This is a genomic window from Cryobacterium sp. 10C3, from assembly GCF_034314285.1.
Classification (GTDB): Bacteria; Actinomycetota; Actinomycetes; order Actinomycetales; family Microbacteriaceae; genus Cryobacterium; species Cryobacterium glucosi.
Genome location: NZ_JAVIWF010000002.1, coordinates 3149619 through 3264556 on the forward strand (window position 1 = coordinate 3149619; position 114938 = coordinate 3264556).

Sequence of the window (114938 nt, forward strand, 5' to 3'; positions counted from 1 at the left end):
ATCGTCGGTTTCAGGGTGCGAAAACGACGCCTCACCCGCTCTCGCGATGATACGGGCTGCGCTCTAGAGGTCGGCCTCGTCGAGCGGATGCGGCGGCACGGGCACAGCGGGCGCAGGCGCGACCGTGAGGGAGTCGCCATCGGCCGCGAGGTCCACGAGCACGGTGTCACCGTCGCGCACCTTGCCGGAGAGGATCGCGGTCGCGAGCCGGTCGTCGATCTCGGTCTGCATGAGCCGCCGCAGTGGGCGGGCGCCGTACATCGGGTCGTAGCCGCGTTCGGAGAGCCAGGTGCGCGCCCGCGGCGTCACGGCCAGTTCGAGGCGGCGCTCCACGAGGCGCTTCTCGAGCCGGTCGATCATGAGCTCCACGATCTGGCCGAGGTCCTCCATCGAAAGCGACTGGAAGACGACGATGTCGTCGAGCCGGTTCACGAATTCCGGCTTGAAGGTCTGCCGCACGAGCAGCTGCACGGCTTCCTCCTTTTGCTCGGTGCTGAGCGTCGGGTCGATCAGGAACGCCGAGCCGAGGTTCGACGTCAGCACGAGGATGGTGTTGCGGAAGTCGACGGTGCGGCCCTGGCCGTCGGTGAGGCGCCCGTCGTCGAGCACCTGCAGCAGCACGTTGAACACGTCTCGGGTGAGCCTTTTCCACTTCATCCAGCAAGATCACTGAATACAGGCTTCCGTCGCACAGCTTCGGTAAGGTAACCGCCCTGCTTCATAACCCACGTAGCCCGGCGGCGCACCGATCAGGCGGGCCACGGAGTGCTTCTCCATGAACTCGGACATGTCGATACGCACCATCGCCTCTTCGGTCATCGAACAGGAACTCGGCCAGCGCCTTGGCACAGCTCCGTCTTGCCGACACCGGTAGGGCCGAGAAACAGGAACGAGCCGCTCGGCCGGTCCGGGTCGGAGATGCCGGCCCGGCTGCGGCGCACCGCGTCTGCGACCGCGCGCACGGCGCGCTTCTGGCCGATCAGCCGGTGCGCGAGCTCGCCCTCGAGGTTGAGCAGCTTCTCGGTCTCGCCCTGGAGCAGGCGACCGACGGGAATACCCGTCCACATCGCGACGACGGCGGCGATGTCCTCCGCGGTGACCTGGTCGTTGACCATCCGCGGTCCGTCGGACTCTGCCTGCTCGGCGGCGGCGAGTTCGCGTTCCATCACGGGGATGTCGCCGTAGAGCAGCCGGGAGGCGCGTTCGAGGTTGCCCTCGCGCTGGGCCCGCTCCGATTCACTCCGCGCGGTGTCGAGTCGGGTCTTGAGCTCGCCGACCCGGTTGAGCGAGGCGCGTTCCTTGTCCCACCGGGCCTGCAGTCCCTTCAGGGTGTCCTCACGTTCGAGCAGGTCGGCCCGCAGCTTCTCGAGCCTCTGGCGGGAGGCGTCGTCCTTCTCCTTCTTGAGGGCCAGCTCCTCGAGCTTGAGCCGGTCGACGCTGCGACGCAGCTCGTCGATCTCGACGGGGGCGGAGTCGATTTCCATCCGAATGCCGGCTGGCCGCTTCGTCGATCAAGTCGATGGCCTTGTCCGGCAGCTGCCGGGCGGTGATGTACCGGTTCGAGAGGGACGCGGCCGCGACGAGAGCGGCATCCGCGATCGACACCTTGTGGTGCGCCTCGTAGCGCTCCTTGAGGCCGCGCAGGATCGCGACCGTGTCCTCCACGCTCGGCTCGTCGACGAGCACCGGCTGGAAGCGCCGCTCGAGGGCGGCGTCCTTCTCGATGAACTCGCGGTATTCGTTGAGCGTCGTCGCTCCGATCAGGCGCAGTTCGCCGCGGGCGAGCATCGGCTTGAGCATGTTGGATGCCGCGACAGAGCCCTCCCCGCCGCCCGCACCCATCAGGGTGTGCAGTTCGTCGACGAAGGTGATGATCTGACCCTCGGCGTCGTTGATCTCCTTGAGCACGGCCTTCAGCCGCTCCTCGAACTCGCCGCGGTACTTCGCCCCGGCCACGAGGGCGGCGAGGTCGAGCGCCACGAGCTGCTTGCCCTTGAGCGAGTCGGCCACGTCGCCGGCCACGATCCGCTGGGCGAGACCCTCGACAACGGCGGTCTTCCCGACACCGGGTTCGCCGATCAGCACCGGGTTGTTCTTGGTGCGGCGGGTGAGCACCTGGCTCACGCGGCGAATCTCGGCGTCCCGCCCGATCACGGGGTCGAGCTTGCCGCTCTTCGCGATCTCGGTGAGGTTCACGCCGTACTTCTCGAGCGCAGACTTCGCCTCTTCCTGGGGCGGCTGCTGGCCTGCTTGCATGGGAAGTTCCTCTCTCTCGTGCGACAGCCCGCCGACAAACAAAGCTGAGTCGCGTCGACTCAAGTTTAGAGGCTGGCGACGCTCGGCGCCAGCACTCGCGTCCGGCGGTACCGGTGCCATAATGACCGCAAACGGCGGCAGGCGACAGCGCCGCCGAGACACGCCTTCGATGATGAGGAGCCCCGATGACCTTCCATCCCCTCGACCCACTGACGGCCGATGAGTTCACCGCGGCCGCAGCCATCGTCGGCCGCGAGCGCGGTGTCGGACCGGGCTGGCGCTTCGCCTCGATCGAACTCGTCGAGCCGGGCCGGCACGCCAGGTCCGCCTTCGATCGTGCCGGTGCGGTGCCCGAGCGCCTCGCCCGGCTCGTCGTGCTGAACCGGGCCGAGAACAGCACCTGGGTGGCGGTCGTCTCCCTCAGCGCAGACGCCCTGCTCGACTGGACCACGGTGCCGGGCGTGCAGGCCAACTTCACGGTCGACGAGTGGGACGAAGCGGATGCGGCTCTCCGCGCGCACCCGGACGTCGTCGCCGCCCTCGCCCGCCGGGACATCACCGATCTCGACAACGTCTTCATCGACACCTGGACCTACGGTGACGCCGTCATCCCTGAGCGATTCCGGGGCAGGAGGATCGGCTGGTCCGACGTCTGGGTGCGCGCGGAGGCGGGCGCCAACCCCTATGCCGGACCGGTGAGCGGACTGCACTTCGTGATCGACGTCAACACGATGGAACTCCTCGACGTCGAGGACTCGTTCGCGGTCGACCGCCCGGCCGTGATGGGCGAATACGTGCCGCATCTCATCCCTCCTCGCATCCGCGACCTGAGCCGGCGGCCTCCGCTGAGGCCGCTCGACATCGTGCAGGCAGAGGGGCCGAGCTTCACCGTCACGGGCCACCGGGTCGAGTGGCAGAACTGGTCGCTCCGGGTCGGCTTCAACTACCGGGAGGGCATGACGCTGCACGAAGTGAGCTACCGGGACGGCGAGCGCGTCCGCCCGATCGCCAACCGGCTCTCCTTCGCCGAAATGGTCGTGCCCTACCGGGATCCGAGCGTCGATCATTTCCGTCGCACGGCTTTCGATATCGGCGAGTGGGGCCTGGGCTTCATGACGACCTCACTCGAACTGGGCTGCGATTGCCTCGGCGAGATCCGCTACCTCGACGCCGTGCTGCACAACAGCGCCGGCGAACCGTACTCGATTCCCAACGCCATCTGCATCCACGAAGAGGACAACGCCGTGCTCTGGAAGCACGTCGACCACGGTGGCGGATCGGAGGTACGGCGGATGCGTCGCCTCGTCGTCTCCTTCCACGTCACCGTCGCGAACTACGAATACCTCGTCTACTGGCGCTTCTACCAGGACGGCAATATGGAGTGCGAGGTGCGCGCGACCGGGATCATGGTCGTCACGAGCCTCGACGCGGGCCAGCCGCATCCGAACGGCACCCTTGTGGACACCCGCACATACGCCCCCTTCCACCAGCACTTCATCGTCGCCCGGATGGACCTCGACATCGACGGGACCGAGAACACGGTGTTCCGCTCCGAGACGCGCGTCGAGCCGATCGACGAAGCGAATCCGCTCGGGCTCGCCCTCACCCAGCGGAACACGCCGATCGAGACCGAGGGCTTCGACGACTATGACTGGGCCACCCAGCGCAGCTGGAAGGTCGTGAACGAGGCGACGTTGAACGGGCTCGGCACCCCGGTGTCGTACAAGCTCGTTCCGGGCGGCGCCATCCCCTCGTTCTTCGACCCCTCCTCGCCGGTGTTCCAGCGCGCCCAGGTGATCGGGCACACGGTGTGGGTCACCCCCGGAGACGAGACGCAGCGCTGGCCCTGCGGCGAGTTCGTCAACCAGAGCGCGGTCGACCACGGCCTGCCCGAGTGGACCCGCGCCGGGCGGCCGGTGCGGAACACCGACATCGTGCTCTGGTACGTCTTCGGCATCCACCACATCACCCGCCCCGAGGAGTGGCCCGTCATGCCGGCCGACACCGTGTCATTCTGGCTCAAGCCGGTCGGCTTCTTCGACCGCAACCCCTCCCTCGACGTGCAGCCGGGTGCCGCAGGACACGCGCACGGACATGAGCATCACGACCAGCACTGACCAGCGTTGAGCAGCACCGAGCAGCACCGAGCAGCACCGAGCAGCACCGGCCACGAAGCGCACAGACCAGCCCCACCGACATTTCACCGAGAACCCAGGGAGATCCAGCGTGACCAGGACAGCGAACTACGTCGTCGCCTACGAAGCGACCGATCGCGGCAATGATGCCATCGAACTCGGGGTCGCCCTCGCCCGGCTGACCGGAGCCGAGCTGCGGCTGTGCCTCGTGCTGCCGCACTCCACTATCGCGCCCTCCCGGCTGCGCGCCTCCGGCTCCGACTTCGAGGCACTCCTCGAACAGCAGGGCCTCGAGTGGCTCGCCGGCGCCGCGGCGAGAGTGCCGGCCGACGTCGTGGCCACGACGCACCTGATCTGGGCGGATGCGACCTCCGACGGGCTGCTGAGGGCCGTCACGGAATTCGACTCCGACCGGATCGTCGTCGGAGCCTCACGCCACGGCATCCGCGGTCGCTACACGATCGGCAGTGTCGCAAACGCCCTCCTGCACGCCTCGCCCGTACCCGTCGCCCTCGCGCCGCACGGGTACCTCGCCCCGGCGCAGATCTCCCGGATCACCTGCGCGATCGGAACCCGGCCCGGCTGGTCGACTCTCCTCGATTCGTTGCTGGCGTTCACGGAGGGTCTCAGCGTTGACGTGCGCTTCCTCACCCTCGTCGAGGTCGACTCCCGGCGCGCCCAGCACGGCGAGTCGACGCCCGCTGTCGAGGCGGCCCGGACCGCGGAGAGCACGGCGCATCTCGAATCGGTGCTCGAGTATTACTCGACGCGATCGTCTGCTCCGGGCGCCATCACGACCGAGGTCGCCGTCGGCGAGAACGTGGAGTCCGCGGTGGAGGCCATCGAGTGGCGAACGGACGAAGTCGCCTTCGTCGGTTCGAGCCGCCTCGCCCAGCCGACCACGATCTTCCTCGGCATCACCGCCCACCGGATGCTCAACGCCCTTCCGGTGCCGCTCGTCGTCGTCCCCACCGGCGCCGCCGACCGCCTCGCCCGCTGAGCGGCAGCGGAGGCCGCCGCCGCCTCCGCTGCCGGCCACACCGTGGGAGAATGGGGTTCGACCTTCTAAGGAACCCTCTTCCCCCTTATGGCTCACTCTCTCAGCTCACACGAGATCGCCCTCCTCGTCGGAAGCCAGGCCTTTTCGCGCGGTGAACGTTATGCGCGCAACGGCCACGTCCTGTCCGAAGTCTGGGACGACTCGGGCACCAGGCTCATCGGAAAGGTCCGGGGCACTGGACGCACGCCGTACACGGTGACCATCTCGTTCATCCTGAATCCCGCCGGTGTCGCGGTGCGCGCGACCGGGCTCTGCACCTGCCCGATGCGGAGCAACTGCAAGCATGTCGCCGCCCTGCTCGTCACGAGCCGGAACGGCGGGAATCCGGGCTCGATCGAGGCCGACGAGGCCGACGTCGACCGCTTCCGCAGGCGGTCCGCGCCGCCGGCCCTGTATGCAGTCCAGTCCCCCGCAGCAGCATCCGCAGCGCCCGCCCCGACCGTCCCGCGCTGGCGCAGCGCGCTCGGCGGCCTGCCCACACCCGGAGAGACGGCCGCGCGGACAGGGACGGAACTCGCGTTGCAGTTCCAGGTGCTCGCCCCGGTCAACTCCCGGTTCCAGTCCGGTGGACGGCACCTCGCCGCCCGGCCGATGCTGCTCGGCAAGCAGGGCCGCTGGATCCGCGGCGCCCTGACCTGGGACAACATCGCCCAGACCGCGGGCACCGCCCAGCGCGCCCAACGGCGGGTGCTCTCCGCGCTCTACGCCCTGCACCTCGCCGGACGCCCGTACTACGGCTCGGCGACGCAGTGGATCCAGCTCGACGACTTCCCGGACCGGGCGCTCTGGGGCCTGCTCGAGGAGGCGACGGCCGCCGGCATCCCGCTCATCTCCACCTCGGGCGCCCAGGATCCCGTGCGCATCGCCGATCGTCCGGCATCACTCGAGCTCGACATCCGCCGCACCCCCGGCGGCCTCGCGCTCACCCCCACCGTCGTACTCGACGAGCACCGGTTGCCCGGCGGCCGGTTCGGTTTCACGGGCGACCCGGCGCACGGCATCTACACCTGGCAGGATGCCCCCGCCGGGGACCCGACCGGAGGCAGGCTCACCCTCGCGCCGCTCGCTGTCGAGGTCAGCAGGGAGCTGCGGAACCTCGCCGCCACCGGCCAGTCCATCGACGTGCCCACCGCCGACGAGCCCGACTTCCTCGCCGAGTTCTACCCGTACCTCCGCGACCGTGCGCGCGTCACGAGCCGCGACGACTCGTTCGAGCTGCCCGAAAGCCCGCGCCCCGCGCTCACGCTCACGATCAGCCACCAGGCGGATGCGCGCATCGCTCTGAACTGGGCGTGGCGCTACCAGGCGGGCCCGGCCGCCACCAGCACCGGCACCAGCACCGAAACCCCAGCAGGGGAATACGACCTCGAACTGCGGCCGGCTCCGGGAGAGCACCGCTACCGGGACTCCGCCGCCGAGGCACGGATCCTCCGCTCCGTCGACGAACTGCTCGCACCCCTCACCGAGCTCGCCCCGCGGCGCGGCGGGGTGCCCCGGCTGTCCGGGCACTCCGAACTCACCGGCGCCGGCATGATCGACTTCCTCGAGGGGGTCGTGCCGCGGCTCGAAGTACTCCCCGACGTCGTCGTCGTGCAGAGCGGCGTCGTGGTCGACTACCGGGCGGCGGACACCGCCCCGGTGATCAGCGTCGGCACGAGCGAGCGCCTCGACGACCGGGACTGGTTCAATCTCGCGGTGTCCGTCTCGATCGACGGAGAGGACGTGCCCTTCGACGTGCTGTTCCGGGCCCTCGCGACCGGCCAGGACATCCTCATCCTGCCGAGCGGCACGTACTTCAGCCTCGACCGGCCCGAACTGCATACCCTGCGCCGCCTGATCGAGGAAGCCCGCAGCCTGCAGGAACCATCCGCGACCTCCCTCGGCATCAGCCCCTTCCAGGCCGACCTCTGGGAGGAACTGCAGGAACTCGGCGTCGTGACAAGCCAGGCCGCCGGCTGGCGCGACATCGTCGCCGGGCTCACCGACGTGGAACGGGTACCGACGCTCCCGCTGCCGGACGGCGTGCACGCGACACTCCGCAGTTACCAGCAGTCCGGCTTCGAATGGCTCGGCTTCCTTCACGACCACCGGCTCGGCGGGATCCTGGCTGACGACATGGGGCTCGGTAAGACCCTGCAGGCGATCGCCCTGATCAGCCGCGCGGTGGCCGGACGCGACAGCGACGCACCCGCGCACCCGTTCCTCGTCGTCGCTCCCACGAGCGTCGTCTCGAACTGGGCTGCGGAGTGCGCGAGATTCGCGCCGGGCCTGCGCGTCGCATCCGTCACGGAGACCTCGCGCAAACGGGCGACGGGCATCGCAGCCCTCCATGCCGATGCGGATGTCGTGATCACCTCGTACACGCTGTTCCGCCTCGACTTCGACGAGTACAACGCGGTGCCGTGGGCCGGTCTCCTGCTCGACGAGGCCCAGTTCGTGAAGAACCGCGCATCCAGGGCCTACCAATGCGCCCGGCGCCTCGACACACCGTTCAAGCTCGCGATCACCGGCACCCCGCTCGAGAACAATCTGATGGAGTTCTGGTCGCTGCTGTCGATCACTGCGCCCGGCCTGTTCCCGAGCCCCACCCGCTTCGCGGACTACTACCAGAAGCCCATCGAACGGGATGCGAACGACGAACGGCTCGCCCAGCTGCGCCGCCGCATCCGCCCGTTCATGCTGCGCCGCACCAAGGAGGAGGTCGCCGGTGACCTGCCGAGCAAGCAGGAGCAGGTGCTCGAGCTCACCCTGAACCCCCGGCACCGGGCCGTCTACGACACCCATCTGGCCCGGGAACGGCAGAAGGTGCTCGGCCTGATCGAGAACCTGAACGCGAACCGTTTCGAGATCTTCCGCTCCCTCACGATGCTCCGCCAGCTCAGCCTCGACGCGGGCCTCTACGACGCCAAGTACGACGGGATCCCCTCCACCAAGCTCGACGCGCTCCTCGAACTGCTCGAGGACATCGTCGCCGGCGGGCACCGCACCCTCATTTTCAGCCAGTTCACCCAGTACCTCGGCCGGGCCCGCAACCGGCTCGAAGCCGCCGGCATCAGCTACTCCTACCTCGACGGCAAGACCCGCAACCGGGCTGCGGTGATCGACGAGTTCAAGACCGGTACCAATTCGGTGTTCCTGATCAGCCTCAAGGCCGGAGGCTTCGGGCTCAACCTGACCGAGGCCGACTACGCCATCCTGCTCGACCCCTGGTGGAACCCCGCGACCGAGGCGCAGGCCGTCGACCGGATGCACCGGATCGGCCAGACCAAGAATGTGTTCGTCTACCGGCTCGTCGCGAAGAACACGATCGAGGAGAAGGTCATGGCGCTCAAGGCCACCAAGGCACGCCTCTTCGACAGCGTGCTCTCCGCCGACGGCGCCAGGGGAACCGCGCTCACGGCCGCGGACATCCGCGAACTGCTCGCCTGACCGCCATCAGGCTGTGAGCTCTCTCAGCAGGAAGGGCCGGTAACCGGGCAGAACTGTCTTGCAACCCAGCGCACAAACCTATAATTTGGATGAAGTCTGCCCTCCCGGGCTTTTGGCCGTCTGCAGAGGTGAGTGAAATGTCCTACATTCTTGACCAGGTCGACCACCGGGTCCGACGCGTTCTCACGCCCGCCCGCCGCCTGTGGCTGGAAACCCCCGCACCCTCGTGATCGGCTTCATCGCCATCCACGTCGTTTTCCTCCTGGCCCTCCTGCCCGCGATCCTGACCGGCAATGTCCTCGGCGACCTGCCCCTCTACCGCACGTGGGCCCAGCAGGGCCTCGTGCACCACGTCTGGATGGGCATCAACGTCGAGTGGGTCTACCCGATCGGCGCCCTGTTCCCGATCGTGTTCGCCGGCCTCGGCGGTCCGCTGTTGTACCAGCTGATGTGGTTCCTGATGACGGCCGCGCTGAACGCCCTGGCCGTCATGGTGCTCACGGATGCCGGCCGCAAGATCAGCGGCTACCGTTCCGCCTGGTTCTTCCTCGTGATCAGCTTCGTCCTGAGCCCCGTCGGCCTGCTCCGGCTCGAGGGCCTCACCGCCCCGCTCGTGATCATGGGTCTTGTCCTGCTCGCCCGTCGCCCGATCGTGGCCACAGCACTGCTCACCATCGCCACCTGGGTGAAGGTCTGGCCGGCGGCCGTCGTTGTCGCCGTCGTTGTCGCGTCCCGGCGTCGCATCACGGTGATCCTCACGGGCATCGCGGTCACGGCCGGCGTCGTCGGCACTGTCTTCGCTCTCGGCGGACTCAAGTACATCACCGGCTTCGTCACGATGCAGTCCGACCGGGCTATGCAGCTCGAAGCGCCGATCACGACCCCCTGGGTCTGGCTCGCCGCCCTCGGCCACCCGAACACGTTCATCTACCAGAACTACGCGATCGCCACCCGCGAGGTCAGCGGACCCGGCACAACGCTCGTCGCCTCCCTGATGAATCCGCTGATGTTCATCGCCATGGGGGCGATCGTCACGCTCATGCTGGTCGCGTTGCGCCGTCACCACGACGTCTCGCAGCTCCTGCTCGTCGGGTCGCTCGCGCTCGTCGGCGCCTTCATCATCTTCAACAAGGTCGGGTCCCCTCAGTACATGCTGTGGCTCGCGCCCGTCGTCATCGTCGGAGTCAGCCACAGCTGGCACGCCTGGCGCGCGCCGGCGTACATGATGGTCGCCATCGGCGTTCTGACCACGCTGATCTTCCCGGTGTTCTACATGCCCCTCGTCAACGGCGACCTGTCGGCGCTCGTGCTGCTGACGGCGCGCAACGGCCTCCTGATCGTGATGTTCGGCTGGTCTCTCGTCACGCTGTGGCGCATGGTCGTGGCTCCCGTCACCTCGCCCGCACTGCTCTCCCGCCGCCTGGCCGCGAGCAACTCGCGTAGCGTCGCCGCCTGACCCGGCGTCAACCCGCGCAGTCTCCACCCGGCCAGAGCCGGGCGTAGCCCTGCCGTGCGTCGCTGGCGTTCGGGCACGGTCCGGGCCGCCTGGGCGATTCCCGGTTGGGTCCCCGGCCGGGGGACAATGGAGTAGTGACTTCACCAACGACCTTCGCCCTTATCCGCCACGGCCAGACCGACTGGAATGCCGCCATGCGGATCCAGGGTCTGTCGGACATCCCGCTGAACGACACCGGGCGCGCGCAGGCCGCCGAGGCGGTCGGCCACCTGGCGGACTACGACTGGGACTTCATTGTTTCCTCGACCCTGTCCCGGGCCGCGGAAACCGCCGACCTCATTGCGGACGGCCTCGGCCTCACGGTGACCCGCCGCATCCCGGAGATCGTGGAACGCAACTACGGTCCCGCAGAGGGCCTGAGCGCCGGCCCTGAGCTCGACGCCCTGCGCATCGATGGCGGTCCGACCGGCAACGGCGGCTTCATCGGCGCGGAGTCCGAAGCGGATGTCGCCGCGCGCGGCCTCGAGGCCTTGCGTGAGCTCGCCGTGGCGCACCCCGGGGCCCGGATCATCGTCGTCTCCCACGGCACGCTGATCCGCCTGACCCTGATGAAGGCCCTCGGCGAGTTCGTCGGCACAATCACCAACGCGGCCCTGAACGTCGCCAGCCTGGACGACACCGACTGGTCGCTCCAGGTACTCAACGGCGAGGTCCTGACGGCAACAGACGACCTCGACAACGACCTGGACGCACTCGACGCCGTCCCCGCCCGCTGACCCCTGACCGCTCCCGCTGACCTCCGCGGGTTGCGCGCCAGTTGCGCCGTTACGCGCCACGCGTGCCTGGGGCATAGCGGCGCTGGTGTCGCGCGGGGCCAGTGCAGGGCGGGGCCAGTGCAGGGCGGGGCCAGTGCAGGGCGGGCCGGCCGGCCGGCTGGCTGTCTGGCTGTCTGGCTGTCTGGCTGGCTGGCTGGCTGGCTGGCTGGCTGGCTGGCTGGTGGTTGCGGTGTGTGGGTTAAGCAGAAAAGCCACCCCGTGGGGTGGCTTTTCTGGTGTTTCTAAGTTAAGTCCGGCGGTGTCCTACTCTCCCACAGGGTCCCCCTGCAGTACCATCGGCGCTGAGAGTCTTAGCTTCCGGGTTCGGAATGTGACCGGGCGTTTCCCTCTCGCTATAGCCGCCGAAACATCTTTCGATGGATCGATTCTATATTTTTCAGTTATAGACCCCGGGTGTTATGCCGGGGTTGTTCTCGACCGTACGTCGAGAACCACATAGTGGACGCTTGCAGCTTATTCAAACTGGTGTGTTATCAAATTATTGGCTTATTAGTACCGGTCAGCTCCAAGGGTCTTTAGTCCCCTCTTCCACATCCGGCCTATCAACGCAGTAGTCTAGCTGCGAGCCTCTCCCCCGAAGGGATGGAAATCTCATCTCGAAGCCGGCTTCCCGCTTAGATGCTTTCAGCGGTTATCCTGTCTCCGAACGTAGCTAATCAGCGGTGCTCCTGGCGGAACAACTGACACACCAGAGGTTCGTCCATCCCGGTCCTCTCGTACTAGGGAGTAGACCTTCTCAAATCTCCTGCGTCGCACGGCAGATAGGGACCGAACTGTCTCACGACGTTCTAAACCCAGCTCGCGTACCACTATAAATGGCGAACAGCCATACCCTTGGGACCTACTCCAGCCCCAGGGATGTGATGAGCCGACATCGAGGTGCCAAACCTGCCGTCGATATGGACTCTTGGGCAAGATCAGCCTGTTATCCCCGAGGTACCTTTTATCCGTTGAGCGACAGCGCTTCCACAAGCCACTGCCGGATCACTAGTCCCGACTTTCGTCCCTGCTCGACTTGTCAGTCTCACAGTCAAGCTCCCTTGTGCACTTACACTCGACACCTGATTGCCAACCAGGTTGAGGGAACCTTTGGGCGCCTCCGTTACTTTTTAGGAGGCAACCGCCCCAGTTAAACTACCCACCAGGCACTGTCCCTGAACCGGATCACGGTTCGAAGTTAGATATCCAATATGACCAGAGTGGTATTTCAACGTTGACTCCACCTGAACTAGCGTCCAAGCTTCAAAGCCTCCCACCTATCCTACACAAGCAACATTCAAAGACCAGTGCAAAGCTATAGTAAAGGTTCACGGGGTCTTTCCGTCCTGTCTGCGCGTAACGAGCATCTTTACTCGTAATGCAATTTCGCCGAGTTCGCGGTTGAGACAGCTGGGACAGTCGTTACGCCATTCGTGCAGGTCGGAACTTACCCGACAAGGAATTTCGCTACCTTAGGATGGTTATAGTTACCACCGCCGTTTACTGGGGCTTAAATTCTCAGCTTCGCCTTGCGGCTAACCGTTCCTCTTAACCTTCCAGCACCGGGCAGGCGTCAGTCCGTATACATCGTCTTGCGACTTGGCACGGACCTGTGTTTTTAGTAAACAGTCGCTTCCCACTGGTCTCTGCGGCCTTCGAACGCTCCAGGAGTAAATCCCTTCACGCCTCCGGCCCCCCTTCTCCCGAAGTTACGGTGCCATTTTGCCTAGTTACTTCACCACGAGTTCTCTCGATCTCCTTAGTATTCTCTACCTGATCACCTGAGTCGGTTTGGGGTACGGGTGACTAAAACCTCGCGTCGATGCTTTTCTTGGCAGCATAGGATCACTGATTTCGCCCTTACGGGCTACCCATCGGGTCTCAGCCTTATATGAGAGACGGATTTGCCTATCTCTCGGCCTACATCCTTAGACCGGGACAACCATCGCCCGGCTCAGCTACCTTCCTGCGTCACACCTGTTAATACGCTAACCGCACCAGCATAGGGTCGCACGCTAGGCCTCACGCTTCACCCCGAAGGGATCCATCTAGAGGATTCAGATGCTTAGCATTACTGGATTAGCTTGGACGGTTTTTCGCCAGTACAGGAATATTAAACTGTTTTCCATCGACTACGCCTGTCGGCCTCGCCTTAGGTCCCGACTTACCCAGGGCGGATTAGCCTGGCCCTGGAAACCTTGATCTTTCGGAGGACGGGTTTCTCACCCGTCTTTCGCTACTCATGCCTGCATTCTCACTCGTGTAGCCTCCACGGCTGGTTTACACCGCCGCTTCGCTGGCCACACGACGCTCTCCTACCCATCAACACGGCTGAACCAACACAACAAGTGTGCGGCTTACCAAAAATATCAATGCCACAACTTCGGTGGCGTGCTTGAGCCCCGTTACATTGTCGGCGCGGAATCACTTGACTAGTGAGCTATTACGCTTTCTTTAAAGGGTGGCTGCTTCTAAGCCAACCTCCTGGTTGTCTGTGCAACTCCACATCCTTTCCCACTTAGCACGCGCTTTGGGACCTTAGTTGGTGGTCTGGGTTGTTTCCCTCTCGACGATGAAGCTTATCCCCCACCGTCTCACTGCTGCGCTCTCACTTACCGGCATTCGGAGTTTGGCTGACGTCAGTAAGCTTTTAGGCCCCATCGGCCATCCAGTAGCTCTACCTCCGGCAAGAAACACGCAACGCTGCACCTAAATGCATTTCGGAGAGAACCAGCTATCACGAAGTTTGATTGGCCTTTCACCCCTATCCACAGCTCATCCCCTCCATTTTCAACTGAAGTGGGTTCGGTCCTCCACGACGTCTTACCGTCGCTTCAACCTGGCCATGGATAGATCACTTCGCTTCGGGTCTAGGACATGCGACTGAATCGCCCTATTAAGACTCGCTTTCGCTACGCATTCCCCTCTCGGTTAAGCTCGCCACATATCACTAACTCGCAGGCTCATTCTTCAAAAGGCACGCTGTCACCAGAATCAGACTGGCTCCAACGGTTTGTAAGCAAACGGTTTCAGGTACTATTTCACTCCCCTCCCGGGGTACTTTTCACCTTTCCCTCACGGTACTTGTTCACTATCGGTCATGTAGGAGTATTTAGGCTTATCAGGTGGTCCTGACAGATTCACACGGGATTTCTCGGGCCCCGTGCTACTTGGGATACTCTTCGGGCGATTACTGCATTTCGACTACGGGGTTCGCACCCTCTATGACCAGGCTTTCAATCCTGTTCGTCTATACAACGCTCTAACCCTCACTGTTCGGCAGAATCAGCAGAAAAGTCCCGCAACCCCGACCATGCAACGCCTGCCGGCTATCACACATGATCGGTTTAGCCTCATCCGGGTTCGCTCGCCACTACTAAGGAATCACTATTGTTTTCTCTTCCTGTGGGTACTGAGATGTTTCACTTCCCCACGTTCCCTCTACCCGCCCTATATATTCAGGCGGGAGTCACCAGGTCACCTTACGGGCCTGGCGGGGTTTCCCCATTCGGACATCCTCGGATCACAGTTCGTTTATCAACTCCCCGAGGCTTATCGCAGATTACTACGTCCTTCTTCGGCTCTACATGCCAAGGCATTCACCGTTTGCTCTTAGAAATTTGAAATCACATGAGTTTGAATCGATTAAGAATCGTAAAACTTTCGTCTCACGATCGAAATTGACCAATGATCTATAAATAGATCTTTGTAATTTGCAGTCCGAAGACTGTCAAATTTAAGATGCTCGCGTCCACTGTGTAGTTCTCAAAGTACGGGCGGTACCCTCACCTGCCCACGATTGATGTGAACAGGAAAAGGTCCAGAGGAACAGTCCAACCAGGCAAAACCCAGTTGTTCCGGTCCCTCAGGACCCAACAGCGTGCATATATGTTTCCTTCATAACCGGACCTTTCCAACGAGGCACCGCAAGCGGTACCAGGCGTACTGGATCCAGAGATGATCTCTGCATATCAATGTCAATGTTCCACCCATGAGCGCCATCGAAGAACATTCGTCTTCGTATGGCTTGGCAGTGTTACTCCGCTGTATACAGACGGCACTGCTGTGCTCCTTAGAAAGGAGGTGATCCAGCCGCACCTTCCGGTACGGCTACCTTGTTACGACTTAGTCCTAATCACCGATCCCACCTTCGACAGCTCCTTCCCGTGAGGGTTAGGCCACCGGCTTCGGGTGTTACCGACTTTCATGACTTGACGGGCGGTGTGTACAAGGCCCGGGAACGTATTCACCGCGACAATCTGATTCGCGATTACTAGCGATTCCGACCTCACGCAGGTCGAGTTGCAGACCTCAATCCGAACTGAGACCGGCTTTTTGGGATTCGCTCCACCTTGCGGTATTGCAGCCCTTTGTACCGGCCATTGTAGCATGCGTGAAGCCCAAGACATAAGGGGCATGATGATTTGACGTCATCCCCACCTTCCTCCGGATTGTCACCGGCAGTCTCCATAGAGTGCCCGCCATTACGCGCTGGTAACTAAGGACGAGGGTTGCGCTCGTTGCGGGACTTAACCCAACATCTCACGACACGAGCTGACGACAGCCATGCAGCACCCTGTATAGAGACCTTGCGGGGCGACTGTTTCCAGCCGTTTCCTCTATATGTCAAGGCCTGGTAAGGTTCTTCGCGTTGCTTCGAATTAATCCGCATGCTCCGCCGCTTGTGCGGGCCCCCGTCAATTCATTTGAGTTTTAACCTTGCGGCCGTACTCCCCAGGCGGACAACTTAATGCGTTAGCTGCGCCACTAAGAGCGTGGAATGGCTCCCAACAGCTAGTTGACATCGTTTACGGCGTGGACTACCAGGGTATCTAATCCTGTTTGCTCCCACGCTTTCGCACCTCAGCGTCAGTTACGGCCCAGAGATCTGCCTTCGCCATTGGTGTTCCTCCTGATATCTGCGCATTCCACCGCTACACCAGGAATTCCAATCTCCCCTACCGCACTCTAGTCTGCCCGTACCCACTGCAGGCCCGAGGTTGAGCCTCGGGTTTTCACAGCAGACGCGACAAACCGCCTACGAGCTCTTTACGCCCAATAATTCCGGACAACGCTTGCACCCTACGTATTACCGCGGCTGCTGGCACGGAGTTAGCCGGTGCTTTTTCTGCAGGTACCGTCACTTTCGCTTCTTCCCTACTAAAAGAGGTTTACAACCCGAAGGCCGTCGTCCCTCCACGCGGCGTTGCTGCATCAGGCTTTCGCCCATTGTCCAATATTCCCCACTGCTGCCTCCCGTAGGAGTCTGGACCGTGTCTCAGTCCCAGTGTGGCCGGTCACCCTCTCAGGCCGGCTACCCGTCGTCGCCTTGGTGAGCCATTACCTCACCAACTAGCTGATAGGCCGCGAGCTCATCCCTGACCAAAATTCTTTCCACCCCCAGAGATGCCTCCAAGGGTCGTATCCGGTATTAGACGTCGTTTCCAACGCTTATCCCAGAGTCAAGGGCAGATTGCTCACGTGTTACTCACCCGTTCGCCACTAATCCGAAGAGCAAGCTCTCCATCATCGTTCGACTTGCATGTGTTAAGCACGCCGCCAGCGTTCGTCCTGAGCCAGGATCAAACTCTCCGTAAATGTTTGATTGACTAACCAAGCAAGCCTGGCGTCACATCTAGTGTGCCGAGCCGCCGGAATGGGCGAACACGACACAAGTTTGAAACTGACAGAACAAATCATTACTGACTTGCTTTGTTGTTATAAATGTTTTCCAAAGGAATCTCCTGGCCCTTCACCGCTAGAAACGGATCCAAACCACGAGGTTTTTGGCATTTGACATTGTGCACGCTGTTGAGTTCTCAAGGATCGGACACCTCGGCTTCAGGCCCTTGCAGGCTGTCGCTCCGAGGCAATTCCTTATTCTTCTTTCGTGTCGTTTCGCTCGGTTCCCCGCTAAGGGAATCTGGTGAAACGCCATCAATCTCGATCAGCGAATTTACGCGTTGATCGGCATTGGAAGTGGTCCCGCTTGAGGCCGGTAAGCGCTTCGGCTTTCCGAACCTGTGGGGTGACTTAGATGACTTTACGGTGAACCGTGGGGGGCCGCAACTCCCGGTCACATCCCGGGCGTGTCGGACAGATTGCACCTCTGTTTCGGGAAGGTTTCGCGCCCCGGAAGGCCTCCCGAAACCCTGCGGCTGCCTACCGTCGCACCGAGACCGTGACCGTGAACTTGGCGTTCCGGCCGACCTGATGCGTCGGCCCGACCAGGCGGGTGAGCGCCGGCCGGTAGCCGAGGTGTGTGTTCCACACCGTCCAGAGCTCACCGCCGGGCCGGAGCACCCGCGCGGCGTCAGCGAAGAGCTTGAGCGCGATGCCGGCATGCACGGAGGATCCGATGTGGAACGGCGGATTCAACAGGATCAACTCACTGGAAGCATCCGCCTGGGATCCGAGCGCATCGTCACGCACGACCGTGACCCGATCGGCGACCCCGTTGGCGATCATGGTGGCCCCGGCGGATGCGACGGCGGCGGCCGACTGGTCGCTCGCGATCATCGTGAGTCCGGTTCGGCGTAGCGCGAGCGCGGCCGCGAGCACGCCCGTGCCACAGCCGAGGTCGATCGCGCGGACGGCATCCGGTTTCATACGGTCAAGGAATTCGAGCAGGTACCGGGTTCCGATGTCGATCGTGGTGCCGGCGAACGCGGCGCCGTGCGCGCACACGGTCAGACCCAGGTCGTCATGCCTGCTGACGTGCGGCCAGGCCTGGCTCGCCTGTTCCGTCGCCCGGAGGGGACCGGAGGCACGCAAGACCCGGGACTTCTGCCGGGCCGGGGAGACGTGGAGCCGCTCGAAGTGCCGTGCGAGGACCTCGTTCATGGCCGGGGTCATGTGCTTGAGCCGCCCGCCGGCGACAACGACGACCGCGGGATCGGCGTACCGGGCGATCGCCTCGACGATCTCGTCGAGGGCAGCGAGGCTGCGGGGCAGCTGGAGGAGGACAAGGGTTGCGCCGGACAGGAGCTCGTGGCCCAGTGGGAACGAGCGGTAGCGGTCGGTGAGGCCGAACTCGTCGGCATTCCGGGCCAGGGCTGCCTCGCCCGAGAGCGCGTCCTGGTGCACGCGGATTCCGGTGGCCCCGAAGAGCGCAGCCGCGCCGAGGGTGAGGGCGCCATACCGGTCCTCGACGACAACGAGCCGTTCGGCGGGAAGGCTCTCTGCCGCCTCGTCGAGGATCAGACGGTCGCTCGCGTCGACGGCAAAAAGGTTGGAGGCCTCGACGTCGGGGAAACGCCGGAGCGCGGCGAAGTCGAACGCAGTGGGGTCGAACGCAGTGGGGTCGGGCGCCACGGGATCAGCGGCCGTCAAGCGGGCGCCAGATGACCACCTGGTTCGCGCGGCGGGTTCTGGTGCCCGCGCGCATCGAGATGACCTCACCGGCCGAGCCGGCCGCGAAGACGCGGCGACCCGACCGGTTCAGCAGTTCATCGGCGAGGGCCGCTTCGAGTTCGCGCAAACGCGATTCGAGGCGGCGCACGTGGTCCTCGAGCGCGATGATCCTCCGGATGCCCTCGAGGCTCACGCCTTCGGCACCCAGCTCCGCGATTTCGCGCAGTTTCACCACATCACGCATCGAATACCGGCGAGACCGGCCCGGGGTGCGGTCCGGACTCACCAGTCCCAGGCGATCGTACTGTCGCAGCGTCTGCGGGTGCATGCCCGCAAGCTCTGCGGCCGTCGAAATGACGAACACCCGGGAGTTCTCGTCCACCGTCAGTCTCTCGCTCTCGCCAGCAGTTCGTCGCGCGGGTTCTCGTCGGGAAGGGCCGCCGCGAAAGCAGCGAGCTTCTCCTCGGCGTCCTTCGACAGGTGCGACGGCACCGCGACCTGGACCTCGGCGAGCAAGTCGCCGGTGCCCTTCGGAGTCACAACGCCGCGTCCCTTGACCCGCAGGACCCGCCCGCTCGGCGTGCCGGGGGCGATGCGCAGTTTGACCGGCGCTCCACCCAGGGTCGGCACTTCGATCGTCGCGCCGAGAGCTGCCTCGACGAACGTCACGGGCACGTGCAGCCTCAGGTTCAGGCCGTCACGCTCGAAGACGGGGTGCTTGCGCACCGTCACGGTGAGGACGATGTCACCGGCCTCGCCGCCGTCCGGGCTGTGCTGGCCCTGGCCGCGGAGCTTGATCTTCTGCCCGTCGGCGACGCCGGCGGGAATCCTGACCTTGATGGCCCGGCCATCCTGCGTCTGCAGGGTGATCTGGTCGCCGTGGGTCGCGGTGATGAAGTCGACGGTCGTGGATGCGATCACGTCCCGCCCGCGGGTCGGTCCGCCGTAACCGCGGAACCCTCCCGTGGACGTTCCGAAACCGCCGCCGCCGGCGCCGCCCCGGCCGAACATGCCGCCGAGCAGGTCGTCAAACCCGCCCTGCTGCTGGTAGGAGTAGCCCTGTTGCCGGGCACCCCCACCGAACATGCCGCCGAAGACGTCGTCGAAGCCGCCACCCTGCTGGGCGCCTCCGCCACCGGGGGCGGTGAAGCGTGCTCCACCGCCCATGGCCCGCACAGCGTCGTATTCCTTCCGCTGTGCGGGGTCGCCGATCACCGAGTGCGCCTCGCTGATTTCCTTGAACTTCGCTTCGGCCGCAGGATTGCCCGGATTGGAGTCCGGGTGATACTTGCGGGCGAGCTTGCGATAGGCCTTCTTGAGGTCGGCCGGCGTCACGTCTTTCGAGACGCCGAGGACCTTGTAAAAGTCTTTGTCGAACCAGTCCTGGCTAGCCATCGCTCGGTACCTGGACTACGACCTTGGCAACACGCAGCAGCGTCGAGCCCAGGAAATAGCCGGTCTCGACCACCTCGCCGACCGTGTCGACCGTCACATCGGGCGTGGGCATCTGGAAGATGGCCTCATGCACGGTGGGGTCGAACGGTTCGCCGACTGTGCCGAACGGCTTCACGCCGAGGCGCTCCACGCTCGTGCGCAGTTTGGCTGCGATGGTGCTGAATGCGGTGTCTGCGACGAGGTCGCCGTGCTTCTCGGCACGGTCCAGGTCGTCGAGCACCGGGATCAGGCCCTTGACGACGTCCACGGTCACGCGCTCACGCTCGATCTCGCGGTTCGCCTCGGTGCGCTTGCGATAGTTCGCGTACTCGGCGGTGACCCGCTTGAGGTCGGCGAGATGTTCACTCGTCGGCTCTGCGACCTCGCGCGTGGCGGCGTCCAGGATGTCCTGGACCGTCAGCTCGTCTTCCTCGATGCCCTCAGCGGATGCAGCGGCCTCGGATTCGGCGGACGCCTCGGCTGCCGCAGATTCCTCCGCGGCGACCGGCTCCACCTCTTCGTCGGACGGCCCGTTGACCGGACCCTTGTCCTTGGCCATTACTTCTTGGTTTCTTCCTCGTCGTCGACAACCTCGGCGTCAACCACGTCTTCGTCGGACTTGCCCGCGTCAGCGGTCGGTTCGCCGGATTCGGTGGGGGCGTCGCGGCATCCGCCTGGCTCGACTTGTAGATGGCCTCGCCGATCTTGCCCTGGCTCTCGTTGAGCTTGTCGAACGCGGTCTTGACCGCGGCCTCGTCGTCTCCGGCGAGCGCAGACTTGAGCGCGTCGACGTCGGCCTGGACCTCGGTCTTGACCTCGGCCGGGAGCTTCTCGTCGTTTTCCTTGAGGAGCTTCTCGATCGAGTACGCGAGCTGCTCGGCGGTGTTGCGGGTCTCGGCGGTTTCGCGACGACGCTTGTCTTCTGCGGCGTGCTCTTCGCCCTCGCGCACCATGCGCTCGATGTCTTCCTTCGCGAGCGAGGAACCGCCCGTGATAGTCATGGACTGCTCCTTGCCGGTGCCCTTGTCCTTGGCGGACACGTGCACGATGCCGTTGGCGTCGAGGTCGAAGGTGACCTCGACCTGCGGGATGCCGCGCGGGGCCGGTGCGATACCGGTCAGCTCGAAGGTGCCGAGGTTCTTGTTGTCGCGGGTGAACTCGCGCTCGCCCTGGAAGACCTGGATCGCGACGGACGGCTGGTTGTCGTCTGCCGTGGTGAAGGTCTCGCTGCGCTTGGTCGGGATGGCCGTGTTGCGCTCGATGAGGCGCGTCATGATGCCGCCCTTGGTCTCGATGCCGAGGCTCAGCGGGGTGACGTCGATCAGGAGGACGTCCTTGCGCTCGCCCTTCAGCACACCGGCCTGGAGTGCGGCGCCGACGGCGACGACCTCGTCCGGGTTGACGCCCTTGTTCGGGTCCTTGCCGCCGGTCTCGCTCTTGACGAGCTCGTAGACGGCGGGCATACGCGTCGAACCACCGACGAGCACGACGTGGGCGATGTCGCCCACCTTGACGCCGGCTTCACGGATGACGTCCTGGAACGGCTTCTTGGTGCGGTCGAGGAGGTCTTCGGTCATCTTCTCGAACTGGGCGCGGGTCAGCGTCTCGTCGAGGTTGGCCGGGCCATTCTCGGTCAGGGAGAGGTACGGCAGCTGGATGCTCGTGGACATGCTGCTGGAGAGTTCCTTCTTGGCCTGCTCCGCGGCTTCCTTGAGGCGCTGCTTGGCGATCTTGTCCTTGGAGACGTCGACGCCGGTGGTTTCCTTGAACTTCTTGATCAGGTAGTCGACGATGCGCTGGTCCCAGTCGTCGCCGCCGAGGCGGTTGTCACCGGCGGTCGAACGCACCTGGATGGTCGAGAAGTCGTCGTCCTTGCCCACCTCGAGGAGGGAGACGTCGAAGGTTTGCCGTCGCCGAGGTCGAAGACCAGGATGAGCTCGTCTTCCTTGCCCTTGTCCAGGCCGTAAGCGAGTGCTGCTGCGGTCGGCTCGTTGATGATGCGGAGCACGTTGAGGCCCGAGATCTCTCCGGCCTCCTTCGTGGCCTGGCGCTCGGCGTCGTTGAAGTACGCGGGGACGGTGATGACGGCATCCGTCACCTTGTCGCCGAGGTACTGCTCGGCGTCGCGCTTCAGCTTGGCGAGGATGCGGGCGGAGATCTCCTGCGGGGTGTACTTCTTGTCGTCGATGCCGACGGTCCAGTCGGTGCCCATGTGGCGCTTGACGGAAGAAATGGTGCGGTCGACGTTGGTGACAGCCTGGCGCTTGGCGGTCTCACCGACGAGAACCTCGCCGTCCTTGGTGAATGCGACGACGGACGGGGTGGTGCGGAAGCCTTCGGCGTTCGCGATGACGGTGGGTTCTCCACCCTCGAGGACGGCCACCACCGAGTTGGTGGTTCCGAGGTCGATGCCTACTGCACGGGCCATGTGTGCGTTCTCCTTCAAAGTGTGAGCTCAACGGGACAATCGGTATGATCGACCAGAGTTGAGCGGTATTGACTCAAGTGTGGCACCGCCCGAAATCGGAGTCAAGCCAGCCAGCTGAAAGTTGAGTGTGAGTGACTCAACTTTGGATTCCCGATCAATTTCCCCACTGTTCCCCGGCGACCACTACTCTGAGCGCATGACTGGGACAGCGGAACAGCGCGGCACGGCAGATCACCCCACCCCGGCCGGGCGCGGCGTGATCGCCTGGAGCCTCTGGGACGGCGGTTCGGCCGCGTTCAACGCCGTCGTCACGACCTTCGTCTTCACGGTGTACCTCACCGGCTCGTCGTTCGGCGACAAGGACGTCATCTCGGCCCAGCTCGGCTGGGCGCTCGCGATCGCAGGCCTGCTCGTGGCCCTGCTCGCGCCGATCACGGGGCAGCGCTCCGATGCCTCCGGTCGCCGGAAACTCTGGCTCGGCGTCAATACCTTCATCGTCGTCGGCCTCACCGCCGCGATGTTCTTCGTGCAGGCCTCGCCCGACTTCCTGCTGCTCGGACTGATCCTCCTTGCCGCCGGGACCGTGTTCTACGAATTCGCGACCGTCAACTACAACGCGATGCTCGGCCAGGTCTCCACGCCGAAGACGATCGGCAGGGTCAGCGGATTCGGCTGGTCGATGGGCTACTTCGGCGGCATTGTGCTGCTGCTCATCCTTTACTTCGGCTTCATCCACCCCGACGTCGGTCTTTTCGGCGTCACCGACGCAAACGGGCTGTCGGTGCGGGTGTCAATGCTCATCGCGGCAGCCTGGTTCGGCCTGTTCTCCCTGCCGCTGCTCTTCCGGGTGCCCGAGTACGCGGCTCCCACCGCCGCCCGGCGCGAGCGGGTCGGCTTCTTCCGCTCCTATGTACTGCTCGGGCGCGACGTGGCCGCACTCTGGCGCGGCGACCGCCAGCTGGCGCTCTTCCTGATCGCGAGCGCGGTCTTCCGCGACGGCCTCACCGGGGTGTTCCAGTTCGGCGGCATCCTCGCGGCCGGCACCTTCGGTTTCTCGAGCGGCGACGTGATCATCTTCGCGATCGTCGCCAACGTCATCGCCGGCATCTCCACCGTGCTCGTCGGCCGCCTCGACGACCGCCTCGGGGCCAAGAACGTGATGGTGGTCGCCCTGTCCGGCACCATCGTCGCCGGCCTCGCCGTCTTCTTCTTCGCCACCGGCGGCGCGACCATGTTCTGGATCTTCGGCCTGCTGATGGCGATGTTCGTCGGCCCGGCCCAGTCCGCGAGCCGCAGCTTCCTCGCCCGCGGCATCCCGGCCGGGCGCGAGGGCGAGATCTTCGGCCTCTACGCGACGACCGGCAAGGCGGCGACCTTCCTCGCACCGACGCTCTTCGCCCTGTTCGTCAGCGTCTCGGGCAGCCAGGTCTGGGGCATCCTCGGCATCGCGCTCGTGCTCCTGGTCGGGCTGCTGATGCTGATCCCGGTGAAGGCGAAGCAGCACCCGCTCGGGTAGCTGGACGATCTCTGTTCATCGACTGGACATCCGCTGTGATCTCGCCCACGAGCGGCATTTTTGTCAGGCTGGAGAGATGACAACTCAGCAGATCCAGAAGGCCGAACTTCTCAACGCGCTCCACGTCCCGGGCACACCGCTCATCGTGACGAACGTCTGGGACGCCATCACCGCGAAGATCGTGTCGGAGGCGCCCGGCGTGCGGGCCCTGGCAACGGCCTCGCACTCCGTGTCTAATGTGCGCGGCCTCGAAGACGGCGGCGGGCTCACGGTCGACGAGGCGATCGCGGCGGCACGCATCATCATCGGCGCGGTCGACCTGCCGGTGTCGGTCGACTTCGAGAAGGGGTACGCAGCGGATGCCGCCGGCGTCGCCCGCAACGTCCGTCGCCTCGTCGAGGAGGCCGGCGCCTCGGGCATCAACCTCGAGGACTCGATCGGCGCCGCGAAGGCACCGCAGTACGACATCGCGACCGCGGCAGCCCGGGTGGCCGCCGCGCGCACCGGGGCCGACGCCGCGGGCGTGCCGCTCGTGATCAACGCCCGGGTGGACACCCTGGCCGGCGGCGGCGAATGGGACGAGGCCGTGGCCCGCGCCAACGCGTATCTCGACGCGGGCGCCGACGTGATCTTCTTCCTCGGCCTCGGGGACGAGGACAAGGTCAAGCGGGCCCTCGACGAGGTCAACGGCCGCATCTCCGTGATCGGGCACCCGGGCGCCGTTCCCCTGGCCCGTCTGGCCGAGCTCGGCGTCTCCCGGGTGAGCTTCGGACCGGGCACGCTCGGCCTCACCCTCGCCGCGCTGCAGCGCTCGGCGACCCAGCTCACCTCTCTCGGAGAATATCCTGCAGATCTGGGCTTTCCCTTCTCGCTCTAGCGGAATGCCGTGGCCGGCGGCGCGGTGAGTTCGGGAATATGCTCGGGAGAAAGTGAGAGGTTCCCGACATGAAACTCAGCGTCTCCGCCGCGCTGGTCCGCGGCATCCTGATCGGTCTGCTCCTGTTCGGAGCGGTATCGGCCTTCGCAGGGATGGTTCTCTGCTCCGGGTTCAACGGCGGCGGATTGCCGCTGGCCTACCTCGAGGGCACACCGTTCACGTCCTACTTCGTTCCGGGGCTCGTGCTCGGCGTTGTCGCAGGCGGTACCCAGCTCCTGGCGGCGATCGGCCTGCTGCGCCGCAAGGACTGGGCACTGATCGCGACCGTCGTTGCAGGTTTCGGCATGATGATCTGGATCTTCGTGGAGATCGCCCTGATCAGGCAGTACGCTGACCTGCAGACGATCTACTTCAGCCTCGGCGCACTCGAACTGATCGCCGTCTACGCCCTGCTGGGCCTCGCACCCGGCGTGGTGCGGGATCTGGAGCCGATCCGGGAGCGAGTGGCCCGGTAGCTGCCGGTCAGCGGATGCGGGTGGCCTCGTTGTGCTCGACGAGCTCCCAGGTCGCGCCCTCGTCGTTGGAGACCCAGCCCTCCCAGGAGTAGGCGTCCGCGGTGATGGACACGAAGTTCCAGCGGATCGGCCGGCCGTCGGTGCCGGTACCGTCCTGGCGCAGCCCGTTGCGGTGCGGGGTTGCCACGAGGTGGCAGTACTCGCCGATGGCGGGGGCGAAATAGCTGACCCGCCAGGCGCCCGCGTGCGGGTCGTAGACGCGCACGGCCATGGCCACGGTTTCCCGTCCGTCGGGATGCGTGTCGCTCACGGGGACATCGACGATCTCGACGTCCTGCACCGCACGCCCGTCGAGCACGAACTCGACGATCCAGGTGAACTGACGCTCGTGCCAGTCGCCGGTCGCTTCGTCGAGGCGTGAGCCCTTCGCGGCCCAGCTGCCGACGAGCTGGCCGAAGCGACGCATCCGGCCCGGGTATTCGGGCGTCGGGCCGGGCGCGATGAGCGCCTCGGCAAAACCGGGTACGGATGTCGTCGTCATGCTCCCGATTTTACCGGCCGCATGTTGCGCCCGTGTGAACCCGTCCTCTCGCTCTGGATCAGGACTTTTCCGGCGGGGGCGGAACGGGGGTTGCGGCTACTGCACGTCCGTCGTCGGGGCGATCGAGACATCCGTGCGGTGGAAGTTCTGGAATGAGCGCGACGCCGTCGGCCCGCGCTGGCCCTGGTAGCGCGAGCTGTACTGGCTCGAGCCGTACGGGCGTTCGGCGGCCGAGCTCAGCTGGAAGAAGCAGAGCTGGCCGATCTTCATGCCGGGCCAGAGCTTGATCGGCAGGGTGGCCACGTTGCTGAGCTCGAGGGTCACGTGGCCGGTGAAGCCCGGGTCGATGAATCCGGCCGTCGAGTGGGTGAGGAGGCCGAGGCGGCCGAGCGAGCTCTTGCCCTCGAGGCGGGCCGCGATCGTGTCGGCGAGGCTGACCTTTTCATAGGTGGAGCCGAGCACGAATTCACCGGGGTGCAGGATGAACGGTTCGTCGTGGGGGATCTCGATCAGCCGGGTGAGTTCGGGCTGGTCCTCGGCCGGATCGATATAGGGGTACTTGTGGTTGTCGAACAACCGGAAGTACCGGTCGATGCGCACGTCGACGCTCGACGGCTGGATCATCTCCGGAGCGTAGGGCTCGAGCCCGATACGTCCCGCGTCGATTTCGGCCTTGATATCACGATCGGAGAGCAGCACGGGTCCAGCCTAACGGCGAGGACTTGATATGCTGGCACGGTTCCGGTGCAGGCACTGCCCGCGGCCGGACGCGCGGATGTAGTTCAATGGTAGAACTTCAGCTTCCCAAGCTGATAGCGCGGGTTCGATTCCCGTCATCCGCTCCGTGTCACTTCCCGACGCCTCGTTTCCGGTATTCTCGACGCGGACTGAGGAGTACCTGTGACTGACCCCACCTTGCGAATGCCGGACACTGTTTTCCGGGCGGTGTTGGACCTGGGCGACCTGCCGTTGGAGGCTCCGCCGCTGCCGACCCAGTTCCGGAACCCGGTGCTGAACGCCGACTGGTTCGTCGACGGTGAGGGCGAGGCCGACGAAGAAGAGGTGGCTGTGTTCTCCCTCGGGTTCGAGGGCGGAGAGCTGCACCTGGAAACGACGCCTGACGGTGTCGAGCACCACTTCCATGGCGCCGACGGAGAAGAGACTGATCGCAGCCCGTGGCCGAAGCGGGAGACGAAGGAACTCGTGGCGTGGGCCCTGGCGCTCGTCAAGCACACTCTCCCTCTGCTCGAAGATCTCGCGGAGGACGCCGAAGAGGCCGCCGACTGGCACCACGAAGGACTTCGGGTCTACGCCCGCGACTTCGGGGCGGTGCCCCTGGAGATCGTGGACGTTGCCATTCCCGGCGAGCAGATGATGCTGCCCTGGCTGGGGTCCGGGCGCACAGACCATCTGCACACGGACGACGAGGCACGCAGCCTGATCCTCACCTGGAACCCGGAAGACGCGGACCCCGAGACGCCGATTGTGCGGGCGTGGCTCGATGCCGGCACGGGGGAACCGGTCTCCGAAGCGGTCGCCGGGGTCGACTGGGTTGCGGTCGGGCTCCCCGAGGAGGAAGTGCGCGCGTGGTTCGAAGCGTTCTACCTCAACCACGAGGTCCTCGACGACCCCGCCGAGCTCATCATGCGTGCCGCACTGAACCGGATCGCGGGCCTCGGCTAGGCCTGGCCGAAGCCAGAGCCCAAGCCGAGTGCCGCAGTTCAGGGCCGCAGGCCGGCGGCCTGGCGGGCCAGTCCTTCGATACGCGTCCAGTCGCCGACTTCAATGGCATCCAGCGGAGTGATCCACGTACCGCCGATGCACCCAACGTTGGGAAGCGCGAGGTAGACGGGCGCGCTCGCGAGCGTGATCCCGCCCGTCGGACAGAACCGCGCTTCCGGCAGGGGCGCCGCGAGTGAGCGCAGCACCGCGTGGCCGCCGGACGCCTCGGCAGGGAAGAACTTCATCTCCGGGTGTCCGCGTTCGATCAGCCGCAGGACCTCCGACGCGGTCGCGGCTCCCGGCAGGTAGGGCAGACCGGATGCGTCCATCGCGTCGAGCAGGGCATCGGTCGACCCTGGCGAAATCAGGAACCGGGCCCCGGCCTCGGCGGCCCGACGCACGAGTTCCGGGTTGTTGACCGTTCCGGCGCCGATGACGGCGTCGGGCACCTGGTCGGCGATGGCACTGATCGCACGCAGCGCAGCCGGGGTGCGCAGCGTCACCTCGATGACCGGCAGGCCACCCGCCACGAGTGCCCGGGCCAGTGCCACCGCGCGGTCGGCATCCTCGATGACGACGACGGGGATCACGGGTGCGAGCTCGAGCAGCTGGGCTGCGTTCAGGGTGGACATCAGAGGACTCCTTCAAGTGTGTTGGTGATGACGCTGGCGCCACGGTCGGCCGGGCCGACCTGCCGGCGGAAGACCGAGAAGAGCTCCCGACCGGTGCCGGACCAGCTGACGTCGTCGAGCGCAGCACCGGTGATTTCGCGGGCCGCGAAGACGTCGTCGTCGAGGAGGACGTCGAGGGTGCCCGCCGTCGCGTTGAGGCGTACGAGGTCGCCATCGCGGATGCGGCCGATCGGACCGCCCGCTGCGGCTTCGGGGGTGAGGTGGATGGCGGCCGGGATCTTTCCCGACGCGCCGGACATCCGCCCATCGGTGACCAGAGCGACCTGATAGCCGCGATCCTGGAGGATGCCGAGCGCCGGGGTGAGCTTGTGCAGCTCGGGCATTCCATTTGCGGACGGGCCCTGATACCGAATCACGGCCACGAGATCCCGGTCGAGCTCACCGGCTTCGAACGCTGCGAGGAAGACGTGCTGGTCGTCGAACACCACCGCGGGCGCCTGGATGACGTGGTGTTCGGTCGCCACCGCGGCGACCTTGATGACCGCACTGCCGAGATTGCCGTCCAGGATCCGGAGTCCGCCGTTCGGCGCGAAAGGCGCTGAGGCGGGCCGCAGCACGTCCGTGTCGAGGCTCTCGGTCGGTCCCGGGCGGTAGCTCAGGGCGTTTCCGTCGAGCACCGGCTCCCGGCGATAGGCGTCGAGTCCCGCGCCGGCAACGGTGCGGACGTCGGGGTGCAGCAAGCCCGCGTCGAGGAGCTGGCCGATCAGGAACGACATGCCGCCCGCCGGCCTGGAAGTGGTTGATGTCGGCAGGGCCGTTGGGGTAGATGCGGACAAGCAGGGGAACGACCTCGGACAGGTCCGCGAAGTCCTGCCAGGTGAGCTGGATCCCCGCGGCGGCCGCGATGGCCGGGAGGTGCAGCGTGTGGTTCGTCGACCCTCCGGTGGCAAGCAGGGCAACGACGCCGTTGATGATCGACCGCTCGTCCACCACGCGTCCGATCGGGGTGTACCGGTCTTTCAGCTCGGTCAGCGCGACCACCTGGCGGGCCGCCGCGGCGGTGAGGGCCTCGCGCAACGGGGAGTCCGGGCTGACGAAGCTCGCACCGGGGAGGTGGAGTCCCATGACCTCCATCAGCATCTGGTTGGAGTTCGCCGTTCCGTAGAAGGTGCAGGTGCCTGCGGAGTGGTACGACGCCGTCTCGGCCTCGAGAAGTTGCTCACGGTCGGCCAGGCCTTCGGCGTAGAGCTCGCGGATCCGGCTCTTTTCCTTGTTCGGAATCCCGGAGCTCATCGGACCGGTCGGCACCAGGATGGCCGGGAGATGACCGAAGGCCAGCGCGCCGATGACCAGGCCCGGCACGATCTTGTCGCAGATACCCAAGCACAACGCTAGCGTCGAACAGGTCGTGCGCCAGCGCGATGGCGGTGGCCATGGCGATCAGATCGCGGCTGAACAGCGACAGCTGCATGCCGTCTCTGCCCTGGGTGATGCCGTCGCACATCGCGGGCACGCCGCCCGCGACCTGCGCGATGCCTCCGGCCTTCCGGACGGCGTCTTTGAGGATCGCCGGATAGGCCGCGAACGGCTGGTGCGCGGAGAGCACGTCGTTGTACGAGGACACGATCCCGATGTTCGGCTTCACGAAGGCGCGCAGGGCGGCCTTGTCCTGCTGGCCGGTGGCGGCGAAGCCGTGGGCGAGGTTCGCGCACCCGAGGCGACCACGGGTTGGCCCCTGCTCCGCGGCAGCATCGATCCGGGCGAGGTACCTGGCCCGGCTCTGCGCGCTGCGTTCGATGACCCGGCGCGTGACCGCGTCGACGACCGGGTGGATCACCGCGGTGGTCACCGGCAGCTGAGCGGTGGAATGCCCTGATGTGGCCGCACCGGGTGCGGACGCGCCTGCGGCCGGCCGCAGGCCGAGCATCGTGACGATCCTGGCGGCCTCCTCGGCGGGCGGTCTCGACGCGTCGATCAGGATGCCGCGCTCGTCGGAATCCAACGGCTCCAGGGTGTCCAGCTGCGAATCGAGAAGACTGGCCGGCATGTAGTGGTCGAGTCGGGCAGACATCCGTGCGCCGAGCAGGTCCTTTGAGCCGACGAGGTGCACGAAGATCACGTTCTGCTCGCGCAGCACGTCCCGATACTTCTTCTTCAGCGCCGAGCAGGTGACGATGCCGGGGAGGTCGGCCGTGGTGTGCTCGACGATCCAGGACGACACGGTGTCGAGCCAGGGCCAGCGGTCCTCGTCGGTGAGCGGAGTGCCCGACGCCATCTTGGCCACGTTCGCCGCGGGGTGCAGATCGTCGCCCTCGACGAAGTCCCACCCGAGCTGGCTGGCGAGGAGAGCGGCTACGGTCGACTTGCCCGAGCCGGAAACACCCCATCACGACCAGGACGGGTTGCGGGCCGGGCGCGCCGACAGGGGTGTGCGGGTCGCTGCTGACGCGGGCTGGTGGGGTTGCGTTCGTCAGTCCGGGTGGTGTGGATGAGTACATCGTCGTCCTCTCGCGAGGACGCTTCGGCGCGACCTCATTGTCAGGCCCAGGTCACCGCGCTCCGCTGACGCGGGCACAGCGAGGTTGACGCTGAATTTCATTAATCAGATTAATCTGATTAATCAGATATTGCGAGTGTGGCACTCCGGGAGAGAGCCGTCAAGTCGAGGCGTGCGTGGCCCGCACGCGGCGCGGACCCGGTGAGCGCGGCGCTCCAACTCGGCCCGGCGCGCTTCCCTGCTATCGTGCGTGGATGATGACCGAGGGGTTCACGATTCGCCGCACGACGGCGGCAGACTGGCGCGAGATCCGGGAACTTCGACTGGAGATGCTCCACGACACGCCCCTCGCCTTCGGGGAGACCTTCGACGCCGCGCTCGCCCACGACGAGGCCGAATGGACCATGCGCGGAGCGCGCGGCACCCATGAGCATTCGATCGTCGTCGTGGCGATCGCGCCCTCTGGGCGCTGGGTCGGGACGATGGGCGGCTACGTTCCCGACGAGGCGACGGGTGCGCTGCTCGTCGGTGTCTACGTCGCGCCGGACTACCGCGGCGGGGCGGCCGGCGTTACGGATGCTCTCCTGTCGCGCATCGAGGACTGGGCGCTCACGGAATCGGGTCGGCTCACGTTGCACGTGCACGAGCACAACGACCGCGCCCGCGCCGCCTACGAGCACCGCGGCTTCGCGGCAACCGGCGTGACCGCGCCCTACGACCTCGACCCGACGACCCGGGAACTCGAGATGGTCAAGCAACTCACCAGGGCACAGCCGGAGACCGCGGCTCCGTGATGTCCGAGATCTTCGCGACGCGCGGCATCCGCTGACCCGCTGTGCGGCAGGTTTCGAAAACCTATAGCCCAACTCGTGTCGGCGCCGCGTCCGTCAGTCGAGGGCCGGCATCACCACGGCCTGCCGGGCATCGATCTCGCGGATGATGTCAGTCGCGCTGCCGGGGTCGATCTCGCGTTCGCGCACCGCACGGGTCAGGGCGTTGCGCTGGCGGTCGAAGGTGGCGCCCGCGTACTCGTCGGCCGGAGCGGTCCCGTCGTCCGGTGCGCCCCCGGCCCCGGCGGCATCCGCGACGGCGCGGGCACGCGCGCGGCCCGCCTCGACCTCGGCGTCTTCCGCGCTCGTATCGATGCGCAGGGTTCGGGACAGCATCGGTAACGTCGCCCCCTGCACCAGCAGGGTACCGACCGCCACGATGAACGCGACCGTCTGGATGATGGTGCGGCCGGGAAACGGCGCACCGGACGCGATGGTGAGGGGGATGCCACCGGCCGCGGCGAGGGTGATGATGCCGCGCATCCCGGTCCAGGACACCAGCAGGTTCTCCGGCGGCGTGAGGGTCTCGATGTGGGCGAGTTCGCGGCCGCCCCGGCGACGGCCTCCTCGCCCACCCCGACCGCCGGAGGGCCTGCGCCGATCGCGCCGATCGCGCCGGCGGATCATCGCCCGCGGTTCGAGCGACCGGGCGAGGCGCTTGGCGTATACGAGGAGGGCCAGTTGCGACCGGCCGTAGCTGAAGTACACCCAGGCGAAGCGGCAGAGCACCACCGCCAGGAGCACGATCAGCGCGAGGCCGATCGTCGACCCGGTCGGGGTGCTCGACTCGGCCAGGTCCTCGAGCACGAACCGGAACTGCAGCCCCATGTACGCGAAGACGAACGCCTCAAGAAGCAGGTCCACGACGGGCCAGAGTACGGCCTCCTGCAGCCGGGTGCGGAACGCCGTTGACGGTGTGCCAGGGGGCACGGTGCGGTAGTTGGCCAGGCTCACGGTGAAGCCGGCGGCGACGACCGCGATGATGCCGGAGGCATGCAGGCTTTCGGCGGCAAAGTAGGCCAGGAACGGCACGAGCAGGTTGAGGCCGCTCTCGATGGTGGGACTGCCCACCATTGTCCGCACCGCCGACATCAGCCGGCCGAGAATCACTCCGAGGAGAAGCCCGATCGCGGCTTCCCAGCCGAACAAGAGGAACGGATTCTCGATGAAGCCGGCGTCGCCGGTGACGGCGGCGACCGCGACGGCGAACAGCGTGAGCGCCGCCGCATCGTTGACCAGACTCTCCCCGGTGAGGATCGAAACCGTGCGCCGCGGGAGGCCGAGTTCGCGTCCGTGGCTCACGGTCGTAACCGAGTCCGGCGGGGCGACCACGGCCGCGAGGACGAGCGCCCCGGCTAGGCCGAGTTCCGGAGCGAGCCACGAGGTGAGGAAGCCGACAACCACGGTTGTGAAGACCACCAGCCCCACGCCGAGGCCGAGGATGCTGCGCAGGTTCTTGAGGAACGCGAAGAGCGAGAAGTTCAGGGTGGCGGAGTACAGCAGCGGCGGCACCACGACGCCGAGGATCAGGTGCGGGTCGAGCTGCAGCCGCGGGAGGACGGGCAGGAACGACAGCGCGGCGGCGAGCGTGACCGTGATGATACCGGCCTGCACCCCGCGGCGGTGCGCGAACGCCGCGATGAAGAGCGCTCCGGTCATGACGAGCAGCAACTGTACGTCCATGGTGCCTGCCTTCCGGGTGCCGTCGTCCCAGTCTTGCCCATGGGACGCCCGTCGGGGTTGTTCGCGCTGACCGCGGGTCTGGTGTACACGACTCAGGCGCACGTCCGGGGAGAGACCCGAACGTGCGCCCGTGAATCGGTTGGGTTCAGTCGACGAGCGCGGTTTCCACCAGTGCAGCCTGCTTCGTGATGAGGCCTTCCTTGGTATATCGCGCGGAGATCAACGCGACGACGGCCGCGAGCAACATAGCCGCCGCGATGACGATCAGGGGCCAGTTGAACGATCCCGTCGCCTCTTTGAGCTCTCCCACGAGGGGCGGGACCAGGACGCCTGCGATATTCGCGGTTGCGTTGATCAGGGCGACGCCCGCAGCAGCAGCGATTCCGGTCATGAATGCGGTGGCCGTGCTCCACATTGCCGGAACAGCAGACCAGGCAAACCCAGTGGATACGGAGAGAAGCGCGAAGCCGAGCACGGTGGGTCCTGCAGCAACGCTCCCCAGGAGGAGCACACCTGCGAGGGCCATGGGGATGGCCATGTGCAGGTCGCGCCGGCCACGCTTGTCCGCACTTCGACCGTTGATGATCATGAAGATGACCGCAAAGACGTACGGGATTGCGGTGAGCATTGACGTGGTCAGCGCATCGGGATGCCCGAATGTTCCTTGGATGACCTGTGGCATCCAGAGCGTCAGGCCGATGCTGTTGAACGAGTACAGGAAGAAGAAGATCGCCAGGAGGATGACTCCCGGGCTGCGGAGTGCGCTGCCGATGGTGAACGTACGCAGTCCTTCGGCGGCCGACTTCTCGATCTCGAGTGTCTTGACGAGCCAGGTGCGGTTCGCTTCGGGAAGCCACTTGGCTTCACGGGGCTTGTCCGTGAAGTACTTGAGGACGACGATGCCGAGTACGACGGCGGGGACGGCTTCAAGGATGAAGAGCCAGCGCCAGCCCTGGATGTCGAACCATCCGTGGCTGAACTGCAGGATGAGGCCGGAAAGGGGCGCACCGATCACGGTGGCGAGCGCTGCTCCGACGTAGAAGGTGCCCATCGCGCGGCCGCGATGCTGGTTGGGGAACCACTGGGACAGATAGAAGATGATGCCCGGAGTGAAGCCTGCTTCTGCCGCACCCAGGACGAGCCGGACGGTGTTGAATGTGCCTGGTCCGTTGACGAGGGCCATGCACGCGGCGACGATGCCCCAGCTGATCATGATCCGGGCGATCCAGCGCGGGCACCGAACTTGTGCAGGGCCAGGTTGCTCGGGATTTCGAAGATGATGTACGTGATGAAGAAGAGCCCGGCGCCGAATCCATAGGCGCCGACGGAGAGGCCGATGTCGCCGTTCATCGTCAGGGAAGCGACGGACACGTTCGACCGGTCGATGTAAGCGATGAAATAGCAGACCATGATCAGCGGCATCAGGCGCCGCGTGACGCGACGCATTGTCTCGTGTTCGATCGTCGGTGGTATCGAGGTTCCCGCCTGGTCTGGGCTGAGCTTCAACGACATTGAGTTCTCCTAGCTTCATTGCTGCAGGTTGTTGCGTATAACGCAAGCGTGTTGCGTTAACTATGACATTCATTTACGCTGTGTCAAGTACGACAACGTCTCAATGGCCAGAAAGGCCTCTCATGGAAACCCCCGAAGTCCTCTGCCTCGGCGAGACAATGGTCCTCGTCACCCCGACTGAGGCCACTCCACTCGCCGACAGTGCGCTTTTCCACCTGGCAGTCGGAGGCGCCGAGTCGACGGTGGCGATGTACCTCGCCGAGTCTGGTTTCCGAACGTCGTGGATCAGCTCGGTGGGAGACGATCCGCTCGGCCGGCGAATTCTCGAGTCGCTGCATGAGCAGCGAGTGGACACGTCCCTGGTCACCCTTAACCCGAACGCTCCAACCGGCGTGTATTTCAAGAACCCCGGTGGCATCCCCGGCGTGTACTACTACCGCAAGGGATCCGCCGCATCGATGATGACGGTCGAAATTCTCGACGCGCTGCCTCTCGCCACGGCGCGACTGATTCACACCAGCGGCGTCACACCCGGTCTTTCATCGAGCTGCCGAGAACTCATGCTCGCTCTTCCGTCGCGACTCGTGGGAACCACGACCCTGCTCTCATTCGATGTGAACTACCGGGCTGGTGTCTGGTCCGTCGAAGAAGCGGCCCCGGTGCTTCTCCGGCTGGCGAGGCAGGCAGACATCGTCTTCGTTGGCCTCGATGAAGCCGAAGTACTGTGGCAGACCCACACGCCTCAGGCTGTATTCGATCTCATCCGCCCACTCGGCACGCTCATCGTCAAGAACGGCGCCGTCGGAGCCACGGAATTCAGTTCTGGAACCGAGGTTTTTGTTGCCGCACCCCATATCACTGTGGTCGAAGAGGTGGGCGCAGGCGATGCATTTGCCGCCGGGTATCTGGCGGCACAGCTCAATGGGGACAGCGCCGAAGAGTCTTTGAGTGCCGGGCACGGATGCGCTGCGAGAACATTGCAGAGCACGAGCGATTTCGTGCCTCGCGAAAGGGTCTGAATCATGCCGAAAGCCACTCAAAACGTCCAGAGCGTCCAGCGCGCCGTTGAAATCCTCGAATTCGTCAGTGATGCTCCCCGCACCCAGACGGAGGTTGCCGAGCACATCAACGTGCATCGCTCCACCGCGTTGCGCCTCTTGGAGACGCTCACGGAGGGCGGACTCACCCGCCGCAACGAACGCGGCCAATACAGCGTCGGCTACCGGCTGGCCGGCCTGGCCGCGCACGCCCTGGACCAGTTCAGCCTCAGAAACCTCGCCCACGAAAGTCTCGAACAGCTGGGGGCGAGCTGCGGTCACACGATTCACTTGGCCGAGTTGACCGGCAATCGCATCGTCTACGCCGACAAGATCGATCCGATCCGGTCCGTGCGGCTCTACTCCCAGATCGGTCAAACGGTACCTTTCCACACGTCCGGTGTCGCCAAGGCGATCCTCGCGTTCCAGCCCCCTACGTTCGTCGACGATGTCCTGGCGGGCTACGAATTCACGATCCACACTCCCAACACGCTTCCCGACGCCCAGTCGTTGAAATCCCAACTGGATGAAATCCGCACTCGTGGTTGGGCGGTGGATGACGCCGAATTCGAAGACTTCATCAACTGCGTTGCCGCACCCGTGCGGGACTCAAGCTCGCGAGTGGTCGCCGCCGTGTCGATCACCGCGCTCAAAGCCAAGGCAAACCTCGAACAACTCGAAGAGTTGATCCCGGAGCTACTTGCCACAACAGAAACAATCTCAAAGGAGCTGGGATGGCGTCCCTAACGACCTCATTCGACGAACTATTTGCCCGCACTCCGGTGATGGCGATTCTGCGGGGATACTCGCCTGAGCGAACCGTGGAACTGGCGAACAACGCCTGGGACCTGGGCGTCGATTGCATCGAAGTGCCGATTCAGAATACCGAGGCTCTCGACGCGCTGACGGCCACCGTGACAGCCGGGAAGTTGCGCGGCAAGCATGTAGGGGCCGGAACGGTCGTCACCCTTGAGCACGTCCGGCAGGCAGCTGAGGCAGGAGCGGCGTTTACCGTGAGCCCGGGCCTCAAGGCGTCCGTTGTGCGGGCTTCGATCGCGGCCGGAATGCCGACTCTGCCCGGAGTCGCAACCGCCACCGAGATCGAAACCGCCCTCGACCTCGACCTCGACTGGGTCAAGGCATTTCCCGCCGCCGAGCTCGGACCCTCCTGGTTCACGGCGATGAGCGCGCCCTTCCCCCAGATCAAGTTCGTCGCCACCGGCGGGATGGGCGCCGGAAACGCCCGCGAATTCCTGGACGGCGGCGCCAAAGTCGTGTCCCTGGGCTCCGCTTTGGCCGATCCCGCCGCCTGGCCGGCCATCGCCGCACTCGTGAAGACCCCCGCAGGGAGCCTGGCATGAGCGGCCTTAATGTCTATGTCGGCCCGGCCACGGTCGAAAGCCTTGCGGATGCCGTCACGAGCGCCGGTGGGCAGCTCACCCCGCTCGCCGATGCGGAAGCAATCGTCTACTTCGGCAACGACGACCCTCAAGAACTCGCCGATATGCTCCACCCTGGGATCAAATGGGTGCAACTGCCCCACGCCGGAATCGAGCCGTGGCAACAGGCCGGCCTTCTGACCCGTGGTCCTGTCTTCAGCTGTTCGAGCGGCGCATACGGGTATGCCGTGGCCGAGCACGCACTCGCTTTCATGCTCAGTGCGGCCCGTTCGCTGCATGCCGATGCCCGCACCCGCACCTGGGGGCCCAAGAACACGCGCATGTTCTCCGGGTCAACCGTCGCGCTGATCGGTGCGGGCGGCATCGGGCGCAACCTCATCAAGCTGCTCACCCCGTTCAACGTGAAAATCGTCGCGGTGTCGGATGTCCCGGTTCCCGGCGCTGATCTGACTGTTCCTCCGGAGGACTACCGCACGCTGCTTCCGCAGGCCGATTACGTGGTCATTGGCGTCCCCTATGTTCCGGCGACCCACCATATGATCTCGACCGCGGAGTTCGCCCTGATGAAGACGGATGCCTGGCTCATCAACGTGGCGCGCGGACCCATCGTCGACACCGACGCCCTCGTTGCCGCGCTCGGATCGGGCACGATCGGTGGCGCGGCCATGGACGTCACCGACCCCGAACCTCTCCCCGACGGCCACCCGCTGTGGACCTTGCCGAACGCACTGATCTCCCCGCACTGCGCAAACCCCGACAGCGAATACTGGGCCGGGCTCAACCAGCGCACCCACGACAATGTCGTCGCGTACCTGAAGGCGGGCGGTCCAGTCGGTTTGGCCGGCCTCGTCGCGGCCGACCGCGGCTTCTAGACCGTTCGCAACTCCCACCACATCTTCTCGTGCGGCACTACACAAAGGTCACAGCATGAAAATCACGAAACTCACCACGTATTCGGTCCCACCCCGTTGGCTGTTCCTGAAGATCGAGACCGACGAAGGCATCGTCGGATGGGGTGAACCTGTCGTCGAGGGACGAGCCGCCACTGTCGCGGCCGCCGTCGAGGAGCTCTCCGACTACATCATCGGGCAAGGACCCGCGCAACATCGAGGACATCTGGACCGTGCTCTATCGCGGCGGTTTTTATCGGGGTGGGGCGGTGCACTGATGAGCGCCCTGGCCGGGATTGATCAGGCGTTGTGGGACATCAAGGGCAAGGCCCTGGGTGTGTCGGTCCAGCGATTTGCTCGGCGGTCAGGTGCGCGACAAAATCCGAGTGTATTCCTGGATCGGCGGTGATCGCCCAGCCGACACCGCTCGCGCTGCCAAAGAGGCCGTGGACCGTGGTTTTACCGCCATCAAGATGAACGGCACCGAGGAACTGCAGTTCCTCGACACCTGGGACAAGGTCGAGAGGTGCATCGCCAACGTCACCGCGGTTCGCGAGGCAGTCGGCAACAATGTGGGGATCGGAGTCGACTTCCACGGTCGCGTCCACAAGCCCATGGCGAAGGTCCTCATCAAGGAACTCGAGCCCTACAAATTGATGTTCATCGAAGAGCCCGTCCTGAGCGAAAACGTCGGCGGGCTCCTCGACGTTTTGCGGAACACGCCCACGCCGATCGCGCTCGGTGAACGACTCTTCTCCCGCTGGGATTTCAAGGACATCCTGGCCAGTGGAGCGGTCGACATCATCCAGCCGGATCCGTCCCACTGCGGCGGGATCACGGAGGCTCGAAAGATCGCCTTCATGGCCGAGGCATATGACATCGCTGTCGCCCTCCATTGCCCGCTCGGCCCGATCGCGTTGGCCACCTGCCTGCAAATCGACGCCGGTTGCTACAACGCCTTCATCCAGGAACAGAGTCTCGGGATCCATTACAACAAGTCCAATGACCTACTCGACTACGTCGTCGACCCGGCGGTCTTCGCATACGAAGACGGCATGGTCGCAATCCCCGACGGCCCCGGTCTCGGTATCGAAGTCAACGAGGAATACGTCATCGAACGAGCCAAAGAGGGCGCACGTTGGCGCAACCCGGTCTGGCGCCACAAAGACGGTTCCTTCGCGGAGTGGTGACGGATTCCGCAGGGCCGAGGCGTCACGTGTGACCCTCGCCCGAGTCTGAGGGTCCTACGTCTCGAAAATCTCCGACGTTGCGTTGCAGCGGCCGTGGTGAACCGTATCGCGAGGGCGCTACCATTTCCACCGAGGGGGTCGCATCATGAGGATCGTCGTAGCCGGGGCGACCGGCACCGTCGGCAGGCACGTCGTTGCGGTCGCCGCGCGCCGTGGTTACGAGGTCGTCCCGCTGTCACGGTCGACCGGGAAGGACGTCAGCACCGGCGTCGGACTCGACGCGGCGCTCACGGGAGCTGATGCCGTGATCGACGTCACGAGCGTGGCGAGCACCTCAGCCGCAGCATCCGTCGAGTTCTTCGGCGCGGCGACCAGGCACCTGCTCGCCGCGGAAGTGCGCCAGTCGGTGGGACACCACGTGGCGCTGTCGATCGTCGGAATCGACTACCTGCCGCTCGGGTATTACGCCGGGAAGGTCGAGCAGGAGCGCCTCGTCACCGCCGGGCCGGTGCCGTTCAGCATCCTGCGAACCACCCAGTTCCACGAGTTCGCGCGGCAGGTGCTCGGACGCGCGTCGTTCGGCCCGATCGCCCTGGTCCCCGCCGGACTGCTGCGTCCGATCGCGGCCGCCGACGTGGCCGACGCCCTTGTCGCGATCGCCGACGGCACCGAGCGGGGACGTCACCGCGACCTGCGCGGGCCGCGGGATGAGATCCTCCTCGACATGGTGCGCAAGGTCATCCGGGCCGACGGGCGACGGATGCCGGCACTCGGGGTGTCCCTGCCCGGCGCGTACTGGCGCGGAATGCGTTCCGGGGTGCTGCGCGGCACCGGGGACGAGGGCGAGGCTCCCACGACATTCGACGAGTGGCTGACCGGCGAACGGTCGTCCTAGTCCTGGGCCGCACTCTCTGGAACCGGAGCGACCCGGTCTTCACTGGAACGGCAGCCGGCCCGGCTTCGACCACTGTCCGCCCGGCTAGCGCCGAGCCAGGGCAGCGATGAACCCGCCGACGAACGAGTCGCCCAGTCCGATGGTCGTCGGCGCGGCGACGGTGAGCGCGAACGCGGGCAGGCACCGGACGGTGTGCCCCATCCGGTCCTCGAGATCGGAGGCGAACCGAGTACCGGGCACGCTGGGCATCCGGTTGTCGACTTCCCGGTAGTCCCGCTCGGTGAAATCGTCCCCGTAGCAATATCGCGTGCTCGCCATCGTGATGCCGCCCTGGAGGCTCGCGCCATAGGAGGCGGCGAACTCGCCCAGGGCGAGTGACCAGTACTTCGTGTGCACGACCAGGGTCGCGGCGGGGATCAGCCGCTGCAATTCCCGGAGCGCCTCGGCCACCTCGTCGACGGCCAGGAGGTCGACGGGGCGTCCCAGGTATGCCTGCATTTCGTCCTCGTTCATGCTGTACACGTCGATCACCCCGATGAGCGCGTCGCGCACGTACCGGCTCATCGCCGGGACATGGAATCCGGCGTCCTCGTAATAGACGACGGCTGTTACCGGCAACTGCTGCATGTGCCGAAGGATGTCCACCAACCGTTCTTGGAGCAGGTCCGTGTCCTGGATGACGTTGAACCCCGAGATCAGGAACACCTCGGCATCTCGGAGCACCTCTCCGAGAGCGTTGCTCAACAGCAGCTGTTCGTTCGGTGGATCATGGGCGTAGATGACCCGATTCGGGTGCGGCGCACGCAGGTCGATGTCGCCGGCCTGGACGCGCGCGCCCGCGTTGAACTGCACGATGAGATGCGGATCGGTCGTGTCGTGGTCTGCGCTGCAGAGGTAGGCACATCCCGCGGGGAGCAGCCTGCGAACGTGATCGTCGATGCTGACCAAGTGAACAGTGCTCTCGATGCCGAGCGCCTGCATCGCCATCGCGGCGCGCACGCACGTGCCGCCCAGGGTGATCCTTCTATCGAACCGGGCGGCGAACGTCTCCACGATGTCGGAGGAGGCGACGAATCGCTCTCCTCCGGCACCGCCCTCGAGGAAGGCGAGCAACGTGACGACGAGGTCCCGCTCGCTCATGACCGGGATCGAGGCATCCAGCTCCGACGCGCGAATGGAGTACTCGCGGATGAGGTGCTCGATCACCCGGGAGTCCCAGGCGATCTCGTAGTCGACGGTTCCGCCGAGCCCCAACACCAGTTTTTCGCGCATGGAGATATGTGCCGTTCGATTAGTAGAGTGCTGCTTTTCCGGCCGCATTGAACAGGTCGATCTTCTGCGCCGCGGTGATCTTCATGGCGGCGACGCAGGGCGGCTGGATCGTGTTCGGCTCCCGCACACCCGGGTCGGCAAGGACCTCCCGCATCTTGGAGTGGTACGACGATTTGATGTCGCTCGAGATATTGATCTTATTGATTCCCAGCCGCACGGCCTCCCCGATTTCCTGGTCCGGGTTGTTGGATCCGCCATGAAGGACCAGGGGGATGCCGACCTTGCCGGTGATCTCGCGGAGCAGGTCCAGCCTGAGCTCTGGCTTCATGCCTGCGGGATAGATGCCGTGGCTCGTGCCGATGGCAATGGCCAGGCTGTCCACGCCGGTGGATGCGATGAACTTCACCGCGTCGTCGGGATCGGTGAAGATGATGGTCGCCGTGCCGTCTTCGGCCTCGCTGTCCGTCTTGCCGATCGTGCCGAGCTCACCCTCGACCGAGATGCCCACGGCGTGCGCGGCATCGACGACCCGCTTCGTGATCGCCACGTTGTCGGCGAACGGGAGCAGCGATCCGTCGATCATGACGGATGTGAAGCCGCTCTGGATGGCCACGAGCACCTGCTCGTAGGTCGCCCCGTGGTCCAGGTGGATGGTGACGGGTACGGTCGAGCGGTGAGCGCGCGCAATGATCGCGGGAAGCATGTCGACGCCGATGTGGCTCAGTTCGTCCGGGTGGATCGCAATGATCAGCGGGGAATTCTTCTCCTCGCTGATCTCGAAGAGGCCGTTCATCATCGCGTAGTCGCTGACGTTGAACGCCGGGACAGCGAAGTCGTTCGCATTCGCGACGGCCAGAAGGTCGATTCCATTCATTAACATGCGGTGGTTCTCCTTGGTTGGGGTGAGACGAGAGGGAAAAGGCAGACGCGGCTAGTTCTTGACCGCTCCTGCAGTCATGCCGCCGATGAAGAAGCGTTGGAAGAAGAGGAAGAGGAGCAGGACCGGGATGCACCCGAGGATGCTCATCGCCATCATCTGGTTCCACTCGTAGGAGTTCTGGCCCATGAGCAACTGGATGCCGATGGGCACGGTACGCATGTCCTGGGTGCGAGTCAGGGTCAGCGCGAAGAGGAACTCGTTCCACGAGATCATGAAGGTGTAGATACCCACCGAGACGATGCCCGGGATGGATATCGGCACGAGGATGCGCCAGAGCGCTCCCATCGCACTCGCCCCATCGACCCGGGCTGCCTCGTCCAGTTCCTTGGGCAGGGTGTTGAAGTAGCCGGTCATCATGATGATCGCGTAGGGCAGCGTGAACACCATGTAGGTGAGGATCAGGCCCAGGTAGGTGTTGTACAGGCCCAGAGTCACCATCAATCCGAAGTACGGAATGAGGAGTGTGATGGGCGGGACGCCCTGCACGCTCACGATGATCATGTTCAGGGGTTTCTTGAAGCGGAACTCGAACCGGCTGAAGGCATACGCCGCCAGGATGGCGATGAGGAGCGTGAGCACCGTCACGGACAGGGACACCACGTAACTGTTGATGAAGAACCGCACCTTGGTGGGGTCGGTCAGGATCGACGTGTACGCATCCCAGGAGAAGTTGTCCGTGATCAGTTTCGGCGGCGAGGCGAAGATCTCGGTATTCGACTTGAACGAGCTCGACGCCATCCATACCACCGGGAATCCGGCGAACACGGCGCCGATCAGCAGGCCGATGAACAGCCCGGCCTTCTTCACCAGGCGAACGCGTCTTTGGGTCGCAGCCATATCACTCCCGCGCTTTCTGGTATCGGGCATAGACGTATGCGAGGACTGTCGACACGACCAGGAGCAGGACGGCACTCGCGGAGGCCTGGGAGAACTCGTAGTTGCTGAAGGCCAGCTTGTACGTGAATGTGCTCAGCATCTCCGTTGCGTTGATGGGCCCGCCGCCGGTGGTCATCCAGATCAGCGCGAACTGCTGCGACGTCCAGATGACGTCGAGCAGGGACATGCTGATGATGATGGGTTTGAGCTGGGGCAGGGTCATGTGCCAGAACTGCTGGAGCGCTGAAGCCCCGTCCACCTTTGCTGCTTCATAGAGGTCCGTCGGAATTCCCTGCAGGCCGGCCAGGAGGCTGACCATGTAGAACGGGTACCCGGCCCAGATGTTGATGAACGTGACGGCCAGAAGCGCCGTTCCCGGTGTCGACAGCCACTCGATGCCGGTGGGAGTGATCCCGAGGCCGACCAGAACATAGTTGATAACGCCGTTCGGGTTGAGCAGGAGCCGCCAGAGGATGGCGATGATGGCGACCGTGAACAGCCAGGGCAGCACGTAGATCACCCGGAAGAGCCCGGTGGTGAGATTGCTGAGCAGTTTCGTATTGAGCATCATCGCGAACAACAGGCCGAGCACGAGGTGTGCGATCACGCTGACGATGGTGAAGATCGCCGTATTGAGTACGGCAGTCGGCAAGACGCCGTTGGTGAGGACCTTGACGTAGTTGTCCAGCCCGACGAACTCCGGATGCTTGTTGGTGATGACGTTGTCCATGACGGAGTAGCCCATGACCATGGCGATCGGGATGAACATGAGGATGAAGAGCAGGGCCGCCGTCGGGGAGATGAATCCGTACGGCGTGAGCCTGCCGGTCAGCGACTTTGCCGCGGTAGTCCGCTCAGCACCTGTGGTGCGTGTTGTTCTCAAGACGTGATCCCTCCTTGAGTTTGGGTGGCCGCGTCAGGCACGAGTCCTGACGCGGCCACGCGAGGCTGAGTTGTCTCCGACTGGCTAGAACTTCGCGGTCCAGGCCCCCTGGGCTTTGGTCAGCATGTCGTCGACAGACTGGGTTCCGGTCAGCGCGCCCTGGAACTGCTCGTCAAAGTCACGCATCAGCTGTTCCGCGACCGGGAGGCCGACGAACTCGTTGACGGGTGTGCCGCTCTTGTAGATGTCGAATGCCGTCTTGAAGAGCGGGTCGGTTCCGGTGAAGTCCGGAGTGGAGCTGGTGTTCCCGGGGAAGGCGTGGGCGAGAGTGGACAGGGTGGAGTTGGTCTTCTCACTCATCAGGAACTGCACGAGCTTCCAGGCCTCCGCCTTGTGCTTTCCGGTGTCGGAGACACCGATGCCCCACGACGCGTATGGGATGCCGCGCTTGCCGGTGAAACCGTCCGCCGCGGGAATGGCGGAAATGCTGAACTTGAGGTTCGGGTTCTTCTCCCGGATGCTCGTGACGTGCGACAGGGAGTCGATCATCATGCCGACCCGGCCGTTGGTGAATTCCTCCACCTTGTCCTGTTCCGTCATGGTGAGGGAACCGGGGGCGATGACGCCCTTGTCCCAGAGGTCCTTCACGTAATTGGTCGCGCTCTTCACCGCGGCGTTCGTGAGGTCCGGGGCTCCGTTCTTGAGCATGCTGCCACCGGATGCCCACGCCCAGGACATGACGTCATTCTGGATTCCGTTCGGCGCCTGGAGGGAAAGCGGGAGGACCCAACCCTTGGCGTCCCCGGTCTTGGTGACAGCTTCGGCCGCCGCGGTGAACTCGGTGCGGTTGGTGGGCGGTGCCGTGACGCCGGCCTTGGCCAACAGATCGTCGTTGGTGAACATGGGATAGACGAAGTTGAGCACCGGGATCATGAAGGTCGAGTCCTTGATCTTGACCTGGCTGGCCAGCTGGCTCTCGTCGTACCCGGCGTCCTTCATCAGCTGGGAGAGGTCGGCGAGCGCGCCCTGCTTGGCGAAGTCGCTCACCCAGGCCCCGTCAAGTCCCACAACGTCGGACATGACTCCCGAGGCCGCGCCGGCAACCGTCTGGTCCTTGGTTGCCGCGTACGGCGCGCTGAGCAGCTTGACCGTAATGTTCGGGTTCTCCGTCTGAAATTCGTCCATCAGGGTGCGCAGTGCACCAGCGGGCAGTTCCGGCTCCCACCACTGGGAAAACTCCAGCGTGACCTTCTCGTTCGGATCCGCAGTCGCGGTGACCGAACTACTGGTGCTGCACCCGGTGATGAGGGTGACGGCCATTCCTGCGACGACAAGAGGGACGACAGCCCTCCGGACCATAGCGCCTTTGCTATTCATGGTTCTCCATTCCAAGTTTTGCTGTGTTCTGCTGTTGTATGCGCTTTTCTGCGCCTTGTTGCATGATAGTAGCGGAGTGAATTGCCGATCGTCAAGCATACAAAAGCACCAATTTGTACGCGCCAACACCCTGATTTCGCCGGATTCACCGGTCGAGCCGACCAAGTCGGAGTCACTCATGCATGCAGGGTCATGCGTGAAACTCCGGAATTGGCCCGATGAAATCAACAAAGCACGGAACGAAAATGCAAGAAAATGCTAATATCAGGCATGTCCCCTTCCCCGGCCCCGCGTTCGAACCGGCCCGATCAGGCCGCCCGCCTGCCCGCGGGACGCAAGGCCGATCTCGCCCTGTACGTGTCAGAAGCAGGTCAGGTCACGGTCGGGGCTCTCGCGGAGCACTTCGGAGTCTCGGCCGACACCATCCGAAGGGACCTCGACCAGCTCGATGCCGACGGGGTACTGGTCAGGACCCACGGCGGAGCGGTCAGCCAATCGGTCATGGAAACGACGGAGAAGAAACTTGACCTCCGGTTGCGGTTGCAGACATCCGCGAAGGACAAGATCGGCGCCCTAGCGGCCGGACTCGTGCAGGACGGCTCCGTCATCATGATCAACGCCGGCACGACGACGCTGGCAGCGGTGCGCCACCTGGACAAGCACCGCAACCTGACGGTGGCCACCAACAACCTCCGTATTCCGATCGAGATGCCACCGGATGTCTGTCGTGACCTCTATGTCTTCGGCGGCGCCGTGCGCCTCAGCGGCCAGTCGACCATCGGACCCGTCGGGTTTCAGTTCGCGGGTAGCGGGAATGACCTCGATGTGCGCTGCGACCTGGCCCTGATTTCAGTGGGGGCCGTCTCCGCCGATGGCGGATACTCGACGAGCAACCTCGCCGAGGCGGTCATGATGAGCGAGATGGTCGCCCGGGCTTCGCGCGTCGCGATCCTCGCGGACTCAACGAAATTCGGGCGTCAGCTTTTCGCCCAGGTCGCCGAGCTGGGCCGGGCTGACTACTTCATCACCGACCAGGCCCCGCCGCCCGACCTGGCCAAGGCCTTCCGGAAGAGCAATGTGGAAGTGCTGACTCCGCCGCCCGGCTCACCGGACAAGCCCGACCTGCGACAGGCCCCCTGAGGCTCGTCTCTCGTTCGGCGGACCGGCCCGACAGGCCCGACAGGCCCGACAGGCCGTAGCGTGCCCGCCTGCTAGCCGAGCAGGGCGCGGAGCCCGACGAGCGCGGTGAGCTGGTGCTCATAGATCGGCGCGCTCCCCGCGGACACGTCATCGCCGCGGCCGACGTGGAACGGGTTGATGCGCACGATCGGGATGTCGTACCGCGAGTGCAGGTCCCAGGTCAGATTGCGCAGGTTCATCACGGTGAGGCCGACCCCGATTTCGAGGATGACCGTGCTGCCGGGATCCTCCGCTGCGAGGGGGCGCTGGTAGTCGAGGAAGTCGTCCTCCTGGAGTTCGTTCGCGGCGTTGTTGAACCAGTAGTCGTCGAAGAAGAGCACGTTCGGCCGGGCGAGGCTCCCGCAGGTGGGACAGAAGGTGGTGGCAAGCGTCGGGTCGACGGTCCGGAAGACGCCATGCGCCTCCGGTTCGGCCAGGCACTGGGAGCGATCGTATGCGCCGTGGATCTCGAGGAGCTTCTCGGCAGGGAAGCCGTGGTCGGTGAAGGCGGTGTCGACATTGGAGGTGAGCACGAAGGAGTCCTTCGCGGCCGCATCCAGCCAGCCCTGGAGCACGAAGTACGGGTCGGCGGGCCGGGAGGGTTTCTCCGATTCGCGCATCTCCCGCCAGGTCTCGCGGAAGAACGCGGCCTGCTGGTCGGGTTCCTCTAGCCAGAGCGGCGCGCAGGAATGCTCGAGGTTGGTGTGACCGTAGTGCGAGACGGTGTCACCGTATGCCGCGTTGTCCCCGGTCCAGTAGACGGGCGTCCCGATGTCGGCGCTCATCCCGGCGCCGGCGATCACGATGACCCGCTGCGCCCGCGCGAGCAGTGCGCGACTCGGGGCGAGCGGGGTGTGCAGAACGGATGCTGCCGGTTGGGCGGACGGGACGGGCACGGAGTATCTCCAGCTGCGGCCCGATTCGACGGCCGCCCTTCCATTGTGCGCCTCAGGACAGCGGCCGGATGAGTGCCGGGTCCTGCCGTTCGGCGTCGGGCACCCGTACGCTGTTCACCCGCCGGGACACCGGGTAGCTCTCGATGTGGGCTGCAACTGCGATCGACGTTCGGTCGAGCAGGTCGAGCAGGTGATTCGGGTCGGTGAGCTTCCCCGGTCTGAGCCACTCGTCCCACACATTCCGTTCGAGGAATGCGGGCATCCGGTCGTGGATCTCGCCCGAAGCGTCGCGGGCCTCCCTCGTGATGATCGTCATACTGTGGGACCAGGAGTCGTCACTCTCCTTGCGCGCCGCGTAGAGTCCGGCCGCGGCGAGGAGCCCGTCGCCGTGGATGAAGTGCGGCTGCTTGCCGTCTGGGAGGTCCTCCCACTCGTAGTAGCCCGTCATCGGGACGATGCACCGGCGCGAATCGAAGGCCGTGCGGAACATCCCGTTGGTGGCAACGGTCTCGAGGCGTGCATTGATCGGCGCGGGTCGTTTCCCGCCGGTCGACCAGGCCGGCGTGAGCCCCCAGGTCGCCGCGTCCACCTCGCGGGTGATCGTTCCGTCGTGTTCCCACTCGCGCACCACGGGAACCCGATCGGTCGGCGCGATGTTGTACGACGGCCGCCAGTCCCGAAAGTCGCCGCCGGTCGCGACGAACTCCTGGATCAGATCGTCGGTGTCCTTGTCCATCGCGAAGCGTCCGCACATGTGCTCAGGGTATTCCGGCAGGTGCGTCCTGACAATCGCGCCGCTAGGCTGTGCGAATCCGGCAATCGCATCTCTGGAGGAGTCGCCATGGGTCTCTTTTCGCCCGGTTTCATGGGCCGTCGCCGCGAACCCGTCCCCGGGCTGCCGCCGGGACAGCACCTCGTCACGGACTTCCCGGTACTCTCGATCGGACCCACCCCGCGGGTGTCCACCGAGGAGTGGCGCTTCAGCATCACGAGCGAGTCCGGGCTGATGACCACCTGGACCTGGGACGAATTCCAGGCGCTGCCGCAGGAAGACGTGACCGTCGACATCCACTGTGTGACGAGCTGGTCGAAGTTCGGCACCGGCTGGCGCGGCGTCTCCCTCGACACGCTGCTCGAGGGCGTCGACACCGGGGCCGGGTTCGCGATGGCCCGCAGTTACGGCGGGTACACGACCAATGTGCCGCTCGACGAGCTGCGCGGCGGCAAGGCCTGGGTGGCGCACCAGTTCGACGGCGCCCCGCTGGCTCCGGAGCACGGCGGCCCTGCCCGGCTGCTCGTGCCCGCGCTGTACTTCTGGAAGAGCGCGAAGTGGGTGCGGAGCATTGAGCTGTCGACCCGCAACGATCCCGGTTTCTGGGAGCAGAACGGGTACCACATGCACGGCGACCCCTGGCGTGAAGAACGGTACTGGTGAGCGACGTCCCGGCGAGCGCCGCCCGTTCCACGTGGAACGCATCGGACTGGCACGACGCCCTGGTCGTCGAGGCCTACGCCGAAACCCCGACGGCCCGCACCATCCGGATGCGGCTGCCCGCCTCAGCCGCCCTGCCCCAGCTGCCCGAGCTCGTCGCGGGCCAGCACATCGACGTTCGCCTGACCGCACCGGACGGCTACACCGCCGTGCGCTCGTACTCGCTCGCCTCGGCCGCACCGGGTGGGGTTCTCGAGATCACCGTTGAGGAACTCGACGATGGCGAGGTATCGCCGTATCTCGTGCGCGCCCTCGATGTCGGCGACCGGCTCGAGATCCGCGGACCGATCGGCGGCTGGTTCGTCTGGCGGGAGGAGGAACCCGCGCCGGTGCAGCTCATCGCCGGCGGCTCCGGCGTCGTTCCGCTGATGGCCATGATCCGCGCCCATGAGGCGGCCGCGCACCCGGCTCCGTTCCGCCTGCTCTACTCGGTGCGCTCACCGGAGATGGCGTACTACCGCGCCGAACTCGAGGAGCTCGCCCGGGTCTCCCCGCGCTTCGACCTCGACTGGGTGTACACCCGGCGTGCCCCGAGCGGATGGCCCCACGCACCCGGCCGCCTTGACGTCACCGGCCTCGCGGCGAGCGTTCAGACCCTCGGCACCAGCGCGCTCACGTTCGTGTGCGGCGCGACCCCCTTTGTCGAGTTCGTGGCGGACACCCTCGTGCGGGCTGGCCGGGATCCCGCCCGGATCCGGACCGAGCGGTACGGCGGCGCGGACGGCGCCTGACGTTTCCGCGCCCCCGCGCCCCTGCGCACGCGCTAAGCCGGCTCAGCCGACGGCGCTCGAGACGAACAGCACAGCCTCGCTCGCGACGAGGTCGTCGAGCTCGAGCACCCGGTCGAGGTCGTGCCCGGCCGCGAGCGCCGCGGCGTGCTGCTCGGGCGTCTGGGGCGCGAGGCGCCCCTGCATGAATCCGCCGAGTGCCCGCACGGCGCAGGCCGCGATGATGCCCTCGGGTGTCCCACCGATGCCGACGACGACGTCGACGTCGGTCCCTGAGGTCGCGGCCGCGACGGCGGCGACGATATCGCCCTCTCCGACGAGCCGGAGCTCGGCGCCGGTCGCGAGGATCTCGGCGATGAGCACCGCGTGACGGGGCTTGTCGAGCACGACGACGACGAGGTCGCTCACGGCGACCCCGGTGACGGCGGCGAGCCTGGCGAGGTTCTCGGCGATCGGGCGGCGGATGTCGACGACCCCGTGGCCGGCCGCGCCGCAGATGAGCTTGTCCATGTAGAAGACGTCGACGGGATCGAACATCGTGCCGCGGGGGCGAGCGCGATCACGCAGATCGAGCCGGGGAGACCGGAGGCCGCGAGGCGGGTGCCGTCGAGCGGGTCGACGGCGACGTCGCAGAGCGGGGCGCCGCCCTGGCCGAGCGCCTCGCCGTTGGCCAGCATCGGGGCCGCATCCTTTTCGCCCTCGCCGATGACGACGGTGCCCTCGAACGGAGCATCGGCGAGCACGTCCCGCATGGCCGTGACGGCGGCGTCGTCGATGGCGATCTTGTCGCCCCGGCCGAGCCAGGGCAGGCAGGCCGCCGCGGCGGCATCCGTCGCCTCACGCACGCGGGCGACGAGGGCGGCGGGATAGGAGTGCGCGCCGAGCACGACGGCGCCGGAACCGGAGCCACGGGGGATGCCCGTCGGCTCGATTTCCGGCTCGGCGGAGGGACGGACGGGGACGGGTGTACCGGAGACTGGAATGGCGTCAGCCTAACTCTTCCGTGTTACGAACGCGGGTCACGAGCTCGCCAGCGCCCTGCCGTCGGCGTCGAGGTAGTCTCGCCAGGACCGCTTCGGCGCCCAGCCGAGCAGGCGCTGCGCCTTCGCGCTCGAGATGCCCGAGGCATCCGGGCGGGAGAGGGGCCGCAGCGGGATCGTGTCGCCATAGTGCTCGTGCAGGATCGCGGCGAAGTCGCGCCCGCCTGCAGTGTCCGGCGCGGCGATGTAGAACACCTCATGGCCGGGCAGCTCCGATTCGGCGGCGAGCACGATGGCGTCCGCGAGGTCGTATGCATCGGTGTAGCTCCACAGGTTGCCGCTGGCCAACGCGGCGTCGCGCACGAGCGGCCCGAGGTTCTGCTCGTAGTTGTCCTCGTTCTGCACCCAGCTCGGCCGCAGGGAGATGCACCGGATGTCCGAACGTGCGACGGCGGCATCCATCAGCTGCTCCCCGAAGAGTTTGGTGAGCGCGTACGGGTCCTGCGGGTGCGCCGGGTGGTCCTCGTCGACGGGCGCATACTCAGGCAGGAAGCCGCGCTCGGCGAACAGGAATCCCGGCACCGTCTCGCTCGAGATGTTCACGAAGCGCGGCACGCCGAAGCGGACGGCGGCCTCGAGAACGTTGAAGGTCGCCATCAGGTTGGTGCGGAACACGACGTGGGCGGGATTCGCGGTCGGGTCCGGGATCGCGGCGGTGTGCACGACAGCGTCGGCTCCGCGGATCACGGCGAAGGCCTCACCGGCATCCGTCAGGTCGGCCATCTGGTAGCGCGCCGCGCCCTCCACCGCCCGCTCGAAGACCGGGCGGGCGAGGTCGACCCCCGTCACGTCGTGGCCGGCTGCGAGCAGCGCCTGGACGGCGGCCCGACCGACTTTTCCGTTGGCACCGGTGACGACGACCTTCATGAGCGCTCCCTTGCTGAACGTGGTGAAAGCCTCACGCTACCGCGCCGGGGCCTGCCGGCTCCGCTCAGACGCCAATGTCGCGCTGGCGCAGCACGAGTGCCGTCACCGCCGCGACGAGCAGGGAACCGCCGTAGAACGCGAGGAGCGCAAGCGGCGGGGCCCCGTTCGTCATCGGGTAGTTTCCGAACGCCCAGTAATAGGGCGAGAGTCCGTGCAACCACTCGAGGTCGGCGCTCTGGTTGCCGAGGGCGTTGAAGACGTAGCCGACGACCGCGACGAACGCTCCGGCGCCGATGCCCCACACCTTGCGGCCCGTGAGCGCGCCGCCGAGCATCGCCACACTGCCGCAGAGCAGCACGAGGCCCGCGAAAAGCAGGCAGGTCTGGGCCAGGTACCCGACGTCGATGCCGAGCTGGCTCGGGCCGTTGAGGAGCGCGATGAGCACGAACATCAGGGCGGTGATCAACAGGACCTTCAGCACGAGCGCCGCGAACCGCTCCACGACTACCTGCACCCGGGTGACGCCGTGGGCGAGGGTCAGCTCGAGCTGGCCGGATTCCTCGTCGCCGCCGAGCATGGCCGCGCCCCAGCCGATCGAGGCGATGCTCATCAGCAGGAACCCGATCAGGCCGAAGACCGTCGCCTGGGTGTAGCCGGCCCCGGTGCTGATCTGGTCGTAATTGAGGGTACGGATCAGGGCCCGCGGCAGCGAGTCGATGAGCTTCTGCATCTCGGACGTGCCGATCATGCTCGGGTAGAGCGGCAGGTAGAGGAAGATCGCCGCCGCGATGCCGATTCCCCAGCCGAGCAGGGCTCGCCGGCCGTCTGCGAACGCCTTGCCGAAGATCGGCAGGGGCGCACGGCGGACATCCGTCTCCGTGGACGCGGTCATTTCGGTTCCTTCCTTTCCGCTCGGGACCCGCGGGCGGTTCGGGTCGCCCGGGAGGCCCTGTGCGACTCTGCGGAATCCTCCGGCGCGGTGTAGAGCGCGAGCACGGATTCCTCGAGGTCGGGTTCCTCGAGAACGAGATCCGTGAGGTCGAGCGTGGAGACGGCCTGGATGAAGGGCTGGATCGCACCCTCGAGGGTTGCGGTCGCCTCGGTGGCTGCGGCCCCAGCGGGGCTGGTGACGGCCATGCAGACGAGCCCGGCCATGCCGTCGAGCCGGCCCAGCCGTTCGGAGAGGTCGGCGGGGCGGATGCCGGTGGCCGTCATCCGCAAGTGACGCACGGCCGTTTGGCGCAGTGCCTCGACACTCGCGACGGTGATGATGCGCCCGTCCCGGAGGATCGCGACCTCGTCGGCGGCCTGCTGGATCTCGCTGATCACATGCGAGGACAGGAATACGGTCTGGCCGGCGTCGCGGGCCTCCTTGACGAGCAGCAGGAACTCCTGCTGCATCAGGGGGTCGAGCCCGCTCGTCGGTTCGTCGAGCACGAGGAGTTCCGGCTCGTGCATGAACGCCTGCACGATGCCGAGCTTCTGCTTGTTGCCGCGGGAGAGCTTGCGCACCGGCTGTGCGAGGTCGAGATGGAACCGTTCGGCGAGTTCTTCGATGTGCCCGGTGCGGACGGGACCGGAGATGTCGGCGTAGTGCTGCAGGAGCTTTCGTCCGGTGATGCGGCCCTCGAGGATGAGTTCTCCGGGCAGGAAGCCGATCCGCCGGCGCAACTCGGGGCCGGCGTTGCGCGAGTCTGTGCCGAGAACGGTCGCGTGCCCGGAGCTCGGCCGGATGATGTCGAGCAGGGCGCGCATGGTCGTGGTCTTGCCGGCGCCGTTGGGGCCGATCACGCCGAAGACGCTGCCGCGGGGAACCGTGAAGGTCACACCATGGAGGGCCTGGGTGCTGCCGAAGCGCTTGGTGATCTCGACGGCCTGGATCGCGGCATCCGAGGGCGGGGACGACGCCCCGGGATGTGGCCAGCTCGCTGTTTCGACGTGACTCATCGGGTGTCCTCTCGACTGGGGTATTCCTGGGCCGGCATGGGCTCTGCCGGGGGTGCCGCAGCGGGCTCCGGCGTTGCCGCGAGCGCCTTCCGGGTGACGTTCAGCACGGTCTCGTCGGTGTAGAGCCCGTGGGTGTACAGCTCGACCGACGGCAGCGCGAGCCGCCGCATCGTCTCCTGGCCGAGACCCAGGCCCTCGAAGCCGAGCGACCGGGCGAGGTGTGCGCTCATCGTCATCATCGCCAGGCTCGTCGTCGCGATCAGGACCGCCACCGCGCGCGGGTCGGAGGAGGGGTTCATGGTTCCGTCCGCGATTCCGGCCCGGATGATCGCCTCGGTCTCGTCGACGATCGTGTCCACGAAGGTCCGGCCTGCCGTCGTCTCCTCCGCGATCGCCCGCGACAGGTAGGCGACGTCGACCTCGTATTCCGCGGGGTTCGCGAGGTATCCCTGGATCACGGCCTGGAGTCCCGCCGGGCTCGCCTTGTCGCGGGCCGCGGCCAGCATGGTGCCGATCACGAATTCATCGCACTCCCCGCGGAGTCGCTCCTTGCTGCCGAAGTGATGCACGACGAGGCTCGCGCTCACGCCGGCGGTGGCGGCGATCGCCCGCAGGCTCGATTTGCGGAAGCCGTCCTGAGCGAAATGAACGATCGCGGCATCCCGGATCAAGGCGCGCGCCGTGAGGTCCTCCGGTGGAGAGGGACGAACTGTACGCATGTTCAACATGCTAAACACTTGTTCAGTGCGGGTCAAGGCCCTCGGTGCGTGACATGCCGGAGCCCGGGTGCTCGCCCTGCAGCCTGCAGGGCGAGCATCCGGGCTCCGGGACTTCCCGGTTGACGATCAGCCGACGGTGCTGCTGAGCGTTCCGATCCCCGCGAGAGTGATGTCGACGCGATCACCGGGATGAACGGCGACAAAGGTGTTCGGAGCACCGGTCATGATCACATCCCCGGGTTCCAGGGTGAGCCAGCGCGTCACGTATGCGAGTGTCGCGGCAACACTCGACGGGAGGTTGAACGACCCGGACCGGGCGCGCACCTCACCGTTGATCGCGACCTCTGTGCTCACGTTCTCGGGGTCGGCCACCTCGGTCTCGATCCAAGGGCCGAGCGGTGTGTAGTTGACTCCACTTTTGCTCTGGAAGTTCTTTTCGTCGACGGGCACCTGATCGACGTTCGTCACGTCGTTCGCGACCGTGAATCCGAGAACGTAGTCGAAGGCGTTTTCTACAGTGAGCGCGGTAGCCGATCGCCCGATGACGACGGCAAGTTCTCCTTCGACGTTGACCGTTCCCACGCCACGCTGAGCCAGGATCTCGTCGCCAGGCCCCGCGACGGTGTGTGCCGATTTCTGCCAGGCCTGAATGGGCAGGACGTGGTTGTTGTTGGTGAGGTTATGAGCAATTCCGACGACGAGGCCGGGTTGCACCGGGGCAAGGAGCACGGCACCGTCCATGGGTGTCGAGTCCCCGGTGAAGATGATTTCCCGGGCGAAAGGATCGATGATGAAGTCCCAACGATCGTCCACGGCCACCGCAGAGCGGGGCCCTTCTGGAGTTTCGAGTCGTGCTATCCGCATGCTGTGCTTTCTGATTTGGTCGAATGAGGAGAGAAGCTGCGTCAGCTGCCGACACGTGCGAGGAATTCCTTGTGCGACACCATGTGTTCGGGACGTGTCTCAACCTGAACCGCGCTGTCGAACAGTGCGTCGTTGAGAAGCGTCAGGTCACGGCCGCGGGTCTCGGGTGTCACGAAAGTCGTTGCGAACGTGATCGCGGCGAGGATGAAGACATAGATGGCCAGCGGCCACCAGGCCCCACCGCTGGCGCCGATGAGGAAAGCACCGAGGACCGGCGCGATCCCGCCGGCAAGGATGGCACTGAATTCCCGTGACGTCGCAACACCGAGATACCGGTGTTGGTTGCCGAACATTTCAGGAAGGAGCGCGCACTGCGCGCCGAGCATGGTGTTGACTCCGAGGCCGATTGCAACGGAGATCACGATGATGACGATTACAGGGTTTCCGAGCGACAGCAGCCACCAGCCGGGGAAGGCAAGCACCAGAAGGACCGCCGCGCCGAACCGGTAGACGGGGACCCGTCCGAAGCGATCAGAGAGGTGACCGGCGAACGGAACCGTCACCATCCCGACCAACGATCCAACCGCGACGGCGAGCGGGCCGATCCACGTGCCGACTCCAACGGTTGTGACCACGAAACTCACGGCGAGAGTGCTGAAGATATAGGAGCCCCCGTTCTCCGCCATCCGCAGGCCGATTCCACGCAGAACCGAGGGGAATGAGCCGCGGAAAACCTCGCGGAGGGGACTCTCGGCAACCTGATCCTGCTTTTCGAGAGTGATGAATGTCGGGCTTTCCCGCAGGCGCATCCGGATGAAGACGGCGACACCGATGAGCAGGATGGAGGCGAGGAAGGGAATGCGCCACACTCCCGCGAGCAGGACCTCCGTGGGGAGGGTGCCGAGGTAGACGAACACTCCCGCGGCAAGCAAGGTTCCTGCCTGAATCCCAATGAAGGGGAGGGCCGCGAAGAAGCCGCGTCGGCGAACGGGTGCGTATTCGGCCATAAGGACCGTCGCGCCCGCCTGTTCGGCGCCAGCACCGAAGCCTTGCAAGAGCCGGAGCAAAACCAGGAGAGCCGGGGCCCACAGGCCGGCCTGCTCATAGGTCGGCAAGACGCCGACGAGAGTGGATGCGCCACCCATGATGGCGATCGTCGTGAGTAGAACCCATTTACGACCGAGCTTGTCGCCGATCGTGCCGAAGAAAAGCCCCCGAGTGGACGTGCGGCGAAGGCCACCCCAAAGGTGGCGAAGCTCGCGACCAGGGCAACGGCAGGTGTGAGGTTGGAGAAGAATACCTTGCTGAAGATCAGGGCCGACGCGAGCCCGTACAGGGCGAAGTCGTAATATTCCAGCGCACTGCCCACGCTTGATGCCAAAGTGGCCCGACGAAGATTCGCCGCGTAATCCGGATCCGAAGCCCCACTGGAACCGCCCGGTTGATTCTCACTGCTCACGATGTCTCACCCTCCATTGGATGACCCCTGAGTCGAATGAATTACTCGGAATTCACCCAAGTCGAGGCGTCGATGCGGGCGTCTGTGCCCGTAGGAATGATGCTACACCCGGCTGAACAGAGTTCGGCATTCTGAACGATTATTTTTCGACAGGAACAATCGTCGGTCGCGTCAGCTCCGCTGCCGCCATCCGAAGAGCCGCCAGGACGCGCGCCCGCTCCTCCGGTGAATCATTCGGGTGCACCAGCGACGCACCGATTCCGAACGATGGTTCTCCGCTTCGCGTCGAAGGGACGAGGACTGCCAAACCGACCACGCTCAAGTGGATCTCACCCTCATCGATGGCATATCCGCGCTCACGCGTCATCTTCAACTTCCGCTGCAACGTCTCCAGGTCCTTCGTTGAACGATCAGTGAAAGTCACGAGTCGATTGGGGTCCGCGTACAGCGCTTCAACCTCGTCCGGTGGTAGTTCCGCGAGGAGTACCGTACCCACCGCGGTCGCTGACGACGGGTAGCGATCTCCGACGCCCGCAGACAACGGGAACCGCTCCCTCCCTTCGTACGCCGCCAGATAGAGGACCCTGGCTCCGTCCAACATTGCAATCTGCACAAGTTGTGTGGTGAGCACCTCCGACTCCTCGCAGATCCGGTAGAACTCCCGAATCTGGTCGAACCCCGCGAGGTAAGCGCTTCCGAGCTCGACCGCGCGTCTGCCCAGTAGATATCCTCCACCGCTTCGCCGGATGAGCCCGCCCTCTTCGAGCGACGCACACAGATTGGACGTCGACGACTTGGCTATACCCAACTCTCGCGCGATATCGCTCAAGGAACGGGCGCGGCCGGGCGAGAGCGCGAGCAGATCGAGGATCCTGACCGCCTTCAAGACTGCCGGCGCCTGAGCACCCTTTTCAACCTCGATGACGCTCATTCCGCTTCCTCCTTGGCGCCGCGCTGCGCCGCATGGCGGCAGCCGAAACACACCCCGATGGTACCAGTCGCCCACTTTCACGGGGCGACCACCATCCACAGTGGTGAATGCGGTTCTGTATGCTGTTCAAATGTCAACGTTGCCCCCCGCCGAATCAGGTCCTGTATCCGTGGGAATGATCGGGCTGGGAAACATGGGGTTGCCCATGGCCCTGAACCTGCTCCGCGCCAGCGGACCGGACAGGCACATCCGCAAAGTCACGGTCACGGGGCGATCACGAGAACGTTCTGCGGCGCTACTGGCAGCCGGAGCGGCATGGGCAGGCACGCCGCGCGAACTCGCGGAGCAGTCGGACGTCCTCATCCTCATGGTTCCCGATTTGCCTCAGGTGGAGGAAGTTCTTTTCGTGCCAGACGGCGTCGCCGAAGCGTCCACGGAGCTTGTCGTGGTCGTCTCGGCCACGGTCTCAGCTGCCGGACTGCGCACGGTCGACGCTCGACTCCGTCACGGCACGCACGGGCGAATGGTTCTTGTCGACGCCCCCGTCAGCGGCGGCACCGAAGGCGCGGAAGCAGGAACACTCTCGATCATGGTCGGCGGCGACGTCGAACCCGTCGCACGCGTCCTGCCGGTCCTCAGCGCCTGTGGGTCCCCATTGAGACTGGGGCCACTTGGAGCCGGCGCCGTCGCCAAAGCCTGCAACCAGCTCATCGTCGCTGCGACAATGAGCGCGATCGCCGAAGCGAGCGTGATCGCCGAACGCTCAGGCCTTGACCTTGGCGCCCTGTTGGACCTTCTCCAGGGCGGCTATGCGGGCAGCCGCGTTCTGGAGACGAAGGGTCGACGGCTCGTCGAGCGCGACTACACGCCAACAGGGGCGGCCAAATTCATGGTCAAGGACCTGAGTTTCGCGGCAGACGCTGCTGCAGATACCCGCACGGTGGCCCCGACCCTGGCCGCCGTGCGGGAATCCTTCCTACGGTTGACCGAAGCGGGCCTCGGAGACCAGGATCTCGCCGTCATCCACCGATACGTCGGCAGTCTTTGATTTCATTGGTCGAGGCTTCGGCAGCTACTGAGACACCGCCGGAACCCGCAGGGACGTGACCGCAGCGGCAACAATTTCGCTGACCCCTGCGGCGATGTCGACGACGGTTCCCTCCTCGGTGTCGCAGAGCGGCTCAAGAGTACGGAGTTGGGACTCCAAAAGCTCAGGCGGCATGAAATGTCCTCCGCGGTCGCGGAGGCGCGCCGCCAGTAATTCAGGAGTACCAGAAAGGTGCACGAAGTACGTTCCAGGCGCCTCGGCACGAATCGCGTCCCGATAGCTCCGTTTGAGCGCGGAGCATGCAATGACGAGCCCCTGGCCATCGGCTCGCGCGGCGGAAAGGGCGCCGCCGACGAGCGAGAGCCACGGCATCCGGTCCGCGTCGTCGAGGGGACGGCCTGCGGCCATTTTGGCGATATTGGCCGCGGGGTGGAGCACGTCGCTGTCGATGAACGACTCGCCGATGGCCCGCGAAAGCTGTTCACCGACTGTCGACTTGCCCGCACCGCACACTCCCATCACGACGACAAGCGGATGTTGGACGGAGTTGATCATGGCGTTCTAGTCCCGTTCTTCGAAGCTGAGTAAGACCTTGCCGGATGCAGCGGGGTCGCGGGCGATTTCGAAGGCCGCAGCGGCCTCACCAACGGGGAAGACCTGGGTCACGATTCCGCCGACGTCGAGGGAGCCGTCGGCGAGAGCGGCCACGACCTCGTCGATCTCGTCATTGAACCGGAACGATCCGACGAGTTCCAGCTCGCGGACGATCGCCAGCGAGATCAGGGCCGGCTGCTCGCCAGACGGCAGCAGTCCGACCATCACGATGCGTCCTCCACGGGTGGCACCGCGCACCGCCGATTCGAGTCCCCGGTAGTTGCCGGACGACTCGATCACGATATCGGCGTCGACGCGCGCAATCGCGTCCGCATCGGTGGCGAGGAGCGTTTGGGTCGCACCGAGCAGGCGCGCCCTCGACAGGGGCGGCTCGACCGTGTCGACCGCGATGATCTCCGCTGCGCCATGGTGCCGCAGCACGGCGATCACGAGCGACCCGATCGGACCGCACCCGACAACGAGAGCTCGTCTGCCGCGCACCTCGCCTGCTCGCCCAACGGCGTGCCACGCAACGGCGGCCGGTTCCACGAGAGCGGCGTCGCGAAGCGACAGCCCCTTCGGGAGTTTCCGCAGCATCCGGCTGGGCAGCGCGACCCGCCTGGCAAATGCACCCGACCGGTGCGGGAACCGGGCAGCACTGCCGAGATAGGTCCCGCCCGGTGCAAGATTCGGCCGCTCGATCGGATAGCGACTGCCATCACCCGGCCCCGGCGTCAGGGGTGTACCGCGACACGGGTCCCGGCAACGGGTCCGGATCCGTCTGCGGCCGACGTGACGACCGTTCCGACGATTTCATGCCCGAGCAGAAGCGGCTCTCGGAGAATGGATTCTCCGGCCGCCCCATCGAGCCAGTAGTGCAGGTCTGATCCGCAAATGCCACCGAAGGCGACCTCAACGACCGCCTCATCAGCCTCAGGCCGCGGCTCTCCGATGGCCTCGACCCGAAGGTCTCCCTTGGCGTGGGCGACAACGCCGAGAACGCCGGTGTGAATATTCGACATGTTGGACTCCTCTGTCCTGTGAATGTGGTTCCGTTCGCTGAATCCGCTGTGTGCAGGCCAGGTTGCTGACCGGGTCTCGTCACACCACGGCGGTCATTCCGCCGTCGACGAAGATCGTCTGCCCGTTGACGAAGTCCGACGCGGGCGACACGAGGTAGATCAGGGTGCCGACCAGGTCTGCGACATCGCCCCAGCGTCCGGCAGGTGTTCGCGTGCGCACCCAGGAGCTGAAGGCCTCGTCCGCGACCAGAGCCTTCGTGAGCTCGGTCGCGAAATACCCGGGCGCGAGGGCGTTCACTTGGATGCCGCTGACCGCAAGATCAGCACACATGCCCTTCGTCAGCATCGAGATTCCGCCCTTGGTCGCAGCGTATGGCGCAATGCCTGCTCGCCCGAGCTGGCTTTGCACCGATCCGATATTCACGATCTTGCCGCTGCCGCGGGTCACCATCCCTCGAGCGGCCTGCTGGCCGACCAGGAATGCACCGGTGAGGTTGGTCGCGACGATGTCGTTCCAGTCAGTGAAGGTGAACTCGGTGAACGGGGCCCTGCGCTGAATTCCGGCGTTGTTGACCAGGATGTCCAGCACACCCCACTCATTCTCGATCGCCGCGATTCCATCGGCGACGGCGGCCGGGTCGGTGATGTCGAAGGTGGATGCGATCGTTTCCACCCGGCCGGATTTCTCCAGCCCGGATCGGGCCGCGTCAACCTGATCGCGGTTGCGTCCGTGGACGACAACCCGCACTCCCGCGTCCGCGAGGCCGCCCGCGAGCGCAAGTCCGATTCCTCGGCTCGATCCCGTGACGAGTGCCGTCTTCCCCGAGACGTCAAATAGCGTGTTCATCAGTTCTCTCCTGTGTCTTTCAGTAGAACTCGACGGTATCGACCCGGTTTATCAGGGGTTGTCCGTCGAGGAAGCGAGTGGCATTGCGGGTGAAGAGCTCGGCGATCAGCCGGTCCTCTGCAGCGTTGAGAGCGGCGGTGTGCGGGCTGACCAGGACGTTCGGCAGGTCCCAGAATGGGCTGTCGGTGGCGAGGGGTTCTTCGGCGAACACGTCGAGGGCCGCGAACCCGACCCGGCCGTTCCGCAGCGCTCGCAACAGTTCGTCCTGGTCGATGACGGTCCCCCGTCCCACGTTCACGACGGTCGCGCCCGGCTTGATCCGGGAAAAGAACTCGCTGCCGAAGAGTCCGTTGGTCGCAGCGGTCCCGGGCAGGGTCGCGACGACAGCATCCAGCTCGTGCGCCACGGAGGGGATTTCTTCGGGCTGGATGAAGCGGGAGACTCCCGGGATGTCCTGCGAGCCGCGGGTCGTGCCGATCACGCGTGCGCCGAGTGCGGCAAGACGGGAAGCGACTCCGGCACCGATGCCACCGAGACCGGCGACAAGGACCGTCTGCTCACTCACAAGCCCCATGGTCCAGCGGCCACTCCAGGTGTGGTCGTGCTGCTGGGCAAGGAGGCGCGGCAATGACTTGGCGCCGGCGAGCACCCCGAAGAGTGCGAATTCGGCGAGGGGACCGCCATGCACGCCGGCGGAAGTCGTGAAGGCAACCCGTTCCAGCTGCGCCGCGCTGAGGTCTGCGGCGGCAACCTGTCCGCCGCCGCCCGCCGCCATGGTTTGCACCCAGCGCAAGCGCGGGTTGACTCCGACGGTCTTCTTCAGTGCCGCGGAATCGACGTCCGGGATGCCATAGAGCACATCCGCGCTATCGACGAGGGCCGTGAAACGCTCCTGCTGCGCAGCGGTGCGGTGGAAGGAAGGGTCGCCGTTGAAATCGCCGGGATGGCGCTGCGGGGGCAACAGCTCCTGATCGCGGATGAGCTGCAGGCGGGGTTCACCCGTTTCGATGCGGTGGCATAGTTCCTCGGACAGTGGAGCCGCGACAACGACTCGAAGGCGAGTATCTGATTCGATCACTGTATTTACCCTTTTCTGCGCCGAATAGGGGTCGGTGTGCGGCGCTCCTGAATGTCAAGCTTCATCCATCCTACTGAACGGAGTTCGCTAGAGTGAACGGCATGTCAAACCAACGTAGTTTTCCTGTTGCAAATTCGCTTACTGTCGGAGTCATTGGATTGGGAGTGATGGGCCGCCCGATGGCTGCAAGCCTCCTGCGCAGCCCTGCAGCCTCCTGGAACGTTGTCATCAGCGACCGAGGACGCGAACCCTATTCCGAACTCTTGGATTCGGGAGCCTCCTGGGCGGATTCCCCGCGGCGGCTCGCTGAACAGGCCGACATCATCGTCGACATGCTCCCGGACCTTCCGCAACTTGAACAGGTTCTGAACGGACCCGACGGTATCGTTTCGGGTATCACGACCCCCACTTTGTTGGTGATTTCCTCCACGTCCTCCGCGTCCGGCATCCGTGAGCTCGCGGGCAGGCTCGCAACTGAGACCAACGGTCTCCTCCACGTCGTCGATGCCCCTGTGAGCGGCGGCGAAGACGGTGCGGTCGCGGGGACACTCTCGATTATGGTCGGCGGCAGCGCTGACGATGTCGACCTCGCACTGCCCGTGTTACGGGCCATCGGGACCCCGGCGCACCTCGGTCCGCTCGGTGCCGGCGCAATCGCCAAGTTCTGCAATCAACTCATCGTGGCGGCGAATATTCTGGCGCTCGGCGAGGCTGCGGTCCTGGCGGAACGGAGCGGCCTCGACCTCGGCGCCCTCTTCGACCTTCTCGAAAACGGGTACGCGGGCAGCCGGGTCCTGGACAGCCGGAAGCGGCGTATCGTCGACGCGGACTATCGCCCGTCCGGAGTCGCCAGGTACATGATCAAGGACCTCCGCTACGCACTCGAAGAAGCCGATCGAACCGGCACCGATGCCGCTCAGCTGCGTCTGCTGCTCGACACCTTCACCGATCTCACCGCACACGGTTTCGGCGACCAGGACATTGCGGTCACGCGGGCCTATGTCGAGTCGAAGAACCCGCCACCGGTCGCAGTCGCCTAACCGCACCCTGATGGTCCGATGTCTGCCGCACACCGGGCAGGCACCGGCTGAGAGTCACGCCCGCTCATCAACAGTCCCACTGTGGGAAAATCAGGTGAACCCTGGAGGTTTCCCATGTCAACCATTCCCACAGCACTTCCCGTCCTGCCGGCGTCCGTCCACCTCGCCCCCGGCGTCGGCGGGCTCCCCATCGTCCGTGTCACCGGCCGCGCCGGGTCGGCCGAGGTGTACCTGCACGGTGCGCACGTCGCCTCCTGGGTTCCGGCCGGCGGAGCCCCCGTGCTCTGGATGAGCGCGGCGAGCCGGTTCACCCCGGGCACCGCCATCCGTGGCGGCATCCCGATCTGCTTCCCCTGGTTCGGTCCGAACGCAGCGGATACGACGGCGCCGGCCCACGGGTTCGCCCGCGTGACCGAGTGGCAGCTGTCCGGCGCCGCCGAGGTCGCTGACGATGTGGTGCTGACCTTCCACCTGACGGACTCGCCCGCGACGCGCGCGTCGGCGTGGCCGCATCCGTTCGAGGCCCGCTACACCGTGACCGTCGGTGCGACGCTCCGCCTCGAGCTGACCGTGACCAACCGGGACACGGTGGCCGTGACCGTCGAGGAGGCGCTGCACAGCTACTTCGCGATCGAGGACATCCACCGGACGACGGTCGCCGGGCTCGAGGGCGCCCCGTTCCTCGACAAGGTCGCGGGCGGCACGCTCGAGCCAGGGGCCGACGGCCCCGTCGGCTTCGTGGCGGAGACCGACCGGGTCTACCCCGGCACCACGGCCACCACGGTCATCAAGGACGGGACGCGCAGCATCGCCGTCGCGAAGACCGGCTCCGAGAGCACCGTCGTCTGGAACCCATGGATCGACAAGGCCGCGGCAATGGCGGACTTCGGCTCCCAGGAATGGACCGGCATGGTCTGCGTCGAGACCTGCAACGTGGGCGCAGACGCGATCACCCTCGCCCCCGGCACGAGCCACACGATGACAGCGGAGTTCACCGTCACTGAAGCCGCTTGAGAGTCACCTTTCCGGTCGAGAGTGACCGCTGTAACGGGCACTCTCGACCGGAAAGGTAGTGGTCAGGAGGCGGTCGGGGAGACCGGGGCGTCGCGGAGCAGCCAGCCGATGGCGTCCGCGGCGCTCCACCCTTCCGGATGTGCAGCGAGGAGCACGGCGGCCCCGTCGATGTCGTTGCCGAGCGTCAGCAGCGGCGCCTCGACGTAGCCGGTCTTGCGGGTCTGGCCGAGGCCGACGGTCGCGGTGAGCGCGTTGCAGAGGCAGGCGCGGCCGGCAGCATCCTCGGCGGTGCCTCCCTTGCGCACGTACATGTGCACGGGTTCGCTCGGGCAGCGGAACCCGACCGTGCCGTCCTTCTTCGCATAGGGCTCGCGCAGGTAGCTGAGGTCGCAGAGACGCACCCGGTCGGCGTAGACCGCCGGTTCGGACAACGTGCCCGGCAACTGGGCCACCTTGAACGGGAATCCCGTCGGCGAGGCGGCGGCGTCGGTGCGGATCGAGAGCTCCGTCGCGTCGAGGCGGCCGAGCACCTGGTCGCGCAGTTCGGGGGCGAGGCCGGACTCCTGGCTGAGCGCGAACAGGGTGCCGACCTGCACGCCCTGTGCTCCCGCGGCGAGCGCGACGGCGAGGCGTTCCGGCTGCCCGTAGCCGCCGGCGAGCCAGAACGGCAGGCCGAGTTCGGCGATCTTGACGATGTTCGCGTCGTCGCGCGGGCCGTAAATCGGCTGGTCGTCGTCGTCAAGGGTGAGCCGGCCGCGCGGGGGCGCGTTGTGCCCGCCTGCCGTCGGGCCCTCGATGATGAACCCGTCCGGGCGGATGTCCGCATCGCGCGCGAGGTAGAACGCGAGCACGTGCGCCGAGACGATGGCGAGGAAGAACGGGCGGAGTAGCGGCGGGAAGGTCTCCGGCGTCAGCCCGAGGACGTCGACGGGATCCACGCTCACGGTGTGGACGGCATCCGCTTCGGCCCCGTGCACGTCGATGTCGATCGTGCCGACCCGGCCGGCGGCGAGCTCATCGAGGAGGTGCGGGATCTGGCGCGGGATGCCGGCGCCCATCAGGACGTAGTCGACCCCGGCGAGCATGGCGCCGAGTGCGGCCGGCGGGGTCGCCATCTGCACCTTCTCCATGTAGTTGATCCCGACGATCCCGGTGTGGCCCTCCTTGGCCAGCCAGACCTCGGTGAAGTTGCCGAGCACGCTGAGCTCCTGCTGCTCGCGGGTGGGCTTCAGGGACAGTTTGGGTACGGGAAGGTACGGCTCGCCCTCCGCGCGGCCCTCGGCCTGGAAGTAGCGCTCGAGAACGGGCCCGACCAGTGCGGGAACCGGGAACGCGGCGAGCGCCCGGCGGATGTGTCCGCCGGCGTCGCCGTCCTGAAGCCTGCGTGTGAGGACGGAGTCGAGGGCGACGCCGGAGACGACGCCGAGCTGGCCGGTGCGGGCCACCGCATTGGCGAGCCGCCAGGACGAGACGGCCATGCCCATGCCGCCCTGGATGACCACGGGCAGTGTTCTGTCGGACAAGAGGGCCTCCGTCGATCTGCGCCGGGGCGTCCGCCGCGAGAACGGGGGTGCCACTGCAGTCGCTGAGACCGGGGGTGATCAGTTGCAGCGCGCAGGGCAATCGTAACTCACGGCATATTCCCGAATCGGGTTGCATTCGGGCCGCGACCCCGTGACCGGGATACCGGATCGTGGCAGACTCGATGAGTAAGACGGAGATGGAGGCTGGCCTGCACCCGCGCCAGAGTCTGCGGGCAGGCATGTGATGACACACCATGTGAGACAACGCTTGTAAGCGAAAGGACGCTTGACATGAGTTTCATCGGATTTCTACTTCTCGGCCTGATCGCCGGCGCGATCGCCAAGGCCATCCTGCCCGGCACCCAGGGCGGCGGCTGGTTCGTGACCCTGCTCCTCGGAGTGGTGGGCGCGATCCTCGGCGGCTGGCTCGGGTCCCTCCTCTTCGGCGTCGGCATCGGCGATTTCTTCCAGCTGTCCAGCTGGTTGCTCGCCATTGCAGGGTCGATCATCGTGCTGCTGATCTATGGCGCCGTCGTCAACCGGAGGCACACCGCGTAGCGGCGGCCGCACACGCCCGGTGCATCACCACCGTCACCTGCGCTGCCCGCCTCAGAAACGGCAGCCGCGACTCTAGCGGTGCTCTGACACCGCGGTGACGTCGTGCAGGTGATGCACCGGGTCATGCACGAAGTACTGTCCCATCGTCGTCACAGTGAACCGGGCGCCGTCGCTGCGCCTGCCGACCCGACCGAGTTCGGCGGCGGGGACCGCGGTAAACGCAACGGCCGCGGATGCCGCGGCCTCGGCCAGTTCGACGGCGACCCGTTCCGGGGCCTGCTCGCCGTACCGTTCCGCCACGGCCGTCGCGTCCTGGTCCCAGTTCGGGAACAGGGGGTCGTCCTCCGAGCGCATCAGCGCGAGCCGGACGGTGAAAATACGGAACACATCGCGAACATGGGCGGCGTACTCCAGGGCGGACCAGGTGTGCTCGCTCGGCCGCACCGCGACATCCGCTCGCTCGAGCACGGGCAGCCAGGCCGCGGCGTTCTCGCGGATCAACCGTGGGATGTCCTCGAAGACGACATCCGCGGCGACGAAACCGCACTCGGGGCAGGGGCGCTCGAGCACCCAGGTCCAGTCCTTGGTGTCCGGGGGAATATTCATGCCGCGAGCCTACCAATCCGCTGTGAGGTTCATTCCGAACTACTGGCAACCGCACCCCCGCGGTCTCTACCAGGAGGAAATCTCATGCGCACTTCACCGAACCGCCTCGTCGCCACCGTCTTCGGAGCCGTCTACCTGCTCGTCGGCCTGCTCGGCTTCGCCGTCACGGGTGGGGTCAGCTTCATCGCCACCCAGGGCGGGCTCCTGCTCGGCCTCTTCGCCGTCAACCCGCTGCACAACGTCGCCCACCTGCTGATCGGCGCCGCACTGCTCATCGCCGGCCTCTCGGGCGTCACCGCGGCCAAGTCCGTCAACACCACGATCGGCGCGGTCTACCTGCTCCTCGGCATCGTCGGGTTCTTCATCGCTGGCTCGGAGCTCAACATCCTCGCCCTCAACACGCCAGACCACTTCCTGCACCTCGCCAGTGCGATCGTGCTGCTCGGTGCGGGCCTCGCCGCCGACAAGGTCGTCCGCCACTCCGCGGTCGCCTGAACCGCCGGCCGCTCCACACCCGCATTCGCCACGCAGCACGCCGCACCACGCATCCACGAACAGGAGCTTCGATGACCCCGATCAGCCGCCTCTGGCTCTCCTCTGCCGCCATCGGCGCGGGAACGATCCACCTCGCCGTGGGTGCGAGCGCCCCGGTGCTCCTCATGATCACCCTGGTCGGGCTCGGCGCTGCCGAGCTCGGCTGGGGCGCCGTAACGCTGGTCCGGGGGCGGGCACTCGCCCCCGGGGCAGCGCTCTTCGGAGCCCTGATCCCTGTCTTTGTCTGGGGCGCCGTCGCAACCCTCGGCAGCGGCCTCGGCGTGCCGGCGACCGCGACCGGCCTCCCGCTCCAGCCGATGGCCACCGCAACCCTCTTCGACCTCTTCCTGGCCGGCTCCCTTGCACTCGCCCTGCGCCGCACCCGCCGCGCCGCCAGCACCGGCACCACCACCACCGAGCGCGTCCGAATTCAGGAGTTCAGGCCGAATCCGGCCCGAATCGCCCCGAGCCAACCCGAATCAGGCACCACGTCCTGGATTCGGCACACACCCCAGCGGGTGAGACGGCCGGCGGGTGGCGCTTCCTCGCGGCTCTCACGCTCGCCGCCCTCGTCGTCTCCGGGCTCACCACACCGGCGCTGGCCGCGACGGATGCCGGCGCGCACGCCGTCCCGCACGGCTCGCACGGTCTTCCCTCGGCCCCTACCCCCGAGACCCCGGCCGGCCACCACCACTAGCCGCGGGTCAGGACGCGGGCAGGGCGCCCTGGCTGCCCATGAACCGCTGCACGTCCTCGTCGACGATGATGTCGCTCGGCCGCAGCGGCCGGGTGAGGTAGAGCCCGTCGAGGCCGGTCAGCCGGCTGAGGGCAACGTAGGTCTGGCCGGGGCTGAAGACCCTGGTGCCGAGGTCGACGATCGCCCGTTCGTACGTCGCGCCCTGGGACTTGTGGATGGTGACCGCCCAGGCCAGCCGCAGCGGGAACTGGGTGAACTCGGCGACGACGTCCCTGCTGAGCTTCTTCGTCGCCTGGTTGTAGCTGTACTTGTACTTCTCCCACACGGCCGGCTCCACCTCGTGCGTCGTGCCGTCGATCTCGACGTAGACCGTCGAATCCACCTTCGTGACCGTGCCGATGCTGCCGTTGACCCAGCGCGCGCCGCCGTCGAGCGGAGAGTCGTTGCGCAGGAACATCACCTGGGCGCCCACCTTGAGCTCGAGCACCGCGTCCGCTGGATAGGTGCGGCCGCCGAAGTCACCGGTGACCTCTGCCTTCGCGGTGAGCGCCTTGCCCGGCAGTCGCTTGAGCGCGGCCGCGTTGATCCGGTTGACCGCGTCGTTGCGGGTGGCGAGGGTAATCACGCCCTCTGCAGGCGGGGTGCGGGCGCCCGCTGCGTTGAGCGCGCCGCCGATCTCCGCGGTGACCTGCCCGTAGCGCACGGCGTTCAGCATGTGCCGGAAGTCGGCATCCCGCTGCCGGTGCACCTCGGTCAGTTCGAAGATGCGCAGTTCAGCGCCCTTCCAGACCTTCGCGTCGAAGAACCACATCGACCGGTAGGTGTCGGTGAAGTACGCCCGCTCGTCGGAATCGCCGGGGACGGGCGCGAGCTGGTACGGGTCGCCGAACAAGACGATCTGCACGCCGCCGAAGCTGTCGTTCGGGCGCTGCCTGGCCTGCCGGAGGCTGCGGTCGATCGCGTCCATCAGGTCGGCGTTGACCATCGAGACCTCGTCGATCACGACGGTGTCGATCGTGTTGAGCAGCTTCTTGACCTGGTCGTTCTGGTCGATCGCGTGGTCGGCGATGACCCCGATCGGCAGCCGGAAGAGCGAATGGATCGTCTGCCCGCCCACGTTGAGCGCCGCGACACCGGTCGGGGCGGCGATCACGATCTGCTTGCTGGTGTTCCACGACAGGTGGTTCAGCAGCGTCGACTTGCCGGTGCCGGCGCGCCCCGTCACGAAGACATTCTGGCGCGTGTTCTCGATGGCCTGGTAGACCTCGGCCTGCTCACGCGACAACGAAATCGGGGACACGGGTCGCTTTCAGTAGGAATGGAGGGAACATTCCACTGTATCCGCCCGGGCCGGTGCCGGGGGCGGATGCCGGGCATCCGTGGACATCGCAGCTCCCGTCCCGCACCCACGCACGCCGGCACCTCAGAATCGCGCCCGTAGAATGTGGACGTGAGCAACCGCGACCGCACGGCCCCGCGCGACCGGGGCCGAACCCTCGTCGCCGTCGTCGTGGTTGTCGTCCTCCTCGTCGCCGCGCTGTTCGCGGCGATCGGTTCGCTCAACCGCGAGGTGTACAGCGCGGGTGGTTTTGTGCGCCAGTACCTCGACGCCCTGGCCAGACACGACACCGCGAGCGCACTCACCCTGCCGGGGGTGACCCCGACCACGGCAGAGCTGACGGCGGCGGGCCTGCCGACGGAACTTCCCGACACGCTGCTGCGGGCATCCGTGCTCAGTTCGATCACCGCGATCAGGCTCGTCAGCGACACCGTGCAGCCGGACGCCGCCGACACAGGCACAGGCACCGGCACCGCCGAGGTGCACAGCGTGATCTACGCCTTCGACCTCGACGGTGCTCCGGAGACGATGGAGTTCCGGGTGGCCAGGGCGGGAACGTACGCGGCGGTCTTCGACTCGTGGCGCTTCGACACCAGCCCCCTCGCGGTGCTCGGCGTCACGGTCTTGCACGAGGCGAGTTTCTCGGTCAACGGCCTCACCCTCGACACGCGCGCGCACGCGGCGGCCGACGCCCCGGTGACGTTCTCGAACCAGGCCGCGTACCTCGCGTTCGCCCCGGCCCGGTACACGATCGCGCACGAGTCGGCCCTGCTGACCGCGGCGCCGCAGTCGGTTCCCGTCACGCAGTCCGGGGCGACGGATGTCTCGGTCGACGCCGAACCGAACGCGTCCTTCGTCGGGCAGGTCCAGTCGGAGCTCAACGCCTTCCTCGATTCCTGCGCGACGCAGACGGTCCTGCAGCCCTCGGATTGCCCCTTCGGGATCGAGATCAACGACAGGGTCAAGTCGGTGCCGACCTGGTCGATTCCCGAATACCCGGCCGTGACGCTCGCCGCCGGGGACACCGCCTTCGACATGCCGGCGACGGCAGGGAGGGCGCACATCAAGGTCGCCGTGCAGTCGCTCTTCGACGGGGACCTCAGCACCCGGGATGAGGATGTTCCGTTCGCGGTCGCGATCCAGGTCGTGGTCGGGGCCGACGGGTCGCTCGCGATCCAGCTCCGCTGACCGATTTCGGCAGGGACTAGGGCTGCCGGGTGTCGCGCGAGGCGAGCCGCTCGAGCTGGGCGTTGTAGCGGATGAGCTCGGCCTCGCCGGTCCGGTCGGCGTTGCGGTCCTTGCGCCGGGTTTCCTTCTCGTCACTGCGGGACCACTGGATCGCGACGGCGATCGCCAGCGCGATCGTCGGGATCTCGCCGACGCTCCAGGCGATGCCGCCGCCCAGCTGTTGGTCGGCGATCGCACTGACCCCCAGGTACGGCCCATCGCGCCGTACCAGTCGGCGAGGAGCAGGCCCGTCCCGGTCATCAGGGCGACCCCGAAGAAGGCGTGGAACGCCATCGTGCCGAGCAGCAGCAGCAGCCGGAAGGCGTAGGGCAGCCGGTACGGCACCGGGTCGATGCCGATCAGGGACTGCACGAACAGGTACCCGGTGATCAGGAAGTGCACGACCATCCACTCGTGCCCGATATGGTCGGTCGTCGCCCAGCTGAACAGGTTCGAGTAGTAGAACACCCAGAGGGAGCCGGCCCAGAGCACTGCGGCGACGATCGGGTTCGTCAGGACGCCCGCGTACCGGGAGTGCACCGCGAGGAGGATCCACTCGCGGGCTCCGCGGCTCTCGTCGGTGCGCTTGTGGATGGCCCGGGCGGCAAGGGTGATCGGGGCGCCGGGCACGAGGAACACCGGCACCAGCATGGTGAGCGCCATGTGCATCAGCATGTGCGACGAGAACAGATACTTCGCGTACAGGTTGGCGCCGCCGTTGGTGATGTAGAAGAGGATGAGCATCCCCACCACCCAGGACACGGTCCGGTAGACAGGCCAGGAGTCACCGCGCTTGTGCAACCGGTAGACCCCGGCCAGGTAGAAGAAGATCCCGAAGGCGCAGAACAGCACCCAGGCCAGGTCGAAGTCCCACTCGGTGAAGTACCGGGCGAAGGTCAGCTCTGGCGGCAGCAACTCGCCGGTGAGGATCTGCGCGGGGGTCGAGGTGGCGACCTGGGTCGCCACGACCGGGGCGACCGGGGTCGCGGTACGGGCGAGCGCCGCAGCAACCCCTGAGGCGAGTCCCATGAAAGCGAGCTCGCCGACCACGAGCCACCAGAACCAGGTGCCCGCGCTGCGGCCGGCGGCGCCCGGTCCCGCGAGCGTGGCCCGGCGCATCCGCTCGACGAGGAACCGGCGCTGCAACACACCGAAACCGCCGAGCGTGATGAGGGCGACGACCTTCACGAGCACGAGGATGCCGTACGGCGTCAGAAGCCGGTCGATGCTGCCGATCCGCAGTTCGGCGCTGACGTAACCGGAGGCCGCGACGACGATGAAACTCACGAGGGCGAGCGTCGAATACCGGCCGATGACGGCGTTGATACGCGTGCCCTCGAGCTGTTTGCGGAGCACGACGACCGTCAGGAGCCCGCCGAGCCAGATCGCCGCGAACACGAGGTGCAGTCCGAGTGCCGTGATCGCGACGTCGTGGCCCTGGCTGCCCGCTGCGTGGCCCTGGAGCGCCATCGGAACGAGGGCGCCGATCGCGAGGGCCGTGACGAAAACGAGCCCGGTCTGGCTGCGCACCGCGAAGCACAGCACCGTGACGCCCGCGGCGATGAGCGTGGTCGCGAGCCAAGCCTGGCCGAGTTCGATCTGGCTGAAGAACTGGCCGGCGGTCGCGCTGAAGCGGTCGTCGAAGGCCAACGGGACATCCGTCACCTGCAGGAAGGTCAGGAACCCGGTGAGAGCGGAGGCGGCGGTGAAGAGTGCCGCGGCTCCCGCGGCGAAGTCGAGCGAGGTGCCGTATGCGTTCTCGCGGGGGCTGAGCGCGAAGCAGGCGAGCACGAGGGCGCCGATCGTGCCCGCAGCACCGAGGTTGACGAGCAGCTTCGCCACCGGGAGTCCCCAGCGCACGAGCGGCCCCGGGTCTGCGAGCAGTTGCGCAGCAGCGCCGCCGCCGTAGGCGAGGGCCAGCAGGGTCGAGAGCACGGCCACCAGGAGGAGGGCTGCAGGACCGGAGATCCGCACGAGACGAGGCACGGCTCCAGCTTAACCGGCCAGCCGGGTGGGTATGCCGAGAGCGGATGCCACGGACCGGACGCAGAGGAGGGCGCCGGCCGAAGCCGACGCCCTCCTCTGTATGAAGCAGGTGAAGCAGGTGAAGCAGATGAAGCGGGTGAAGCGGGTGAAGCAGGTGGAACGGGTGCCGATGTTACTTGGCGGCGGCCTTCAGCTTGCTGCCGGCGGTCAGCTTGACGCGGTGGCCTGCTGCGATGGCGATTTCTTCGCCGGTCTGCGGGTTGCGGCCGGTGCGCGCCGCGGTGGCGGTGCGCTCGACGCCGAGCCAGCCCGGGATGGTGACCTTGCCGTCGCTCGCGACGGTTTCGGCGAGTGCGGCAAAGAATGCGTTGAGCACGCTGTCGACGGCAACCTGGCTCTGGCCAGAGTCTGCGGCAACCTTGGCAACGAGCTCGGTCTTGTTCAGCGACTTGTCAGCCATTGAGTGTCCTCCTCGGACCTTCGTCTGTAAAAAACAGGTATGCGGGTAATGCGGGCGACGCCAGAAGGCGCATCCGTTGGTCGGTTGGACCGCGTTGAATCTAACAGAGTTCCGGGAACTTCCGCGTATTTCCGGCGTTTTTCGGCATCTTGGGGCGCTTTTTGCCCTTCCGGGAGTGCCATTTCCGCTGTGCGCGGAATCCGGGGTCCCTCGACGAGACATCCGCCCGGGTACGAGAAAGGGGATGTCGACCGAAGTCGACATCCCCTCATTCGCGGAACCGGAGTTCAGCGAAGCGATTCAGCGGGTGTTACCAGCTGGACTTGGTGATGCCGGGCAGCTCGCCGCGGTGCGCCATGTCGCGGAAACGCACGCGCGAGATGCCGAACTTGGAGAGGTGGCCACGGGGGCGACCGTCGACGGCGTCGCGGTTGCGCACGCGCACCGGCGAAGCGTTGCGGGGAAGCTTCTGGAGGCCGAGGCGGGCTGCCTCGCGCGACTCGTCCGTACCGGACTCGTCGACGAGGGCCTTCTTCAGCTCCAGGCGCTTGACGGCGTAACGGGCAACAACGATCTTGCGCTGTTCGTTACGGGCGATCTTGCTCTTCTTGGCCATGTGTTAGCGCTCCTCTCGGAAGTCAACGTGCTTGCGCACTACGGGGTCGTACTTCTTGAGCACGAGACGGTCGGGGTCGTTACGACGGTTCTTGCGGGTCACATACGTGTAACCGGTGCCGGCCGTCGAGCGGAGCTTGATGATCGGGCGGACGTCATGCTGCTTGGCCATTAGATTTTCTCCCCACGGGCGAGCAGGTCCTTGACGACCGACTCAATGCCACGAGCATCGATAACCTTGATTCCCTTGACCGAGAGGGTCAGGGTGACGTTACGGCGCAACGAAGGCACGTAGTACTTTTTGGTCTGTACGTTCGGGTCGAAACGACGCTTGGTGCGTCGGTGCGAGTGCGAAACGTTGTGTCCAAAGCCGGGAACGGCTCCGGTCACCTGGCAGGTTGCTGCCATGGTTCTCCTCCAATACCGAAGGGCGAATGCCCTTCCCAAGATCTCTTGTCGGCCGGGCACAGCAGTTCCACTTCACTGGTTCAGAAAGCGAAGCCGATATATTCCGGCAGTGCACGCAAAGATATGCGCAGCAACCGCCAACTCTACGGGTCGACGGGTGTCCGCGCAACTCCGCTCAGGCGATGGCGGCGGCGGCGGATGCCGCGGTGCACGCCGCGCACAGGCCGAACACGTCGACGACGTGGGCGGCCTGGGTGAAGCCGTGCTCGGCGGCGACGTTCTTCGCCCAGGTTTCGACGGCATCCGCTTCGATTTCGACGGTGAGGCCGCAGTGCCGGCAGATCAGGTGGTGGTGGTGGTCTGTCGTGCTGCAGGCCCGGTAGAGGCTTTCGCCGTCGGGCGACTGCAGGCAGTCGGCCTCGCCTTCGCCCGCGAGGTCGGCGAGGGCGCGGTAGACCGTCGCGAGTCCGATCGGGGATCCGGTGGCGTGCAGGCGGGTGTGCAGGCCCTGCACGCTCACGAATCCGACCGTGTCGCTGAGGGCGGTGCGCACGGCCTCGCGCTGCCAGGTGTTGCGCTTCATGACTCCCACCCTAGGCTCGCCCGGGCGGCGGCACGACCGGAAGCCGGCCGGGTGGGCAGGGCGGCGGTCCGGGAACTGCCGGCCCGGGAGCGGATCTGACGCACGGCGAGAGCCAGGAGGAAGAACGCTGCTGCGGTGAGCGCGATCGCGGGCCCGGCGGCGACGTCGAGGGCGCGCGAGAGCAGTACCCCGCTGATCCCGGCCGTCGCCCCGAGGACGGGTGCCGCGACGAGGATCTGCCCCGTGGTGCGGGCGAGCAGGCGTGCGGCGGCCGCGGGGGCTGCGATCAGGGCGATCGCGAGGATCGCGCCGACCGCGGGCATCGCGGTCACGACGGTCGCGGTGATGAGGCCCAGGGTCAGGAGTTCCATCGGCCATTCCCGGTATCCGGCCGCGCGGTATCCACTCGCATCGAAGGTCGAGAACAGCAGTTCCTTGCCGAAGAAGACGATCACCAGAACGGCGACCACGAGGACGCCGCCGGCGAGGCCGATGTCGGAACCGGTCGTGGTCAGGATGGATCCGACGAGGAACGAATCGACGTGAACGGGCAGCGACGGGTTGAGCGCCTGCAGGAGCACCCCGAGCGCGAAGCCCGCCGTGAGGACGATGCCAGAGGCCACCTGGCTGCCCTGGCGGCGCACCCGGCCGATCACGGTCATGATTCCGACGATGGCGATGCTCGCGACGAAAGCCCCGAGCGGAATGCTCAGCCCGAGCATGGCCGCGGCGACCGCGCCGGGGAAGGTGGCGTGGGTGAGGGCCTGGGCGAAGAAGGTGCGCCGGCGCAGCACGACAAGGGAGCCGACGAGGCCGCAGAGTGCGCCGATCACGGTCGCGGCGATGAGGGCGGTGCTGAAGTAATCCATCAGAGCACCGCCGCGGGCCGAGGCTGCGGCGCGCGCAGCCGGTCGAGCAGGAGTCGGCCGACGAGGGCGAGGGCGTACCCGGCGACGAGTACGAGCACGACGGTCGCGCCGCTCGGCAGGTTGATGCCGGCCCCCACGGATGCCACATAGCCGAGGGAGAGGCCGAGCCACGCCGCGACGGCGGCGAACACCGCCGCGACCGGGAACAGCAGCCACAGGCGCACGGTCACGAGCCGTGCGACCGCGCCGGGAACGATCAGCACCGCGAGCACGAGCAGGGTTCCGACGGCGCTCGACGCGGCGACGACGACGAGCGCGATCGCCACGTTGAGCACGAGGTCGAGCACGAAGGGCCGGTAGCCGACGGCGGAGAACCCGGTGCGGTCGAAGGCGCGGAAGAGTTGCTCCTTGAGTGTGACTCCCACGAGGAGGAGGGCGATCGCGCAGATCACGATCGTCTGGACGACCTCGACCACGCTGATCGTGAGCAGCCGCCCGAACAGGAGCTGTTCGAGCTGGCCGACGTAGTTGGTCTGCCGGGACACGACGATCACGCCGATGCTGAACATGGCCGTGAACACGATCGCGATCGCGGCGTCGACCGGCACAGCCTTGCGCATCAGCACCGCCAACACGATCGCAGTGAGCACTGCCGCGACGATCGCCCCCGCGAAGAGGCCCTCACGGCCGCCCCAGACGAACCCGATCGCGATGCCGGGAAACACCGCGTGGGTGAGCCCGTCGCTGATGAATTCGAGCCCGCGCAGGTTGACCAGCACGCCGACGATGCCCGCGACGAGGCTCAGCACGAGGAGCACCACGAGGGCGCGGGACATGAACGGCAGGGAGAAGGCGTCGAGAAGCGCGCCCCAGGCATCCACTCAGTGCCCCGTGTGGCTGGGCACGACGACGGTGTGCTCGTCGAGTTCGACCCCGACGGACCGGAAGGTGCGCTGGACGTTCTCAAGGCTGAGCACCTCGTCGAGTGGGCCGAAGGCGACCTGGCCGCCGTTCAGCAGCAGGACCGATTCGCAGACGTCGCGGGCGAGTTCGAGGTCGTGCGTCGAGATGAGCACGGCAACACCGTCGGCCTTGAGTCGCTTCACGGTGTCCACGAGCGCGTTGCGGTTCTCCTGGTCGAGGCCGTTGAACGGTTCGTCGAGCAGGAGCAGGCGGGGCCCGGATGCGAGGGCGCGGGCGAGGAGGCCGCGCTGCTGCTGGCCCCCGGAGAGTTCGCCGAACCGGGTCCTGGCGCGTTCGGAGAGGCCGACGGCCTCGAGGGCCGCTGCGACGTGCGCGCGGTCGCGTTTGCCGGGCAGGCGCAGCCAGCCGAGGGAACGGTATCGCCCCATCATGACCACCTGTTCGAGGGTGACCGGGAATTCCGGGTCGAGCTCGTCGGCCTGGGGCACGTACCCGACCGCGCCTGCGGGGGCCGGGGATTCACCGAGCACTTCGACCGTGCCTGCTGTGCGATGGATCAGGCCGAGCACTCCCTTGAGTAGGGTCGACTTTCCCGAACCGTTCGGCCCGATCAGGGCGACGGCCTCACCCGCGCGCAGGTCGAAGGCGACGTCTTCGAGCGCGGGCGTCTGGGCGTATGCGAAGGATGCCCCGGCCACGTGGAGGGCGAGCGGCGCGGCGGTCCGCGGTTGAGAATCGTTCTCGTTCACGTGTTCACTCTCGCAGGTCTGCCGGTACGGCGGTGGGGACTCTGCCCCAGGACTCGAGGATCAGGCGCACATTGTGCAGCTGAGAGGCGACGTAGGTGGCACCGTCGCTGCCGGCCGGGCCGAGGGAATCGCCATACAGGGCGTCGTCGCCGGAGTACACGGTGACGCCGGCCTGCCGGGCGATCGTGTCGGCGGCCTTGGGGCTGATCGAGGCCTCGGAGAACACGGCCTTGACGCCGGTGGCCTTGATCTTCGTGACGAGTTGGTCGATTTCGGTTGCGCTCGGTTCGGCGTTGTCGTCGAAGCTCGGGATCACGCTGCCGACGTAGGTGATGCCGTATGCGGCCGTGAAATAACCGAAGGCGTCGTGGTTGCTGACGAGAAGCCGCTCCGCGGCGGGGACCGGGTCGATGTTCGTGCGGATCCAGCCGTCGAGCGCTGCGAGCGTGCTTCCGTAGCCGGCGGCGTTGGCCGTGAAGGCAGCTGCCCGGTCGGCGTCGGCGGCACTCGCGGCCGCGAGACCGGCGGCGATGGTGCGGGTCATGGCTTCCGCGTTCGCGACGTCGGTCCAGATGTGCGGGTTGCCGCCCGCGTGGTCGTGTGCGGCATCCGCCGTGTGGGGGCCTCGTCGTTTCCGGCGCCGCTCTCTGCGATCGTGATGCCCGCATCGGAGTCGATCGTGACGCCATGGAAGCCGGAGGCGTCGATCGCGTCGGTGAGCCATTCCTCGAGGCCGACGCCGTTGATGACGAGCACATCGGCGCGGCCGAGGGCGGTCAGGTCGGCCGCGGACGGGTCGTAGCTGTGCGCGCTCTGGTTCGGCTGGATGAGCTGGGTCAGCGTGACGCCCGGGGCATCCCCGATCACGTTGCGGGCGAGGTCGGCGACCTGGGTGGTTGTCGCGACGACCCGGAGGTCGCCCGATGCTCCTCCTGAGCCTCCGGCCGAACCGGGCGTCGTGGCCGAGCATCCGCTGAGGGTGAGCGCGGCCGCGGCCAGGAGTGCGGGTAGGAGGATTTTCGAGGGGGTCACGTAAGCGACGCTATCCCTATTGATAATGATTGTCAAAACCATTAGGTAGGCTCGCCACCGCTTGGTGGCTGGCGGGCTAGACGACGCCGGAGGTGCCGAGCAGGGACCCGATCAGGAAGGTGACCACGAGCGCGGCGGCGCCGCCGAGCACGACGCGGATGATCGCCCGCAGCTTGGGGCTGCCGCCGAGGTGGGCGCCGGTCGCGCCGAGGGCGGCGAGGGCGACGAGCACGGCGCCGAAGGTGATCGGGATGCGCACACTCGCGGGCAGGAGCAGGATCGCCAGGAACGGGAGCAACGCGCCGAGGGTGAACGCCGCGGCGGAGACCCAGGCGGCATGCCAGGCGCTGACGACGTCGTCTTCCGTGATGCTGTGCTCGGCCAGCAGGTGGGCGCGCACAGGGTCGATCGCGGTGAATTCCGTGGCGACCTGGCGGGCGGTCGCGGGCGCGAGGCCCTGCTTTTCGTAGAGTTTCGCGAGTTCCTCGAGCTCGCCCTCCGGGTCGATGCTCAGTTCGTGCTTCTCGCGCGCGATCAGGGTGCGCTGGCTGTCGCTCTGGCTGCTGACGGAGACGTATTCACCGAGGGCCATCGAGATCGCCCCGCCGACGAGACCGGCTGTGCCGGCCGCGGCAATGACTGCGGTCGAGCCGCTCGCGCCGGCGACGCCGACGACGAGGGCTGCGACGGAGACGATACCGTCGTTGGCGCCGAGCACCCCGGCGCGAAGCCAGTTCAGGCGGCCGGCGTGGCTCTCGGTGCGCTTCCGGTCGTCGGCTGCGGCTTCGACCGCAGGAGCGACGGGGGCGATTCTGGCGGGGGCGATGGAGGTCATTGGAACATCAGACCACAGGGAATCCACGTCCGCCAGCGTGGAAAGCCTTACCTCACCAGCGCGTTAAAGAGCTGGTGAGGTAAGCCTTCCCAAAGTCTGAACCCGCTATTCGAGGAGGAGGGCCGGTTCCTCGATGATGCTCGCGACATCCGCCAGGAAGCGGCTCGCCACGTCTCCGTCGACGACCCGGTGGTCGAAGCTCGCGCCGATGGTCGTGACCTGGCGCACGCGCACCTCGCCGTCGACGACCCAGGGCTTGGGCTTGATCGTGCCGAGGGCGACGATCCCGGCTTCGCCGGAGTTGAGGATCGGGGTGCCGGTGTCCATGCCGAAGACGCCGATGTTCGTGATCGTGATCGTGCCCCCGGCCTGGTCTGCCGGCGTCGTCTTGCCGTCGCGCGCCGTGAGGGTGAGCGTCTCGAGGGCGCGAGCGAGCTCGAGGAGGCTCATGTCCTGGGCTTCCTTGACGTTCGGCACGATCAGCCCGCGCGGGGTGGCCGCGGCGATGCCGAGGTTCACGTAGTGCTTGATGATGATTTCCTGATCGGTGAAGACCGAGTTCACGGTGGGGTTGCGGCGCACGGCCCAGATCATCGCCTTGGCCATGATCAGCCAATCGGCGAGACCCGCACCCCGGCGAAGTCGGTCGAGGCCTTGAGGCGCTTGACGAACTCCATCGTGCGCGTGGCGTCGACGTCGACGAACAGGCTGACGTGCGGCGCGGTGAACGCGCTGCCGACCATGGCCTGCGCGATCGCCTTGCGCACGCCCTTGACCGGGATGTGCTCCTCACGGTCGCTCGGCCACTCGGGCGTCTGGATGTTGCGGAACACGCTCGCCTGGGTCGCCCCGCGCAGCACGTCCTCGCGGGTGACGTCGCCGACGGGGCCGGTCGCCTCGACGAGGGCGAGATCGACGCCGAGGTCCTTCGCGAGCTTGCGAATCGGGGGCTTGGCGATGACGGGACCGGCGGATGCCGCGCGCGGCGCCCGCGCCTGGGCTGCGGCGGCCGGCCGGGGCGTTTCGATCGCGGGAGGAGCGATCGAGGCGTGCGGCGCGGCACCGTCGGATCCCCGACGGCGACGGGTCGGCACGCTCGGAGCGGCTCCCCGACCGACGAGCACCTTCGGCTCCTCAGCGGTGATGGTCGACCCGGTGTCGAGGGCTGCGCCGGCCAGCTCGGTGACGTGTGCGGCGGGGACCTGTCCTGCTCCGGCATCCGCCGTCACGGCAGCGGGAGCAGCGGCCGGAGCCGGACTGACGGCTGCGGGCTCCTCGGCGGGGACGATGGTGATGATCACCGTTCCGACGTCCACGGTCGTTCCGACCTCCACGAGGATGGCGCCGACGACGCCGACGAACGGAGACGGCAGTTCGACGAGCGACTTGGCCGTCTCGATCTCGACGAGCACCTGGTTGATCGACACGGTGTCGCCGGGGGCGACCCGCCACTCGACGATTTCAGCCTCGGTGAGGCCCTCACCGACATCGGGAAGGGTGAAGTTCAGGACGCTCATCTGGATTCCTTGCTGTGGGTCATGCGAGGTGCGGGGCGGTGCATGTCAGTAGGCGAGGGAACGATCGACCGCTTCGAGGACCCGGTCGGGGGACGGCAGGAAGTGGGTCTCGACGGCCGCGGGCGGGAAGGGGGTGTCGAAGCCGGAAACCCGCAGCACGGGAGCCTCGAGGTGGTAGAACGAGCGCTCCGTGACGGTCGCCGCGATTTCCGAGCCGACGCTCACGAAGCCGTATGCTTCCTGGGCGACGACCAGGTGGCCGGTCTTCTCCACGGAGGTGAGGATGGGGCCGTAGTCGATCGGGGAGATCGAGCGCAGGTCGATGACCTCGATGCTGATGCCCTCGACCGCGGCGGGTTCGGCGGCCTGCAGCAGGACAGTGACCATGGCGCCATGGCCGACGAGGGTGACGTCGGAGCCGGCACGGACGACCCGGCTCGCGTGCAGGGGAATCCCGCTCGCGCCGAAACGGACCTCGCCCTTGGGCCAGTAGCGGCTCTTCGGCTCGAAGAAGATGATCGGGTCGTCGGAGGCGATCGCCTCCTGCATCATCCAGTAGGCGTCGTGCGGGTTCGAGGGGCTCACGACGCGCAGGCCCGGGGTGTGCGCGAAGTACGCCTCCGGGCTCTCCTGGTGGTGCTCGATCGAGCCGATGTGTCCGCCGTAGGGAATCCGGATCACGACGGGCATCGTGACCTGGCCCTCGTGCCGGTTGCGCATCCGGGAGAGCTGGCTGGTGATCTGGTCGAAGCCGGGGAAGACGAAGCCGTCGAACTGGATCTCGCAGACGGGACGGTAGCCGCGGAGGGCGAGGCCGATCGCGGTGCCGACGATGCCGGACTCTGCGAGCGGGGTGTCGAGCACGCGCTTGTCGCCGAATTCGGCGTGCAGGCCCTCGGTGACGCGGAACACGCCGCCGAGCGGTCCGATGTCCTCGCCCATCATCAGGACCTTCGGATTGTCGAGCATCGCCTGCCGGAGGCCGGCGTTCAGGGCCTTGGCCATCGGGAGGTTCGCCGAGGTGGCTGGAACGGCGGATGCTGCCGCGGGCACTGCAGAAGCGGCCGGCTCCCGGACCGGGGTCTCGGTCACGATCGTGTCGCTCACGCGTCGCCTCCTTCGAAGGATGCTTCGTATCGGTCGAGCCAGGCCTTCTGTTCCTGGATCAGCGGGTGGGGTTCGGCGTAGACGTTGTCGAAGATGACGGAACGCTCGGGCGAGCGGATCTCGAGGGCGCGGCGGCGGACATCCGCTGCGTGGTCCTCGGCCTCCTCGTCGACGGCGTCGAGGAAGTCCTGCTCGACGCCGAGGCCCTGCAGGTAGGCGCGGAACCGGACGATCGGGTCTTTCGCGACCCAGGCGGCGAGTTCCTCCGGGTCACGGTACTTGGTGGGGTCGTCTGCGGTGGTGTGCGCACCGACCCGGTAGGTCATCGCCTCGATCAGGGCGGGGCCCTTGCCCGCGCGCGCGTCGTCGAGGTGCTTGGCGGTGACGGCGTAGCTCGCGAGCACGTCATTGCCGTCGACCTGGGTGCCAGGCATGCCGAAGCCGCCGGCGCGGAGGTAGAGCAGGGTGCGCGACTGCCGGGTGACCGGCACCGAGATCGCCCAGTGGTTGTTCTGCAGGAAGAAGACCTGCGGGGTCTGGTAACTCGCCGCGAAGACGAGGGCCTCGTTCGCGTCACCCTGGGAGGAGGCTCCGTCGCCGTAGTAGACGATGACCGCCTCGTCGGTTTCGGGGTTGCCGGTCGCGGTCGTGCCGTCGAGCTGCATGCCCATCGCGTATCCGGTCGCGTGCAGGGTCTGCGAGGCGAGCACGAGAGTGTAGAGATGGAAGTTGCCGTGATCCTCGGGGGTCCAGCCACCGAGGGTGACGCCGCGCAGCATCCGCAGGATGTCGACGAGGTCGAGCCCGCGGATCATGCCGACGACGTGCTCACGGTAGGAGGGGAAGACGTGGTCCTGGGGGCGGGTGGCATACGCGCTGCCGACCTGGGCGGCCTCCTGGCCGTGGCTCGGCACCCACAGGGCGAGCTGGCCCTGCCGTTGCAGGTTCGCCGCCTCCTTGTCGAAACGACGGACGACGACCATGTCACGGTAGAACCTGCGGAGGTCGTCTTCGGTCAGGCGGTCGAGGTAGGGCATGAACTCCGCCGCCGCCTCGCTCGGCTCGACGAGCCCGCTCGTCGAGAGCACCTGAACCAGGGGTGAGTCGTTCTCGCGCGCTGCCATCGTACTAACCTAGCCGCCGGGCCGAATGCCCTATTGGTAGATTTTGTACAAGTTCCGCGCAGGTTCGCAGTAGTTCTTCCACAGATTCTTCTTCGCCAATTGAGATCCGGATCCCCTCGGGGAAGGGCCGCACCACGAGTCCGGCCGCACCGAGCGCCTCGGCGGCGACACCGGTTTCCGCGCCCGTCGGCAACCAGATGAAGTTGCCCTGGGGTGCGGGAGTGTTCCAGCCCTGCTCGGTGAGCGCGCGCCAGATCGTGTCACGACGGATGCCGATGGTGCGCACCCGTTCCATGAGTTCGTCATCGACATCGAGCGATGCGATCGCGGCAGCACTGGCGACCCCCGTGACCGACAGCGGAATCGCCGTCGCACGGGCAGCGTCGAGGATCGCAACCGGCCCGAGGCCGTAGCCGACCCGGAGCCCGGCGAGGCCGTATGCCTTGGAGAAGGTGCGGAGCACGACGAGGTTCGGGTAGCGGCCCAGCAGGGAGATGCCCCTGACGGCGTCGGGGTCGGTCACGAACTCGGCGTACGCCTCGTCGAGGATGACGAGCAGCGTCGAGGGGACGACCGCCATGAAGGCCTCGAACTCCGCAGCGTGCACGATCGTGCCTGTCGGGTTGTTCGGGCTGCAGACGATGAGCACGCGGGTGCGGTCGGTGATCGCGGCGGCCATGGCGGTGAGGTCGTGGCCGTGATCCGGCCGGTTGGGCACCTGCACGCTCGTCGCGCCTGCGACGGTGACGAGGCTCGGGTACGCCTCGAAGGAGCGCCAGGAATAGACGACTTCGTCCCCTGGGCCCGCCGCGGCGAGGATGAGCTGGGAGAGCAGGGCGACGGAACCGCTGCCCACGTGCACCTCGTCCGGCGAAAGCCCGTAGCGTGCGGCGAGGCGTTCCCGCAGTTCGGACGCGGAGGCATCCGGATAGCGGTTGTACGTCGTCTCGGCGCCGACGGCAGCGATCACACCGGGCAGTGGCCCGAACGGGTTCTCGTTGCTCGAGAGCTTGAAGGCACTCGCGGCTGCCGCCTTTCCCTGCCTGTAGGCCGGGAGGGCGATGATTTCGGGGCGCAGTCGCACCGCTGACTGGTCTGTGGGGCTCACTCGGCGATTCTACGCCGGGGCGTATTCGCGCGACCGCATGAGCCGCGCGGAGACCGGGCGTGCCGCAGGCCGCGCCACCCAAGCGCAGCGCCCGGTCAGGTGCCATAGTGGTCGCATGGCCAGATTCCTGATCAAGCTCATCCTCAATGCCGTCGCCCTGTGGCTCACCACCCTCCTCGTCTCGGGAGTGAGTGTCGAACCCTATGCGCCGGACACCGGCGCCATCGTCGTGACGTATCTCCTCATTGCCCTCATCTTCGGTCTCGTCAACGGCGTGATCGGCGGTTTTGTGCGTGTCATCGCCTTCCCGCTCTACGTTCTGACCCTCGGCCTCCTCGCGCTCATCGTCAACGGCCTGCTCCTCATGCTCGTGGCCCTGATCTCCGACGGCCTCGGCTTCGGCTTGCATGTCGACGGCTTCTGGACCGGGGTGCTCGGGGCACTCGTTCTCGGCATCATCAGCTGGCTGCTCGGCGTGCTCGCGCGTCCCGCCACCGGCCGCCAGTAACCCGCCCCCGCACCTGGTTCACGGCCCGGGTTCACGGCCCGCCCGGGTTCACGGCCCGGTCACGCGGATGCCGTGCCACCGGGTGACCTCGGCCGGTCCGGTTGCGCCGACCCCGGCCAGGGTGTCCCGGAAGCGCAGCAGGTTCGGCTCCGCCGACCCGTCCATCAGGCGGGCGGTGGCCTGGTAGCTCGTGAGGGAATGCGCGGGCAATGCCTGCCCTGCCGGCGCCTCACCGGCGGCGAACGCCCTGCTGCGCACGAGGACCCGGTCGTCGCCCCCTGGCGGCATGCCGCCGAACGCCGGAACGATGTCGTCGGTGTGCTCGACGGTGACGGCCTCCACCCCGGCCGGAATGGAGAGCGCTGCCGTCGGGCCGCCGAAGGAGGCGACACCGACGGTGTTGAATTCTCCGGACTCCGCGAGCTGGACCGCGATCTGACCGCCGAGGGAGTGCCCGACCGGGAGCACCGGGTCCTGCGGCTGGACACCGGCGGCGTGCATCACCTCGACGACGGCGCGATACGAACCGGAGGGGCCGAGGTTGCCTGGGCCCGAACCCGCGTCGCCCGCCGCAGCGCCGGCGACATCGCTGGTCAGGTCGAACGGCTGCCCTGTGCCGGTCGGGTCCCACTCCGCGGTGCCGCCGACATAGACGATCCAGGACGGCGGGGAGCCAGCGTTGCCGGCGTAGCGCTCGATCCGGATCTGCGGACCGTCGGCCCTCGCGTCGGGGATCCGCCGCGCGAGCTCCCCGAAACCGTCAGGGGGCAGGGCCGCGAGGACGGCCGGATGCACCGGGCTCCCGGTCTCGGTCACCCGGTGCACGCTCACCGGCGTCTCCACGAGCAGGCCGAACGGACGGACCAGGAGCAGCGCCGCCACGGCGACGGAGGAGACTCCGAGCAGGCCGAGTCCCTCGTCGCCCAGTTCGAGTGCTGCGGGAAACGGCAACCCGAGCGCGCCGACGGCCGCGTCGTCGGCGGAGGACACGAGCACGCGCACCGCGGCGACGACGGCCGGGTCGCTCAACAGTCCCGGGTTCGCCTGGAACCAGGCCGCGACCTCCGCCAGGCTCCCTCCGGCCACAGAGTCGCCGAAGAGCGCCCGGCTCACGAGACCGCCGAGGACGAAGGCCGCGAGGTTCGGCAGCGCACCGAGGATCATCAGCGGGGCTGCACGCCCCACGAGGTAGCCGAGCCACGCTCCCGCGACGCCGCTCGCCCGCTCGACCACCCGTTCGACGCGCCCGTATCCTTCCGCGGCCGTCAGGAGCGCGTCGGCGAGCGCCCTGCTCCGCTCACTGATGTCGGCGAGCACGGTGTCGGTCCGCAGGATGCCGAGGCCCGGGTCGGCGTCCGTCCAGCGCACGGCCGGGGTCGGCGAGGACTCGAGCGCCCGGATCCGGGCGAGCCGGGCGCGCCAGGACTCGGATTCCGTCTGGAGCGCCCGGAGCACGGCCGCCTCGGCGAGAACGGCGTCCGTCGCGACGAGGGTTCCACCACCGCCGGAGATCAGTAGTCCCTCGCCGGACCCCGGCCCCCTCACTCCGACCAGCCTCCGGGAGTCGCCCGGGCTCCGCCCGGTGCCTGCGGCACCAACGTCGTCGCAGCGGCCGCTGCCGTCACCTCCTCGGCCGCGAGTTGAGCCTTCACACTGTCGATCCGCGCGAGCACCGCCGTGAGGGTCTCCTCGATGCTCCGCTCCGCCCCGGCCAGGAGCGCGGCGAGTTCCCAGCGGCGGTCGAGGTAGGCGCGCTGCGCCTCGGAGCGCCACTCTGCCGGGGCGCCGGCGGGGAGAAGCCGGCGCGCCGCGAGGGCGATGTCGTCGGCCAGGGTGCGCAGCAGCATCCGCTGGTGCCGCAGTTCGGTCAACCGGTCGGTTTCCGGCGGATACTGCCACCACTGCATCGGCCTGCCCTTCCGCGAGGCCGACCCGGCGGGCCCCGACAGACCGATCCTGTGCGCCACTACCCTCCGGAGCGCCCGCCGACGGGAACCCGGGGAAAGCGAAGTCCCCCGAGCAGGTGTGGAGGAGGCGAAAGTGACGGACAATGGAGCCATGACCTTCTCGGCGATCCGCCCCGACGAGGCGACGCCCTTTCGGATCATCTTCGTCTGCACCGGCAACATCTGCCGCTCGCCGATGGCGGAGATCACCCTGCGCGACCTGGTCACCCGGTCCGGGCTCGGCCGGCTGATCTTCACGAGCTCTGCGGGCACCGGCGACTGGCACGTCGGCGAGCAGGCGGATGTCCGCACGGTCGCCGCCCTCAAACGGCAGGGGTACGACGGCAGCCACCATCGCGCCCGCCAGTTCGACCCGGTCTGGTTCAGCGATTACGACCTCGTCGTCGTGCTCGACCGCACCCAGGAGCGCATCCTGCGCAACTGGGCGGTGAGCGACCGGGACAGGAGCAAGGTGCGCCTGCTGCTCAGCTTCGACCAGGAACAGGCGTCCCTGCACGACGTGCCGGACCCGTACTATTCCGACGATGCGTTGTTTGACTCGGTATTGGGCATGATTGAGAAGGCAAACCTCGCGCTCTTCGCGCAACTAGAGCCCGCAATTCGACAGGGAGTCCGATGAGTCCACTACCCCCCAGGTCCTCAGCCCGCTAGACGGCCGCTACCGGGCCGCCGTCACCGAACTCGGGGAGTACCTGTCGGAGGCCGGACTCAACCGCGCGCGGGTGCACGTCGAGGTCGAGTGGCTGATCACCCTCACCGATCGCAGCCTGTTCGGTTCTACTCCGCTCGACGCCGGACACAAGGCCTCGCTGCGCGCCCTCGTCACCGGCTTCGGCCAGGCCGAGATCGACGAACTCGCCGTTCTCGAGGCCACCACCCGCCACGACGTCAAGGCGGTCGAGTATCTCGTGCGCCGCCGCCTGACCACGCTCGGCCTCGACCGGATCAGCGAGCTCACCCACTTCGCCGCGACGAGCGAGGACATCAACAACCTCGCGTACGCCCTCACCGTGAGCTCCGCCGTGCGCGAGGTCTGGCTGCCCAAGCTCCGCGCGACCATCGGACTGCTCCGGCTGCGCGCCCTCGAATACCGGGCGGATGCGATGCTCGCCCGCACCCACGGCCAGCCGGCAACGCCGACGACCGTCGGCAAGGAGATCGCGGTCTTCGTGTACCGGCTCGAGCGCCTGGCCGCGCAGGTCGAGGCCAACGACTATCTCGGCAAGTTCAGCGGTGCGACCGGAACATTCGCGGCGCACGTCGCCGCGGATCCCACGATCGACTGGCCGGCCGTGTCCCGCGCCTTCGTCGAGGGCCTCGGGCTGACCTGGAACCCGCTCACGACCCAGATCGAATCGCACGACTGGCAGGCCGAGCTGTACTCGAAGGTGTCCCACGTCAACCGGGTGCTGCACAACCTCGCAACGGACGTGTGGACCTACATCTCCCTCGGCTACTTCCGGCAGATCCCTCAGGCCGGCGCGACCGGCTCATCGACGATGCCGCACAAGATCAACCCGATCCGCTTCGAGAACGCCGAGGCGAACCTCGAACTGTCCTCGGCGATCCTCGACTCGCTCGCCGCGACCCTGGTCACCTCGCGCATGCAGCGGGACCTGACCGATTCGACGACCCAGCGCAACATCGGCGTCGGCTTCGGCCACTCCCTGCTCGCCCTCGACAACATCGTGCGCGGGCTCGGCGAGATCGACATCGACAGGGCCCTGCTCGCTCACGATCTCAACGTCAACTGGGAGATCCTCGGCGAGGCCATCCAGACCGTGATCCGGGCGGAGGTCTCGGCCGGCCGGTCGACGATCGCAGACCCGTACGCGCTGCTCAAGGAGCTCACCCGCGGCAAGCGGATCAACCAGGCCGACCTCGTCGCCTTCGTCTCCGGGCTCGAGATCGGGGAGGACGCCCGGGCCCGCCTGCTCGCGTTGACTCCCGCGGCATACGTCGGCCTCGCCGACAGTCTCGTCGACTACCTCGGCTGACCGGCTTAGGGCTGCTGGCCCTTGTCCTGCTCGTCGATGTCGGTCTTTTCGGCGTCGTTGGGCTTGATGTTGAGCACGAGCATCGCGATCACGACGAGCACGACGATGAACGCGATGCCGAACCCGACCAGGGCGAGCAGCGGCTCCCTCGTGCTCATCAGCACGACGAGCCCGAGGAAGAGGGCCATCACGCCGGCGAGGCCGACCAGTTCGAGCGGCTTCAGTACTTCGGAGCGGCTGGGCTTGCGCGGCGTGTTCTGGGTCACTGAGTGTCCGAATCGTTGGGTGCTGCGGGGTGAATCGAGTCGAGGGGGACCTGGGCGGCGCCGGCCGCCACGGCCCACTTGAGTGAGAACGCTGCGATGCCGAGGTAGACCGCGAGCATCACGAGATAGGCGCCGAGCAGGCCGACGGAGACGACGACGTTCGGCGGCAGCACCAGCACAACGATCGCGAACAGCACGGTCGGCGCGCCCATCACGAGCCAGTCACGGTCTGCAGGGTCCCTGCGCCGGGCACGGATGCCGCTCGACAGTTCCAGGAAGCCGGTCACGATGCCCCAGACCGTGACGAGGTAGAGGAAGAAGCCGAGCCCCCCGCCGTGGAAGCCGAGCGCGAGCGCCCCGGCTACGACACCGGCGACGCCCTGCACGAGGAAGGCGCTGCGTTCACGGGAGTCTGCGAGAGTGCGGCGGCTCAGCACGGCGACGGCGACGCCACTCACGAAGGCGAAGGCGCCGAACACCACGAGCCCGAAGTCCGGGGAGTGGTTCGCGGTGAAGGTGATAAGGATGGCCGGGACGACGGCGATCGCAGCGCGCACGAGGGGCACTGTCCAATACCCCGCGGTGCGGTGGTCCGTGCGGGCGTTGTCGGGTGCGTCGGCCATGCGAAGACCCCTTTCCTGCCTGCGGCTTCCTGCCGGTAGCGGATGCTCGTTGTCGGGTAGCGAGACTGGCCAAGTCTACGCGGGCCGGCTCGGAGCATCCGCTCGGTGACAGAGCCTAGAGCGTGTTGACCGCGCCGAGGATCTTGGTGAGGGAATCCTTGGCGTCGCCGAACAAAAGCGTCGTCTTCGGGTCGTAGAGCAGCTCGTTCTCGATGCCCGCGAAGCCGGGGCGCATCGAGCGCTTGAGGAAGACGACCTGGCGGGCGTCGCCGACGTCGAGAATCGGCATCCCGTAGATCGGCGAGCCGGGCGAGGTCTTGGCCGCGGGGTTGACCACGTCGTTCGCGCCGACGACGAGGGCGACGTCGGTGTTCTTGAACTCGGGGTTGACCTCGGCCATTTCCTTGAGCGACTCGTACGGAACGTTCTGCCTCGGCCAGCAGTACGTTCATGTGCCCCGGCATCCGCCCTGCAACCGGGTGGATCGCGAAGACGACCTCGACGCCCCTGGCCTGCAGGGTCGTTGCGAGTTCGGCGATCGTGTGCTGGCCCTGGGCGACGGCAAGGCCGTAGCCGGGAACGATGACGACCCGCTGGGCGTAGTTGAGCAGCACAGCGACGTCTTCGGGGCTGGAGGACCGGACAGGACGGTCGCTCTGCGTGGTCGAGCCCGCGGTCGAGCCGCCCTTGAAGGCGCCGAACATGATGCCGCTGACTCCGCGGCCCATTGCGGCGGCCATCGCGCGGGTGAGGATCGTGCCGCTTGCACCGACGAGGGTGCCGGCGACGACGAGCAGGAGGTTGCCGATCACGATGCCGGAGGCCGCGACGGCGAGCCCGGTGAATGCGTTCAGCAGGGAGATGACGATGGGCACGTCCGCGCCGCCGACCGGCAGCACGAGCAGGGCGCCGACGACGAGGCCGAGAACGAGCAGTACGACCGCCCAGCCGGCGGCACCGGTGCCGACGACGAAGCCGCCGGTGACGAGCGCCAGGAGGACGATGCCGCCCATGACCCAGGCCAGCCCGGGGAACACGAGCGGGCGGGAGCTGATCAGGCCCTGGAGCTTGCCGACAGTGACGGCGGAGCCGGCGAAGGACACCGCGCCGACGAGCATCGTGAAGACGACGGCGACCCTGGTCCAGCCATTGGCGCTTTCACCGAGTTCGAGCATGGCCACCAGGGCGGCTGCGCCGCCGCCGACGCCGTTGAAGAGGGCGACGAGCTGGGGCATCTGCGTCATCTGCACGCGGCGGGAGATCGGGGCGGCGATGGCCGAGCCGACGGCGATGGCCACGATGATGGCGGGGATGTTGTCCATCCGGACCGAGAAGAACACGGTGATGACGGCGAGGAGCGCTCCGGCGGCGCCGATCAGGTTGCCGCGCCGTGCGGTCTTGGGCGAGGACAGCCCGCGGAGGGCGAGGATGAAGCAGACGGCGGAGACCAGGTAGAGGAGCCCGGTCCATTCGGGGCTGAGCAGGCTCATTTGGCGGTGTCCTTCGCGTCGGTGCCGGCCGGTTTGCGGGGGGCGAACATTTTGAGCATCCGGTCGGTGACGACGAAGCCGCCGACGAGGTTCGCTGTCGCGAGGAGCACGGCGAGCAGGGCCACGACCAGCAGCCAGATAGTGCTCGTCTGGCCGGCGACGGTGATCGCGCCGATCAGGATGATGCCGTGAATGGCGTTCGCGCCGCTCATCAGCGGGGTGTGCAGGGTGCTCGAGACCTTCGAGACCACTTCAAAGCCGACGAACACCGCCAGCACCACCACGGTCAACAGGGTGATCGGATCCATCAGTCTTCTCCTTGCAGCGCGGCCTGGGCCGCGAGGGCGGCCTTGGTCGGTTCGTGCGTCACTTCGCCCGAGTGGGTGAGGCATGCGCCGGCGATGACCTCGTCGGTGAAATCGGGGGCGACCGTGCCCTCGCTCGTCATGAGAGCGAGCAGGTTCGCGACGTTCTTGGCGTACAGGCGTGAGGCGTCAGCGGGCATCGTGGATGCCGCGTCCTTCATCCCGACGAGGGTGACGGTTCCGTCCCCGCTCGCGACCGGAACGAGGGTGTCGACGCCGGCGACGACGCCTTCGACGTTTCCGCCGGTTTCGGCGGCGAGGTCGACGATGACGGAGCCGGGCCGCATGCCGGTGACCATGTCGTGCGTCACGAGCAGGGGTGCAGGGCGGCCGGGGATCGCGGCCGTGGTGATGAGGACATCCGCCGCGGCGACGTGGGGGGCGAGGAGCTCGCGCTGGCGGACGGCGCGGTCTTCGCTGAGCTCGCGGGCGTACCCGCCCGCGCCCTCGACGGCATCCAGGTCGAGCGTCACGAAGGTTCCGCCCATCGAGGTGACCTCGTTGGCGGATGCCGGGCGCACGTCGTACGCGGAGACGCGCGCGCCGAGGCGCTTGGCCGTCGCGATCGCCTGCAGGCCCGCGACGCCGGCGCCGAGGACGAGGACGCGCGCGGGCGGGATGGTGCCCGCGGCAGTCATGTACATCGGGAAGAACCGCGGGAAGCGGATGGCCGCCTCGAGGACGACCCGGTAGCCGGCGACGAGGGCCTGCGAGGTCAGGGCGTCCATCGACTGGGCGCGGCTGATGCGCGGCACGAGTTCGAGGGCGAAGGCGGTGACGCCGGCCGCGGCCAGGGCCGTGACGGTCGGGAGTTCGTTTGCGGGGGCCGCGAGTCCGACCGTGACGAGGCCGGAGTGGAGCCTGGCGGCGAGCGAGGGGGTGAGCGGTCGCACGTGGCAGTAGACGTCGAGGTCATCGAGCGCGAGCTCGGGGACGACGGTGGCACCGGCATCCGTGTATGAGCGATCGGAGAATCCTGCAGCGATGCCGGCGCCGGCCTCGATCAGGACATCGACACCGAGGCCCCGTAGTTGCTGCACAGTCTCCGGTGTCGCGGCGACACGCCGCTCTCCCTCGATGCGCTCTCGCCCAATGCCAACCTTCACGCGGGTATCTCCTTCGCGGCGGCCAGCCACGAGCAAATCCGGACAACCCGAAAGCTTGCGCGGTTTTACCGCCCTCCCGCTAGCGTACCGGGGAAGAGGGGGTCGTTTTAACGCGGAATCTACGAACCGGGCGCGAGATCGGCGAAGCGCGAATAGTGGCCGTGGAAGGCGACGGTGACGGTTCGCGTCGGACCGTTGCGGTGCTTGGCGACGATCAGGTCGGCTTCGCCGGCGCGGGGGTTGTCCTTTTCATATGCGCTCTCGCGGTGCAGCAGGATGACCATGTCGGCGTCCTGCTCGAGCGAACCGGACTCCCGGAGGTCGGAGATGGCCGGCATCTTGTCCGCACGCTGTTCCGGTCCACGGTTGAGCTGGGAGAGGGCGATCACGGGCACCTGCAGTTCCTTGGCCATGAGCTTGAGAGCCCGGGAGAACTCGCTGACCTCCTGCTGTCGGGACTCGACCTTCTTGCCCGATGTCATCAGCTGCAGGTAGTCGATGATGACCATTTTGAGTCCGACGCGCTGCTTGAGCCTGCGGCACTTGGCCCTGATCTCGACGAGGGTCATGTTGGGGCTGTCGTCGATGTAGAGCGGGGCGTCGTTGATGCGTCCGCGGGTGGCCGCGATGGTTGTCCAGTCGCGCGCGTCGACCGTGCCCTTGCGCATGCTCTGCAGGGGCACGGATGCCTCGGCAGAGAGCAGGCGCATCGCGATTTCGCTGCGGCCCATTTCGAGGGAGAAGAAGATGCTCGGCATGTCGTGCTTGATCGAGGCCGAGCGCGCGAAGTCGAGCGCGAGCGTCGACTTTCCGAGGGCAGGACGTGCCGCGACGATGATGAGCTGGCCGGGGTGGAAACCGTTGGTGAGCTCGTCCATGTCCGCGAAGCCGGTCGGCACGCCGGTCATCTGGCCGTCTTTGCCTTTGGCGGCTTCAATCTCGTCGATTGCCGCCGTCACGGCGTCGGTGAGCGGCACGTAGTCTTCGGTCTCTGTGCTGCCGGTGACGGCGTAGATCTCGGCCTGGGCGTTGTTGACGAGGTCGAGCACCTCGCCTTCGCCCGAGTACCCCATCTGGGCGATGCGGGTCCCGGCCTCGACGAGGCGGCGCAGCAGGGCCCGCTCGGCGACGATGGAGGAGTAGAAGCCCGCGTTGGCGGCGGTCGGGACGAGGCTCGTGAGCGTGTGCAGGTAGTCTGCGCCGCCGGCTCGGGAGAGTTCGCCGAGTTTGGTGAGTTCGTCGGTGACGGCGATGACGTCCGTCGGCTCACCCTGCGCATAGAGCGACAGGATCGCATCGAAGATCAGCTCGTGCTTCGGGATGTAGAAGTCCGCGGCGCGAACGGTCTCGACGACGTCTGCGACGGCGTCCTTGCTGAGCATCATGCCGCCGAGCGCGCTCTGTTCGGCCAGGAGATCGTGGGGGAGCGTTCGTTCGGTGTGCCGGGTCTCTGTGCCGTTGCGCAGATCGGTACCGCGTTTGTCCGCCAGACCCAGGTGTGCGATCGACAACCGTGCCTCCTCTGTCCGTGGTGATGTTCTATCAGGGACCGCCGACACCATCGGACGATTCCGGCACACCTCGAAATCCGGCCGCGTGCCCACCATACGGACCGGTTTCCGCTGGAAACAAACCACCCTGTGGATAACACTGTGCAGAATGAGGGCGAAACGCCGCGAGGCTTGTGCACAACCTGTGGACTCGGCTGTGGACAACTATTCTTCTTTGAAAATTTAATGCACTTTGATCAGGCATAAATTCTATTCACAGCTGTGGGTAAAAAGCTGGTTCAAGTACACCTTGAACGTTGGTGCCCAGAAGAAATCCTGTGTACAAATGTGGGGATTCATCAACTGAAATCACCCTCGAAAGGGGTGGTTGGAGCCTTAAACGAGCCTAGCGGCGGACTCCGGTGGGAGTCCGCCGCTAGGCCGGCAGTGTGACTGCTTACTTGGCAGCAACCACCACGAGGGTGATGGTGGCGCTCAGTTCGTCGCGAAGACGAACCGTTGCCTGGTGCTCGCCGACGGACTTGATCGGGCTGAGCTCGATCTTGCGCTTGTCGATGGCACCGAGGCCTGCAGCGGCGACGGCTTCGGCAACATCCGTGGTCTTGACGGAGCCGAAGAGGCGTCCGCCAGTTCCGGCCTTGACGACCAGACGGACCTTGGTGTTCTCGATGGTTGCCTTCAGGGCCTGGGCCTCTTCGAGCGTGGCGTGCTCACGGGCGACACGAGCAGCCTTGATCTGTTCGATCTGCTTCTCGCCTCCGCGGGTCCAGGAAACGGCCCAGCCCTGCGGGAAGAGGTAGTTACGGGCGAACCCGTTCTTGACCTCGACGATGTCGCCGGGTGCACCGAGGCCGGAGACCTCGTGCGTCAGAATGATTTTCGACATTTGGCTACCTACCTGCCTGAGCCGGCGTAGGGCAACAACGCCATTTCGCGGGCGTTCTTGACGGCACGGGCGATGAGGCGCTGTTCCTGGACGGAGACACCGGTGATACGACGGGCGCGGATCTTTCCACGCTCGGAGATGAACTTGCGCAGGGTGGGGACATCTTTGTAATCGATGACACCAACCCGGATCGACTTCGCGGGAGCGGCGTTCTTGCCACCCTTAGCTCCGCGGAGCGGCTTGCGGCGGTCGCCGCTCGACTTTCCAGCCATGATTTCCTTACTTTCTTAAGAAGTGCGTTTCAGCCTGACGGCGCCGGAGCGCCGCGATCGGCTAGAAGGGTGTCTCGTCGCTGAAGTTGCCCGGGGTGTTCCACACGTCGCCACCGGTGTTCACGGCGGCGGGAGGAGTGGCTGCCCAGGGCTCGTCGTTCCCGGCCGCTGCGGAGTTACCGCCGCGCGGGGAGGAGGACGATGCAGCGCGAGTGAGCGAAGCAGTGGCGTACTTGAGCGAAGGACCGATATCGTCGATTTCGAGCTCGAAGCTTGTGCGCTTCTCGCCTTCCTTCGTTTCATAGGAACGCTGCTTGAGCCGCCCAGTAGCGACGACACGAGAACCCTTGGTCAGTGAACCGGCGACGTGCTCGGCGAATTCACGCCAAACGCTCGCGCGCAGGAACAATGCGTCGCCATCTTTCCACTCGTTGGCTGCGCGATCGAAATTGCGCGGAGTGGATGCGATGGTGAAGTTGGCAACCGCCAGCCCGCCCTGCGTGTAACGCAGTTCCGGATCGCTGGTCAGGTTGCCCACCACGGTGATTACGGTCTCGCCGGCCATGGGCTACTTGTCGCTTGCCTTGTCGGCGGTGTCGACGGCTGCTGCGGGTGCCGGTGTGGCGACCGCTGCGGGCTTGGCGACTGCTGCCGGGGTGGCGACTGCTGCCGGGGCTGCAGGAGCTGCCGGGGCTGCGGCCTTGACGGCTGCTGCGGCGGGAGCCGATGCGGGCTTGACAGACGCGGCGACCTTGGCGGTCGGGGCGGCTGCGGCTTCGGCCTTCGCGGCAATGACCTTCGGGTTGGCTGCCTTGCGGGCTGCCTTCTCGGCGGCGAGCTTGCTCGCGACGGCAACCTGGGCGATGCCTTCTTCTGCGCGGAGAACCTTGGTGCGCATGACGGCTTCCGACAGCTTCAGCTGGCGGTCGAGCTCGGCCGTGGCAGAAGCGTTCGCGGTGAAGTCGACGACGGCGTAGATGCCTTCGGACTTCTTGTTGATCTCGTAAGCGAGACGGCGGCGACCCCAAACGTCAACCTTGTCAATCGTTCCACCATCGTTGCGAACAACGTTGAGGAACTTGTCAAGGCTGGGAGCTACGGTGCGCTCATCGATCTCGGGATCGAGGATAACCATCAACTCGTACTGATGCATGACTAACCCACCTCCTTCGGACTAAACGGCTGCAGAATCTCTGCAACAGGAGGGTTGTGCATGTGCTGAAGGCGGAGGCCGGGAATCCGGCGCGCAGACAACCTGCCCAGACTACTCGATGAGGCGGCCAAAAGCCACCACAGCGCCGCGGCGCCCTCCACGCCGTCTGTGTTCACATCAGTCCGAGCATGCCGGGACGCGCGTGGACCGTGCAGCCGGAAGCAGCGCTTGTGGAGAAGTGCGCACATCCGCCCCTGTTGAGGAGTGGCTACTGGCCGTGGCCCGCCCACCACGCCTGAAGGCGGCGCGTTGCCTCCTCGACACCGAGGGGGCCGTCGTCGAGGCGCTGTTCGAGGAGGAAACGGTAGGCCTCGCCGACCTCCCTGCCCGGTTTCACGCCGAGGATCGCCATGATCTGCTCTCCGTCGAGGTCTGGCCGCACTGCGGCCATCTCCTCCTGCTCGGCGAGTTCGCGAATGCGCTGCTCGAGGTCGTCGTATGCGAAGCCCAGCCGGTCGGCCTTGCGCCGGTTGCGGGTGGTCACGTCGGCCCTGGTGAGGATGTGCAGTCGTTCGAGCTGGTCGCCGGCGTCGCGCACATAGCGGCGCACGGCCGAATCCGTCCAGGCTCCCTCGGTGTACCCGAAGAAGCGCAGGTGGAGCTCGATCAGCCGGGAGACGGCCGCGATCGTGTCGTTGTCGAAGCGCAGCGCACGCAGGCGCTTCTTCGCGAGCTTGGCGCCCACCACATCGTGGTGGTAGAAACTCACGATTCCGCCTGGCTCGAGCTTCCGGGTCGCCGGCTTCCCGATGTCGTGGAACAGGGCGGCGAGCCGCACGATCAGGTCCGGTCCGCCCGGGAAGCTCTCCCGGGACTTCTCGTAGCCGATCGCCTGGTCGAGCACGGTGAGGGTGTGCTGGTAGACGTCCTTGTGGTGGTGGTGCTCGTCGACCTCGAGGCGCAGCGCCGGAATCTCCGGCAGGACGATGTCGAGCAGGCCGGAGTCAACCAGCAGCTCGAGGCCGCCGTGCGGGTTGTCCGAGAGGAGCAGCTTGCAGAGCTCTTCGCAGACCCGTTCCGCCGAGATATTGCGGATGCTCGACGCCATCGCGTCCATCGCGATCGCGGTGTCGAGGTCGAGGGTGAAACCGAGTTGGGCGGTGAACCTGGCGGCACGCATCATCCGCAGCGGGTCGTCGCCGAAGGAAATCTCCGGCGAGATCGGCGTCCGCAGGACCCCGGCCATGAGGTCGCCGATGCCGTTCGCCGGGTCGACCAGGGTCAGCCCGGGAAGGCGCAACGCCATCGCGTTGACCGTGAAGTCCCGGCGGAGAAGGTCGTCCTCCAGGCTCAGCCCGAATACGACCTCCGGCTTCCTGGTCACCCCGTCGTAGCTGTCCGCCCGGTAGGTGGTGATCTCCACGGTCTCGCCGGCGACCTTCGCCCCGATGGTCCCGAAGGCCCGGCCGATATCCCACTGCGCCTCGGAGATCGGGGTGACGATCTCGAGGATCTGCTCCGGGGTCGCATCCGTCGTGAAATCGAGGTCGTGCAGGGTCCGGCCCAGGAACGCGTCGCGCACCGGACCGCCGACGAGGGCAAGCTCGTGGCCCGCAGCCTCGAAGGCCAGGGCCAGGCGGGATACGGAAGGAGTGGCAGCCAGGTCGCCCAGCCGCGTGAGGGCTGTCGCGACGCTCTGCATGCCCCCCATGTTAGTTCCTGGTCGCCGGCGCGGCAGCCGCAGACCGGTTACTCAGGGCGCACGCCGTAGAATCCCCTATATGGTGGCCGAGTCAAGTACTGCGCGTCGGCCCGCGCACCCGACGGCGGCGAGCGGCCGCTGGTCGCACCTCAGGGTCCCCGTCTCCGCCCTCCTGATCGGCATCCTCGCCGGACTGCTTCCCCTGGCTTCGTCCGGCTTCATTCCCGGCGCGCCCACCAGCGCGGCCGCCGCCGCGACGGCGACTCCGACGCCAACGCCAACGCCAACGCCAACGCCAACGCCAACAGCGGATGCTGCGACGACGGACCAGGTCACGGTGACGGTCGCCCCCGTCTCGCTGGCGCCCCTGCGGTCAGGACAGGACCTCGCGGTCACCGTAAGGATCACCAACGGCAGCGCCGAAACCATCACCCCCGGCACGATCGAGCTCTACCTCGCCGAACGGGCACTGACCAGTCGCAGCGCACTCACCGCCTGGCTGCATCCCACCAAGACGGGCAAGCCCGGCGACCTGATGCTGCGTTCGGCACTTCCGGCCGCCATCCCGCCAGCGGGAACGGCGACCGTCGCCATCTCGGTGCCCTCCGCGGACGTCGGCCTCACCTCGGGCAACGCGTGGGGCGCCCGCGGCATCTCGGCCACGATCACCGAGGACGGGTCCGTCCTCGCCCAGGGGCGGGGCACCTTCGTCTGGTATTCCAACGAGGTCGTCACCCCGGTGGCCCTCGCTGTCGTGATGCCGATCACGGTGCCGGAGCAGACCGAGGGTCTCATCCCGGCGAAATCACTCGAAACCTACACCGCGCCGGGCGGCAGGCTGAGCCGGCAGCTCGACGGCCTGATCAACCGCGACGTGACGATTGCGATCGATCCGATGATCATCGCGTCGATCCGTATCCTCGGCAACACGGCACCGGCGAGTGCCGTGGCCTGGCTCGGTCGCCTCGGTCAGGCGAAGAACGATATATTCCCGCTCGGCTATGCGGATGCCGACCTCACCCTTCAGGCCCAGGCCGCTGCCGGCACCCTCCTGGTTCCCCTCTCATTCGACCAGTCGATCAACGCCTCGGATTTCACCTCCCCGACACCGGCACCGACACCATCAACATCAACTCCGACCCCGACTCCGACGGCAACCGGCAGCGCCCCTGCCGGCCTGACCGACACGACGACCGACACGACGACCGACACCGCGACTCCGACTCCACCCCCGACCTCAGCACCCGTGATCACTCCGGGCACAGTCCCCACGAGCGAGCAACTCCTGGCCTGGAATTACACGGCAACGGACATCGGCTGGCCGCTGACGGGCACGGTCTCGGCCGCCGACCTCGATGTCTTCACGGCGGGCGGCCTCTCGAGCCTCATCCTCGGCGGGGCAAACACCGCGCAGTCTGACCTCACCGAGACCCCCAACGCGAACGTGGTCCTGGCCGGTGGGCATGGAAACGCCCTGGTCACCGACGAACCCATCTCTGCAGCGCTCCGGACGGCGGCCACCGCGACGACGGATAGCGACTGGCAGGTGGCGATGGCCGAGCTGAGCTCCCAGATCGCGGTGGTCTCCGCCGAACGTCCCGCGACCGTGCGCACACTCCTCGCCACGTTCGACCGTGACACCGTGCCGGGTGGAGTCCGGTTGAGCGAAACCCTCGCGGCCCTTTCGGGCCTGGCCTGGCGTGCACCGGCGACCGTGGCCGCCGCACGTGCGGCGTCGCCGGCCACGGACGTGAGCTTCCAGTCCCAGGCGGTGTCCGATGCCCGCATCCTCACGGCGCGCACTCTGCTGCACCGTGAAGGTGAGGTGACGGCGTTCTCGACGGCACTCTCCAAACCGCTCGCCATCACCGCCACCCAGCGACTGACGACGCTCGCGCTGCTGTCGACGAGCTGGGCGCAGGATACGGGTGCCTGGAGCGAGGCCGTCGACTCGAGCCTCGCGGACTCCTCTGTACTGCTCTCCTCGATCAGCGTGTCCACGAAGGGTCCGATCAACGTCGTCGGCAGTCAGGTCGACATCCCGATCACCCTCGACAACGCCCTCGGGCAGTCCGTGACGGTGAAAGTCCAGGTCGTCCCGTCCAACGGCCGACTCATCGTCGGCGGCGATGTCATCGAGGCGACGATCGAGGCGTCCTCGGCCAGGACCGTCAAGGTCCCCGTGACGGCCGCTGTCGGGAATGGTGCGGTCACGCTGCGGATCACCCTCTTCTCCCCGGACGGTTCCGTCGTCGGCCAGCCCAGTCAGATTCCGATCAACGTGCGTGCGGACTGGGAGGGCCTCGGTTCGCTCATCTTCGCCGCCCTGCTCGTGCTCTTCTTCGGATTCGGGATCTGGAGAAACGTGCAGCGCCGCCGCCGGGAACGTACTGCGGTCGCGCAGGCGACAGATGCCCCTGTGGAGCCCCCGTCGATCCCCCGGTCGTGCCGCGTGGCTAGCATCGGGCGCGCGAGCGCCTTCCTCGCCTCGGGCACGATCGTCTCCCGCATCCTGGGATTCGTGAAGGTCATCGTCCTCGCCGGCGTGATCGGCCTGTACGGCACGAGCGCCGACGCGTTCGCGCTCGCCAATCAGCTCCCGAACACCGTCTACACGATCGTCGCAGGCGGAGTCCTCACCGCGGTCCTCGTCCCCCAGATCGTCAGGGCCGGACTCCACGTCGACGGCGGCACCGCGTACATCAACAAGCTGCTGACCCTGGCGCTCAGCATCCTCGCGGTCACCACGCTCGCCGCAACACTCCTGGTCCCGGTCATCACGCCCTTCATCGGCCTGCACCTGCCTCCAGCGCAGTTGGACCTCGCCATCGCCTTCGCTTATTGGTGCATGCCGCAGATCTTCTTCTACGGCCTGTACACGGTTCTGGGGGAAGTGCTCAATGCGAGAAAGTCGTTCGGACCGTTCACCTGGGTTCCGGTTCTCAACAACGTGGTTGCCCTGGCCGGAATCGTCGTCTTCGCCCTCGTGGCCGGGGCCGACCCCAACGGTGATCGCACGGCGAGCGACTTCACCCCGGGCATGGTCGCACTGCTGGGCGGCACCGCCACGCTCGGCGTCGTCGCGCAGGCCGTCGTGCTCTTCTATTTCTGGCGTCGGATCGGACTCCACTTCCGCCCCGACTTCCACTTCCGCGGGGTCGGGCTCGGCGCCGCCGGCAAGACCGCGAGCTGGACCTTCGGCATGCTCCTGCTCAGCACGGCCGCCGGGATCGTCGAAACCCAGGTCGTCACCCAGGCCACGGGCAAGGCGTCCGTCGCCGTGCTCGCAACAGCCTGGCTCATCTTCATGCTCCCGCACTCGGTCATCACCGTTTCCGTGGCCACCGCCTACTTCACCGGCATGAGCGAGCATGCCTCCCGCGGTGACGTTGCGAAGCTCAGAACGGATGCCTCGTCGGCTATACGAGGCACGTCACTCCTGATCGTGCTCGCGTCGACGGTCATCCTGGTCTGCGCCTACCCGTTCGCGGCGGTTTTCACCCAGGGGAAGTTCGAGCAGGTGCAGGGCACCGGGAACGTCATCATCGCCTACATTCTCGGCCTCGTCGCCTTCTGCGTGCTCTTCGTCCTGCAACGCACGTTCTATGCGCTCGGCGACACCCGCACCCCGTTCTTCTTCACCCTGTTCCAGGTCATCCTCGTCGTGACCGGAGTGCTCGCGTGCTCGCTGCTGCCCCCGGCCTGGATCGCCGTCGGCATCGCACTCGTCGTGACGGTCTCCGGAATCCTGCAAACGATCCTGGCCGGCCACTTGTTGCGGCGTCGTCTGGGCGGTCTCGACGGCCGTCGTATCCTGCGGAGCCTCGTCCGGTACCTGGTCGCCGCGATTCTTCCCCTCATCATCGGCCTCGGAATCCTCCTGCTCCTCGGCGGCACTCACGAGGGCGGCTTCGCCGTCTCCGGACGGCTCGAGGCCATCCTGTCGATGCTCATCATCGGCGGCGTGATGTCCCTCGCCTACTTCGGAATGCTGCTGCTCATGCGCAGCGATGAACTCAGGTCTTCCTGGTGCCGCTGGATCAACCGGTTCCGCCCGCGCGGCACGAACTAGTCCGGCACGCCACCAGCAAGGTGGTCCCCGGGCCGGGCACACTGGCAACCGGCCGTGAACGCAGGCCCCCGGCTGGGAGGCGCGGAATAGCATCCGATTAGGATGTGTTGTACCCGGCAGCGAGGCAGCCACACCTGCCCTGCCCCCACTGCGAAGGAGTCTACGCGTGCGTCAGATCATCATCATCGGCTCCGGCCCTGCCGGATTCACGGCCGCCATTTACGCCGCGCGCGCCAACCTCAAACCGCTCCTCATCGCGAGCTCGGTCGAGGCCGGCGGCGAGCTGATGAACACGACCGAGGTCGAGAACTTCCCCGGCTTCCCCGAGGGTGTCCAGGGCCCCGACCTCATGCAGAAGATGCAGGAGCAGGCCGAACGCTTCGGCACCGAGGTCGTCTACGACGACGTCACCGAACTCGACCTCACCGGCGCGGTCAAGACCGTCACGCTCGGTTCCGGCGAGACCCACGAGGCCCTGACCGTGATCTTCGCGACCGGTTCCGCCTACCGCAAGCTCGGTCTCGAAGACGAAGAGCGCCTCTCGGGGCGCGGCGTCTCCTGGTGTGCGACCTGCGACGGCTTCTTCTTCAAAGAGAAGGAGATTGCCGTGGTCGGCGGCGGCGACTCCGCCATGGAGGAAGCCACCTTCCTCACCCGGTTCGCGAGCAAGGTCTACGTTGTGCACCGCAAGGACACCCTGCGCGCCTCCAAGATCATGCAGGATCGCGCCTTCGCCAACCCGAAGATCGAGTTCGTCTGGAACTCGACGGTCGCCGGCATCACGGGCACGGATGCCGTCGACGGCCTGGTTCTGCGCGACACGGTTTCCGGCGCCGAAAGCATCCTTCCCGTCGGAGGGGTCTTCGTCGCCATCGGCAATGACCCGCGCACCCACCTCGTCCACAAGCAGCTCGATCTCACGACGGACGGCACGATCGCCGTCGCTGGACGATCCTCCCTGACCAGCCAGGCGGGCGTCTTCGCCGCCGGCGACGTCATCGACCCGCACTACCGCCAGGCCGTGACCGCGGCCGCCTCCGGCACCGTGGCTGCGCTCGACGCGGAGCACTACCTCGCTTCCCTCCCCGCGGAACTGCTGGCCAGCGCCGGCGACTCCGCATTCGCAACAGCCACCAACTAAGGAGCACACATGTCCGCACGCGCCGTTACCGACGCGACTTTCGACCAGGAAGTCATCAACAACGAGAAGACCGTCCTCGTGGACTTCTGGGCGGAATGGTGTGGCCCCTGCCGCGCCGTCAGCCCCATCCTGGACCAGATCGCCGCAGAGCACGCCGACAAGCTCGACATCGTCAAGCTCAACGTCGACGACTTCCCCGCCCTCGCCGCGAAATACCAGATCACGTCGATCCCGGCCATGAAGGTGTTCCAGAAGGGCGAGGTCGTCAAGACCGTCATCGGCGCCAAGCCGAAGGTCGTCCTCGTTTCCGACCTGGCCGCATACCTGGCCTAGAGGTCCTCTCCCCGCTTCGGTCGGTTTCACGTGAAACACCGGACGTAGAGATGAACGAAGCCCGCCCGGCACCGCCGGGCGGGCTTCGTCGTATCCGGGTGGGCCTACGATTGAACCCTCACCAGAACGGATGTGACGTGACTGCACAGGGCTCTTCCCAGGCCGGTAACAACCTCGACCCGTGGTACCACCACTACGCCGAGCGAGCCGCCGGGCTGCGGGCCTCCGAGGTGCGGGCCCTCTTCGCCGTCGCCTCCCGCCCCGAGGTCGTCTCACTGGCCGGGGGAATGCCGTTCGTGGCAGCGCTGCCCCCGGACCTCGTGGTCGACGCCATGGAGCGGGTCATGCGTGAGCAGGGTCCCGTCGCCCTGCAATACGGCTCCGGCCAGGGAGTGCCCGCTCTCCGCGAACAGATCCTCGAGGTCATGGCCCTCGAAGGCATCCGCGCCCATGCCGACGATGTCGTCGTGACCACCGGCTCGCAGCACGCTCTCGAACTCGTCAGCAAACTCTTCCTCGATCCCGGTGACGTTGTGATCTCCGAGGGACCGAGTTACGTGACGGCCATGGTCATCTTCAAGTCGTACCAGGCCGAGGTCGACCATGTTCCCATGGACGAACACGGTCTCATCCCTGAAGCCCTGCGTGAGCACATCCAGCAGCTCCGTGTTGCAGGCAAGACCATCAAGTTCCTGTACACGATCCCGAACTTCCACAACCCGGCCGGGGTCACGCTGAGCTGGGAACGGCGTATCGAAATTCTCGAGATCTGCCGCGCCAACAACATCCTCGTCCTCGAAGACAACCCGTACGGCCTGCTCTACTTCGATAAGCCGGCACCGGATGCGATGCGCTCCCTCGAACAGGACGGCGTCGTCTACCTCGGCACCTTCTCCAAGACCCTCGCTCCGGGTTTCCGGGTGGGTTGGGCCCTCGCACCCCACGCGATCAGGGAAAAACTGGTGCTCGCGAACGAGGCCGCCGTTCTGTCGCCGAGCTCGTTCAGCCAACTCGTGATCTCGGAGTACCTGGCCACTGCCGATTGGAAGGGCCAGATCAACACCTTCCGAGGCGTGTACCACGAGCGCAAGGACGCCCTGCTGAATGCACTGGACGAGTACCTGCCCGAACTCACCTGGACGAATCCCAATGGCGGATTCTATGTCTGGGTCACCCTGCCGCAGCTGCTCAATTCCAAGGCGATGCTCCCGCGCGCCGTCAAGGAGCTCGTCGCGTACACGCCGGGAACCGCTTTCTTCGCCGACGGCGACGGCCAGCAGAACATCCGCCTGTCGTTCTGCTATCCCACCCCTGCCGAGATCCGGGTCGGCGTCCGTCGCCTCGCGACCGTCGTCCGCGATGAGCTCGACCTTCTCGAAACGTTCGCCGGAACCGGCTCGCTCGATCCGCTCCGCACACCCGGTCGCTTCAACCCGCTGCCGACCGACATCTCCTAGCCCACGAACCACCCCCAAGCGATTAGCAAGGAATCCCTGATCATGACTGATATTTCTCCCCTCGCGATCATCGTTCTCGCCGGCGGAATCTCGCATGAGCGCGATATCTCGCTCCGTTCGGGGCGTCGGGTCGCGGACGCGCTCACCGGCCTCGGCCACAAGGTCACCCTCCTCGACCCGCAGGCGGGACTCCTGCTCGACCTCACCACCCGGGCCCCCGATGTCATCTTCCCGGTCGTGCACGGAGCCACCGGGGAAGACGGCGCGCTCCTCTCGCTCCTGGAGACGACGGGTATCCCCCACGTCGGCTCCCGCGGAGGTCCGGCGAGCCTCGCCTGGACGAAGCCCACGGCCAAGGAACTCGTCCGACGCGCCGGGTTCGCGACACCGAACTGGATTGCCCTCTCCAAAGAGACCTTCCGGGACCTCGGAGCGGCGAGCGTTCTCGAGCATCTCCTGACGGCACTTCCCACTCCCCTTGTCGTGAAGCCATCCCAGGGTGGATCCGCGCAGGGTGTCACCATCGTCGAGACCGCGGCCGAGCTTCCGCGGGCCATGGTCGAGGCCTACACCTACAACTCGGTGGCCCTCGTCGAAGAAAAGGTACGCGGCACCGAACTCGCCGTCACTGTCATCGACTCCGGACTCGGTCCGGTCGCCCTCCCCGCCGTCGAGATCGTGCCCGTCAACGGCGTCTACAGCTTCGAGGCCCGCTACAACGCCGGCGAGACCCTCTTCTACGCACCAGCGCGCATCACCGCGGACATCGCCACTCTCGTCGCCCAGACGGCTGTCGATATTCACACGCTGCTCGGACTCCGGCACATCTCCCGGATCGACCTGATCGTCGACGAAGAAGGCGTTGTCTGGTTCCTCGAAGCCAACGTGCTCCCCGGGCTCACGGAAACCTCCCTGGTCCCCCAGTCCATCGAAGCGTCGGGTGCGACGCTCGGCGACGTCTACGAGTCACTCGCGCGAGCCGCGGTCGCGACCGTCGACTGACTTCGATCCGACAAGATCGTCCATTTCTCCCGAAAATCAGCCCCTTTGGGGCGCGAATCGGACATTCCCGGAGCGCCGGAATCGGCTTAGGATGCCTTCTGAAGACCTGAGATCACGCAGAACCGGCGTTCCCACTCGTCTTTCCTGACAACGTTTCACGTGAAACACTCGCGCCAGAAATGACGGGAGGCAGAAAATCCGCGCAAGAGCACGTTTCACGTGAAACATGCGCTGCATTCTGCACACCCCACAGGCACGCTGGTGATTCACCCTGCACGGCGGTGGCCCCTTGAGACACCGGTTACATAGAGAATGGCTTGAGTCTAACGCTATGTTTCACGTGAAACATACCTGGGGTTCGCGTCTCGTGACACCGTTTCACGTGAAACATGCGCAGAACGTCGCGTCGACCAGGCGCCCCGGTGATGAAGCGCGCCAATTGCGTCATTTCGTACCAAGCACTCCGCGAGTGAATCGGCTCACCTGACGCGTGTGCGTGCGTGATGTTTCACGTGAAACACCGTAGGGGAGCAGGCCTGTTCGACCGAGGGATCTAATTCGACCCGAAGCCGGGCTCTCCCAGAACCGCAAGAATCCGGTTCAGGTCGCCGATCGTGGCAAAATCGATATTGATCTGTCCCTTACGCGCGCCCAGGTTGATCTTCACCCGGGTGTCCAGGCGATCGCCAAGGTGTGAAGCGATCTCGTCGAGGTGACCCTGGCGTTTGCCTGCCGATGGTCGAGGCGCCTGCGCCTTCGGCACTGCCGTCGCCGCGGCTTCCGCCGCCCGCACAGAGAGGTCCTCGTTGACGATCTTGTCGGCGAGACGAAGCATCCCTTCCGGATCGCCCACGGAGAGGATCGCACGGGCGTGACCGGCGGACAGGACACCCGCGGCGACCCGTACCTGGACGGCTTCCGGAAGCTTCAGGAGACGGATCGTGTTGGTGATTTGTGGCCTTGACCGGCCAATTCGCTGTGCGAGCTCGTCCTGGGTGATTCCAAAGTCCGCGAGCAGCTGCTGGTACGCCGACGCCTCTTCGAGCGGATTGAGCTGGGCACGATGCAGGTTCTCGAGCAGTGCGTCGCGGAGCATGTCGATGTCCGCGGTCTCCCGGACAACGGCGGGGATGGAATCGAGGCCCGCTTCCTTGGTCGCCCGCAACCGACGCTCGCCCATGACGAGTTCGTATTTTCCGGGCTGATCGGGGAGGGGCGCACCACGATCGGCTGCAGCACACCGACCTCGCGAATGCTGTGCACGAGTTCCGCAAGATCGGATTCGTCGAACACGCTGCGGGGCTGCACGGCATTCGGGACGATATCGAACGGATTGAGGTGCGCGAGCCGGGCACCGGGAACCGGTACGAGGACGGGCGCATCCGCATCCGCCGGCTCGACGACAGCAGAACCGCCCTCGACCAGGCCGTCCTCTGCGGGAGCACCCGAGTCCGGCACCGCGGTGAGTCCGACAGCGTCGATCCCGGCCTTGTCACCCGCCGCCGCGAGTGCGGCTGCCGCGCTCGCCTTCGCCGCCGGGGAGTACGGGAAGAACACGTCCACGGGACGGGCGAGGGTCGGGTCGTCCTGAATCGGAATCAGGGCGCCGATACCGCGGCCGAGGCCTGTTCTCTTCGCCATTACTGTCGTTCTCCTGTCTGGGGGGCACCGCGTCTGGCGATTTCCGCTGCTGCTTCAAGGTAGGAGAGCGATCCTGCCGAGTTCAGGTCGTAACTGATCACGCTCTGACCGTAGCTCGGCGCCTCAGAAACCCGCACAGAGCGCGGAATGAGGGTACTCAACACCTGGTCGGGGAAGTGATCGCGCACGTCCTGCGCCACCTGGTTGGCCAGGTTGGTGCGGCTGTCGTACATCGTCAGCAGAATGGTCGATACCGTGAGTTCGGGGTTCAGGTGCTTCTCGATCAGTTCGATGTTCTTGAGCAGCTGGCTCAGGCCTTCGAGCGCGTAGTACTCGCACTGAATCGGGATGAGGACCTCTTTCGCGGCGACGAAGGCGTTGATCGTCAGGAGCCCGAGGGATGGGGGACAGTCGATGAACACATAGTCGTAGGGATCCGTCATTGCGGAGAGGTGCACGGTGAGGGCACGACTCAGCCGCTGTTCGCGGGCGACGAGGGAGACGAGCTCGATCTCGGCTCCCGCGAGGTGGATCGTCGCCGGTACGCAGAAGAGCGAACCGAATTCGGGGCTGCTCTGCACAACGGAGGCGAGTTCTACGTCGTTGATGATCACGTCATAGACGCTCGGGGTGTCCGCGCGGTGTTCGACGCCGAGCGCTGTCGAGGCATTTCCCTGCGGATCGAGGTCGATCACAAGTACCCGGGCACCCTGCCGGGCCAGGGCCGCTGCCAGGTTCACGGCGGTCGTGGTCTTGCCAACGCCGCCCTTCTGGTTGGACACCGTGATGATCCGGGTGCGCTCGGGCTTGGGCAGCTTCTCCGCTGCGATCACCTGACGCCTGCGCGTGAGCTCGGTGATTTCCCTGGCGAGGGGAGTGCTGCTGTCAAAACCGCGTGCGGCCGTGGTGTCGTGCTGTTCCTGGCCGGGTTGTTTCACGTGAAACCTTTACGTTCGACGGTTGAAGAGCCATCCGAGGGTGATGCACGATCCGTGTTCGCGTGTGCGAAACGCCAATCGGGGACTAATCAACTGTAGCCCTTATGACTCGCGTCACGTCCTGCAGCACGCCCTCACCGAGGGTGATCACCTCGACATTGCTGAGGTGGAAGCGACGAATCTCCTTCGCAGCCGCCGAAATTTCGCCCTGCGCACCAGCGCCCTTCATGAGCACGAGCTCGCCCCCTGCCCTGAGGAGCGGCGCCGTCAGGGGAATCAGTGTTCGGAAAGCGCTTACTGCGCGCGCGGTGACCTGGTCGAGCGGATGCGGAAGGTGCAGGTCCTCAGCACGGGCGCGCGTCACGGTCGTGTTGGTCAAACCGAGCTCCGCAACCTGCTCGGTCAGCCAAGCCACCCGGCGCTCCATCGGTTCGATCAGCACGAAGTCGACGTCGGGCCGAATGATCGCGAGCACGAGTCCGGGCAGTCCGGCGCCGGACCCGACGTCGCCGACCAGTCCGGGCCGGAGCAGCGGGGCCATGATCGCACAGTTCAGGATGTGCCGGCTCCAGAGCCGGGGCAACTCGAGCGGGCCGATCAGGCCGCGCTCCTCGCCCTGCGTCGCGAGGTTGGCCGCGAAGGCCCGTGCGACGTCGATGCGGTCCCCGAAGAGCCCGGCCGTGACGACCGGTTCGATCTCGAGCGTGTCGTTCACGGGTTCCACGTGAAACTACGCCGCGGTGATGACCGTGTGACGGTCGCGGCCTTCGCCCGTCGACTCCGACACGTAACCGTGCTCGGAGACGAGGTCGTGCACGAGCTTGCGCTCATAGGACGACATCGGCGGCAGGGAGGCTTCCGTCGCGCCTGCGGCGATGCGCTCGATCGCCCGGGTCACGAGGACGCCGAGCTCCGCCTGGCGGGCCTCACGGGAGCCGCCGATGTCGAGGATCAACCGGGAGAACGACCCGGTCTTGTTCTGCACCGCGAGGCGGGTCAGTTCCTGCAGGGCGTTCACGGTGTCCGGGCGGGAGAGCAGGCGCAGGCTTCCGGCATCCGTCGAATTGACCGACACGTAGGCGCGGCCGTTGCGGGCATCGATGTCGATGTCCCCGTCGAGGTCGCAGATGTCGAGGAATTCCTCGATGTAGTCCGCGGCGACGTCGCCCTCCTTCTCGAGCTGATCGAGGGTGGGGGAGTCGTCTTCCGCGGGGGAATCCGCGGCGATCACGTCGGTGTTCTCAGTCACGATGTCCGTCTCTTCTGTGTTCTGCTCAGTCGTTCTGTTCAGGCCCTTCGGCCTGTTCAGTCGCTTCGGACCAGTCTATTTCTTCGGGCCGGTCTGCTTCTTGGCGCGGGACTTGCCGACGGGCTGCTGACGCTGCGGCTGCAGCTTCTTCGGCTCTTCGACCACGATGATGTCGCCATCCTTCGCGATGAGCTTTCCCTTGCGCGCGAGACGCTCCTCGCGGGCCTTGGCCGCTTCACTGCCCGGTGTCGGCATGTTGCGGATGACCAGGAACTGCTGGGCCATGGTCCAGATGTTCGAGGTCAGCCAGTAGAACATGACGCCGAGCGGGAAGGCGATACCGGAGAAGGCGAAGACGAGCGGGAGTAAATACAACATCATGCGCTGCTGCTTGAACATCGGGCTCGCCTTGGTTTCCGGCGACATGTTCTTGGAGACGATCTGCAGCTGCGTGATGAACTGCGAAGCAGTCATCAGGACGACCATGGTCGCCGCGATGAGCATCACGGCGAGGTTGTACGGGCTGCCGGCCACGAGCAGCGCCCACTGCGTGGAGAACGATTCGTGCAGCGGTGCAACCCCGAACAAGGTCGCACTCCCGAAGCTCTCCGCAAGCTGGGAGTTGAGCGGACCGACGCCGGCCTTGGCGTGCTGCGCGTCGTTGAGGACGGAGAAGAGCGCGAAGAAGATCGGCATCTGCAGCAGGAGGGGAAGGCACGAGCTCAGCGGGTTCGTGCCCGTGCGCTTGTACAGTTCCATGGTCTCGCGGGACATTGCCTCGCGGGAGAACTGGTCCTTCTTACCCTTGTACTTGTCCTGGATCTTCTTGAGCTGGGGAGCGACCTCGAGCATCTTGCGCTGGCTGCGAATCTGCCGTACAAAGATGGGGATGAGCGCGGCGCGCACGACGAGCACGAGTCCCACGATCGCGAGCACCCAGGTGATGCCATCGTTGTAGCCGAGGCCAACGGTCGTGAACAACCAGTGGAAGGCGACGAGCAGGAGCTCGACAGCCCATTTCAAAGGCCAGAGAATCGTACCTAGGAGGTCCATACTTTGGGTCAGCCCTTTCCGTGGCTCACTGGGACTACAAATCCAAACGACGTCACGGCGTAGCGACGCTTGCGCTTCAGCGGAACGTCATCGACTCCGCCTTCGGCCCACGGATGACACCGGGCCAGCCGGCGTGCAGCCAGACCGGACCCGATTACAAGGCCATGTTCCTGAACGGCGCCGAGTGCGTACGCCGAACAAGAGGGATAGTACCTGCAAACGTCGCCATACAGCGGTGAGATCACCGCGCGGTAGACGCGCAGGAGCACAACCCCCAGATTGCGTGGGAGCAGAAGGACCCACGCCAACACCGTCTTCACGAGGTCGACCATCGCGGGCTACTCATCGGGAGGGCAGTCGTTCCGGCCGGCGATGGCCGGATCCGGTCGTGCCCGCCGCAATTCGGCGCTGGAAACTCAGGAGGGCCTGGCTGACTTCGGCCTGCAAAACCGGCCACTCCACTTCGTGCGCCGCAGGAAGTGCGCGAATGACGACATCCGTGCCCGGGTTCACCGTAGGGAGCAGACCGAAGCACGCCGCCTTCAGGCGACGTCGCATTCGGTTGCGCCGGACGGCGTTCCCCACGTTTTTGGCGACGATGAAACCAAACCGAGGGGTAAGCCCTCGGAATTGTCACGCAGGTACGTCACGAAGTGCGGACCAACAACACGCACGCCACGGCGAACGACCATCTTGTAGTCGTTGCCGCTCGTGATGCGATTGGTCCCCGCGAGCACGTGAGTGCTTAGGCGGAAAGCTCGGTGCGACCCTTGCGACGGCGGGCACCGAGGATCGCGCGGCCGGCACGGGTACGCATGCGAAGACGGAAGCCGTGCACCTTGGCGCGACGACGGTTGTTCGGCTGGAAAGTTCTCTTGCTCATTGTGTGGTCTCCACGTATTGAATCTCCGCAGGCCAAAAAATGTAGAACGGCCGGGAAAGAGTGAGGTAGCCCGCGGGCTGGGGTCAACTGATTAAAACTACGGCCTCAATCGGTGCTGGTCAAACCCGACGGCGGTAAACGGCAGATTCTGCAGATGTTTTCTCGGTTTCCGGTCAACGACACGTACCGAATCCACAACAGAGTTGGCCGCCGCGGCAGACATTGACTACCGTGAGGACAAGTTATCCACAGGCAGCCCGCAATGCCTGTAAAACACAGCCCGAATTGCGCACAGGCGGTGGATAACCTTGTGGATGCTTTTGCTGAGGCCGTCGATTCGGCCCACACTGGTGTCGACTCTTCCGGCAGTTCCGGGTGCATTCAAGAAATCATCGACAGTACCGACACGCAGTTTCAACACACAGCGTTTCACCAGACAGTATCGACAGAGGGAACAATGGCAGCCGAAGAACAACCGATCGCGGACACCTGGCGGGCAGTGCTCACCAGCCTCGAATCGGATGACACCATCACCCCGATGCTCTACGGCTTCCTGAACCTGGTCGAACCCAAGGGCATCGCGGCCGGCACGTTCTATCTCGAAGTACCGAACGAGTTCACCGCGAGCATGCTGAACCAGCGGATGCGGGTGCCGCTGCTCGCCGCGATGGGTCAACTGTCCGAGGCGAGCGCGGTCTCGACCTTCTACGTCGTCGTCAATCCCGAACTCGAGCAGGAGTCGCTCCGTCCGGTCCAGGAGTCCGCACTGCCCAGGGACGTCGAGACACCCGCGACGCCCCAATCGGTTTTCGAGAGCGCGCCGCCCGTCGAGAGCCCGCACGACACCCGGCTCAATTCCAAGTACAGCTTCGACAACTTCGTGATCGGGCAGTCGAACCGGTTCGCGCACGCCGCCGCGGTCGCCGTTGCCGAGGCACCGGCCAAGGCGTACAACCCCCTCTTCGTCTACGGCTCCTCCGGATTGGGCAAGACCCACCTGCTCCACGCCATCGGCCACTACGCCATGAGCCTCTATCCCGGCATCCGAGTGCGTTATGTCAGTTCAGAAGAGTTCACCAACGACTTCATCAACTCGATCGCCAACAACCGCGGCTCGGCATTCCAGTCCCGGTATCGCAATATCGACATCCTGATGATCGACGACATCCAGTTCCTGCAGGGCAAGGCGGAGACCCAAGAGGCGTTCTTCCACACCTTCAACACCCTGCACGACCACAACAAGCAGGTCGTCATCACGAGCGACCTGCCGCCGAAGGCCCTGACCGGTTTCGAAGACCGCATGAGGTCCCGTTTCGAGTGGGGCCTCATCACGGATGTCCAGGCCCCCGACCTCGAGACCCGCATCGCCATCCTGCGCAAGAAGGCCCAGAGCGAGAAGCTCCAGGTTCCCCACGACATCCTCGAATTCATGGCGTCCAAGGTCTCATCCAACATCCGCGAGCTCGAGGGAACCCTGATCAGGGTCACGGCCTTCGCGAGCCTCAACCGAACGCCCGTCGACATGGACCTCGTGCAGACGGTGCTCAAGGACCTGATCACCCTCGACGAAGACAACGTCATCGCGCCGGTCGACATCATCACCAACACGGCGGACTACTTCAAGCTCACCGTCGAGGACCTCTATGGCTCCTCACGCTCCCAAGCCGTTGCCACGGCTCGCCAGATCGCGATGTACCTCTGCCGCGAGCTCACCAATCTCTCCCTCCCGAAGATCGGCCAGCTGTTCGGCAACCGGGACCATACGACGGTGATGTACGCGAACAAGAAGATCAGCGAACTCATGAAGGAACGCCGCTCGATCTACAACCAGGTCACGGAGCTCACCAACCGCATCAAACAGGACCACCGCTACAAATAAGCCGCAGAATCCCTCAGTTTTCACAGTTGTGGATAACCCTGTGGAAACTCGTCGAACAACTTGTCTGAATTTGTGGAAACTACCGTCCAGCTTGTGCAAACTCCGCTGGTGGCAAGGCTCGCCCTGAACCGGGGGCCGATTAACGCTCACAGGCTGCCCACAAGTTACATGTTTGTAGTTCCCAGTGAATGAGCCGCATCCACAGAGTTATCCACAGTTTCCACAACGGTTAAGAAGATTAACAAAAACTTAAACTTCTCTCTGGCCGACAACCTTTCCTCCGACACCGGAGGAAACCGAGCGACGCCGGGGCCGTTGTGAGAACGACTACCATTGAGGCCAAACAGGTCTCCGACCGACAGGAGTGACTTCGTGAGATTTCAGGCCAACCGGGACGTTTTCAGCGAAGCCGTTTCTTTTGCTGTCAAACTCCTTCCCCAGCGCACCACGCTGCCCATTTTGAGCGGTGTGCTGATCGAAGCAACAGCGACCGGCTTGATCCTCTCGTCATTCGACTATGAGGTGTCCGCGCAAACCGAAATCGCCGCCGAGGTCGAAGAGACCGGACGGGTTCTCGTGTCCGGTCGCCTCCTCGCCGAGATCGCCAGCCGGATGCCGAACGCCCCCGTCACATTCGTGACCAAGGACTCCCGCATCACGGTCAGCTGTGGAACCGCGAGCTTCACGCTCCTGTCCATGCCTGTCGAGGAATATCCAAGCATCCCGGTCGTCAGCGGCCAGGCCGGCCTGGTTCCCGCCGAAGATTTCGCCGCTGCCGTCGCCCAGGTCGCCGTCGCCGCATCGCGTGACGACGTCACGCCGGTCATCACGGGTGTCCAGCTGCAGATTTCCGAAAACAGCCTGAGCCTCGTCGCGACAGACCGCTACCGTGTCGCCGTGCGAGAAATCGACTGGGACCCCGGAACGATGGTCGCGACAGACACCATCACCGCGCTCGTACCCGCACGTACCCTGCAGGAAGTCGGCAAGACCTTCGGACACAGCGGCACGATCTCCGTCGCGATCACCAACACCGACGATCGCGAACTGATCGCATTCACCGCCGACAAGAAGACCGTCACAAGCCTGTTGATCAAGGGCAACTACCCGCCGGTTCGCCGGCTGTTCCCCGACCAGGTCGACAACTACGCCGTGATGAATACCGCGGAACTGATCGAGGCCACCCGCCGTGTCGCTCTCGTGCTCGAACGCGAGGCTGCGCTGCGTTTCTCCTTCACGACCGAGGGACTCACGCTCGAAGCGGTCGGTTCCGAACAGGCACAGGCCAAGGAATCCGTCGATGCGATCCTGTCCGGCGTCGAAACCGTTGTTTCCCTCAAGCCGCAATTCCTGCTGGACGGCCTCACGGCCGTGCACTCGGAATTCGTGCGGATCTCCTTCACGAAGACGGAAAACCCGAACAAGCC

Annotated in this window: 100 protein-coding genes, 1 tRNA gene, 3 rRNA genes and 11 pseudogenes (1 of these 115 only partly in view); 37 read left to right on the forward strand and 78 right to left on the reverse strand. The window is 66.1% G+C overall.

The window, feature by feature from the left end; translation table 11 throughout:
- Positions 1-63 precede the first annotated feature (63 nt).
- From RGU41_RS15875 to RGU41_RS15885, 3 genes and pseudogenes are all read right to left on the reverse strand, one after another.
- Complete coding sequence (locus RGU41_RS15875) at positions 64-390, reverse strand: hypothetical protein (protein WP_322137375.1); 327 nt, start codon at positions 388-390, stop codon at positions 64-66.
- Between the two features lie 81 nt (positions 391-471).
- Positions 472-819 (reverse strand): annotated as a pseudogene (locus tag RGU41_RS15880) (AAA family ATPase); the annotation flags it as partial.
- A gap of 516 nt (positions 820-1335) precedes the next feature.
- Positions 1336-2256, reverse strand: a complete 921-nt coding sequence (locus RGU41_RS15885; protein ID WP_322136827.1) for an AAA family ATPase — start codon at positions 2254-2256, stop codon at positions 1336-1338.
- A gap of 185 nt (positions 2257-2441) precedes the next feature.
- On the opposite strand from RGU41_RS15885, the gene RGU41_RS15890 reads away from it, so the two are divergent.
- The 5 genes from RGU41_RS15890 (at position 2442) to RGU41_RS15910 (ending at position 11112) form a co-directional block, all read left to right on the forward strand.
- Entirely contained in the window at positions 2442-4373 is a 1932-nt protein-coding gene (locus tag RGU41_RS15890; RefSeq protein ID WP_322136828.1) for a primary-amine oxidase, read from the forward strand.
- A gap of 109 nt (positions 4374-4482) precedes the next feature.
- Positions 4483-5391, forward strand: a complete 909-nt coding sequence (locus RGU41_RS15895; RefSeq protein ID WP_322136829.1) for a universal stress protein — start codon at positions 4483-4485, stop codon at positions 5389-5391.
- Between the two features lie 87 nt (positions 5392-5478).
- Positions 5479-8880 (forward strand): DEAD/DEAH box helicase, encoded by a 3402-nt coding sequence (locus RGU41_RS15900; protein WP_322136830.1) that lies wholly within the window; start codon positions 5479-5481, stop codon positions 8878-8880.
- A gap of 202 nt (positions 8881-9082) precedes the next feature.
- On the forward strand, positions 9083-10336 hold the full coding sequence (locus RGU41_RS15905; RefSeq protein WP_322136831.1) for a glycosyltransferase 87 family protein: 1254 nt from the start codon (positions 9083-9085) through the stop codon (positions 10334-10336).
- A 134-nt stretch (positions 10337-10470) separates the two neighbouring features.
- A complete protein-coding gene (locus RGU41_RS15910; protein WP_277870862.1) occupies positions 10471-11112 on the forward strand; it encodes a histidine phosphatase family protein in 642 nt (213 codons plus the stop codon).
- Positions 11113-11402: 290 nt separating this feature from the next.
- Here the strand turns inward: RGU41_RS15910 and rrf are convergent.
- From rrf to dnaK, 8 genes and pseudogenes are all read right to left on the reverse strand, one after another.
- A 5S ribosomal RNA gene (gene rrf, locus RGU41_RS15915) occupies positions 11403-11518 on the reverse strand.
- A 123-nt stretch (positions 11519-11641) separates the two neighbouring features.
- A 23S ribosomal RNA gene (locus tag RGU41_RS15920) occupies positions 11642-14777 on the reverse strand.
- Between the two features lie 450 nt (positions 14778-15227).
- Positions 15228-16749 (reverse strand): 16S ribosomal RNA (locus RGU41_RS15925).
- Together the 16S, 23S and 5S rRNA genes form the textbook arrangement of a ribosomal RNA operon.
- Before the next feature lie 564 nt (positions 16750-17313).
- On the reverse strand, positions 17314-18465 hold the full coding sequence (locus tag RGU41_RS15930) for a class I SAM-dependent methyltransferase (protein WP_322136832.1): 1152 nt from the start codon (positions 18463-18465) through the stop codon (positions 17314-17316).
- Positions 18466-18469: 4 nt separating this feature from the next.
- A complete protein-coding gene (locus RGU41_RS15935) occupies positions 18470-18886 on the reverse strand; it encodes a heat shock protein transcriptional repressor HspR (RefSeq protein WP_134448372.1) in 417 nt (138 codons plus the stop codon).
- 2 nt (positions 18887-18888) lie between these two features.
- Positions 18889-19899, reverse strand: a complete 1011-nt coding sequence (locus RGU41_RS15940) for a DnaJ C-terminal domain-containing protein (RefSeq protein ID WP_134448374.1) — start codon at positions 19897-19899, stop codon at positions 18889-18891.
- Positions 19892-20497, reverse strand: a complete 606-nt coding sequence (locus RGU41_RS15945; RefSeq protein ID WP_134448375.1) for a nucleotide exchange factor GrpE — start codon at positions 20495-20497, stop codon at positions 19892-19894. Before RGU41_RS15945 ends, RGU41_RS15940 begins: the two co-directional genes overlap by 8 nt.
- Positions 20497-22366: pseudogene (gene dnaK / locus RGU41_RS15950) on the reverse strand (molecular chaperone DnaK). The gene RGU41_RS15945 and the pseudogene dnaK overlap by 1 nt, the downstream one beginning before the upstream one ends.
- Positions 22367-22562: 196 nt before the next feature.
- Here dnaK and RGU41_RS15955 point away from each other — a divergent pair.
- The 3 genes from RGU41_RS15955 to RGU41_RS15965 all read left to right on the forward strand — a co-directional run bounded on the left by RGU41_RS15955 (position 22563) and on the right by RGU41_RS15965 (position 25274).
- Positions 22563-23882, forward strand: a complete 1320-nt coding sequence (locus tag RGU41_RS15955) for an MFS transporter (protein WP_322136833.1) — start codon at positions 22563-22565, stop codon at positions 23880-23882.
- A gap of 76 nt (positions 23883-23958) precedes the next feature.
- Positions 23959-24759 carry an isocitrate lyase/PEP mutase family protein gene (locus RGU41_RS15960; RefSeq protein ID WP_134448381.1) on the forward strand — a complete coding sequence of 267 codons (801 nt, stop codon included), beginning with the start codon at positions 23959-23961 and terminating at the stop codon, positions 24757-24759.
- Between the two features lie 68 nt (positions 24760-24827).
- On the forward strand, positions 24828-25274 hold the full coding sequence (locus RGU41_RS15965) for a hypothetical protein (RefSeq protein ID WP_134561010.1): 447 nt from the start codon (positions 24828-24830) through the stop codon (positions 25272-25274).
- Between the two features lie 7 nt (positions 25275-25281).
- Here RGU41_RS15965 and RGU41_RS15970 read toward each other — a convergent pair whose 3' ends face one another.
- Together RGU41_RS15970 and dcd are read right to left on the reverse strand one after the other, a co-directional pair.
- Positions 25282-25815, reverse strand: coding sequence for a hypothetical protein (locus RGU41_RS15970; RefSeq protein WP_134448385.1), 534 nt, complete (start codon positions 25813-25815; stop codon positions 25282-25284).
- A gap of 96 nt (positions 25816-25911) precedes the next feature.
- Positions 25912-26514 (reverse strand): dCTP deaminase, encoded by a 603-nt coding sequence (dcd, locus tag RGU41_RS15975; RefSeq protein WP_134448386.1) that lies wholly within the window; start codon positions 26512-26514, stop codon positions 25912-25914.
- A 72-nt stretch (positions 26515-26586) separates the two neighbouring features.
- Here dcd and RGU41_RS15980 point away from each other — a divergent pair.
- Together RGU41_RS15980 and RGU41_RS15985 are read left to right on the forward strand one after the other, a co-directional pair.
- Positions 26587-26657: transfer RNA gene (locus RGU41_RS15980), tRNA-Gly, on the forward strand.
- 79 nt (positions 26658-26736) lie between these two features.
- Positions 26737-27498, forward strand: a complete 762-nt coding sequence (locus RGU41_RS15985; RefSeq protein ID WP_322136834.1) for a hypothetical protein — start codon at positions 26737-26739, stop codon at positions 27496-27498.
- Between the two features lie 38 nt (positions 27499-27536).
- On the opposite strand, the gene eda is transcribed toward RGU41_RS15985, so the two are convergent.
- From eda to RGU41_RS21045, 3 genes and pseudogenes are all read right to left on the reverse strand, one after another.
- A complete protein-coding gene (gene eda, locus RGU41_RS15990) occupies positions 27537-28169 on the reverse strand; it encodes a bifunctional 4-hydroxy-2-oxoglutarate aldolase/2-dehydro-3-deoxy-phosphogluconate aldolase (protein WP_134558154.1) in 633 nt (210 codons plus the stop codon).
- The gene (locus tag RGU41_RS15995; RefSeq protein WP_416173160.1) at positions 28169-28945 is read right to left on the reverse strand and encodes a dihydroxy-acid dehydratase; all 777 of its coding nucleotides are present in this window, start codon (positions 28943-28945) and stop codon (positions 28169-28171) included. Before RGU41_RS15995 ends, eda begins: the two co-directional genes overlap by 1 nt.
- Before the next feature lie 52 nt (positions 28946-28997).
- Positions 28998-30492: pseudogene (locus RGU41_RS21045) on the reverse strand (gluconokinase, GntK/IdnK-type); the annotation flags it as partial.
- Positions 30493-30920: 428 nt separating this feature from the next.
- Here RGU41_RS21045 and RGU41_RS16015 point away from each other — a divergent pair.
- Positions 30921-31460, forward strand: a complete 540-nt coding sequence (locus RGU41_RS16015) for a GNAT family N-acetyltransferase (protein ID WP_134448420.1) — start codon at positions 30921-30923, stop codon at positions 31458-31460.
- 93 nt (positions 31461-31553) lie between these two features.
- Here the strand turns inward: RGU41_RS16015 and RGU41_RS16020 are convergent, their stop codons facing one another.
- The 3 genes from RGU41_RS16020 to RGU41_RS16030 form a co-directional block, all read right to left on the reverse strand.
- Positions 31554-33179 carry a cation:proton antiporter gene (locus tag RGU41_RS16020; protein ID WP_198413432.1) on the reverse strand — a complete coding sequence of 542 codons (1626 nt, stop codon included), beginning with the start codon at positions 33177-33179 and terminating at the stop codon, positions 31554-31556.
- A 145-nt stretch (positions 33180-33324) separates the two neighbouring features.
- Entirely contained in the window at positions 33325-34392 is a 1068-nt protein-coding gene (locus RGU41_RS16025; RefSeq protein WP_322136836.1) for an MFS transporter, read from the reverse strand.
- Entirely contained in the window at positions 34389-34691 is a 303-nt protein-coding gene (locus RGU41_RS16030; RefSeq protein WP_322136837.1) for a hypothetical protein, read from the reverse strand. Before RGU41_RS16030 ends, RGU41_RS16025 begins: the two co-directional genes overlap by 4 nt.
- Before the next feature lie 122 nt (positions 34692-34813).
- Here RGU41_RS16030 and RGU41_RS16035 point away from each other — a divergent pair, with 122 nt between their 5' ends.
- The 7 genes from RGU41_RS16035 to RGU41_RS16065 all read left to right on the forward strand — a co-directional run bounded on the left by RGU41_RS16035 (position 34814) and on the right by RGU41_RS16065 (position 40103).
- A complete protein-coding gene (locus RGU41_RS16035) occupies positions 34814-35710 on the forward strand; it encodes a sugar kinase (RefSeq protein ID WP_134564285.1) in 897 nt (298 codons plus the stop codon).
- Between the two features lie 3 nt (positions 35711-35713).
- A complete protein-coding gene (locus RGU41_RS16040) occupies positions 35714-36475 on the forward strand; it encodes an IclR family transcriptional regulator (RefSeq protein WP_134564286.1) in 762 nt (253 codons plus the stop codon).
- A complete protein-coding gene (locus RGU41_RS16045) occupies positions 36463-37089 on the forward strand; it encodes a bifunctional 4-hydroxy-2-oxoglutarate aldolase/2-dehydro-3-deoxy-phosphogluconate aldolase (RefSeq protein WP_322136838.1) in 627 nt (208 codons plus the stop codon). Before RGU41_RS16040 ends, RGU41_RS16045 begins: the two co-directional genes overlap by 13 nt.
- The gene (locus RGU41_RS16050) at positions 37086-38000 is read left to right on the forward strand and encodes an NAD(P)-dependent oxidoreductase (protein ID WP_134448430.1); all 915 of its coding nucleotides are present in this window, start codon (positions 37086-37088) and stop codon (positions 37998-38000) included. The genes RGU41_RS16045 and RGU41_RS16050 overlap by 4 nt, the downstream gene beginning before the upstream one ends.
- A 55-nt stretch (positions 38001-38055) precedes the next feature.
- On the forward strand, positions 38056-38427 hold the full coding sequence (locus RGU41_RS16055; protein ID WP_322136839.1) for a hypothetical protein: 372 nt from the start codon (positions 38056-38058) through the stop codon (positions 38425-38427).
- Positions 38405-39208: a galactonate dehydratase gene (gene dgoD, locus RGU41_RS16060; RefSeq protein ID WP_322136840.1), complete on the forward strand. Its 804-nt coding sequence runs from the start codon at positions 38405-38407 to the stop codon at positions 39206-39208. The genes RGU41_RS16055 and dgoD overlap by 23 nt, the downstream gene beginning before the upstream one ends.
- Before the next feature lie 145 nt (positions 39209-39353).
- The gene (locus RGU41_RS16065) at positions 39354-40103 is read left to right on the forward strand and encodes an SDR family oxidoreductase (protein ID WP_322136841.1); all 750 of its coding nucleotides are present in this window, start codon (positions 39354-39356) and stop codon (positions 40101-40103) included.
- 84 nt (positions 40104-40187) lie between these two features.
- Here the strand turns inward: RGU41_RS16065 and RGU41_RS16070 are convergent, their stop codons facing one another.
- The 5 genes from RGU41_RS16070 to RGU41_RS16090 all read right to left on the reverse strand — a co-directional run bounded on the left by RGU41_RS16070 (position 40188) and on the right by RGU41_RS16090 (position 45451).
- Positions 40188-41375: an ADP-dependent glucokinase/phosphofructokinase gene (locus RGU41_RS16070; RefSeq protein ID WP_322136842.1), complete on the reverse strand. Its 1188-nt coding sequence runs from the start codon at positions 41373-41375 to the stop codon at positions 40188-40190.
- Positions 41376-41394: 19 nt separating this feature from the next.
- Complete coding sequence (locus tag RGU41_RS16075; protein ID WP_134448436.1) at positions 41395-42255, reverse strand: ketose-bisphosphate aldolase; 861 nt, start codon at positions 42253-42255, stop codon at positions 41395-41397.
- Between the two features lie 51 nt (positions 42256-42306).
- The gene (locus tag RGU41_RS16080) at positions 42307-43152 is read right to left on the reverse strand and encodes a carbohydrate ABC transporter permease (RefSeq protein WP_134448438.1); all 846 of its coding nucleotides are present in this window, start codon (positions 43150-43152) and stop codon (positions 42307-42309) included.
- Position 43153: 1 nt separating this feature from the next.
- Positions 43154-44074: a carbohydrate ABC transporter permease gene (locus tag RGU41_RS16085; RefSeq protein ID WP_241985061.1), complete on the reverse strand. Its 921-nt coding sequence runs from the start codon at positions 44072-44074 to the stop codon at positions 43154-43156.
- An 84-nt stretch (positions 44075-44158) separates the two neighbouring features.
- Positions 44159-45451, reverse strand: coding sequence for an ABC transporter substrate-binding protein (locus RGU41_RS16090; RefSeq protein WP_198413433.1), 1293 nt, complete (start codon positions 45449-45451; stop codon positions 44159-44161).
- A gap of 270 nt (positions 45452-45721) precedes the next feature.
- Between RGU41_RS16090 and RGU41_RS16095 the strand changes: the two genes are divergently transcribed.
- The gene (locus RGU41_RS16095) at positions 45722-46591 is read left to right on the forward strand and encodes a DeoR/GlpR family DNA-binding transcription regulator (RefSeq protein ID WP_134558149.1); all 870 of its coding nucleotides are present in this window, start codon (positions 45722-45724) and stop codon (positions 46589-46591) included.
- A 71-nt stretch (positions 46592-46662) separates the two neighbouring features.
- On the opposite strand, the gene RGU41_RS16100 is transcribed toward RGU41_RS16095, so the two are convergent.
- Complete coding sequence (locus tag RGU41_RS16100; RefSeq protein ID WP_322136843.1) at positions 46663-47526, reverse strand: Sir2 family NAD-dependent protein deacetylase; 864 nt, start codon at positions 47524-47526, stop codon at positions 46663-46665.
- A gap of 52 nt (positions 47527-47578) precedes the next feature.
- Positions 47579-48280: an SOS response-associated peptidase gene (locus RGU41_RS16105; protein WP_322136844.1), complete on the reverse strand. Its 702-nt coding sequence runs from the start codon at positions 48278-48280 to the stop codon at positions 47579-47581.
- Between the two features lie 87 nt (positions 48281-48367).
- On the opposite strand from RGU41_RS16105, the gene RGU41_RS16110 reads away from it, so the two are divergent.
- Both RGU41_RS16110 and RGU41_RS16115 read left to right on the forward strand, forming a co-directional pair.
- Positions 48368-48961: a sulfite oxidase-like oxidoreductase gene (locus tag RGU41_RS16110; RefSeq protein WP_134558146.1), complete on the forward strand. Its 594-nt coding sequence runs from the start codon at positions 48368-48370 to the stop codon at positions 48959-48961.
- Entirely contained in the window at positions 48958-49749 is a 792-nt protein-coding gene (locus RGU41_RS16115) for a ferredoxin reductase (RefSeq protein WP_322136845.1), read from the forward strand. Before RGU41_RS16110 ends, RGU41_RS16115 begins: the two co-directional genes overlap by 4 nt.
- A gap of 42 nt (positions 49750-49791) precedes the next feature.
- Here the strand turns inward: RGU41_RS16115 and RGU41_RS21050 are convergent.
- The 8 genes and pseudogenes from RGU41_RS21050 to RGU41_RS16160 all read right to left on the reverse strand — a co-directional run bounded on the left by RGU41_RS21050 (position 49792) and on the right by RGU41_RS16160 (position 57573).
- Positions 49792-50633, reverse strand: a pseudogene (locus tag RGU41_RS21050) (fructose-bisphosphatase class II family protein).
- 132 nt (positions 50634-50765) lie between these two features.
- Positions 50766-51653, reverse strand: coding sequence for an NAD-dependent epimerase/dehydratase family protein (locus RGU41_RS16130; RefSeq protein ID WP_134448448.1), 888 nt, complete (start codon positions 51651-51653; stop codon positions 50766-50768).
- A gap of 64 nt (positions 51654-51717) precedes the next feature.
- Positions 51718-52545 carry an ABC transporter permease subunit gene (locus RGU41_RS16135; RefSeq protein ID WP_134448450.1) on the reverse strand — a complete coding sequence of 276 codons (828 nt, stop codon included), beginning with the start codon at positions 52543-52545 and terminating at the stop codon, positions 51718-51720.
- On the reverse strand, positions 52542-53600 hold the full coding sequence (locus RGU41_RS16140) for an ABC transporter ATP-binding protein (RefSeq protein ID WP_322136847.1): 1059 nt from the start codon (positions 53598-53600) through the stop codon (positions 52542-52544). Before RGU41_RS16140 ends, RGU41_RS16135 begins: the two co-directional genes overlap by 4 nt.
- Entirely contained in the window at positions 53597-54319 is a 723-nt protein-coding gene (locus RGU41_RS16145) for a TetR family transcriptional regulator (RefSeq protein ID WP_322136848.1), read from the reverse strand. Before RGU41_RS16145 ends, RGU41_RS16140 begins: the two co-directional genes overlap by 4 nt.
- 126 nt (positions 54320-54445) lie before the next feature.
- Positions 54446-55183 carry a fumarylacetoacetate hydrolase family protein gene (locus RGU41_RS16150; RefSeq protein WP_322136849.1) on the reverse strand — a complete coding sequence of 246 codons (738 nt, stop codon included), beginning with the start codon at positions 55181-55183 and terminating at the stop codon, positions 54446-54448.
- A gap of 41 nt (positions 55184-55224) precedes the next feature.
- Positions 55225-56559, reverse strand: a complete 1335-nt coding sequence (locus tag RGU41_RS16155) for an MFS transporter (protein WP_322137379.1) — start codon at positions 56557-56559, stop codon at positions 55225-55227.
- A 222-nt stretch (positions 56560-56781) separates the two neighbouring features.
- Complete coding sequence (locus tag RGU41_RS16160) at positions 56782-57573, reverse strand: IclR family transcriptional regulator (protein ID WP_134448460.1); 792 nt, start codon at positions 57571-57573, stop codon at positions 56782-56784.
- A 175-nt stretch (positions 57574-57748) separates the two neighbouring features.
- On the opposite strand from RGU41_RS16160, the gene RGU41_RS16165 reads away from it, so the two are divergent.
- Positions 57749-58621, forward strand: coding sequence for an NAD(P)-dependent oxidoreductase (locus RGU41_RS16165; protein WP_322136850.1), 873 nt, complete (start codon positions 57749-57751; stop codon positions 58619-58621).
- A gap of 24 nt (positions 58622-58645) precedes the next feature.
- Here the strand turns inward: RGU41_RS16165 and RGU41_RS16170 are convergent, their stop codons facing one another.
- The 4 genes and pseudogenes from RGU41_RS16170 to RGU41_RS16185 all read right to left on the reverse strand — a co-directional run bounded on the left by RGU41_RS16170 (position 58646) and on the right by RGU41_RS16185 (position 62162).
- The gene (locus tag RGU41_RS16170) at positions 58646-59176 is read right to left on the reverse strand and encodes a gluconokinase (protein WP_134448464.1); all 531 of its coding nucleotides are present in this window, start codon (positions 59174-59176) and stop codon (positions 58646-58648) included.
- A 6-nt stretch (positions 59177-59182) separates the two neighbouring features.
- Positions 59183-60237: pseudogene (locus RGU41_RS16175) on the reverse strand (L-idonate 5-dehydrogenase).
- Positions 60238-60316: 79 nt separating this feature from the next.
- Positions 60317-61084: an SDR family NAD(P)-dependent oxidoreductase gene (locus tag RGU41_RS16180; RefSeq protein WP_134448468.1), complete on the reverse strand. Its 768-nt coding sequence runs from the start codon at positions 61082-61084 to the stop codon at positions 60317-60319.
- A gap of 19 nt (positions 61085-61103) precedes the next feature.
- Positions 61104-62162: a D-2-hydroxyacid dehydrogenase gene (locus RGU41_RS16185; protein WP_322136851.1), complete on the reverse strand. Its 1059-nt coding sequence runs from the start codon at positions 62160-62162 to the stop codon at positions 61104-61106.
- Positions 62163-62263: 101 nt separating this feature from the next.
- Here RGU41_RS16185 and RGU41_RS16190 point away from each other — a divergent pair, with 101 nt between their 5' ends.
- Together RGU41_RS16190 and RGU41_RS16195 are read left to right on the forward strand one after the other, a co-directional pair.
- The gene (locus tag RGU41_RS16190) at positions 62264-63202 is read left to right on the forward strand and encodes an NAD(P)-dependent oxidoreductase (protein WP_322136852.1); all 939 of its coding nucleotides are present in this window, start codon (positions 62264-62266) and stop codon (positions 63200-63202) included.
- 114 nt (positions 63203-63316) lie between these two features.
- Positions 63317-64216, forward strand: coding sequence for a D-hexose-6-phosphate mutarotase (locus tag RGU41_RS16195; protein ID WP_322136853.1), 900 nt, complete (start codon positions 63317-63319; stop codon positions 64214-64216).
- A 62-nt stretch (positions 64217-64278) separates the two neighbouring features.
- Here RGU41_RS16195 and RGU41_RS16200 read toward each other — a convergent pair whose 3' ends face one another.
- Entirely contained in the window at positions 64279-65739 is a 1461-nt protein-coding gene (locus tag RGU41_RS16200) for a nitronate monooxygenase (RefSeq protein WP_322136854.1), read from the reverse strand.
- Positions 65740-66030: 291 nt separating this feature from the next.
- On the opposite strand from RGU41_RS16200, the gene RGU41_RS16205 reads away from it, so the two are divergent.
- Complete coding sequence (locus tag RGU41_RS16205; protein ID WP_134448476.1) at positions 66031-66297, forward strand: GlsB/YeaQ/YmgE family stress response membrane protein; 267 nt, start codon at positions 66031-66033, stop codon at positions 66295-66297.
- 72 nt (positions 66298-66369) lie between these two features.
- Here the strand turns inward: RGU41_RS16205 and RGU41_RS16210 are convergent, their stop codons facing one another.
- Entirely contained in the window at positions 66370-66903 is a 534-nt protein-coding gene (locus RGU41_RS16210; RefSeq protein WP_134558137.1) for a DinB family protein, read from the reverse strand.
- Positions 66904-66987: 84 nt separating this feature from the next.
- Here RGU41_RS16210 and RGU41_RS16215 point away from each other — a divergent pair, with 84 nt between their 5' ends.
- Positions 66988-67398 (forward strand): DUF4383 domain-containing protein, encoded by a 411-nt coding sequence (locus RGU41_RS16215; protein ID WP_134448480.1) that lies wholly within the window; start codon positions 66988-66990, stop codon positions 67396-67398.
- Positions 67399-68141: 743 nt separating this feature from the next.
- Here RGU41_RS16215 and RGU41_RS16220 read toward each other — a convergent pair.
- Positions 68142-69434: an ATP-dependent DNA helicase gene (locus RGU41_RS16220; RefSeq protein ID WP_134448484.1), complete on the reverse strand. Its 1293-nt coding sequence runs from the start codon at positions 69432-69434 to the stop codon at positions 68142-68144.
- A gap of 150 nt (positions 69435-69584) precedes the next feature.
- Here RGU41_RS16220 and RGU41_RS16225 point away from each other — a divergent pair, with 150 nt between their 5' ends.
- Complete coding sequence (locus RGU41_RS16225) at positions 69585-70661, forward strand: hypothetical protein (RefSeq protein WP_134558135.1); 1077 nt, start codon at positions 69585-69587, stop codon at positions 70659-70661.
- A 16-nt stretch (positions 70662-70677) separates the two neighbouring features.
- On the opposite strand, the pseudogene RGU41_RS16230 reads toward RGU41_RS16225, so the two are convergent.
- From RGU41_RS16230 to RGU41_RS16305, 16 genes and pseudogenes are all read right to left on the reverse strand, one after another.
- Positions 70678-72170: pseudogene (locus RGU41_RS16230) on the reverse strand (cytochrome c oxidase assembly protein).
- Between the two features lie 688 nt (positions 72171-72858).
- Complete coding sequence (locus RGU41_RS16235; protein ID WP_134448488.1) at positions 72859-73146, reverse strand: HU family DNA-binding protein; 288 nt, start codon at positions 73144-73146, stop codon at positions 72859-72861.
- Between the two features lie 310 nt (positions 73147-73456).
- On the reverse strand, positions 73457-73762 hold the full coding sequence (gene rpsN / locus RGU41_RS16240) for a 30S ribosomal protein S14 (RefSeq protein WP_134448490.1): 306 nt from the start codon (positions 73760-73762) through the stop codon (positions 73457-73459).
- 3 nt (positions 73763-73765) lie between these two features.
- Positions 73766-73933 (reverse strand): 50S ribosomal protein L33, encoded by a 168-nt coding sequence (gene rpmG / locus RGU41_RS16245; RefSeq protein WP_092322741.1) that lies wholly within the window; start codon positions 73931-73933, stop codon positions 73766-73768.
- Positions 73933-74169 (reverse strand): 50S ribosomal protein L28, encoded by a 237-nt coding sequence (gene rpmB, locus RGU41_RS16250; protein ID WP_134448494.1) that lies wholly within the window; start codon positions 74167-74169, stop codon positions 73933-73935. Before rpmB ends, rpmG begins: the two co-directional genes overlap by 1 nt.
- Positions 74170-74344: 175 nt before the next feature.
- Positions 74345-74752, reverse strand: a complete 408-nt coding sequence (locus tag RGU41_RS16255) for a Fur family transcriptional regulator (RefSeq protein WP_134448496.1) — start codon at positions 74750-74752, stop codon at positions 74345-74347.
- Positions 74749-75621 (reverse strand): metal ABC transporter permease, encoded by an 873-nt coding sequence (locus tag RGU41_RS16260; protein WP_134448498.1) that lies wholly within the window; start codon positions 75619-75621, stop codon positions 74749-74751. Before RGU41_RS16260 ends, RGU41_RS16255 begins: the two co-directional genes overlap by 4 nt.
- The gene (locus RGU41_RS16265; RefSeq protein ID WP_134448500.1) at positions 75621-76502 is read right to left on the reverse strand and encodes a metal ABC transporter permease; all 882 of its coding nucleotides are present in this window, start codon (positions 76500-76502) and stop codon (positions 75621-75623) included. The genes RGU41_RS16260 and RGU41_RS16265 overlap by 1 nt, the downstream gene beginning before the upstream one ends.
- Positions 76503-77294, reverse strand: coding sequence for a metal ABC transporter ATP-binding protein (locus RGU41_RS16270; protein WP_134448502.1), 792 nt, complete (start codon positions 77292-77294; stop codon positions 76503-76505).
- A 4-nt stretch (positions 77295-77298) separates the two neighbouring features.
- Positions 77299-77868 (reverse strand): metal ABC transporter substrate-binding protein, encoded by a 570-nt coding sequence (locus RGU41_RS16275; RefSeq protein WP_416173189.1) that lies wholly within the window; start codon positions 77866-77868, stop codon positions 77299-77301.
- Positions 77835-78326 carry a metal ABC transporter substrate-binding protein gene (locus RGU41_RS21055; protein WP_416173161.1) on the reverse strand — a complete coding sequence of 164 codons (492 nt, stop codon included), beginning with the start codon at positions 78324-78326 and terminating at the stop codon, positions 77835-77837. Before RGU41_RS21055 ends, RGU41_RS16275 begins: the two co-directional genes overlap by 34 nt.
- A 76-nt stretch (positions 78327-78402) precedes the next feature.
- Positions 78403-79161, reverse strand: coding sequence for a VIT1/CCC1 transporter family protein (locus RGU41_RS16285; RefSeq protein WP_134448506.1), 759 nt, complete (start codon positions 79159-79161; stop codon positions 78403-78405).
- Positions 79162-79266: 105 nt separating this feature from the next.
- Positions 79267-80678: pseudogene (locus RGU41_RS16290) on the reverse strand (dihydrolipoamide acetyltransferase family protein).
- Positions 80679-80723: 45 nt separating this feature from the next.
- Positions 80724-81683: an alpha-ketoacid dehydrogenase subunit beta gene (locus RGU41_RS16295; RefSeq protein WP_322137380.1), complete on the reverse strand. Its 960-nt coding sequence runs from the start codon at positions 81681-81683 to the stop codon at positions 80724-80726.
- Between the two features lie 98 nt (positions 81684-81781).
- Positions 81782-82909: a pyruvate dehydrogenase (acetyl-transferring) E1 component subunit alpha gene (gene pdhA / locus RGU41_RS16300; protein WP_322136856.1), complete on the reverse strand. Its 1128-nt coding sequence runs from the start codon at positions 82907-82909 to the stop codon at positions 81782-81784.
- A gap of 4 nt (positions 82910-82913) precedes the next feature.
- Positions 82914-84017: a histidinol-phosphate transaminase gene (locus tag RGU41_RS16305; protein WP_322136857.1), complete on the reverse strand. Its 1104-nt coding sequence runs from the start codon at positions 84015-84017 to the stop codon at positions 82914-82916.
- Between the two features lie 115 nt (positions 84018-84132).
- On the opposite strand from RGU41_RS16305, the gene RGU41_RS16310 reads away from it, so the two are divergent.
- A complete protein-coding gene (locus RGU41_RS16310) occupies positions 84133-84525 on the forward strand; it encodes a phage holin family protein (RefSeq protein ID WP_134448512.1) in 393 nt (130 codons plus the stop codon).
- Between the two features lie 48 nt (positions 84526-84573).
- On the opposite strand, the gene RGU41_RS16315 is transcribed toward RGU41_RS16310, so the two are convergent.
- The gene (locus RGU41_RS16315; RefSeq protein ID WP_322136858.1) at positions 84574-86070 is read right to left on the reverse strand and encodes a hypothetical protein; all 1497 of its coding nucleotides are present in this window, start codon (positions 86068-86070) and stop codon (positions 84574-84576) included.
- On the reverse strand, positions 86067-86432 hold the full coding sequence (locus RGU41_RS16320) for a hypothetical protein (RefSeq protein ID WP_322136859.1): 366 nt from the start codon (positions 86430-86432) through the stop codon (positions 86067-86069). The genes RGU41_RS16315 and RGU41_RS16320 overlap by 4 nt, the downstream gene beginning before the upstream one ends.
- 151 nt (positions 86433-86583) lie before the next feature.
- Here RGU41_RS16320 and RGU41_RS16325 point away from each other — a divergent pair, with 151 nt between their 5' ends.
- The gene (locus RGU41_RS16325) at positions 86584-87111 is read left to right on the forward strand and encodes a low molecular weight protein-tyrosine-phosphatase (RefSeq protein WP_134558160.1); all 528 of its coding nucleotides are present in this window, start codon (positions 86584-86586) and stop codon (positions 87109-87111) included.
- Between the two features lie 10 nt (positions 87112-87121).
- Positions 87122-88489 (forward strand): annotated as a pseudogene (gene purB / locus RGU41_RS16330) (adenylosuccinate lyase); the annotation flags it as partial.
- 5 nt (positions 88490-88494) lie between these two features.
- Here the strand turns inward: purB and RGU41_RS16335 are convergent.
- The 11 genes and pseudogenes from RGU41_RS16335 to RGU41_RS16385 form a co-directional block, all read right to left on the reverse strand.
- Positions 88495-88755 carry a hypothetical protein gene (locus tag RGU41_RS16335; RefSeq protein ID WP_134448521.1) on the reverse strand — a complete coding sequence of 87 codons (261 nt, stop codon included), beginning with the start codon at positions 88753-88755 and terminating at the stop codon, positions 88495-88497.
- Positions 88752-89378 (reverse strand): hypothetical protein, encoded by a 627-nt coding sequence (locus tag RGU41_RS16340; RefSeq protein WP_322136860.1) that lies wholly within the window; start codon positions 89376-89378, stop codon positions 88752-88754. Before RGU41_RS16340 ends, RGU41_RS16335 begins: the two co-directional genes overlap by 4 nt.
- 115 nt (positions 89379-89493) lie before the next feature.
- A pseudogene (locus RGU41_RS16345) lies at positions 89494-90868 on the reverse strand (NAD(P)(+) transhydrogenase (Re/Si-specific) subunit beta).
- A complete protein-coding gene (locus RGU41_RS16350; RefSeq protein WP_322136861.1) occupies positions 90865-91176 on the reverse strand; it encodes an NAD(P) transhydrogenase subunit alpha in 312 nt (103 codons plus the stop codon). Before RGU41_RS16350 ends, RGU41_RS16345 begins: the two are co-directional and overlap by 4 nt.
- Complete coding sequence (locus tag RGU41_RS16355; protein WP_134558127.1) at positions 91176-92339, reverse strand: Re/Si-specific NAD(P)(+) transhydrogenase subunit alpha; 1164 nt, start codon at positions 92337-92339, stop codon at positions 91176-91178. The genes RGU41_RS16350 and RGU41_RS16355 overlap by 1 nt, the downstream gene beginning before the upstream one ends.
- A gap of 119 nt (positions 92340-92458) precedes the next feature.
- Positions 92459-93850: a replicative DNA helicase gene (gene dnaB, locus RGU41_RS16360; protein WP_134448531.1), complete on the reverse strand. Its 1392-nt coding sequence runs from the start codon at positions 93848-93850 to the stop codon at positions 92459-92461.
- 436 nt (positions 93851-94286) lie between these two features.
- Entirely contained in the window at positions 94287-94736 is a 450-nt protein-coding gene (rplI, locus tag RGU41_RS16365) for a 50S ribosomal protein L9 (RefSeq protein WP_134448533.1), read from the reverse strand.
- Positions 94737-94744: 8 nt separating this feature from the next.
- Entirely contained in the window at positions 94745-95008 is a 264-nt protein-coding gene (gene rpsR / locus RGU41_RS16370) for a 30S ribosomal protein S18 (RefSeq protein ID WP_035835236.1), read from the reverse strand.
- Between the two features lie 61 nt (positions 95009-95069).
- Complete coding sequence (locus RGU41_RS16375; protein ID WP_134448535.1) at positions 95070-95573, reverse strand: single-stranded DNA-binding protein; 504 nt, start codon at positions 95571-95573, stop codon at positions 95070-95072.
- Between the two features lie 219 nt (positions 95574-95792).
- Positions 95793-96161 (reverse strand): annotated as a pseudogene (gene rpsF / locus RGU41_RS16380) (30S ribosomal protein S6); the annotation flags it as partial.
- 268 nt (positions 96162-96429) lie between these two features.
- On the reverse strand, positions 96430-97863 hold the full coding sequence (locus RGU41_RS16385; protein WP_134558159.1) for a CCA tRNA nucleotidyltransferase: 1434 nt from the start codon (positions 97861-97863) through the stop codon (positions 96430-96432).
- A gap of 79 nt (positions 97864-97942) precedes the next feature.
- On the opposite strand from RGU41_RS16385, the gene murJ reads away from it, so the two are divergent.
- The 5 genes from murJ (at position 97943) to RGU41_RS16410 (ending at position 105868) form a co-directional block, all read left to right on the forward strand.
- Complete coding sequence (gene murJ, locus RGU41_RS16390; RefSeq protein ID WP_322136862.1) at positions 97943-101935, forward strand: murein biosynthesis integral membrane protein MurJ; 3993 nt, start codon at positions 97943-97945, stop codon at positions 101933-101935.
- 166 nt (positions 101936-102101) lie between these two features.
- The gene (gene trxB / locus RGU41_RS16395) at positions 102102-103076 is read left to right on the forward strand and encodes a thioredoxin-disulfide reductase (RefSeq protein WP_322136863.1); all 975 of its coding nucleotides are present in this window, start codon (positions 102102-102104) and stop codon (positions 103074-103076) included.
- Between the two features lie 9 nt (positions 103077-103085).
- Positions 103086-103409, forward strand: coding sequence for a thioredoxin (trxA, locus tag RGU41_RS16400; RefSeq protein ID WP_134448545.1), 324 nt, complete (start codon positions 103086-103088; stop codon positions 103407-103409).
- 137 nt (positions 103410-103546) lie between these two features.
- Positions 103547-104866: a PLP-dependent aminotransferase family protein gene (locus RGU41_RS16405; protein ID WP_322136864.1), complete on the forward strand. Its 1320-nt coding sequence runs from the start codon at positions 103547-103549 to the stop codon at positions 104864-104866.
- 42 nt (positions 104867-104908) lie between these two features.
- Positions 104909-105868: a D-alanine--D-alanine ligase gene (locus RGU41_RS16410; protein ID WP_322136865.1), complete on the forward strand. Its 960-nt coding sequence runs from the start codon at positions 104909-104911 to the stop codon at positions 105866-105868.
- A gap of 553 nt (positions 105869-106421) precedes the next feature.
- Here RGU41_RS16410 and RGU41_RS16415 read toward each other — a convergent pair.
- The 8 genes and pseudogenes from RGU41_RS16415 to rpmH all read right to left on the reverse strand — a co-directional run bounded on the left by RGU41_RS16415 (position 106422) and on the right by rpmH (position 111632).
- A pseudogene (locus RGU41_RS16415) lies at positions 106422-107509 on the reverse strand (ParB/RepB/Spo0J family partition protein).
- On the reverse strand, positions 107509-108447 hold the full coding sequence (locus RGU41_RS16425) for a ParA family protein (RefSeq protein ID WP_134560982.1): 939 nt from the start codon (positions 108445-108447) through the stop codon (positions 107509-107511). The pseudogene RGU41_RS16415 and the gene RGU41_RS16425 overlap by 1 nt, the downstream one beginning before the upstream one ends.
- A gap of 85 nt (positions 108448-108532) precedes the next feature.
- Complete coding sequence (rsmG, locus tag RGU41_RS16430) at positions 108533-109171, reverse strand: 16S rRNA (guanine(527)-N(7))-methyltransferase RsmG (RefSeq protein ID WP_241975188.1); 639 nt, start codon at positions 109169-109171, stop codon at positions 108533-108535.
- A 6-nt stretch (positions 109172-109177) separates the two neighbouring features.
- On the reverse strand, positions 109178-109696 hold the full coding sequence (locus RGU41_RS16435) for a protein jag (RefSeq protein WP_134558121.1): 519 nt from the start codon (positions 109694-109696) through the stop codon (positions 109178-109180).
- A gap of 75 nt (positions 109697-109771) precedes the next feature.
- Positions 109772-110749, reverse strand: coding sequence for a membrane protein insertase YidC (yidC, locus tag RGU41_RS16440; RefSeq protein WP_322136866.1), 978 nt, complete (start codon positions 110747-110749; stop codon positions 109772-109774).
- Positions 110750-110757: 8 nt separating this feature from the next.
- Positions 110758-111069, reverse strand: a complete 312-nt coding sequence (yidD, locus tag RGU41_RS16445; protein WP_134448656.1) for a membrane protein insertion efficiency factor YidD — start codon at positions 111067-111069, stop codon at positions 110758-110760.
- 22 nt (positions 111070-111091) lie between these two features.
- Positions 111092-111307: a ribonuclease P protein component gene (locus tag RGU41_RS16450; protein ID WP_322136867.1), complete on the reverse strand. Its 216-nt coding sequence runs from the start codon at positions 111305-111307 to the stop codon at positions 111092-111094.
- 187 nt (positions 111308-111494) lie between these two features.
- Positions 111495-111632 carry a 50S ribosomal protein L34 gene (gene rpmH, locus RGU41_RS16455; protein WP_010204566.1) on the reverse strand — a complete coding sequence of 46 codons (138 nt, stop codon included), beginning with the start codon at positions 111630-111632 and terminating at the stop codon, positions 111495-111497.
- A gap of 457 nt (positions 111633-112089) precedes the next feature.
- Between rpmH and dnaA the strand changes: the two genes are divergently transcribed.
- Both dnaA and dnaN read left to right on the forward strand, forming a co-directional pair.
- The gene (dnaA, locus tag RGU41_RS16460; protein WP_134448558.1) at positions 112090-113511 is read left to right on the forward strand and encodes a chromosomal replication initiator protein DnaA; all 1422 of its coding nucleotides are present in this window, start codon (positions 112090-112092) and stop codon (positions 113509-113511) included.
- 372 nt (positions 113512-113883) lie between these two features.
- Positions 113884-114938, forward strand: the 5' portion of a protein-coding gene (gene dnaN, locus RGU41_RS16465; protein WP_134448560.1) for a DNA polymerase III subunit beta. The gene runs 94 nt beyond the window's last position; 1055 of the gene's 1149 nt are visible here — the first part of the coding sequence; its start codon is at positions 113884-113886; its stop codon lies beyond the right edge, outside the window.

Excerpts from the sequence above, each read along its gene's own strand:
- RGU41_RS16260 (WP_134448498.1), bottom strand. The coding sequence starts at position 75,621 with ATGGATTACTTCAGCACCGCCCTCATCGCCGCGACCGTGATCGGCGCA.
- RGU41_RS16255 (WP_134448496.1), bottom strand. The coding sequence starts at position 74,752 with ATGAAGCGCAACACCTGGCAGCGCGAGGCCGTGCGCACCGCCCTCAGC.
- RGU41_RS16165 (WP_322136850.1), top strand. The coding sequence starts at position 57,749 with ATGATCGGGCTGGGAAACATGGGGTTGCCCATGGCCCTGAACCTGCTC.
- rpmH (WP_010204566.1), bottom strand. The coding sequence starts at position 111,632 with ATGAGCAAGAGAACTTTCCAGCCGAACAACCGTCGTCGCGCCAAGGTG.
- RGU41_RS16015 (WP_134448420.1), top strand. The coding sequence starts at position 30,921 with ATGATGACCGAGGGGTTCACGATTCGCCGCACGACGGCGGCAGACTGG.
- RGU41_RS16055 (WP_322136839.1), top strand. The coding sequence starts at position 38,056 with ATGAAAATCACGAAACTCACCACGTATTCGGTCCCACCCCGTTGGCTG.
- rpmG (WP_092322741.1), bottom strand. The coding sequence starts at position 73,933 with ATGGCCAAGCAGCATGACGTCCGCCCGATCATCAAGCTCCGCTCGACG.
- RGU41_RS15945 (WP_134448375.1), bottom strand. The coding sequence starts at position 20,497 with ATGGCCAAGGACAAGGGTCCGGTCAACGGGCCGTCCGACGAAGAGGTG.
- rpsN (WP_134448490.1), bottom strand. The coding sequence starts at position 73,762 with ATGGCCAAGAAGAGCAAGATCGCCCGTAACGAACAGCGCAAGATCGTT.
- RGU41_RS16130 (WP_134448448.1), bottom strand. The coding sequence starts at position 51,653 with ATGAAGGTCGTCGTCACCGGTGCCAACGGAAAAGTCGGTCGGGCCGCC.
- RGU41_RS16095 (WP_134558149.1), top strand. The coding sequence starts at position 45,722 with ATGTCCCCTTCCCCGGCCCCGCGTTCGAACCGGCCCGATCAGGCCGCC.
- RGU41_RS16180 (WP_134448468.1), bottom strand. The coding sequence starts at position 61,084 with ATGAACACGCTATTTGACGTCTCGGGGAAGACGGCACTCGTCACGGGA.
- murJ (WP_322136862.1), top strand. The coding sequence starts at position 97,943 with ATGGTGGCCGAGTCAAGTACTGCGCGTCGGCCCGCGCACCCGACGGCG.
- RGU41_RS16450 (WP_322136867.1), bottom strand. The coding sequence starts at position 111,307 with ATGCGACGTCGCCTGAAGGCGGCGTGCTTCGGTCTGCTCCCTACGGTG.
- RGU41_RS16285 (WP_134448506.1), bottom strand. The coding sequence starts at position 79,161 with ATGACCTCCATCGCCCCCGCCAGAATCGCCCCCGTCGCTCCTGCGGTC.
- RGU41_RS16150 (WP_322136849.1), bottom strand. The coding sequence starts at position 55,183 with ATGCGGATAGCACGACTCGAAACTCCAGAAGGGCCCCGCTCTGCGGTG.
- rpsR (WP_035835236.1), bottom strand. The coding sequence starts at position 95,008 with ATGGCTGGAAAGTCGAGCGGCGACCGCCGCAAGCCGCTCCGCGGAGCT.
- RGU41_RS16090 (WP_198413433.1), bottom strand. The coding sequence starts at position 45,451 with ATGAATAGCAAAGGCGCTATGGTCCGGAGGGCTGTCGTCCCTCTTGTC.
- RGU41_RS16235 (WP_134448488.1), bottom strand. The coding sequence starts at position 73,146 with ATGGCTGACAAGTCGCTGAACAAGACCGAGCTCGTTGCCAAGGTTGCC.
- RGU41_RS15900 (WP_322136830.1), top strand. The coding sequence starts at position 5,479 with ATGGCTCACTCTCTCAGCTCACACGAGATCGCCCTCCTCGTCGGAAGC.
- RGU41_RS16340 (WP_322136860.1), bottom strand. The coding sequence starts at position 89,378 with ATGGCCGACGCACCCGACAACGCCCGCACGGACCACCGCACCGCGGGG.
- RGU41_RS16145 (WP_322136848.1), bottom strand. The coding sequence starts at position 54,319 with ATGCGTACAGTTCGTCCCTCTCCACCGGAGGACCTCACGGCGCGCGCC.
- rplI (WP_134448533.1), bottom strand. The coding sequence starts at position 94,736 with ATGTCGAAAATCATTCTGACGCACGAGGTCTCCGGCCTCGGTGCACCC.
- RGU41_RS16385 (WP_134558159.1), bottom strand. The coding sequence starts at position 97,863 with ATGCAGAGCGTCGCGACAGCCCTCACGCGGCTGGGCGACCTGGCTGCC.
- RGU41_RS15970 (WP_134448385.1), bottom strand. The coding sequence starts at position 25,815 with ATGACGACGACATCCGTACCCGGTTTTGCCGAGGCGCTCATCGCGCCC.
- RGU41_RS16050 (WP_134448430.1), top strand. The coding sequence starts at position 37,086 with ATGAGCGGCCTTAATGTCTATGTCGGCCCGGCCACGGTCGAAAGCCTT.
- RGU41_RS16140 (WP_322136847.1), bottom strand. The coding sequence starts at position 53,600 with ATGAGTCACGTCGAAACAGCGAGCTGGCCACATCCCGGGGCGTCGTCC.
- RGU41_RS16375 (WP_134448535.1), bottom strand. The coding sequence starts at position 95,573 with ATGGCCGGCGAGACCGTAATCACCGTGGTGGGCAACCTGACCAGCGAT.
- RGU41_RS16040 (WP_134564286.1), top strand. The coding sequence starts at position 35,714 with ATGCCGAAAGCCACTCAAAACGTCCAGAGCGTCCAGCGCGCCGTTGAA.
- RGU41_RS16025 (WP_322136836.1), bottom strand. The coding sequence starts at position 34,392 with ATGATCAGCTGGGGCATCGTCGCCGCGTGCATGGCCCTCGTCAACGGA.
- RGU41_RS16035 (WP_134564285.1), top strand. The coding sequence starts at position 34,814 with ATGGAAACCCCCGAAGTCCTCTGCCTCGGCGAGACAATGGTCCTCGTC.
- RGU41_RS16075 (WP_134448436.1), bottom strand. The coding sequence starts at position 42,255 with ATGTTAATGAATGGAATCGACCTTCTGGCCGTCGCGAATGCGAACGAC.
- RGU41_RS16105 (WP_322136844.1), bottom strand. The coding sequence starts at position 48,280 with ATGTGCGGACGCTTCGCGATGGACAAGGACACCGACGATCTGATCCAG.
- RGU41_RS16080 (WP_134448438.1), bottom strand. The coding sequence starts at position 43,152 with ATGGCTGCGACCCAAAGACGCGTTCGCCTGGTGAAGAAGGCCGGGCTG.
- RGU41_RS16065 (WP_322136841.1), top strand. The coding sequence starts at position 39,354 with ATGAGGATCGTCGTAGCCGGGGCGACCGGCACCGTCGGCAGGCACGTC.
- dnaA (WP_134448558.1), top strand. The coding sequence starts at position 112,090 with ATGGCAGCCGAAGAACAACCGATCGCGGACACCTGGCGGGCAGTGCTC.
- RGU41_RS16295 (WP_322137380.1), bottom strand. The coding sequence starts at position 81,683 with ATGGCCAAGGCCCTGAACGCCGGCCTCCGGCAGGCGATGCTCGACAAT.
- RGU41_RS15885 (WP_322136827.1), bottom strand. The coding sequence starts at position 2,256 with ATGCAAGCAGGCCAGCAGCCGCCCCAGGAAGAGGCGAAGTCTGCGCTC.
- pdhA (WP_322136856.1), bottom strand. The coding sequence starts at position 82,909 with ATGGCAGCGCGCGAGAACGACTCACCCCTGGTTCAGGTGCTCTCGACG.
- RGU41_RS16210 (WP_134558137.1), bottom strand. The coding sequence starts at position 66,903 with ATGAATATTCCCCCGGACACCAAGGACTGGACCTGGGTGCTCGAGCGC.
- yidC (WP_322136866.1), bottom strand. The coding sequence starts at position 110,749 with ATGGACCTCCTAGGTACGATTCTCTGGCCTTTGAAATGGGCTGTCGAG.
- RGU41_RS16350 (WP_322136861.1), bottom strand. The coding sequence starts at position 91,176 with ATGGATCCGATCACCCTGTTGACCGTGGTGGTGCTGGCGGTGTTCGTC.
- RGU41_RS16160 (WP_134448460.1), bottom strand. The coding sequence starts at position 57,573 with ATGAGCGTCATCGAGGTTGAAAAGGGTGCTCAGGCGCCGGCAGTCTTG.
- RGU41_RS15965 (WP_134561010.1), top strand. The coding sequence starts at position 24,828 with ATGAAACTCAGCGTCTCCGCCGCGCTGGTCCGCGGCATCCTGATCGGT.
- RGU41_RS16030 (WP_322136837.1), bottom strand. The coding sequence starts at position 34,691 with ATGTCGTTGAAGCTCAGCCCAGACCAGGCGGGAACCTCGATACCACCG.
- RGU41_RS16020 (WP_198413432.1), bottom strand. The coding sequence starts at position 33,179 with ATGGACGTACAGTTGCTGCTCGTCATGACCGGAGCGCTCTTCATCGCG.
- RGU41_RS15955 (WP_322136833.1), top strand. The coding sequence starts at position 22,563 with ATGACTGGGACAGCGGAACAGCGCGGCACGGCAGATCACCCCACCCCG.
- RGU41_RS16170 (WP_134448464.1), bottom strand. The coding sequence starts at position 59,176 with ATGATCAACTCCGTCCAACATCCGCTTGTCGTCGTGATGGGAGTGTGC.
- RGU41_RS15960 (WP_134448381.1), top strand. The coding sequence starts at position 23,959 with ATGACAACTCAGCAGATCCAGAAGGCCGAACTTCTCAACGCGCTCCAC.
- RGU41_RS15890 (WP_322136828.1), top strand. The coding sequence starts at position 2,442 with ATGACCTTCCATCCCCTCGACCCACTGACGGCCGATGAGTTCACCGCG.
- RGU41_RS15985 (WP_322136834.1), top strand. The coding sequence starts at position 26,737 with ATGCCGGACACTGTTTTCCGGGCGGTGTTGGACCTGGGCGACCTGCCG.
- RGU41_RS15940 (WP_134448374.1), bottom strand. The coding sequence starts at position 19,899 with ATGGCTAGCCAGGACTGGTTCGACAAAGACTTTTACAAGGTCCTCGGC.
- RGU41_RS16310 (WP_134448512.1), top strand. The coding sequence starts at position 84,133 with ATGGCCAGATTCCTGATCAAGCTCATCCTCAATGCCGTCGCCCTGTGG.
- RGU41_RS16135 (WP_134448450.1), bottom strand. The coding sequence starts at position 52,545 with ATGACCGCGTCCACGGAGACGGATGTCCGCCGTGCGCCCCTGCCGATC.
- RGU41_RS15875 (WP_322137375.1), bottom strand. The coding sequence starts at position 390 with ATGGAGGACCTCGGCCAGATCGTGGAGCTCATGATCGACCGGCTCGAG.
- rpmB (WP_134448494.1), bottom strand. The coding sequence starts at position 74,169 with ATGGCAGCAACCTGCCAGGTGACCGGAGCCGTTCCCGGCTTTGGACAC.
- eda (WP_134558154.1), bottom strand. The coding sequence starts at position 28,169 with ATGTCCACCCTGAACGCAGCCCAGCTGCTCGAGCTCGCACCCGTGATC.
- RGU41_RS16190 (WP_322136852.1), top strand. The coding sequence starts at position 62,264 with ATGTCAAACCAACGTAGTTTTCCTGTTGCAAATTCGCTTACTGTCGGA.
- RGU41_RS16205 (WP_134448476.1), top strand. The coding sequence starts at position 66,031 with ATGAGTTTCATCGGATTTCTACTTCTCGGCCTGATCGCCGGCGCGATC.
- RGU41_RS16320 (WP_322136859.1), bottom strand. The coding sequence starts at position 86,432 with ATGCAGTGGTGGCAGTATCCGCCGGAAACCGACCGGTTGACCGAACTG.
- RGU41_RS16410 (WP_322136865.1), top strand. The coding sequence starts at position 104,909 with ATGACTGATATTTCTCCCCTCGCGATCATCGTTCTCGCCGGCGGAATC.
- RGU41_RS16110 (WP_134558146.1), top strand. The coding sequence starts at position 48,368 with ATGGGTCTCTTTTCGCCCGGTTTCATGGGCCGTCGCCGCGAACCCGTC.
- RGU41_RS16195 (WP_322136853.1), top strand. The coding sequence starts at position 63,317 with ATGTCAACCATTCCCACAGCACTTCCCGTCCTGCCGGCGTCCGTCCAC.
- RGU41_RS16045 (WP_322136838.1), top strand. The coding sequence starts at position 36,463 with ATGGCGTCCCTAACGACCTCATTCGACGAACTATTTGCCCGCACTCCG.
- trxA (WP_134448545.1), top strand. The coding sequence starts at position 103,086 with ATGTCCGCACGCGCCGTTACCGACGCGACTTTCGACCAGGAAGTCATC.
- RGU41_RS16325 (WP_134558160.1), top strand. The coding sequence starts at position 86,584 with ATGACCTTCTCGGCGATCCGCCCCGACGAGGCGACGCCCTTTCGGATC.
- RGU41_RS16070 (WP_322136842.1), bottom strand. The coding sequence starts at position 41,375 with ATGCGCGAAAAACTGGTGTTGGGGCTCGGCGGAACCGTCGACTACGAG.
- RGU41_RS16215 (WP_134448480.1), top strand. The coding sequence starts at position 66,988 with ATGCGCACTTCACCGAACCGCCTCGTCGCCACCGTCTTCGGAGCCGTC.
- RGU41_RS15995 (WP_416173160.1), bottom strand. The coding sequence starts at position 28,945 with ATGTCGTTCCTGATCGGCCAGCTCCTCGACGCGGGCTTGCTGCACCCC.